This is a genomic window from Deinococcus sp. JMULE3, assembly GCF_013337115.1.
Taxonomy (GTDB): Bacteria; Deinococcota; Deinococci; order Deinococcales; family Deinococcaceae; genus Deinococcus.
In genome coordinates this window covers 112,619-226,963 of sequence record NZ_SGWE01000004.1, presented here as the reverse complement: position 1 = coordinate 226,963, position 114,345 = coordinate 112,619, and the positions used below count along the sequence as shown (strand labels likewise).

Annotated in this window: 105 protein-coding genes, 1 tRNA gene and 2 pseudogenes (2 of these 108 only partly in view); 56 read left to right on the top strand and 52 right to left on the bottom strand. The window is 69.2% G+C overall.

From position 1 onward, the window contains the following. Nucleotides 1-395 carry the final stretch of a pyrroline-5-carboxylate reductase gene (proC, locus tag EXW95_RS03920; protein ID WP_174366352.1) on the top strand. It extends 397 nt beyond the left edge of the window, so only the last 395 of its 792 coding nucleotides appear in the window; the start codon falls outside the window, past its left edge; the stop codon is at nt 393-395. A 77-nt stretch (nt 396-472) separates the two neighbouring features. On the opposite strand, the gene bshC is transcribed toward proC, so the two are convergent. Together bshC and EXW95_RS03910 are read right to left on the bottom strand one after the other, a co-directional pair. Then, on the bottom strand, nt 473-2,029 hold the full coding sequence (bshC, locus tag EXW95_RS03915; protein ID WP_174366351.1) for a bacillithiol biosynthesis cysteine-adding enzyme BshC: 1,557 nt from the start codon (nt 2,027-2,029) through the stop codon (nt 473-475). A 171-nt stretch (nt 2,030-2,200) separates the two neighbouring features. Continuing rightward, entirely contained in the window at nt 2,201-2,875 is a 675-nt protein-coding gene (locus EXW95_RS03910; protein WP_174366350.1) for a Crp/Fnr family transcriptional regulator, read from the bottom strand. A gap of 97 nt (nt 2,876-2,972) precedes the next feature. Between EXW95_RS03910 and EXW95_RS03905 the strand changes: the two genes are divergently transcribed. Continuing rightward, entirely contained in the window at nt 2,973-3,722 is a 750-nt protein-coding gene (locus EXW95_RS03905; protein WP_174366349.1) for a WecB/TagA/CpsF family glycosyltransferase, read from the top strand. 73 nt (nt 3,723-3,795) lie between these two features. Here the strand turns inward: EXW95_RS03905 and EXW95_RS03900 are convergent, their stop codons facing one another. From EXW95_RS03900 to EXW95_RS03875, 6 genes are all read right to left on the bottom strand, one after another. Beyond that, a complete protein-coding gene (locus EXW95_RS03900; RefSeq protein ID WP_371809900.1) occupies nt 3,796-5,874 on the bottom strand; it encodes a peptidoglycan D,D-transpeptidase FtsI family protein in 2,079 nt (692 codons plus the stop codon). Then, nucleotides 5,871-6,407 carry a rod shape-determining protein MreD gene (gene mreD / locus EXW95_RS03895; RefSeq protein WP_174366348.1) on the bottom strand — a complete coding sequence of 179 codons (537 nt, stop codon included), beginning with the start codon at nt 6,405-6,407 and terminating at the stop codon, nt 5,871-5,873. The genes EXW95_RS03900 and mreD overlap by 4 nt, the downstream gene beginning before the upstream one ends. Before the next feature lie 58 nt (nt 6,408-6,465). Then, nucleotides 6,466-7,248 (bottom strand): rod shape-determining protein MreC, encoded by a 783-nt coding sequence (mreC, locus tag EXW95_RS03890; RefSeq protein WP_371809899.1) that lies wholly within the window; start codon nt 7,246-7,248, stop codon nt 6,466-6,468. Beyond that, entirely contained in the window at nt 7,245-7,826 is a 582-nt protein-coding gene (locus EXW95_RS03885; protein ID WP_174368802.1) for a Maf family nucleotide pyrophosphatase, read from the bottom strand. Before EXW95_RS03885 ends, mreC begins: the two co-directional genes overlap by 4 nt. 38 nt (nt 7,827-7,864) lie before the next feature. Next, a complete protein-coding gene (gene deoC, locus EXW95_RS03880) occupies nt 7,865-8,542 on the bottom strand; it encodes a deoxyribose-phosphate aldolase (protein WP_174366347.1) in 678 nt (225 codons plus the stop codon). Between the two features lie 763 nt (nt 8,543-9,305). Then, the gene (locus tag EXW95_RS03875; RefSeq protein ID WP_174366346.1) at nt 9,306-16,703 is read right to left on the bottom strand and encodes a polymorphic toxin-type HINT domain-containing protein; all 7,398 of its coding nucleotides are present in this window, start codon (nt 16,701-16,703) and stop codon (nt 9,306-9,308) included. Between the two features lie 102 nt (nt 16,704-16,805). Here EXW95_RS03875 and EXW95_RS03870 point away from each other — a divergent pair, with 102 nt between their 5' ends. The 11 genes from EXW95_RS03870 to EXW95_RS03820 all read left to right on the top strand — a co-directional run bounded on the left by EXW95_RS03870 (nt 16,806) and on the right by EXW95_RS03820 (nt 27,792). Then, nucleotides 16,806-17,942, top strand: coding sequence for an Ig-like domain-containing protein (locus EXW95_RS03870; RefSeq protein WP_174366345.1), 1,137 nt, complete (start codon nt 16,806-16,808; stop codon nt 17,940-17,942). Continuing rightward, on the top strand, nt 17,939-19,975 hold the full coding sequence (locus tag EXW95_RS03865; RefSeq protein WP_371809898.1) for a S8 family serine peptidase: 2,037 nt from the start codon (nt 17,939-17,941) through the stop codon (nt 19,973-19,975). Before EXW95_RS03870 ends, EXW95_RS03865 begins: the two co-directional genes overlap by 4 nt. Nucleotides 19,976-19,999: 24 nt before the next feature. Then, complete coding sequence (locus tag EXW95_RS03860; protein ID WP_254605491.1) at nt 20,000-21,238, top strand: type II secretion system protein GspD; 1,239 nt, start codon at nt 20,000-20,002, stop codon at nt 21,236-21,238. A 72-nt stretch (nt 21,239-21,310) separates the two neighbouring features. After that, a complete protein-coding gene (locus EXW95_RS03855; RefSeq protein WP_174366343.1) occupies nt 21,311-21,796 on the top strand; it encodes a PaaI family thioesterase in 486 nt (161 codons plus the stop codon). A 113-nt stretch (nt 21,797-21,909) separates the two neighbouring features. Next, a complete protein-coding gene (locus EXW95_RS03850; protein WP_174366342.1) occupies nt 21,910-22,329 on the top strand; it encodes a VOC family protein in 420 nt (139 codons plus the stop codon). Then, nucleotides 22,326-22,703, top strand: a complete 378-nt coding sequence (locus EXW95_RS03845; protein WP_371809896.1) for a VanZ family protein — start codon at nt 22,326-22,328, stop codon at nt 22,701-22,703. Before EXW95_RS03850 ends, EXW95_RS03845 begins: the two co-directional genes overlap by 4 nt. A 54-nt stretch (nt 22,704-22,757) precedes the next feature. After that, nucleotides 22,758-23,702, top strand: a complete 945-nt coding sequence (locus tag EXW95_RS03840) for a MoxR family ATPase (protein WP_174366341.1) — start codon at nt 22,758-22,760, stop codon at nt 23,700-23,702. Continuing rightward, nucleotides 23,702-26,563, top strand: coding sequence for a transglutaminaseTgpA domain-containing protein (locus EXW95_RS03835; protein WP_174366340.1), 2,862 nt, complete (start codon nt 23,702-23,704; stop codon nt 26,561-26,563). Before EXW95_RS03840 ends, EXW95_RS03835 begins: the two co-directional genes overlap by 1 nt. A gap of 19 nt (nt 26,564-26,582) precedes the next feature. Further along, on the top strand, nt 26,583-27,077 hold the full coding sequence (locus EXW95_RS03830) for a hypothetical protein (RefSeq protein WP_174366339.1): 495 nt from the start codon (nt 26,583-26,585) through the stop codon (nt 27,075-27,077). 1 nt (nt 27,078) lies between these two features. Next, nucleotides 27,079-27,399, top strand: coding sequence for a hypothetical protein (locus EXW95_RS03825; protein ID WP_174366338.1), 321 nt, complete (start codon nt 27,079-27,081; stop codon nt 27,397-27,399). Between the two features lie 93 nt (nt 27,400-27,492). Beyond that, nucleotides 27,493-27,792 carry a hypothetical protein gene (locus EXW95_RS03820; RefSeq protein WP_174366337.1) on the top strand — a complete coding sequence of 100 codons (300 nt, stop codon included), beginning with the start codon at nt 27,493-27,495 and terminating at the stop codon, nt 27,790-27,792. 262 nt (nt 27,793-28,054) lie between these two features. On the opposite strand, the gene EXW95_RS03815 is transcribed toward EXW95_RS03820, so the two are convergent. Beyond that, nucleotides 28,055-28,669 (bottom strand): pyroglutamyl-peptidase I, encoded by a 615-nt coding sequence (locus EXW95_RS03815; protein WP_174366336.1) that lies wholly within the window; start codon nt 28,667-28,669, stop codon nt 28,055-28,057. Between the two features lie 42 nt (nt 28,670-28,711). Here EXW95_RS03815 and EXW95_RS03810 point away from each other — a divergent pair, with 42 nt between their 5' ends. The 3 genes from EXW95_RS03810 to pdxH all read left to right on the top strand — a co-directional run bounded on the left by EXW95_RS03810 (nt 28,712) and on the right by pdxH (nt 30,720). After that, nucleotides 28,712-29,170 carry a hypothetical protein gene (locus EXW95_RS03810; RefSeq protein ID WP_174366335.1) on the top strand — a complete coding sequence of 153 codons (459 nt, stop codon included), beginning with the start codon at nt 28,712-28,714 and terminating at the stop codon, nt 29,168-29,170. A gap of 63 nt (nt 29,171-29,233) precedes the next feature. Next, nucleotides 29,234-30,079 (top strand): DNA-formamidopyrimidine glycosylase, encoded by an 846-nt coding sequence (locus EXW95_RS03805; RefSeq protein WP_174366334.1) that lies wholly within the window; start codon nt 29,234-29,236, stop codon nt 30,077-30,079. After that, a complete protein-coding gene (pdxH, locus tag EXW95_RS03800; protein ID WP_174366333.1) occupies nt 30,076-30,720 on the top strand; it encodes a pyridoxamine 5'-phosphate oxidase in 645 nt (214 codons plus the stop codon). Before EXW95_RS03805 ends, pdxH begins: the two co-directional genes overlap by 4 nt. A 28-nt stretch (nt 30,721-30,748) precedes the next feature. Here the strand turns inward: pdxH and EXW95_RS03795 are convergent, their stop codons facing one another. Together EXW95_RS03795 and EXW95_RS03790 are read right to left on the bottom strand one after the other, a co-directional pair. Continuing rightward, the gene (locus tag EXW95_RS03795) at nt 30,749-32,236 is read right to left on the bottom strand and encodes an ATP cone domain-containing protein (RefSeq protein WP_174366332.1); all 1,488 of its coding nucleotides are present in this window, start codon (nt 32,234-32,236) and stop codon (nt 30,749-30,751) included. A 245-nt stretch (nt 32,237-32,481) separates the two neighbouring features. Beyond that, nucleotides 32,482-33,093 carry a TetR/AcrR family transcriptional regulator gene (locus EXW95_RS03790; RefSeq protein ID WP_174366331.1) on the bottom strand — a complete coding sequence of 204 codons (612 nt, stop codon included), beginning with the start codon at nt 33,091-33,093 and terminating at the stop codon, nt 32,482-32,484. Nucleotides 33,094-33,201: 108 nt separating this feature from the next. Between EXW95_RS03790 and ppgK the strand changes: the two genes are divergently transcribed. Then, a complete protein-coding gene (gene ppgK, locus EXW95_RS03785; RefSeq protein ID WP_174366330.1) occupies nt 33,202-34,047 on the top strand; it encodes a polyphosphate--glucose phosphotransferase in 846 nt (281 codons plus the stop codon). Nucleotides 34,048-34,090: 43 nt separating this feature from the next. After that, nucleotides 34,091-34,825, top strand: a complete 735-nt coding sequence (locus tag EXW95_RS03780) for a sporulation protein (protein ID WP_174366329.1) — start codon at nt 34,091-34,093, stop codon at nt 34,823-34,825. Between the two features lie 217 nt (nt 34,826-35,042). Here the strand turns inward: EXW95_RS03780 and EXW95_RS03775 are convergent, their stop codons facing one another. After that, nucleotides 35,043-36,050 carry a transposase family protein gene (locus EXW95_RS03775; protein ID WP_174368799.1) on the bottom strand — a complete coding sequence of 336 codons (1,008 nt, stop codon included), beginning with the start codon at nt 36,048-36,050 and terminating at the stop codon, nt 35,043-35,045. 132 nt (nt 36,051-36,182) lie between these two features. Here EXW95_RS03775 and EXW95_RS03770 point away from each other — a divergent pair, with 132 nt between their 5' ends. After that, nucleotides 36,183-36,914 (top strand): hypothetical protein, encoded by a 732-nt coding sequence (locus EXW95_RS03770; protein WP_174366328.1) that lies wholly within the window; start codon nt 36,183-36,185, stop codon nt 36,912-36,914. Here the strand turns inward: EXW95_RS03770 and EXW95_RS03765 are convergent, their stop codons facing one another. The 3 genes from EXW95_RS03765 to EXW95_RS03755 all read right to left on the bottom strand — a co-directional run bounded on the left by EXW95_RS03765 (nt 36,915) and on the right by EXW95_RS03755 (nt 40,224). Then, the gene (locus EXW95_RS03765) at nt 36,915-37,586 is read right to left on the bottom strand and encodes a hypothetical protein (protein ID WP_174366327.1); all 672 of its coding nucleotides are present in this window, start codon (nt 37,584-37,586) and stop codon (nt 36,915-36,917) included. A 26-nt stretch (nt 37,587-37,612) separates the two neighbouring features. Next, the gene (locus EXW95_RS03760; RefSeq protein WP_174366326.1) at nt 37,613-38,929 is read right to left on the bottom strand and encodes an RsmB/NOP family class I SAM-dependent RNA methyltransferase; all 1,317 of its coding nucleotides are present in this window, start codon (nt 38,927-38,929) and stop codon (nt 37,613-37,615) included. Between the two features lie 104 nt (nt 38,930-39,033). Further along, a complete protein-coding gene (locus EXW95_RS03755) occupies nt 39,034-40,224 on the bottom strand; it encodes an MFS transporter (protein ID WP_256435024.1) in 1,191 nt (396 codons plus the stop codon). 799 nt (nt 40,225-41,023) lie between these two features. Between EXW95_RS03755 and EXW95_RS03750 the strand changes: the two genes are divergently transcribed. The 4 genes from EXW95_RS03750 to EXW95_RS03735 all read left to right on the top strand — a co-directional run bounded on the left by EXW95_RS03750 (nt 41,024) and on the right by EXW95_RS03735 (nt 45,985). Continuing rightward, entirely contained in the window at nt 41,024-42,205 is a 1,182-nt protein-coding gene (locus EXW95_RS03750) for a maltose ABC transporter substrate-binding protein (protein ID WP_174366324.1), read from the top strand. Between the two features lie 284 nt (nt 42,206-42,489). Continuing rightward, on the top strand, nt 42,490-43,884 hold the full coding sequence (locus EXW95_RS03745) for an ABC transporter permease subunit (protein ID WP_174366323.1): 1,395 nt from the start codon (nt 42,490-42,492) through the stop codon (nt 43,882-43,884). Further along, nucleotides 43,881-45,251 carry a sugar ABC transporter permease gene (locus EXW95_RS03740; protein ID WP_174366322.1) on the top strand — a complete coding sequence of 457 codons (1,371 nt, stop codon included), beginning with the start codon at nt 43,881-43,883 and terminating at the stop codon, nt 45,249-45,251. The genes EXW95_RS03745 and EXW95_RS03740 overlap by 4 nt, the downstream gene beginning before the upstream one ends. 41 nt (nt 45,252-45,292) lie before the next feature. Continuing rightward, a complete protein-coding gene (locus tag EXW95_RS03735; protein WP_174366321.1) occupies nt 45,293-45,985 on the top strand; it encodes a DUF2259 domain-containing protein in 693 nt (230 codons plus the stop codon). A gap of 70 nt (nt 45,986-46,055) precedes the next feature. Here EXW95_RS03735 and EXW95_RS03730 read toward each other — a convergent pair whose 3' ends face one another. The 5 genes from EXW95_RS03730 to EXW95_RS03710 all read right to left on the bottom strand — a co-directional run bounded on the left by EXW95_RS03730 (nt 46,056) and on the right by EXW95_RS03710 (nt 52,498). Next, the gene (locus EXW95_RS03730; protein ID WP_174366320.1) at nt 46,056-47,714 is read right to left on the bottom strand and encodes a VOC family protein; all 1,659 of its coding nucleotides are present in this window, start codon (nt 47,712-47,714) and stop codon (nt 46,056-46,058) included. A 101-nt stretch (nt 47,715-47,815) separates the two neighbouring features. Continuing rightward, nucleotides 47,816-49,366, bottom strand: a complete 1,551-nt coding sequence (locus EXW95_RS03725; RefSeq protein ID WP_254605489.1) for a hypothetical protein — start codon at nt 49,364-49,366, stop codon at nt 47,816-47,818. Next, on the bottom strand, nt 49,363-50,061 hold the full coding sequence (locus tag EXW95_RS03720; RefSeq protein WP_254605720.1) for a VWA domain-containing protein: 699 nt from the start codon (nt 50,059-50,061) through the stop codon (nt 49,363-49,365). The genes EXW95_RS03725 and EXW95_RS03720 overlap by 4 nt, the downstream gene beginning before the upstream one ends. 37 nt (nt 50,062-50,098) lie before the next feature. Then, entirely contained in the window at nt 50,099-52,225 is a 2,127-nt protein-coding gene (locus EXW95_RS03715) for a transglycosylase domain-containing protein (RefSeq protein ID WP_371809895.1), read from the bottom strand. Next, nucleotides 52,226-52,498: a hypothetical protein gene (locus EXW95_RS03710; RefSeq protein ID WP_174366319.1), complete on the bottom strand. Its 273-nt coding sequence runs from the start codon at nt 52,496-52,498 to the stop codon at nt 52,226-52,228. Between the two features lie 221 nt (nt 52,499-52,719). Between EXW95_RS03710 and EXW95_RS03705 the strand changes: the two genes are divergently transcribed. Beyond that, the gene (locus tag EXW95_RS03705; RefSeq protein WP_174366318.1) at nt 52,720-53,925 is read left to right on the top strand and encodes a cysteine desulfurase-like protein; all 1,206 of its coding nucleotides are present in this window, start codon (nt 52,720-52,722) and stop codon (nt 53,923-53,925) included. A gap of 51 nt (nt 53,926-53,976) precedes the next feature. On the opposite strand, the gene pyrF is transcribed toward EXW95_RS03705, so the two are convergent. After that, nucleotides 53,977-54,777, bottom strand: coding sequence for an orotidine-5'-phosphate decarboxylase (gene pyrF / locus EXW95_RS03700; protein ID WP_174366317.1), 801 nt, complete (start codon nt 54,775-54,777; stop codon nt 53,977-53,979). 124 nt (nt 54,778-54,901) lie between these two features. Here pyrF and EXW95_RS03695 point away from each other — a divergent pair. Next, a tRNA-Val gene (locus EXW95_RS03695) sits at nt 54,902-54,976 on the top strand. Between the two features lie 51 nt (nt 54,977-55,027). Here EXW95_RS03695 and EXW95_RS03690 read toward each other — a convergent pair. Beyond that, a complete protein-coding gene (locus EXW95_RS03690; RefSeq protein ID WP_174366316.1) occupies nt 55,028-55,771 on the bottom strand; it encodes an MBL fold metallo-hydrolase in 744 nt (247 codons plus the stop codon). Nucleotides 55,772-55,899: 128 nt separating this feature from the next. Between EXW95_RS03690 and EXW95_RS21135 the strand changes: the two genes are divergently transcribed. From EXW95_RS21135 to EXW95_RS03670, 4 genes are read left to right on the top strand one after another with little or no spacing between them, the layout of a single operon-like run. Further along, complete coding sequence (locus EXW95_RS21135; protein WP_371809894.1) at nt 55,900-56,469, top strand: TetR/AcrR family transcriptional regulator; 570 nt, start codon at nt 55,900-55,902, stop codon at nt 56,467-56,469. A gap of 45 nt (nt 56,470-56,514) precedes the next feature. Beyond that, nucleotides 56,515-57,738, top strand: coding sequence for a flavodoxin-dependent (E)-4-hydroxy-3-methylbut-2-enyl-diphosphate synthase (gene ispG, locus EXW95_RS03680; protein ID WP_174366315.1), 1,224 nt, complete (start codon nt 56,515-56,517; stop codon nt 57,736-57,738). Continuing rightward, on the top strand, nt 57,735-58,136 hold the full coding sequence (locus EXW95_RS03675; RefSeq protein ID WP_174366314.1) for a DUF4259 domain-containing protein: 402 nt from the start codon (nt 57,735-57,737) through the stop codon (nt 58,134-58,136). The genes ispG and EXW95_RS03675 overlap by 4 nt, the downstream gene beginning before the upstream one ends. 14 nt (nt 58,137-58,150) lie before the next feature. Next, on the top strand, nt 58,151-58,588 hold the full coding sequence (locus EXW95_RS03670; protein ID WP_174366313.1) for a hypothetical protein: 438 nt from the start codon (nt 58,151-58,153) through the stop codon (nt 58,586-58,588). A 3-nt stretch (nt 58,589-58,591) separates the two neighbouring features. Here EXW95_RS03670 and EXW95_RS03665 read toward each other — a convergent pair whose 3' ends face one another. The 8 genes from EXW95_RS03665 to EXW95_RS03630 form a co-directional block, all read right to left on the bottom strand. After that, nucleotides 58,592-59,134: a hypothetical protein gene (locus tag EXW95_RS03665; RefSeq protein WP_174366312.1), complete on the bottom strand. Its 543-nt coding sequence runs from the start codon at nt 59,132-59,134 to the stop codon at nt 58,592-58,594. 36 nt (nt 59,135-59,170) lie between these two features. Further along, the gene (locus tag EXW95_RS03660) at nt 59,171-59,593 is read right to left on the bottom strand and encodes a GNAT family N-acetyltransferase (RefSeq protein WP_371809893.1); all 423 of its coding nucleotides are present in this window, start codon (nt 59,591-59,593) and stop codon (nt 59,171-59,173) included. Between the two features lie 59 nt (nt 59,594-59,652). After that, on the bottom strand, nt 59,653-60,696 hold the full coding sequence (gene galK, locus EXW95_RS03655; protein WP_174366310.1) for a galactokinase: 1,044 nt from the start codon (nt 60,694-60,696) through the stop codon (nt 59,653-59,655). Continuing rightward, a complete protein-coding gene (gene galT / locus EXW95_RS03650; RefSeq protein ID WP_174366309.1) occupies nt 60,693-61,823 on the bottom strand; it encodes a galactose-1-phosphate uridylyltransferase in 1,131 nt (376 codons plus the stop codon). Before galT ends, galK begins: the two co-directional genes overlap by 4 nt. Continuing rightward, entirely contained in the window at nt 61,820-63,316 is a 1,497-nt protein-coding gene (locus EXW95_RS03645; RefSeq protein WP_174366308.1) for a glycoside hydrolase family 36 protein, read from the bottom strand. Before EXW95_RS03645 ends, galT begins: the two co-directional genes overlap by 4 nt. Continuing rightward, the gene (locus EXW95_RS03640) at nt 63,309-65,363 is read right to left on the bottom strand and encodes a beta-galactosidase (RefSeq protein ID WP_174366307.1); all 2,055 of its coding nucleotides are present in this window, start codon (nt 65,361-65,363) and stop codon (nt 63,309-63,311) included. Before EXW95_RS03640 ends, EXW95_RS03645 begins: the two co-directional genes overlap by 8 nt. Before the next feature lie 137 nt (nt 65,364-65,500). Then, nucleotides 65,501-66,259, bottom strand: coding sequence for a DeoR/GlpR family DNA-binding transcription regulator (locus EXW95_RS03635; RefSeq protein ID WP_371809892.1), 759 nt, complete (start codon nt 66,257-66,259; stop codon nt 65,501-65,503). Between the two features lie 160 nt (nt 66,260-66,419). After that, nucleotides 66,420-66,761 (bottom strand): FKBP-type peptidyl-prolyl cis-trans isomerase, encoded by a 342-nt coding sequence (locus tag EXW95_RS03630; protein WP_160977438.1) that lies wholly within the window; start codon nt 66,759-66,761, stop codon nt 66,420-66,422. Nucleotides 66,762-67,106: 345 nt separating this feature from the next. Here EXW95_RS03630 and lepB point away from each other — a divergent pair. Both lepB and EXW95_RS03620 read left to right on the top strand, forming a co-directional pair. Beyond that, a pseudogene (gene lepB, locus EXW95_RS03625) lies at nt 67,107-67,579 on the top strand (signal peptidase I). A 67-nt stretch (nt 67,580-67,646) separates the two neighbouring features. Then, entirely contained in the window at nt 67,647-68,180 is a 534-nt protein-coding gene (locus EXW95_RS03620; RefSeq protein WP_254605488.1) for a hypothetical protein, read from the top strand. Nucleotides 68,181-68,231: 51 nt separating this feature from the next. On the opposite strand, the gene pckA is transcribed toward EXW95_RS03620, so the two are convergent. Then, complete coding sequence (gene pckA, locus EXW95_RS03615) at nt 68,232-69,821, bottom strand: phosphoenolpyruvate carboxykinase (ATP) (RefSeq protein ID WP_174366306.1); 1,590 nt, start codon at nt 69,819-69,821, stop codon at nt 68,232-68,234. 361 nt (nt 69,822-70,182) lie between these two features. Beyond that, complete coding sequence (locus EXW95_RS03610) at nt 70,183-71,349, bottom strand: alginate biosynthesis protein AlgP (RefSeq protein WP_174366305.1); 1,167 nt, start codon at nt 71,347-71,349, stop codon at nt 70,183-70,185. 219 nt (nt 71,350-71,568) lie between these two features. On the opposite strand from EXW95_RS03610, the gene EXW95_RS03605 reads away from it, so the two are divergent. The 3 genes from EXW95_RS03605 (at nt 71,569) to EXW95_RS21265 (ending at nt 74,378) form a co-directional block, all read left to right on the top strand. Next, complete coding sequence (locus EXW95_RS03605; protein WP_174366304.1) at nt 71,569-73,200, top strand: DNA repair protein RecN; 1,632 nt, start codon at nt 71,569-71,571, stop codon at nt 73,198-73,200. Between the two features lie 93 nt (nt 73,201-73,293). After that, nucleotides 73,294-73,980, top strand: coding sequence for a hypothetical protein (locus EXW95_RS20485; RefSeq protein ID WP_254605487.1), 687 nt, complete (start codon nt 73,294-73,296; stop codon nt 73,978-73,980). Further along, nucleotides 73,977-74,378 (top strand): protease complex subunit PrcB family protein, encoded by a 402-nt coding sequence (locus EXW95_RS21265; protein ID WP_371809891.1) that lies wholly within the window; start codon nt 73,977-73,979, stop codon nt 74,376-74,378. The genes EXW95_RS20485 and EXW95_RS21265 overlap by 4 nt, the downstream gene beginning before the upstream one ends. Nucleotides 74,379-74,442: 64 nt before the next feature. Here EXW95_RS21265 and EXW95_RS03595 read toward each other — a convergent pair whose 3' ends face one another. From EXW95_RS03595 to EXW95_RS03585, 3 genes are all read right to left on the bottom strand, one after another. Continuing rightward, nucleotides 74,443-76,248 carry an ATP-binding protein gene (locus EXW95_RS03595; protein ID WP_174366303.1) on the bottom strand — a complete coding sequence of 602 codons (1,806 nt, stop codon included), beginning with the start codon at nt 76,246-76,248 and terminating at the stop codon, nt 74,443-74,445. Further along, nucleotides 76,245-77,291 carry a DNA double-strand break repair nuclease NurA gene (locus EXW95_RS03590; protein WP_174366302.1) on the bottom strand — a complete coding sequence of 349 codons (1,047 nt, stop codon included), beginning with the start codon at nt 77,289-77,291 and terminating at the stop codon, nt 76,245-76,247. The genes EXW95_RS03595 and EXW95_RS03590 overlap by 4 nt, the downstream gene beginning before the upstream one ends. Before the next feature lie 94 nt (nt 77,292-77,385). Continuing rightward, complete coding sequence (locus tag EXW95_RS03585) at nt 77,386-78,012, bottom strand: Crp/Fnr family transcriptional regulator (RefSeq protein WP_174366301.1); 627 nt, start codon at nt 78,010-78,012, stop codon at nt 77,386-77,388. A 389-nt stretch (nt 78,013-78,401) separates the two neighbouring features. Between EXW95_RS03585 and EXW95_RS03580 the strand changes: the two genes are divergently transcribed. Together EXW95_RS03580 and EXW95_RS03575 are read left to right on the top strand one after the other, a co-directional pair. Next, nucleotides 78,402-79,313, top strand: a complete 912-nt coding sequence (locus tag EXW95_RS03580; protein WP_174366300.1) for a histone deacetylase — start codon at nt 78,402-78,404, stop codon at nt 79,311-79,313. Between the two features lie 70 nt (nt 79,314-79,383). Further along, the gene (locus tag EXW95_RS03575) at nt 79,384-80,610 is read left to right on the top strand and encodes an MFS transporter (RefSeq protein ID WP_254605486.1); all 1,227 of its coding nucleotides are present in this window, start codon (nt 79,384-79,386) and stop codon (nt 80,608-80,610) included. A gap of 55 nt (nt 80,611-80,665) precedes the next feature. Here the strand turns inward: EXW95_RS03575 and EXW95_RS03570 are convergent, their stop codons facing one another. Beyond that, nucleotides 80,666-81,448: an amino acid ABC transporter ATP-binding protein gene (locus EXW95_RS03570; RefSeq protein WP_174366298.1), complete on the bottom strand. Its 783-nt coding sequence runs from the start codon at nt 81,446-81,448 to the stop codon at nt 80,666-80,668. 148 nt (nt 81,449-81,596) lie between these two features. On the opposite strand from EXW95_RS03570, the gene EXW95_RS03565 reads away from it, so the two are divergent. After that, nucleotides 81,597-82,565: a TAXI family TRAP transporter solute-binding subunit gene (locus EXW95_RS03565; RefSeq protein WP_174366297.1), complete on the top strand. Its 969-nt coding sequence runs from the start codon at nt 81,597-81,599 to the stop codon at nt 82,563-82,565. Between the two features lie 210 nt (nt 82,566-82,775). Further along, nucleotides 82,776-84,938 carry a TRAP transporter permease gene (locus EXW95_RS03560; RefSeq protein ID WP_174366296.1) on the top strand — a complete coding sequence of 721 codons (2,163 nt, stop codon included), beginning with the start codon at nt 82,776-82,778 and terminating at the stop codon, nt 84,936-84,938. Nucleotides 84,939-85,016: 78 nt separating this feature from the next. Here the strand turns inward: EXW95_RS03560 and EXW95_RS21260 are convergent. After that, nucleotides 85,017-85,364 (bottom strand): annotated as a pseudogene (locus EXW95_RS21260) (hypothetical protein); the annotation flags it as partial. A gap of 212 nt (nt 85,365-85,576) precedes the next feature. Between EXW95_RS21260 and EXW95_RS03550 the strand changes: the two are divergent. From EXW95_RS03550 to EXW95_RS03540, 3 genes are all read left to right on the top strand, one after another. After that, a complete protein-coding gene (locus EXW95_RS03550) occupies nt 85,577-86,248 on the top strand; it encodes a class I SAM-dependent methyltransferase (protein ID WP_371809890.1) in 672 nt (223 codons plus the stop codon). An 86-nt stretch (nt 86,249-86,334) separates the two neighbouring features. Next, entirely contained in the window at nt 86,335-86,604 is a 270-nt protein-coding gene (locus EXW95_RS03545; protein WP_174366294.1) for a transposase, read from the top strand. Continuing rightward, the gene (locus EXW95_RS03540) at nt 86,601-87,479 is read left to right on the top strand and encodes an IS3 family transposase (RefSeq protein ID WP_174366293.1); all 879 of its coding nucleotides are present in this window, start codon (nt 86,601-86,603) and stop codon (nt 87,477-87,479) included. The genes EXW95_RS03545 and EXW95_RS03540 overlap by 4 nt, the downstream gene beginning before the upstream one ends. Nucleotides 87,480-87,672: 193 nt before the next feature. Here EXW95_RS03540 and typA read toward each other — a convergent pair whose 3' ends face one another. Both typA and EXW95_RS03530 read right to left on the bottom strand, forming a co-directional pair. Beyond that, nucleotides 87,673-89,454: a translational GTPase TypA gene (typA, locus tag EXW95_RS03535; protein ID WP_174366292.1), complete on the bottom strand. Its 1,782-nt coding sequence runs from the start codon at nt 89,452-89,454 to the stop codon at nt 87,673-87,675. 137 nt (nt 89,455-89,591) lie between these two features. Further along, on the bottom strand, nt 89,592-90,881 hold the full coding sequence (locus EXW95_RS03530) for an AI-2E family transporter (RefSeq protein ID WP_371809889.1): 1,290 nt from the start codon (nt 90,879-90,881) through the stop codon (nt 89,592-89,594). A 138-nt stretch (nt 90,882-91,019) separates the two neighbouring features. Here EXW95_RS03530 and EXW95_RS03525 point away from each other — a divergent pair, with 138 nt between their 5' ends. Then, nucleotides 91,020-91,847, top strand: a complete 828-nt coding sequence (locus EXW95_RS03525; protein ID WP_371809888.1) for a TerC family protein — start codon at nt 91,020-91,022, stop codon at nt 91,845-91,847. Between the two features lie 17 nt (nt 91,848-91,864). On the opposite strand, the gene EXW95_RS03520 is transcribed toward EXW95_RS03525, so the two are convergent. Continuing rightward, nucleotides 91,865-92,269, bottom strand: coding sequence for an Hsp20/alpha crystallin family protein (locus EXW95_RS03520; protein ID WP_174366291.1), 405 nt, complete (start codon nt 92,267-92,269; stop codon nt 91,865-91,867). Between the two features lie 70 nt (nt 92,270-92,339). Between EXW95_RS03520 and miaA the strand changes: the two genes are divergently transcribed. Together miaA and glgC are read left to right on the top strand one after the other, a co-directional pair. Further along, a complete protein-coding gene (miaA, locus tag EXW95_RS03515) occupies nt 92,340-93,248 on the top strand; it encodes a tRNA (adenosine(37)-N6)-dimethylallyltransferase MiaA (protein WP_371809887.1) in 909 nt (302 codons plus the stop codon). Between the two features lie 152 nt (nt 93,249-93,400). Further along, the gene (gene glgC, locus EXW95_RS03510; protein WP_174366289.1) at nt 93,401-94,642 is read left to right on the top strand and encodes a glucose-1-phosphate adenylyltransferase; all 1,242 of its coding nucleotides are present in this window, start codon (nt 93,401-93,403) and stop codon (nt 94,640-94,642) included. A gap of 172 nt (nt 94,643-94,814) precedes the next feature. On the opposite strand, the gene EXW95_RS21255 is transcribed toward glgC, so the two are convergent. Beyond that, on the bottom strand, nt 94,815-94,934 hold the full coding sequence (locus tag EXW95_RS21255; protein WP_371809886.1) for a transposase: 120 nt from the start codon (nt 94,932-94,934) through the stop codon (nt 94,815-94,817). A gap of 202 nt (nt 94,935-95,136) precedes the next feature. After that, on the bottom strand, nt 95,137-95,520 hold the full coding sequence (locus EXW95_RS03505; RefSeq protein ID WP_174366288.1) for a hypothetical protein: 384 nt from the start codon (nt 95,518-95,520) through the stop codon (nt 95,137-95,139). Nucleotides 95,521-95,711: 191 nt separating this feature from the next. Between EXW95_RS03505 and ispH the strand changes: the two genes are divergently transcribed. The 12 genes from ispH to EXW95_RS03445 all read left to right on the top strand — a co-directional run bounded on the left by ispH (nt 95,712) and on the right by EXW95_RS03445 (nt 105,720). Then, the gene (gene ispH / locus EXW95_RS03500) at nt 95,712-96,707 is read left to right on the top strand and encodes a 4-hydroxy-3-methylbut-2-enyl diphosphate reductase (protein ID WP_174366287.1); all 996 of its coding nucleotides are present in this window, start codon (nt 95,712-95,714) and stop codon (nt 96,705-96,707) included. Then, entirely contained in the window at nt 96,708-97,037 is a 330-nt protein-coding gene (locus EXW95_RS03495) for a DUF1294 domain-containing protein (protein WP_371809885.1), read from the top strand. A gap of 44 nt (nt 97,038-97,081) precedes the next feature. Then, a complete protein-coding gene (locus EXW95_RS03490; RefSeq protein ID WP_174366286.1) occupies nt 97,082-97,885 on the top strand; it encodes a [LysW]-aminoadipate kinase in 804 nt (267 codons plus the stop codon). Nucleotides 97,886-97,933: 48 nt separating this feature from the next. Further along, nucleotides 97,934-98,215, top strand: coding sequence for a hypothetical protein (locus EXW95_RS03485; RefSeq protein WP_174366285.1), 282 nt, complete (start codon nt 97,934-97,936; stop codon nt 98,213-98,215). Nucleotides 98,216-98,320: 105 nt separating this feature from the next. After that, on the top strand, nt 98,321-99,868 hold the full coding sequence (locus tag EXW95_RS03480; RefSeq protein WP_174368789.1) for a gamma-glutamyltransferase family protein: 1,548 nt from the start codon (nt 98,321-98,323) through the stop codon (nt 99,866-99,868). A gap of 79 nt (nt 99,869-99,947) precedes the next feature. Continuing rightward, nucleotides 99,948-100,247: a hypothetical protein gene (locus EXW95_RS03475; RefSeq protein WP_174366284.1), complete on the top strand. Its 300-nt coding sequence runs from the start codon at nt 99,948-99,950 to the stop codon at nt 100,245-100,247. 45 nt (nt 100,248-100,292) lie between these two features. Next, nucleotides 100,293-101,369: a rod shape-determining protein gene (locus EXW95_RS03470; RefSeq protein ID WP_174366283.1), complete on the top strand. Its 1,077-nt coding sequence runs from the start codon at nt 100,293-100,295 to the stop codon at nt 101,367-101,369. 97 nt (nt 101,370-101,466) lie between these two features. Further along, nucleotides 101,467-101,895, top strand: a complete 429-nt coding sequence (fabZ, locus tag EXW95_RS03465) for a 3-hydroxyacyl-ACP dehydratase FabZ (protein WP_174366282.1) — start codon at nt 101,467-101,469, stop codon at nt 101,893-101,895. 73 nt (nt 101,896-101,968) lie between these two features. Beyond that, a complete protein-coding gene (locus EXW95_RS03460; protein WP_174366281.1) occupies nt 101,969-103,099 on the top strand; it encodes an LptF/LptG family permease in 1,131 nt (376 codons plus the stop codon). Then, on the top strand, nt 103,096-104,223 hold the full coding sequence (locus tag EXW95_RS03455) for a glycosyltransferase (protein ID WP_371809884.1): 1,128 nt from the start codon (nt 103,096-103,098) through the stop codon (nt 104,221-104,223). Before EXW95_RS03460 ends, EXW95_RS03455 begins: the two co-directional genes overlap by 4 nt. Next, nucleotides 104,220-104,960: a polysaccharide deacetylase family protein gene (locus EXW95_RS03450; RefSeq protein ID WP_174366280.1), complete on the top strand. Its 741-nt coding sequence runs from the start codon at nt 104,220-104,222 to the stop codon at nt 104,958-104,960. The genes EXW95_RS03455 and EXW95_RS03450 overlap by 4 nt, the downstream gene beginning before the upstream one ends. 19 nt (nt 104,961-104,979) lie before the next feature. Next, nucleotides 104,980-105,720 (top strand): class I SAM-dependent methyltransferase, encoded by a 741-nt coding sequence (locus EXW95_RS03445; RefSeq protein ID WP_174366279.1) that lies wholly within the window; start codon nt 104,980-104,982, stop codon nt 105,718-105,720. 92 nt (nt 105,721-105,812) lie between these two features. Here EXW95_RS03445 and aceA read toward each other — a convergent pair whose 3' ends face one another. From aceA to EXW95_RS03395, 10 genes are all read right to left on the bottom strand, one after another. Next, a complete protein-coding gene (aceA, locus tag EXW95_RS03440) occupies nt 105,813-107,126 on the bottom strand; it encodes an isocitrate lyase (protein WP_174366278.1) in 1,314 nt (437 codons plus the stop codon). Between the two features lie 393 nt (nt 107,127-107,519). Next, nucleotides 107,520-108,131 carry an HAD family phosphatase gene (locus tag EXW95_RS03435; protein ID WP_174366277.1) on the bottom strand — a complete coding sequence of 204 codons (612 nt, stop codon included), beginning with the start codon at nt 108,129-108,131 and terminating at the stop codon, nt 107,520-107,522. A gap of 61 nt (nt 108,132-108,192) precedes the next feature. After that, the gene (locus EXW95_RS03430) at nt 108,193-108,858 is read right to left on the bottom strand and encodes a hypothetical protein (protein WP_371809883.1); all 666 of its coding nucleotides are present in this window, start codon (nt 108,856-108,858) and stop codon (nt 108,193-108,195) included. Nucleotides 108,859-108,950: 92 nt separating this feature from the next. Beyond that, complete coding sequence (locus EXW95_RS03425; protein WP_174366276.1) at nt 108,951-109,550, bottom strand: hypothetical protein; 600 nt, start codon at nt 109,548-109,550, stop codon at nt 108,951-108,953. 1 nt (nt 109,551) lies between these two features. Then, nucleotides 109,552-110,118 carry a GNAT family N-acetyltransferase gene (locus EXW95_RS03420; RefSeq protein WP_174366275.1) on the bottom strand — a complete coding sequence of 189 codons (567 nt, stop codon included), beginning with the start codon at nt 110,116-110,118 and terminating at the stop codon, nt 109,552-109,554. Between the two features lie 97 nt (nt 110,119-110,215). Beyond that, the gene (locus tag EXW95_RS03415; RefSeq protein ID WP_174366274.1) at nt 110,216-110,596 is read right to left on the bottom strand and encodes a diacylglycerol kinase; all 381 of its coding nucleotides are present in this window, start codon (nt 110,594-110,596) and stop codon (nt 110,216-110,218) included. A 7-nt stretch (nt 110,597-110,603) separates the two neighbouring features. Further along, nucleotides 110,604-111,071 carry an rRNA maturation RNase YbeY gene (ybeY, locus tag EXW95_RS03410; protein ID WP_174366273.1) on the bottom strand — a complete coding sequence of 156 codons (468 nt, stop codon included), beginning with the start codon at nt 111,069-111,071 and terminating at the stop codon, nt 110,604-110,606. Nucleotides 111,072-111,157: 86 nt separating this feature from the next. Then, nucleotides 111,158-112,225 carry a PhoH family protein gene (locus EXW95_RS03405; protein WP_174366272.1) on the bottom strand — a complete coding sequence of 356 codons (1,068 nt, stop codon included), beginning with the start codon at nt 112,223-112,225 and terminating at the stop codon, nt 111,158-111,160. A 228-nt stretch (nt 112,226-112,453) separates the two neighbouring features. Then, nucleotides 112,454-113,536, bottom strand: a complete 1,083-nt coding sequence (locus EXW95_RS03400; RefSeq protein ID WP_174366271.1) for a M48 family metallopeptidase — start codon at nt 113,534-113,536, stop codon at nt 112,454-112,456. After that, nucleotides 113,536-114,345, bottom strand: the 3' portion of a protein-coding gene (locus EXW95_RS03395; RefSeq protein WP_254605484.1) for a YjgN family protein. It continues 369 nt past the right edge of the window; only the last 810 of its 1,179 coding nucleotides appear in the window; the start codon falls outside the window, past its right edge — the gene reads right to left on this strand; it ends in the stop codon at nt 113,536-113,538. The genes EXW95_RS03400 and EXW95_RS03395 overlap by 1 nt, the downstream gene beginning before the upstream one ends.

Here is a 114,345-nt window from a genome sequence, read left to right as displayed (position 1 = left end):
ACGCCGGGGACCTCGCCTTCGCGCACGGGCTGTTCGGCGCGGTCGGCGACGCGTACGACCTCCCCGAGCACCTCTTCAACGCCTTCACCGGCATGAGCGCCAGCGGCCCCGCCTACGTCGCCGTGGTCGCCGAAGCCCTCGCCGACGGGGGCGTCCGCATGGGCCTCCCGCGCCCCCTGGCGAACGAACTCGCCGCGAAACTCCTGATCGCCACCGGCGAACTCGTCCAGCGCCGCGCCCACCCCGCCCTCCTCAAGGACGAGGTCGCCAGCCCCGGCGGCACCACCATCGCCGGACTCGCCGCCCTGGAAGCCGCCGGGGTGCGCGGCGGAATCATCGAGGCGGTCGTGCAGGCCACCCGGCGCGGCACCGAACTCGGCAAAGACCAGGACTGAACACCCCTGTCAAAAGGTCGAAGGGTCTGAGGAAGGCAGTCCGCTCAGACCCTTCGACCTTTTGACCCTCGACCCCGTCAGGGAATGTCGAGTTCGCCCTGCCATCCGGCGGGAAGGTTCAGCAGCTGATTCAGGGGCGTGTCGCCGTGTTTGAGGAGGTACGTGAGGAAGTTCAGTTCGCGTTCCTGTGGCGTGCCGTTGGGGAGGAGGTGGGCTTTCAGGCGCGTCAGCTGGCCGCTGCGGTCGTTCTCGGCGCGGGCGAGGGCCTGCGTGGCGAGTCGTTGCAGGTGCGCGACGCGGGCGACGGTGCGGGTGCGGGTGCGCGCGGCGGCGCCGACGAGGGTGGGGTCGAGGTCGGCGATCTCGGCGGTGAGGGCGTCCAGGCGGGTGGTCAGGTCGTTCAGGCGCTCGGTGGTGACGGCTCCGGCGTGGCGTTCGGTGGCCAGGGCGCGGCCCAGCACGCCGTCGGGGTCCGCCTGGACCTGCGCGGCGGTGGCGTTCAGGCGCGTCAGCAGGCGCGTGACGTTCGGTTCGCGCCACGTGACGCTCAGGCGAGGCCACAGCAGCGGCTGCCGCAGGCCGTGCAGGGGGTACACGTCCCGCAGCTGCGCGCCGTACGCGATCTCGCCGGGGCCGACGACGAACGCCACGGTGGGCAGCAGGGCGTCCTGCACGGCGGGTCGCAGGCCAGCGGCGGGCGTGAGGCGCGTGGGGTCGGCGTCCAGCAGCGTCAGCAGGTCTGCGCGGGTGTAGCGCCGTGTGGCCGTGACGAACGCCTGCCCGTCCACGCGCAGCAGGCGGCGCTGCCCGTCGTCCTCCTCTATGAAGAGGTTCGTGGCGCCGTCCGGGCGGCGCAGCTGCGGCTCGAAACCGTCGGCGATCATCCGCGCGGCGGCCGCCTCGATGGCCCGCGAGGACGCCAGCGGGTCGTCCAGTTCCCGCGCGAGGGTGGGGGCCATCAAACGCGCCAGGGCCGGGTGCATCGGGTCGAGCACCAGCAGGCCCGCGCCGCCCAGCAGCCCGTGGATCAGGCGGGCGAACACGTCGGCGTAGCCGCCGCCCGCCTGCGCGGCCCGGTCGAAGCGGGCGCGGACGGCCGCGACGTGCTCGGCGGGACCGTCGAAGGCGTCCAGCAGCGCGTGCACCTGCGCCGTCCACTCGGGGCGCCAGGGCACGCGGCCCACCGGGACGCCCTCGGGGACGTCCAGGGTCAGGCGGTGCAGACGTTCGCTGGCGTCCAGCAGGGACGTGCTCGCCACCTCGGCGGCGTCGTGGTCCTGGCTGGCGATCCAGTACACCGCGACGACCGGGGCGTCCTCGGTGTTCAGTTGCCGCGCCAGCAGCGCCGCGTCCGCGCCCTTGTGCACCGAGTACGCCGGGCCGGTCAGGGCGCCCGCCTGCTGCCCGGTCACGACCACGCGGGACGCCGGGTGCGCCAGCCGCGTCAGCTCTGCCTCGACGGCCGGGGTCAGGGTGCCCAGGTCGCGGTGGTAGGCGCGCAGCGCGTCCGCGAGGGCCACGCGGTCGATGTCGGGTCGGGTCTCGCCCAGCGCGGTTTCCAGCGCCCCTGCGGGCAGGCGCACGTAGTCCAGCAGCCCACCGTTCCTGTATTCCGCCCCTGCGTTTCGCGCCATTCCCCTTCCTTCCCGGTGCCCGCCGCCTCAGGTGCGGTCCGGCCCGATCCCGACCCGTTGCGGTCGGTGTGCCCACCCGTTCTCGCTGAGAATCGGGCGCGGCACTGCAACGGGTGTCACACTACACCAGAACCTAAAGCGGCGGCGTGCTGCGCGTCCCGCCCCTGACCGTCAGCGCAGCGGCTCCTGCGTCGCCCGTTCCAACCCCGCGCGGTCCGTCAGGATGATCCGCCGGTACCCCAGGTCCAGCAGCCCCCGCGACCGGAAATCCCCCAGCAGCTTCGTGATCGTCTCGCGGGTGCTGCCCACCACGTGCGCCAGATCCTGATGCGACACCCGGTCGCGCAGCGCCAGCGACCCACCCTCCGGCCAGGGCCCCTCGCGCTCGGCGAGGTTCAGCAGCGCCAGCGCCAGCCGCTGCGACACCTCCAGGAACACCAGCCCCGACAGGCGCTCCTGCACGCCGCGCGTCTGCCGCGTGATCTGCTCGGTCAGGGCGACCGCTACCGCCGGTTGCGCCTGCGTCAGGCGGCCCAGGACGTCGCGGCCCAGCAGCAGGCCCTCGGTGTCGTCCATCGCCTCGGCGTACATGCCGCAGCGTTCGCCCGGCACCAGCGCCGACGCGCACAGCAGCGACCCCGCGCCGTGCACGTCCAGCGTCACCTCACGCGCGCCGGACCCCAGGCGGTACAGCCGCACCGAGCCGCGCAGCAGCACGAACAGCGTCTCGGCCGGGTCCTCCGGGTGGAACAGCAGTTCGCCCCGGCCCCAGCGTCCCACGCGCCCCGAGGCCGTCACCTGCGCCTGCACGTCCGCAGGCAGGGCACCGAAAGCACCGGGTAACATGCCCCGCAGTATGCCCCACACAGCGCGCCGCGCGCGAGGGCACCCACCCTTCGGAGGACGCGACGCCGCGCTGGGGTGCATTACAATCCACCCCAGCATGACCATCCCCACCCCACGCCAGCGCCTCACACTGTTCGACCTGCCGCTGGACGTCGTGACGCTCGACGAGACCCTGGACCGCCTGGGCGACCTGATCTACCGCCAGCCGCGCGCCCCGCACACCGTCGTGACCCTGAACCCCGAGTTCATCGTGCAGTCCCGCACCCAGCCGGACTTCGTGAATGCGATGCAGGTCGCGGACCTCGTGACCGCCGACGGTGTGGGCATCGTCTGGGCCGCGCGGCAGCTGACGGACACCGAGGTGCCCCGCGCGCCCGGCTTCGACATCGTCCAGGGCCTGATGGCGCGGCACGGTGCGGACCTGCGTGTGTTCTTCCTGGGCGCCAAGCCCGGCGTGGCCGAGGTCGCCGCGCAGAACGCCGCGCGCGACTACGGCATCCAGGTCGCCGGGGTCCACCACGGGTACTTCGACCTGCCCGAGGACCAGCGCGTCGCGGAACTCGTCCGCGACAGCGGCGCCGACCTGCTGCTGACCGCCATGGGCGCCGGGCGGCAGGAGACCTTCAACCAGTACTGGCGGCAGGTCATGAACGTCCCCGTCATGATCGGCTGCGGCGGCGTGATCGACGTGCTGGCCGGGAACGCCGACCTCGCCCCCGCCTGGACGCGCCGAATGGGCGTCGAGTGGATCTGGCGCGTCGGCCTGGACCGCAAACGCTGGAACCGCGCGCCGAGGCTCGCGCAGTTCGTGCGGATGGTCCGCGCCGAGAAGAAACGCCTCAAATAACGCCAGCCGACAGGGTGAGGGAGGTGCGGGAATGACTCCGTGCACCTCCCCCTCCTGTCGTCCCGGCGCTCCGTCAGGGCGTCTGAACGTCCGTCTTGCCCTTCGCGGCGCTGGCCTTCGTCCGTTCCGCGCGGGTCCTGTACACCTGATGCATCTGCTCCAGTTCCCCGGTGCAGGGCTGCTGCTGCGCCAGCGGCAGCGCGCTGAGCTTGTCGTCCAGCGTCACGCACCAGCGCGCCGCGAACATCCGCTTCACGGCCCGCAGTGCCGGGCCCGAACCTTCCCCGCCGAACTGGAAGAACGCCACCACCGCGAAGGTCGGCGTGCCGTCCTTCCCGATCGGTCCGTAGCCCTCGTACCACGCGTGCGTGTACGCGTACCCCTGCCGGGAACTCGTGCCGTTCTCGGCCGTGCCGGTCTTCCCGGCCGTCCGCACCGGGAAGCGGTCCGGGCCGATCTCGTGCTGCGCGGTGCCGTAACGGGTCCCGGCGGTGGTGCCGCTCATGCCCTCCTGCACGAACTTGAACGCGTCGACCTTGCCGTTGTACACGACACTCGTGGTGGGCTTCAGCGGTTGACGTTCCCCAGCCATGCTGCGCAGCACGGTCAGTGGCCGCTGCTGCCCGTCGTTCACGATGGTGCTCATCACCCACGCCACCTGCGCGGGCGTGACCTGCACGCTGCCCTGCCCGATACTCATGTTCAGCGCGAAGCCCGGGTACCACGGGTCCTGCGGTGACGTGTACTCGTCCGGGCCGCGCATCTCGCCCAGTTTCTCCCCGACGATCTCCAGCCCCGTAGGCCGCAGGTACCCCAGTTCCTTCATGCGCTGCACCAGCGTCCGCCCGTAGCGTTCCGGACCGGCCGACGCCGCCGAGTGGTAATACCACGGGTTGCACGAGTACGAGATCGCCAGTTTCCCGTCCACCACGCCCAGCGGGTACCCCGCCCAGTTCTTGCGCGGCGCCCGCCCGAAGTAATACACCGGGTTGCACGGCAGCGAGAAGTTCCCCCAGCGTTCCTCCTGCATGAGGGTCGTGGCGATCTTGAACACGCTGCCCGGCGCGTACGCCTGCACCGCCCGGTTCGCCGTCACGGCGTCCAGTTCCGCCAGCGGCCGGTTCGGGTCGATCGCCCAGTTCTTCGCCTTCGGGTCCGGGCTCGGCACGCGCGAGAACCAGTTCGGGTCGTACGTCGGGGCGCTCGCCATCGCCAGCACCTCGTTCGTGCGGGGGTCCAGCGCGATCACCGCGCCCCGCGCGTACGGTTCGGGCGCCTTGCCGTGCTTCGCGCGGCCCCTGTTCACGTCCGCCAGTCCCTCACGCAGAGCCGTCTCGGCCGTGCGTTGCAGCAGCGAGTCGATGGACAGCACCACGTCCTTGCCCTTCACGCCCGGATCGATCACCCGTTCCGTCTGGGGTTTCCCGGCGGCCGTCACCTCCCGGCGGCGCAGGCCGTTCTTGCCTTCCAGCGTTTGCTGCAGGCTGTACTCCAGCCCGGAGCGGCCCACGAGGTCTCCCTGCGTGTACCCGTCCTCGGTGATCTGCGCTTCGGACGCCTCCTGCACGTACCCCAGCAGGTGCGCGGCCATCTTGCCCTGCGGGTAGATGCGCTCGACCCGCTCGCGCAACTCCAGGCTGGGGACCAGCACCGTGTACTCGTACAGCGCCGCCAGCCGCTCCTGCGGGATGTTCCGCGCCAGGACCGTGGACGGTTCCCGCTCGTAGTCCGGTTCGCGCGGCTGGCCGTTCACCAGCACGTCCCCCCCAATCCCCGCGAGGTACACGATCTTGTCCCAGCCGGGAATGGGCGTCTCCCGGTCCGATTTCCGCAGGCGTCCCGTGTACACCAGGTCCACCGCCAGCCGGTTCGTGGCGAGCAGCACCCCGTCCCGCGTGCGGATCTCGCCACGCAGGGCGCGCAGCACCTCGTCCCGCTGGTAGTTGCTGGCCGAACGCACCGCGAACTGATCGTGCAGCGACACCTGCAGGTAGTACAGCCGCGCGCCCAGCAGGGCCAGCGCCACCGTGAACCCCACCGCGACCTGCTGCACGCGCGTCGCGCCACGCTCCCGCCGCTCCGAGCCCGCGCCACCCCCCGCGCGGCGCCGCATGCGGTCCCGGCGTTCATACAGGCGATCGGCGCGACTCACGCGAGCTGCTCCTCGACCGTCACGCGCGGCCCGAACGCCCACGCGACCAGCCGCTCCCACAGCGGCGCGATCAGGAACGTCCCCACGAACACCAGCGGCGGCGTGACCGCCAGCACCTGCGGCGTCACCAACGGCTCACGCAGCCAGTACGTCAGGAACAGGAACACCAGCCACTGCCCCGCCACGCCCAGCAGCACGCCCAGCAGCGACTGCACCAGCCCCGCGTCCGCGAGGTACCGCCGCGCCCACACCACCAGCAGCGCCGCGCCCGCCAGTCCCGCCGCGTGCAGGCCCAGCATCCCGCCGCCCAGCACATCCTGCATGAAGCCCAGCGCGTACGCGCCCAGCAGCGCCGCCACCGGGGACCGCCGCGCCGCCAGACCCACCGCCGTCAGCAGGAACAGGTCCGGGGCGGGCACCCCCACCGCGTCCGCCAGCCGCGCCAGCAGCCCCTGAACAAGAATCAGCAGCAGCAGGTACACGACCAGCCGCGCCCAGCGCACCGAGCCGCGCCCCGTCACCGGACGGATCATATGGACCCCATTCGAGCGGACACGACTCGCAGAGCTGCCCCGCAGAGAAGAACCCGGTTCACAGGCCCTCCAGGATCGTCACGTCTTCCACCACGCCCACATCCACGGCAGGCTTCACGATCACCGTGCGGCTGATGTCATTCGGTCCCATCGGCAGCACCTCCTCCACGCGCCCCACCGGGATGCCCACCGGGAACACGCCACCCTGACTGTTCGTCACGAGCAGGTCCCCGACCCTGATCGGCACGCCCCGCGAGAACTTCGCCTCCAACCGGTCCGGCGGTGACCCGTGCGCCACGCCACGCCCGCCCCGGTTGCCCTGCAGCGTCACGCCCACGGCACTCTCCGGGTCCACGAGCGCCAGCACCGTGGACTGCCCCGGCGCGACACTCACCACCTGACCCACCAGCCCCGCCGGGACCGTCACGGGCATGTGCACCCGCACGCCGTCCCGCGCGCCACGGTTCAGGTCCAGCCGCGCCTGCAGGGGGCTGGGATCCACGCCGATCACCTGCGCGATCGCCAGCGCGTTCGGCGCCTGCGTCGTCGTGATGACCAGCACCTGCTTCAGTCGCCCCACCTCACGCGACAGCAGCTCGTTGCGCTGCTTCAGAAGGTCGTTCTCCTTCTGCAGCGCCTTCACCTGCGCCGACTGATCCCGGTCCTGCATGAGCGTCACATACGCGCGGCGCACGTTATCCGCCGCCGTGACCGACAGCCGCGTCACGGGCGCCACGCCCGCCCGCAGCGCCGCCGGGGCCGCCACCTGAAACCGCGTCAGGACCATGCTGAGAAACAGCAGACCCGCGAACACCGCCAGAATCAACCGCCAGCCCTTCACTCGGCCCCGGCCCCCAGCGTGCCCCACACGGGCACCCCCGCCCCGCGCAGCAGGCGCGTCACGACACTCAGCGGGAAGCCCACCACGTTCGAGTACTCACCCTCCAGCCGCTCCACGAGCGCCATGCCCAGCCCCTGGATGCCGTACCCGCCCGCCTTGTCCAGCCCCTCGCCGGACGCCGCGTAGAACGCGATCTCCTCAGGCAGCAGGGCGCGGAACGTGACCGCCGTGCGCGCCACCTCCACCACCTCCGACCCGCCCGACAGCACCGCGACGCCCGTATACACCTCGTGCGTGCGGCCCGACAGGCGACGCAGGAACACCTCGTTCTCCTGCGCGGACTCCGGCTTACCCAGCAACTCCGCGCCCGCCGCGACCACGGTATCCGCCGCGATCACCACAGACCCCTGCGCCGTGCGCGCCACCGCGCGGCCCTTCAGGAGCGCCAGTTCCGCCGCCAGCCGCGCCGGGTCCGCCTCACGGCTGTCCTCCGGCTCGCCACTGACCTGCACGGTGAACGGCACGCCCAGCCCGGTCAGTAGTTCCCGCCGACGCGGACTGCCCGACGCGAGCACCACCGGCACGCCCGGCGTGCCAGCCCCCGATTCCGTCACTCTCAGTACCCCTCGCCCATCCGCTCGCCCGCCACCAGCGCCACGCCACCCGACGTGCCCAGGCGCGACGCTCCGGCCTCGATCATGGCCCGCGCGTCATCCGGCGTGCGCACGCCACCCGCCGCCTTGATCTGCACGCGATCCTGCGCGCCCAGACCCGCGATCACGTCCGCCATCAGGCGCACGTCCTCCAGCGTCGCGCCGCCCGTGCCGAAGCCCGTACTCGTCTTCACGAAATCCGCCCCGGCCCGCACCACCGCCGCCGTCGCCTCCCGCTTCTGCTCATCGGTCAGGAAGCACGTCTCGATAATCACCTTCAACACCGCGTCCGGAATCGCACGGCGCACCGCACGCACATCCGCCTCCACCGCGTCCCAGTCATTGTCCAGCGCCGCGCCGATGTGAATCACCATGTCCACCTCGTCCGCACCCGCCTCCACACTCAGACGCGCCTCCACGGCCTTCTGCTCACTGCTGACCGCACCCAGCGGGAACCCACACACGGTCGCCACCAACACACCCGACCCCGCCAACTCCGCCTTCGCCAGCGGAATGAACACCGGATTCAGACACACCGCGAAGAACGAATGTTCACGCGCCTCGGCGCACAATTTCACGATGTCCGCGCGGGTGGCGGTGGGCTTCAGGAGGGTATGGTCAATGAACGAGGACAGCTTCACGCCCCCCAGAATACCCCCCCCAGCCTAAGAAAGATTGACCCGAAAGGCGGAGAGGGGACGGGGGAGATGGCGAGTCATCGCCCGCCCGGAGCGACAGAAGGTGGGACAGCGGACGGGCGTGGATGTGGTAGGTGCTGCGGGGCTGGGTGGAGCAGGACTTACGGCAGTGGCCACACCAGATGCTTGAGTGACCAGGGATACCGGAAAGCGCGCTGGAACGGCTACTGGGTGAGGCTGCAACGGCTGAAGATCACGCACTGGTGATTGCTGTTTGCTCCGGCGTTGCCCGGAGAGAGAGTAATAGAGAAGCCACCCCACGTTCCTGAGAGGAAGGTGGGGCGGCGAGTAGTTGAAGCTAAGTTGTATTACGAGCTTCTACTAGTAAGCTTGCCAAGCATTACCAAATCCAACCTATTAAAACTAGAGGACTAATCCCCGCAAAACCCCCCATTCGATGTCTATTCCAGAAGGAGCAGCAAAACTGCTTTGATCTTTCATGGCTTGGAACCTACTTGCTTCGATGCACCCGACCTCATTCTCATTCAAATATAGGTGCGCCATGCCTCCCTCAACGATAATTCTATCTACTGCAAACAAACTAGACAGGCATATCTTTTTCACGCCATAGCACGCAATATCAATTCTATCAGATGCATGTTCATCTTCATTGATATTGCTCCTTAAGAGGCAAGTGCTATGACTAGGTGTATATGCCCATATTTCAAATATTCTGATCGCGCCAGTATACAATTCCATATGCTCCTCACTTGAATGGATTCTCAAGAGTCGTGCGTCCGCCCAGTTTAGTGAACTGAACTTCTCCAAGTCTTCCTGCTTCATAGAGCAACTTCATTTCCCAATCAGTCAATGAGGCCTCGTTGGATCCTGAAGCTGCGCGCTGAACCGCTCCCATAATTTTAGCGTATGTATCCTTACCAGTCATACCATCAATCGATACGGTGAACTTAGTTTTAGGGTCGGCGATTGCCTCTATGAGAGTTGCACGCCAATTTGGATCACTCATAAGGGTTCTTCCACCGACAGCGTTGGCTGTATGTCCGAGCCCCCATTTGTCTAATCCCAAAACGATGTGATCATCGCAGTTATGCACCAACCACCCGTCCTGCCCGACGTAGTAGGTGTGGGCTTCGCTGACGGTGAGGTTGAACATCTCGCGCGTCTGCTCAACGGTGGTGACGTTGGCGACCAGACCGGTGGTGCCGTCGGCCTGCTTGATCTTATCCCCGATCTTCAGGTGCCCTGCGCCCACCCAGTTCCGGCTCAGGTCGCCGTGGCCTTCCGGCGCGGGCCTGGGCTGGGCATCGGCGGGCTGCGCGACGAAGAAGGGATGCTCCGGCGTCGTTTCAATGAATTCCAGCTTGTTCTTGTTGTCCGGGTCGGTCAGCGTCAGGTACGTGACGCCCTGATCCTTCGTGCCGTGCGTGATGACGTGCGTGATCGGGTAGTACCCATTCTGGCCCGTCTGCTCATTGAACGCCAGCACCGGCGTGCCGATGGTCAACGCGGATATGGCAACGAGGCCGGAGAGGGTGCGAACCAGGGTGTTCGGGGAGAAGGAGTTTGGTACCAAATCACAGCCGTCCGCCAATCGCCTCAGACCACTGATGCCAATTTCCCCGGCTGTCTTCCCCATCTTCGTGATATCGAATACAGCACGGGGACTCATTTTAGCCAGCCTAGCAAGTGCGGGACCAACTGTCTTCGCTGTCTTCATGAATGCGGCGACATCAGCCGGCAACGTAAGCACTGTGAATGCGAAAGACCCGAGTTCTTTCTTGTAAGCGTCCATCGCATACGCGGCTGTTACAGTGGCCAGAAGACTTTCTTTTACCGGCTTTGCTTGCCTGCTACCCAATTGCTCGACCGCATTTCCCATTGCGCTCAATGCATCAGATGTGTCGTGTCCGACAATTCTTAGCCCCTTATTATTACTTATATTATCCTGCCCAAGCATTAACGACAGGCCAGCATAATAGGCAAGTTGCTCCGTAGGATTCATAGTCTTTTCAGCAAATTCAAGTGAATTCTGTAGGCCGCGTCTTAATTTTTCAGTGACATCATATCCCGATGAAGATCGGAAAAAAGTTTTATCGATTTCGTTGGAAAGCATTTCCTTTTGATCTTGAGCCAATTTCTTTTGACGGCCAAGTTCTGCATCGATTTCCGCCTGTCGAGCCTTGTTGTAGGCTTGCAGGCCTCTCAGTACGTCTCCTCCTGCTTGACTGATATAATCAGCAACAGAGGCAACCTGTGGCTGTACTGCATAGATGGGTTGTTCAAATCCCTGCCCGTCATCGAAATCTGCGGGGACTTCCTGCACCATAACTGCCCCACTGTCCGACGCTTTGGTGGCTTGCGCTCTGGCTTGCCCGTCAGAAATTTGCACGGTTTGCTTTGCGCCCTGGCTCGCGCCTGTCTGAACGGGTTTTACGGTTTCCGATTGGTCCTGCGAATCAAGTCCGGGTTTCACTTTGCTCGGATCAATGAGTTTCGGTAATTTCTGATTCGTGATGTTCAACGGATCGATTTTCAGTATGCCACTCAATGGCTTAATAGGCGCATCGAATGTATCTATAATTCGCACAATTGAAAAAGGTGTCGTTCCGTTCCATGAAATCGTGTCGTGCGTACCGTCGATCTCGGAGTATAGGGCATCTTTATACTGATATGCATTCGTTTTATAGGTCGATGCGATTATATCGCAATGCAGCACTTGTCCGCTGTCATCTTCCTCGCACCATCTTCTGAAATCTCCAGCCTTCCTGTATATAGCAGTGATTGAATCATTGCTTGAGAAGCTATTTGACCAATCCCGAATGACGGAGAATATAGGATCATCGGAGGCTGAAATTAATTGACTGCCTTCAATTATCTGAGCAGTGCTAGTAATAGCAAGACCACCGTTAGGGCTGTAGCGGAAATCATTTAACCTCGCGGAATGCATAGAATTTACTGCTGGCGAATAATACTCATTTGAGTTGAACTGGTGAACTTTATTATCGGCATTATACCTTTTTTGCCACGTGGTGATGCCGTCACTAAGTTCTGATAACCTATTGCCTCGGGAATCTATCCGATACGTGGAGGATAATGGAAATCCACTGCTCTTCATGTATCCATCTCCATCATATGAGTAAAATATTTTCGTATATTTATTATCACTCTTGGTAGTTGTCGAATCTATCTGTCCGTACTGATTATATGTATTGATCTGAGATGAATTGTCACCTGATGAAGATATTATCAGTCCTGTCAAGCTGTCATACTTGTAAACGTGAGTTGAATCTAGAAAATACAACGTAGCGGCACGAACTTTACTCTTAACTCTTTTGGCTACGTTTCCGCCTACAGAGGTATAGACGGTGTTTCTTGATGTATCAGATGCCGTGCCATCTGACTTCAGGTGATATATGTTGGTAATAATCTTCTCTGCATCGTAATAATATTCTATGTATCCCGGACGACAAACGACATTATCTGATGGCTTTGTGGTTCCATTGACGGTCTGTGGCTGACATTCTGCCGATGAGGCGGCGCCATTGGGGTCGAGTACTTTTAATTGCCGACCCCTTTGATCATACATCTCAAAGACCTTTCCATTTTCATTGCGTAATTTTCCATCTAAATAATAAGTATAGGACTGATTTATGACGGGTGCGGAGTCTATTGAATCCTGCATTGGTATGCGATCATTGGATAGAATAGGTGACCTGTCGGCGATAGAGACTGCGGATATCTGATCTCTCTCATTGTAACTTGATGACGAATTTGATATACTGGCTGCCAGGTAAATGCCGTTGTATCCACCGTACTTGTTTAGTTCATTGGTTGGACGCACTGATTTTTGCCGGACTTCAATCTTCCGTGCCTCCGTCAGTTGCTTCCCGCTGGCGCTGTACGTGTACCGGAACCAGTTCTGCCTGTCCGCGAGATTCGACGCCGTCCAGGTGCTGTTGTTCATGGGGGTGTCCCACTTCTCCAGCAGGTTCCCCAACTCGTCGAACCGCCAGAACGTCAGGCTGTTCGCGTGCCCCAGCGGCGTCACCTCATTCGCTTTCTGCTCCGCGTAGATGCCCATGTTGCCCAGGAACACCCGCCGGTAGCGTTGCCCCGCGCCGTTCACGTACTGCCAGAACTGCGATTCCGGCGTGCGGCCCGCCGCGAGCGACCATTCCGCCCACACGTCCCCACGGGCGTTGTACTCCGTGATCGTCGCGTTCCCCGCCGTTACCGCCAGGCTGGAGTCCCCGGGTACCACGGTCTGCGGCTGGCTCGTCAGGTTCCCCGCGTACGTGTACGACGTCTTCACGGTCGGTAGCCCGTCCAAGCGGTACGTCGTCAGTTTCCAGTTCGTGGCGGTCGCGTCGCCCACCCGTGGGCGACTCTCGTGCACGACCTTACCCAGCGAGTTGTAGCGGTACTCGGTGATCAGGTTCCGTTCGTTCTTGTACGTCAGGTTCCCGTTCAGGTCGTACCGGTAGGTGCTCCGCAGGCCGTTACTCAGTCCGGCCCCGCTGTCCGTCGCGTTCCCGGCCCGGGCCTGCTGGTGCGTGCTCGCCAGTTTGCCGTCCTCGTTGTACGTGTTCACGGTCGGGAAGCCGTTGGCGTCCACGGTCTTCGTGACGTTCCCGAGGCTGTCGTAGTCCTGCGTGATGGTCGCGGTCGCGCCCTGCGCGTCCGCGGGCAGGGTCGTGCTCGTCACGCGCCCCGCGTAGTCGTAGACGTAATCCGTGCGCGCGCCACTGTTCGGCCCGGCCTGGGTGTTCATGTGCGCCCGCCACGTCGTGACGGGCTTCAGGCTGCCGTCCACGCCGTACTGGTTGTATTCGGTCACCTGATGGGTGCTGCTCAGGCTGCCCAGCGACACCTCGCCGTACTTCGCGGTGGTGCCTGCGTTGTTGTCCGGCTCCCATACGCGCTCGAGCAGGTTGTCCGACGTGTACGTGAACGCCTTGGTGACGATCCCGCGCGCGTCGGTGCTCAGCGTCACGTTTCCGTTGATGTCGTAGTCCGTGTAGATGCTGTTCCCCCGCGCATCGACCATCTGCGTGGGTTTCTGCGCGGCGGTGTAGGCCATGCGGGTGGTGGTGCTGGTAAAGCCGGGGGCGGCGACCGTGTAGTCGGTTTCGTCGCCTCTCCACACCTGTTTGGTCAGGGTCGTGACGTTCCCCGCGCGGTCGTACGTCATGCTGGTCGTGTACCCGGCTGCGTCCGTCACCTTGACGGGCCGGTCGAAGAGGTCGTACTCGGTGGTTTCGCCCGCCAGTGCGGCGCCCTGCGGGAACGTCATGGTGTCCGGCGTGACCGTCCCGCCATACAGCAGACTGGTGACGGTCGTCTGGCGACCGCGCCAGTCGTACCCGTACTCCGTATACGGACGCCGCGCGTCCGTATACGGACTGCCGTTCGTGATCAGCGCCGGGTCGAGTTTCTTCACCAGGCGGCCCAGCGTGTCGTACCGCAGGTATGTGCTGCGGTCTTTCGGGTCCGCGTTCATCGTCAGCGCCTGATTCGTCACCCGGATCGGTCGGTCGTACGCGTCGTACAGCGTATCGACGATCTTATCGCCAACAGACGTGTTGCTCGTGGTGCGGATTTCACGACCCAGGGCGTCCAGGGTGTGCTTGGTGTATCGGAGTGGTTCTCCAGCGCGGCTGACCTGCTCATGGGCAAGCGCGCCAGTCAGGGAGTTGTACTGCATGACAATCGTGCTGCTGTCCGGGTTGACCTGCCTGGCCAGGTTGTCGCGCGTGTCGTACTCAAAGGTCGTGCTGTTCCCGCTGGTCGTCTCACTGGCTTTCCGGCCGTACCCGTCATACGTATACGCGGTGGTGCGCCGCGGCGTGGTGATCGCCCCGTTGGCACCGGCACCCATCTTGAGTTCGATCAGCTGGCCCGTGGCGTTGTACGCGAATGTCGTCAGGTTGCCGGGGTTGCCGGTGAAGCTGAACTTCGGTTCCCCGGACGTGAAGAACTTCGTCAGTGACTTGCTCTCTTCTTTCGCGTCCGTGCTGCCGTTCACCAACGTGCGGCTGTAGGCCCATTCCTGCTGTCCGAAGCCGTTGTACGCCGCGAACTGCTGCAGGTCACGCTGGACGGCCGTCCCGGCCGTCCATTTCCCGCCGGTCCATTTCTCCAGGTTTACCCAGGCTGGATTGCCGAACTCGTCGTAGTACGTCTGGGTGCGCTTGCCAGAATCACGGGCCTGCCCGTCCTGGTACGTCCAGGTCAGGTGCACCTGATCCCCGAAGTTCCGTACGCCCCGCGGGCGGCTCCAGTCGATGTCGCCGGTCACGGTGGGTTGCCAGATCTGCGCGGTCCCGCTGTGGTACTCGTAGTCGGTGTTGACGGTCGGGGTCCCGGCCGCAACCGATTGTGTACGGGTCAGGCGACCGTACTCGTCGACGGTGTTGATGGTCGCACTGGTATTGACGCCATCCACGTTGACGTTTTCCGTCGCGCTGGACGGCGCGGCGAATTTCTGGTTGTAGGAATAGACGCTGTAGTTCGCGCGCGTCACGGGGCGCGTGACTGCGCCGTAGCTAAATGTGGCAGTCTGAGTGGAATCGACGCCGTGGACGACCGTTCCGGACCGGGCCTCCTGAATGGTGTTGGTGACCTGATTGTCACGGTTGTACTCGTACTGGGTCGTGCGTTCGTAACCTGCAGGTGGTGTGGACGCCCAGTTCACGGCCTTGACGTAGACCGTTTCGCGCGTCTTGTTCCCGTGATTGTCGTACACGTTCTGGATCTGCGCGCCACTCGGCAGGTTGATGGCACGAATTCGCCCTGCCGCGTCGTACCAGTACGTGGTCGAGAGCGTCCGGTCAGAGGGAATGACAGAGTTATAATCCCGCTCCCGCTGGTACCGCAGCCAGCCTTCCGGCGTGTACTCGAGGGTCAGTTTCTTATCACCCTGCGTCCGCACCACCTGTTGACCCAGTGCTCCCGCTGTCGTGCTGGTGCCGTACGTGAAGCTGATGTCCGCTTCACCGGGGGTCTTGACGGTACTGACGCGGTTGCTGCCGTCGTACGTGTACGTCGTGTACACCATGCCCAGTTGCGACGTGTCCGACTGGTCCACCGCGCGGGGGCGGCCCATCTGATACAGCAGCACCTGACCGTTCTGTTCGGTGTAGTTCAGGTCGAACCACCGCCCGATCAGGTTGCCGGTCGCGTCGTACGTGCGGTGCACCATGTACGTCACGTAGTACTGCCCGCCGCGCTGCTCGTACGCGTACTCGATGCGCCGTTTCCACGACCCGATCGGATTCGCTTCGTCCTGCACGAGCATGTTCACCGCGTCGAGGCGGTTCAGGGCGTCATTCCACTCGTAGGTGGTGACGCGGCCCCACTCGTCCTTGACTTTGCTCAGGTGCCCGTTGCCGGGCGCCGTGTAGGTGAACTCCGTTTTGGGTGCGGTCGGATCGATGCCTTCGGCATCGTTCCGGTACTTCGCGGTGCGGTACTGCTGGTGCAGCGTCTGCGTGTAATCGGGGTACTCGCCGTCGTTGTAGAAGGTGGTGCGGTTCCCGGCGCGGTCGTACAGGTGCGAGATGAGTCGGCTGTTAGCCAGTTGGAAGGTCACGAGCCACTGTTCGTCGGTCTGCAGGCCGGTCTGGGTCTTGCGGATGTAGAACGCAACGCCGCCCCGGATGCTGGCGTAGCGTTCGTTGATCCAGGTGGGGGCGGCGTCGATCTCGGCGCTGCTGGCGCGGCGGTAGAGGTCGAAGCTACCGTCACCCTGCGCGACGGACCATTCCTGGGGAATGGTGGCGGGGTTCATGGTGGGGCTGAAGCCGGAGAGGCGCATCAGGCCGTTGACCCGGAACCCACCGGTAGTGCTGACGGTGTCGTCGCCGGGTTTGCTGACGTTGTTGCGGTTGATTGACCCGAGGTCGAAGTAGACGTTGCCGGTGGCGGCGTTGACGGCGTCGGCGATGTCGCCGAACTGGGGGGCGGCGAAGGCGGCGAGTTCGGTGGGGATGTTGCTGACGCCGCTGCCGGGCCGGGTGAAGAGTTGCGGGGCGGCCAGAGCAACCACGCCGGGGAGGTGGGTGGTGGTGAGGAAGAGGGTGGCGAGGGTCGCGCCAACCCAGCGGGGTTGGCGCGGCGGACTGGATGATGAGGGTATTCGCATACAGCTCATGGGTCTATCACGTTGAGTTCTGTGCTGTTGCCTCATGTGCGTGCGTCATGTGCGGCAACAGTCTTGTCATGTGTAGGGCAGAATGTGTGGGTTATGCGCCTGCCAGTTCCTGTCGTTGCTTCGGTTCTCACGCTTCTCATTTCATGCGGGGGAAGCGGTCCGCCCCCATCCGTGACACTGGTTACGCCCGTGAATGACGCGGTGGTCAGTGGCACGGCAGCCCTCCAGGCGACGCTGGACGAGGGAGTGACGGGTGAGGTTCGCCTGTACGCCCGCCGCCGCGACGGGCAGGAGGACGGGCAGTTCATCGGGAGTGCCAATAACCGCCCGTACCTGGTGCGGTGGAACACCACGGCCTTCCCGAACGGCAGTGACCTGGAGGTCTATGCCAGGGCCATCGTGGACGGCTCGGAGGGACGCAGTGCGCCGGTGCGGGTCACGATTCAGAATGCCAGCGCGCCGCAACTGCGGTACATGGTGGGGTACAACGTTCCGGCGTCGTTTACGGCGCAGTCACTGACGTCAGGTCCGCGCGGTCTGATCGATCCGTTGAAGGTCCGCGGTCCAGACGCCACGCAGGCCGTGGCGGGCCACGCGAACCGGAAGGTGGGCAGTGTGGGCGCCCAGGCGGCGGGTCAACGGAGTTTCTGGGCGGAATGGGGGTGGACAGCGGTGCCCGGCGCGTACGGGTACCGCGTGTTGATGGCAGACCGGAGCCTAGCGGGACCGTACTCGGTCGTGAAGAGTCCGCTGCCGTCCAATGGGGCGGTGACGGAAAAGCATTCGATGCCGTTGCCGGATGGGGCAGTGGCGGGGAAGGTCTACGGCGTGGTCCGCAGCGTGTCCTCGGCACAGGTGGAGTCCGCGCTGTCGAATGCGGGGACGGCGGTGCTGATGGACGCCCAGCAGGTGGCGAGCCCGGTCGACGGTCAGGTGGTGCAGGATGGCCGGCCGATCCTGACCTGGAATGCACTTCAGGGTGCCAGTGGGTACTTCTACTCGGTGTGTGACCGTCCGTGTACCGATCCGCTGGCCAGGGAAATCTGGGGCAACACCGACAGACAGGGTCAGGCCATTACGCCCATCAGTGAGCTCAGTGCCGTGTACCCGGCGGATCAGGAACCGCTGGTGGCGGGCACCTACTACTGGTGGATCGCGGCGGTGCGTCTCGAGGGTGGCCGCCCAGTCAGTCTGAGTTACAGCGAACTTCGCCGTCTGGTGGTGCCGTGAGGGGCCGCCTGTCAGCGGCGTTGCTGCTTTCGGGTCTGTTGATCGGGTGTGGCGACGATTCGGCACCGCGGTCGGACACCTTTTACCTCACGGCGGCGCTGCCCAGTCCTGCGCTGCCCGGGCAGGAGGTGGTTCTGTACGGTCAATTGCCGTCGGGTGTGCGTGCTGTCACGTTGAAGGGCGGGGATGAGTCGGTCACGCTGCCCGCCGAGAAGCAGCCGGATGGTTTACGCGTCACCCTGCCGGACGATCTGAAGGCGGATACGTGGCAGGTGGCCGTGGCAGACGTCCCTGATCAGGCGGTGACACTGGAGGTGTTGCCGGTTCTGACGGACGTGCGGCTGCAGAACGGTGTGTTGCTGGCGTCGGGGAAGGGGTGGGGGCGTCACCCGGAATCGGCGGTGGTGGAGGTGAACGGTCAGTCGGTGGTTCCGGCCGTGACCGGTTCGACCCTGACGGTGAAACTCCCGGCGACCCAGGATGCATCTGGGGATGAATCGTATGGAGTGTTCACCGTTCGCCTGATTGTCGGCGAGCGTGCCAGTGACGTGGTGATACTCCAGAAGGCTGCCGTGACCGTCCGGGGATCACTGGTTCAGCCGATGACCTCTGCTCAGCGTCAGGGGACGTTCACGACACAATCGGTGGCGGCCAGCCCATCCCGGCGTCTGCTGACTCCGGTCGGAGTGGCCGTGCCGACTGCTGGACTGGTTGATCGGTCAACAGTGCTTGACCGTCAGGTGGTGACCTACACCACTGCGGCCGCAGCGGCCGCCGCACTTGAAAACCTCCGTCGGCAGGGGGTCAAGGTGACGTTCGATCAGGTGATTCAGGTTGGGGATCAGGGAGTTCGTCGAACGGTCGGTTCGTCGAGTGTGCCTGCGTTCAAGCAGTGGTTCTGGCCGAAACTCGGTGTGCAGTCCGCCTGGACAAGGACCCGGGGCGCCGGGGTGACGGTGGCGGTCGTGGATACTGGCGTGTCCCTGGATCACCCGGAGTTCAGGGGGCGTCTGCTCCCCGGCTGGGATTTCGTGGATGGTGATGCCAGTCCTCAGGATCAGAGTGGTCACGGGACGCACGTGGCGGGGTTGATATCGGCCAGTGGTCAGGTGACGGGCGCGGCTCCCGAGGCGAGGCTGCTGCCGGTCCGGGTGATCGGGCCGGGCGGCGGGACAGTCAGTGACCTGGTGCGGGGTCTGCTGTGGGCAGCCGACCTGGATCTGGAGCGCCCCAACCCCAACCCTGCTCAGGTGATCAACCTCTCGCTCGGGACCCCGGAATACAGCGCGCTGCTCGTGGAGGCCATCCAGCGCGTACTGGAGGCTGGCGTGATCGTGATCGCGGCGACGGGAAACGACGGTGGTCAGCCGTACTCCCCGGCGAACATTCCTGGCGTTGTTGCGGTGACCAGTGTCAATGGACCGGTCACCACCTACCAGCCGGGGTATGCCAATCGCGGCCCAGGCACGCGAATTGCTGCGTACGGTGGGGACATGAGTGCTGACCAGGACCGAGATGGTCAGCCGGACGGCATTATCTCGACTGACATAGATCCGGCTGGTCAACCCTCGTACGCTCTGCGCAACGGCACGAGTATGGCCGCACCCCAGGTGTCAGGTGTGGCGGCCCTGCTCCTGGCAGATGGTGTTCCTCCCCAGGCTGTGAAGCGTCTGCTGGAAGGCCAGGCGACGGATCTGGGCGTCGAGGGGATGGACCCGCACACCGGGTGGGGACTGCTGAACGCGCAGGCGGTCAGTGCCGACACGGGCGTGTATGTGCAAGCCAGGACCGCCGCTGGTCAGATCATCACGACGGTCAGGGCGACCGGTGGGACGTTTGAACTCCACAGTCTCCCACCGGCACAGCCCATCACGCTCGTGGCGGGAACTGACCGCAACAACAATGGTGTTCTCGGGGAAGCGGGGGAGCTGCTCAGTGCGCTGACCACGTTGACCCCGTCTCAGGTGACCAGCGCCCTCCGTGTGCCGCTGGAACCGGCTGATGGAAGGACCACCTTCGTTCTCTCTCATTGAAAGGCTGAATATATGTTGATCTCGATGAACTGGACGCGCGTCGTGGCGCTGTCTACCCTGCTGGCCCTGTCTACTCCCGCTGTGGGGTCCGCTGCTCAGATTCCGGTCACGGTTCTCAAGGCCGGTGATACTTACGTCATTCAATCGACCGAGCAGATTCGCTACCAGACTGATCCTTTGACGAGAAGATTGATCCTGCTGGACGCGGTCCTTGCAAGTGGGGCCAGTCTGCCGGAGGGACTCGTCTGGACCAGGGAACAGGGGACGGTGCAGTTCGTCATCCCGGATGGGACGACCTTCGCCCTGAGTCCCGATGGGCGCAGTCTGTTGCTGACCCCACCGAGTCAGAGGACGGTCGCTCCGATCAACGTGGACGAGCGAACACCGATTATCTACCCACTCAGTTATGCCGAGCCGAATATGACGGCGGGACTGCTCCAGAGCATTTACCCTGGCACCCGGGTTGTGGTGGACAGCCGGCAGCGGAGCCTGATTGTCATTGCCAATCCAGCGGACAGGAACGTCATCCTGGCTGTGCTGAAACAACTGGATGCAAGTCGTCCGCAGGTGCAGTTTGAAGCGGAGATTCTGGAAGTCAACCGGGACACGACCGACAGCCTCGGTTTGCAGTACGACAGTATTTTTACTTTCAAATTGAATGAGGGTGAAGGTATGTCACTCAAGAAGATCGGCACGATCGGTCGTAATCCGCTGAGTCTGAGCGTGAGTTTGAACATGCTCAAGACGAGCGGCGCCGCGCGTGTCCTTGCGCGACCCCGCATCACCACGATTGATGGACTCGAAGCGCGGATCAATTCGACCCAGACCACGCCTGTGGTGACGTCGAATTCCAGTGGTGGTACCAGCGTGCAGAGCATCACGACCGGGATCACCTTGAGAATGTCTCCGAAGGTCGCACCGGACGGCACGGTCGAGACCAACCTGACCATCAGTGTGAGTGTGCCGACGGGCACCACCAGTCAGGGTGTGCCGCAGTTCAGCACTCGTGAAGCCTCCACGACAGTGAGAGTCGGAAACGGCGAACCGATTGCGATCGGTGGTCTGATGGAAGATCGTACGGTGTCGGCCGATCAGAAAATTCCGTTACTGGGCGATATTCCCTTACTTGGCAAGCTGTTCACGACGACCCGTACGGATACGCGCCGCAGTGATCTGATCATCGTGGTCACGCCGCGCCTGGTACTCAGCCCCAACGAGCCCTTGCCCATGCTCGCTCCGACCGCTGAACCTGCAACCCCCTGATTCGGTCTGTCACGGAACCTCTATACTTGAACTCAGTTCAATTTCCGAGTTCTCTCCCTGGAGGTTTCACGCATGACCCAAGCTGCCACCCTGCCCGCTTTCGCCGTCGCCGCCGTCAAAAAGGCCCTGCACGACATTCCCATGAACGCCACCGTCGGCGTGCAGATCACGGACGTGGGCGTGGGCTGGGCGACCGGGGAGGCGCCGGATACCGCGCCGTTCCGCAACCACCTGGGGACCATTCACGCGGGCGTGCAGTTCCTGCTGGCCGAAGCCGTGAGTGGCGCGGCGTTCGCGGGGGCGTTCGCGGCGCAGCTGGTGGGCGCGGTGCCGCTGATCGAGAAGCTGGAGACGCATTACGTGAACCGCGCCGTGGGTGACCTGACCGCGCGGGCCGAGGCGGCGGACCCGGCGCAGATTGCGGCGGCCCACGCGGAGTTCGCGGCGGACGGCCGCGCACGACTGATCATCAACGTGACCGTGCAGGACGGCGAAGGGAAGGACGTGATGCGCGCCGTCGCCCACTGGTACCTCCGTGCCCGCCCCCAGGCGAAGTGATCGGGTGAGTGGAAAGTAGGAAGTGGGGAGTGGATCGGAGGCCAGCCACGGTCCACTCCCTACTTCCCACTGCCCACTCCCCGCGCGGAGCGCCAGTGCTCTACCCTGCTCGCATGACTGTGTTGCTGCTGGATCACGTGGCGATCGCGACTCCTGATCTGGAGGCGGGTTCCGCGCCGTACGTGGCGCTGGGCCTGCACCCGGAGGGGCCGGATGAGGTGGTGGAGGGTCAGGGTGTGCGCGTCCGGGCGTTCCAGGTGGGGGAGACCCTGATCGAGTTGCTGATGCCCACGCGGGAGGACAGTCCGATCGCGGGGTTCCTGGCGCGCAAGGGGCCGGGGCTGCATCACACGGCGTACCGCGTGGCGGACCTGGACGCCGAGATGGCGCGCTTACGGGCGGAGGGCGCGCGGTTCCTGAGTGACTCGCCTGCGCCGGGTCGGGCGAGGTCGCGCGTGGCGTTCCTGCACCCGAAGTGGGGCGAGGGGACCCTGATCGAACTGGTCGAGCACGCGCCGGGCGGGCACGCTTGAGCGTCCGCCGGGCGAGGCCACTGTGGTGGGTGCCGTCCCTGGCGATCATGGGGGTGATCTGGTGGCTGAGCAGCGCGCCGCAGACGCCGGGTCCGTCCCTGGAGCACCCGAAGGACTGGATCGCGCATTTCGTGGCGTACCTGTCGCTGGCGCTGTGTCTGGGCCGCGCGACGAGGCGGCGGGGGCTGGCACTGGTGCTCGCGGCGTGGTTCGGCGCGCTGGACGAGGTGCACCAGTCGTTCGTCCCGCCGCGTGAGGCGGGGGTGCAGGACTGGCTGTTCGACGTGGCGGGCGCGTATCTGGGCGTGCGGCTCGCGGTGCGCAGGTCCGCCGCGCGGGCGCCTGAGGCGCAGGGTGTGGTTCATCCGGCCTGAACCTCGCGTCGGGCGTCGCAGTTCTGTCAGACGCTCTCGGGTAGGCTCGCGGGCATGACCGCACCGACCCTCCCGCCCGCGCAGGCCACGCACGTGGCGGCGCTGCACGCGGCCCTCACGCAACTGGACGGGGTGATCCTCGGGAAGGGTCCGCAGATCCGGCTGGCCGTCGCGTGCCTGCTGGCGCGCGGGCACCTGCTCATCGAGGACCAGCCGGGCGTGGGCAAGACCACGCTGGCGCAGGCCCTGGCGCGCACCTGCGGCCTGCACTTCCGCCGCGTGCAGTTCACGGCGGACCTGCTGCCCGCCGACCTGACCGGCGTGAGCGTCTGGGACGCGCCCAGCAGCGCGTTCCGCTTCGTGGAGGGGCCGGTGTTCAGCGAGCTGCTCCTCGCGGACGAGATCAACCGCGCCACGCCCCGCACGCAGGGCGCGCTGCTGGAAGCCATGGAGGAACGGCAGGTCTCCGAGGGGGGCGTGACCCGGCCCCTCCCGGAGCCGTTCTTCGTGATCGCCACGCAGAACCCGGCGGCGTTCGTGGGCACCAGCCCGCTGCCCGAAGCGCAACTGGACCGCTTCCTGATGACCGTCACGCTGGGCTACCCGGACGTCCGCGCCGAACGGCAACTGCTGGAAACCGGGGGGCGCAGCCTGTCGGTGCGGGACCTGCCGGCCGTGCTGAACGCCGGGACGCTGATCGCCATGCAGGCCGAGGTGGACGCCGTGCACGCGGCGGGCCCGCTGCTGGATTACCTGCAGCTGCTGGCCCGCGCGACCCGTGACCACCCGGCGCTGAGTGCCGGGCTCAGTCCGCGTGGACTGCTGGCGCTGCTGGCGGGCGCGCGGGCGTGGGCGTACCTGCACGGGCGCGCGATGGTCCTGCCCGAGGACGTCCAGGCGGTGTTCGGACCGCTGGTCGGGCACCGCCTGACCGTGCGCGCCGGGGCGGACGTGCGCGACGTGACCGCGCGCCTGCTGCGCGACACCCCGATCCCCTGATGACCGGACCGGAGCAGCGGACCGGGGCGGGGCCCCTGCGCGCGTGGCCGACGGGCTTCGGCGCGGCGTTCCTGGCGGTGATCGTCCTGACGCTGATCGGCTGCGTGAACTACGCCCTGAGCCTCGGGTACGGCCTGACGTTCCTGCTGGGCGGCGTGTGGGTGCTCGCGGCGGGGCAGGCGCTGCGCGCGGCGCGGGACCTGACGGTCGGGGTGCAGGCGCGCGGCCCGGTGCCCGCCGGGTCGGTCCTGCCCGTGCGGGTGGCGGCGCAGGGGGGGCGCGGCGGCGTGCTGCGGGCCTCCCTGCACGCGTCCGGCGCGCAGGTGCAGGGCAGCGTCACGCTGGAGGAGGCTGCGGGGACCCTCGGCCTGCTGCTCCCGACCGCGGCGCGCGGCCCGCTGGACGTGCGCGTCACGCTGCGCGCCCTGGACCGCCTGGGCCTGTGGCAGGTGCGCCTGCCCGACCCGGAACCGCTGACGGTCCTGATTCACCCCCTTCCGGAAGTCGGCGCGCCGCCCCCGCCCGTCCGCAGCGTGCCGGGCAGTGGCGAGGGCGTGGGCCGCGCGAAGGGCGACGAGGAGTTCGCGGGCCTGCGCCCCTACCAGACCGGAGACTCGCCCCGGCAGGTGTCGTGGCGGCACGTCGCGCGGACCGGGCAGCTCCTGACCCGCGAGACGGACGCCGCGCAGGGCAGCGCCCGGCGCCTGGACTGGCAGGACGCCCCCGGCGACCCGGACGCCCGCGCCGCGCGACTGGCCGCCTGGGTGGACGCCCTGCACGCCCGCGCGGACGCGTACGCCCTGCACCTCCCCGGCGAGGTCATTCCGCCCGGCAGCGGCGAGGGGCACCGGCAGGCGGCCCTGAGCGCCCTGGCCCTCGCGGAGGTCACGCCGCCGGTCACGGCCACGCGGGTCACGCCGCCCGATCCGCTGCCCGGCGCGGCCCTGACGTGGACCCTGCTGGCCCTGGCGGTCACCCTCGCACCGGGGGCGCTGCGCCAGCCGTGGTGGCTGACGGCGCTGATCGCCGCGCTGCTGGGCCACTCGCTGCTGCGCGCCCGCCGCGAGGGCATCCGGCCCCTGCCGACCTGGCTGCTGGCGCTGCTGGCCGTCGCGGGCGGCGCGGCGCTGAACGCCACGTACGGCACGCTGCTGGGCCGCGACGCAGGCACCGCGTTCCTGGCGATGCTGGCCGCCCTGAAAACCGCCGAGAGTCACGCGCGGCGCGACCAGGCGGTCCTGACCCTGCTGGGCCTGTTCGTGACGAGCACCGGCTTCTTCTTCAGCCAGGGACCACTGACCGCCCTGTACGCCGTCCTGAGCGCCGCGATCCTCCTGACCGCCGCCACCACCCGCCTGGGGGGCGTGCCGCCCCTGACCCGCGCCGCACTGGGGCAGCGACTGACCCGCACCGCGCGCCTGTTCGCCCTGACGACCCCGCTGACGCTGGCGCTGTTCGTGCTCGTGCCGCGACCCGACGGTCCGCTGTGGCAGCTGCCCGTGCAGGACCGCAGCATGACGGGCCTGGGCAGCGAACTGAGCGCCGGGTCCGTCACGAACCTCGCGCGGAACCCGGCGGTGGCGTTCCGCGCGGACTTCCAGGGAGCCGTGCCCGCCCCGGCGGACCGCTACTGGCGCGGCCCGGTCATGGAGGCGTTCGACGGCGTGAAGTGGCAGCAGGTGCGCGGCAGCCTCACCCCGCCCAGCATCGAGGCGACCGGCGCGGCCCTCACGTACGACCTCACGCTGGAACCCAGCGGCACGCCGTGGCTGCTGGCGCTGGAAACGGTCGTGCGCGTCCCGCAGGGGGCGTTCATCACCAGCGGCCTGCAGGCGTTCACGCCCCGCCCTGTCGCCACGCGCCGCCGCGTGACCCTGGTCAGCCAGAGCGCGCTGGTGGGCCGCCAGGAGAACGAGGACCGCCTGCAGTTCACCACGCTGCTCCCGCGTGGGCAGAATCCCCGCACGCTGGCCCTGGCGCAGCCCTGGCAGGCCCTGCCGCCCGCCGAGCGCGTGCAGGCCGCCCTGGACCACCTGCGCGCAGGGGGCTTCACGTACACCCTGAGCCCCCCGCTGCTGCCAGAGCAGGACCGCACCGACGCGTTCCTGTTCGGCAGCCGCCAGGGTTTCTGCGAACACTACGCCAGCGCCTTCGCCGTCCTGATGCGCGCCGCAGGACTGAGTGCGCGCGTCGTCACCGGGTACCTGGGCGGCGAACTGAACCCCGACGGGAACTACCTGATCGTCCGCCAGCAGGACGCCCACGCCTGGACCGAGGTCTGGCTGCCCGGCCAGGGCTGGGTGCGCGTGGACCCGACTGCCGTGATCGCCCCCGCCCGCCTGAACGCCGACCTGCGCACCGCGCTGACGCAACCTGCCGCGAGCGCCGCGCTGCCCCGGACCGGCCTGGACCGCCTGCGCCTGCGCCTGGACGCGTGGCAGAACCGCTGGAACACCGTCGTCGTCGAGTACGACGGCCAGCGGCAGACGGCCCTTCTGACCCGCCTGGGCATCACGGGCGGCGAGGGGGTCCTGTGGTGGCTGCTGCTGCCCGCACTGGCCCTGACCCTGCTGCCCGCCTACGCCTGGACGCGCCGCGCCGCCCGGCCTGCCGACCCCGCCCAGCGCCTCTGGACAGAGCTGCTCCGCGCCGTCGGCGCCCCGCAGCACCCCGGCGAGACGCCCGGCGCGTACGCGCAGCGGCAGACCGCCGCACACCCCCACCTGCAGGGCGCACTGGACGCCGCGACCCGTGCGTACCAGCAGGCCCGCTACGCGCCCGGTCCGCCCGACGCCGCCCTGCGCGACCTGCGCGCCGCCGCGCGGCAGATCAGGGGCATGCGTCACCGCGCGCGCCGCTGAGCTCGCGTAGCATGCGGTCGTGAACGTCCTGAAAGTCCTCCTGTCAGCCATCACCGGGCTGTCGGCCGCGCTGATCGCGTACAGCGCCTTCTACGTGCGCGGCGACCTGGGCGGCGTCATGAGCTACCTGCGGGCGCGCGGCGCGCTGCGTCGCCTGCGCGAGACCGGCACGCCCGAACAGATCAGCGCCGCGCAGGCGCAACTGCACGCGCTGGGGCAGCAGGTGGGCGACCCGACCTTCGCGGGCCAGTTGATCCCGCTGGCCCTGCTGATCGGTACGCTCGTCGCCGCACTGGTCTGGTGGGCCTTCACGCGCCGCCAGCAGCACGCACCCCGCCTGGACATCCAGGAACGCATGGTCTACCGCCTCGCGCACCGCCTGGGCGGCCGCTTCACGCTGGACGACCTCAGCGCCCGCAGCCCCCTGACCGACGAGCAGGCCCGCGCCGTCACCGCCCGCCTGCTCGACCTGGGCCGCCTGACCCGCGACGGCGACACGTACCGGCTGAACTGACATGGACGACCCCGCCACCTTATCGGCCCTGCTGAGCCGCGTGAACCACGACCCCCAGGAGGGCCTCCAGGCGGCCCTGGACGCCGTGGACGGCCAGCCGCACCCGCGCGTCGCGGCGATCGCCGCGCACCTGAGCGCCACCAAACGCGACCTCTGGACCCGCATCGCCCAAGCGACCGGCACGGCCGCGCCCCCCGACGACGCGGGCCTGCACACCCTGCTGCACTGGGAGGAAGCCGCTGCCGCCGCCCTGAGCACCGCGCAACTGGACGTGACCGTGCCGCCCACCGATCCCGGCACCGCCGGGGGGAACCCCCCATGACCGTCGCCGCGCTGCTGCGCCTGAACGCCGCCCTGACCACGGGCCGCGCCGCGCAGATCCGCCGACTGGGCCAGCAGCCGCGCATCGCCTGACATGCCCCGCGAACGCCCCTTCCTGACCGACCCCGCCCCGGCGGGCACCGGCGGCAGCGGCGCCGTCCCGGACGCACTGTTCGACCTGGCCGTCAACCGCGCCGCCGCCGCCCTGCGCGGCCTGCGCCCCGCCCGGCCCGAGTCAGCCCTGGCCGCGTGGCACGCCCGCACCCGCTTCGCCCGCCGCGTGCCACTGACTGCTGTCCAGGCCGCCCTGGCCGGGCAACCACACGGCGGCGAATGGCACTGGGCGGGCGGCCCCGCCGGGAGCTGGCAGCCGGGCCGCGCCCCATTCCCCTGATACGGACTCCGGTGGAATGTCTCCTACCGCCGTTCCATCCGAGCGGACTCGGAGAGCCGCGCAGCAGAGCGAGCAGGAGAGAAACGGGTTCCGGATGATACGGGATCAAATTGACTTGCTTGCAACGCGATCGCGTTCCGTGTCCCCACTCCCCTGGTGGGAGAGGGAGGGAGGAGCGAAGCGACGGAAGGGTGAGGGGGCCACCGGGCGACTCCGCAAGATGTGGAACCACTTGAATCCCGTATGAGCTGAAGGACTCGCGTTACTGGATGGAGGCGCGGGCGGCCACCTCGACCGCGCGCGTGAGTTCCTCCTGCGGCAGGTACGGCACTGGCTTCGGTTCCGCCAGCGCCACCTCCGCGTTCGCGGGCAGGTGCAGGAACCCGCACGGCACGTCCTCGCGGCCCGCCGCGTGCAGGGCGTGCAGGGCGTGGAACATCACCGTGTTGCACACGAACGTCCCCGCCGTGTCGCTGATCCCGCCTGGAATGCCCGCGTCCCGCCACGCGCGCAGCGTGGCCCGCAGCGGCAGGGTGCTCAGGTACGCCGCCGGGGCGTCCGGGATCACCGGCACGTCGTGGTACTGACGCCCGGCGTTGTCCGGGATGCGGTAGTCCATGACGTTCACCGCGACCCGCTCCAGCGTCACCTGCGGCCGCCCGCTCGCCAGTCCGGTCAGCAGGACCGCGTCCGGCGTCAGCCAGTCCAGCAGGGCGTCCAGCCGCTCACGCGCTGCGCCCGGTTCCACGGGCAGCAGCGCGCCCTCGATCACGTACCCGCCCAGCGTGCGGCCGTGCAGGGCCTGCGCCGCCAGGAAACTGGGGTTCACGTGATGCGTGTGGAAAGGCTCGAAGCCGGTCAGCAGCAGGGTGGGCATCAACGGCAGCGTACCGCGCCGCCTACCCTGTACGCTGCGGGTATGCGCCGCCTTGTCCTGACCGCCCTGCTGGCCCTCACCCCATCCGCTCTGGCCGCCACGCAGTACGCCGTGCTGAAGGCCGTGACCGTGCAGGGCAGCGTCGCTACCCTGACCCTGGACTACGTGGACGTGTACAACGACACCGACGCGGACGCCCGCCGGGTCGTCGCGCTGGGGGATTACCCGAACGCCCAGGCGTACTTCGACGCGAACCCCAGTGGCCTGTACCTCCGGAACGTCAACCCGAAGCTGCGTACCCTGAAGACCGACGCGAGGACCACCTTCGACCTGTCCTGCCTGAACCGCCCGGGCGGCGTGATGACCGTCCCGCTCGTGACCTTCGTGTCCGCCTGGAAGGGGTACCACCCGCAGGGCTGCTGGCCGTTCAGCGAGAAGGTCGTCGCGCTGCAGCTGAGCGGCAGTCGCGTGCTGAAGGTCGAGCAGGTGTACTTCCCCTGACGCCGCGTCACCTGAAACGAACGCCGCAGTCTGCGCGGCGGGCGGCGCCTATGCTGCGGCGGTATGCCTGAACTGCCGGAAGTGGAAACCACCCGCCGCAAGATCGAGCCGCTGCTGCTGGGCCGCACGATCCTGGAGGTGCAGCACGACGCGCCCCACAAGTACCGCGACACGCACCTCGCCGCCGGGCGCCGCGTGACCGGCCTGTCCCGCCGCGGGAAGTACCTGATGCTGCACCTCGCCGCCGCTGACGCCGCCCACAATGACCCGGACCGCCCGCATGACCTGGAATTCATCGTGCACCTCGGCATGACCGGCGGCTTCCGGCTGGAGGGCGGCAAGCACACCCGCGTGACCCTGCGCACCGACGCGGGTGACCTGTACTTCGACGACCCGCGCCGCTTCGGGAAGATGGCCGTCGTGCGGCCCGGCGCGTACGCTGGTATGCCCACCCTGGCCGCCATGGGCCCCGAACCCCTCTCGGACGACTTCCGCGAGGAGGACTTCGCCGCGCTGGCCGCGCAGGCGGGTGCCGTGAAACCCTGGCTGCTGTCCCAGAAGCCCGTCAGCGGCGTGGGGAACATCTACGCCGACGAGAGCCTCTGGATGGCCGGGCTGCACCCCACCCAGACCCGTCTGACCCGCGAGGAAGCCGGGCGGCTGTACCAGGCGGTCCGCGACGTGATGGGCCGCGCCGTCGAGGCGGGCGGCAGCAGCCTCGGGAAGGGGGAAGGCAACTACCGCCAGCACGACGGCCTGTCCGGCCTGTTCCAGCACGCGCACAACGTGTACGGCAAGGGCGGCGAACCCTGCCCGCGCTGCGGCACGCCCATCGAGAAGAGCGTCGTCGCTCAGCGCGGCACGCACCACTGTCCGCAATGCCAGCCCCTGCGCCGGGAGACCGAATGACCGACCTGACCGGACTGCGCCTGTCGTACACCCGCGCCGAACTGCGCCGCGCCGACCTGAACCCCGACCCCCTGGCCCAGTTCCAGGGCTGGCTGCAGGAGGCCATCGGGGCGGACCTGCGCGAACCGTACGCCCTGAGTCTCGCCACCGCCGACGCGAGCGGGCGGCCCAGCGTGCGGACCGTGCTGCTGCGCGGCGCGACCCCGGCGGGCCTGACGTTCTACACCAACTACGACTCGCACAAGGGCCGCGACCTGAACGCCAACCCGCAGGCGGAACTGCTGTTCCACTGGCCGGAACTGGAACGGCAGGTGCGCGCCTCCGGCCCGGTGACCCGCATCCCGGACGAGGAAAGCGACGCGTACTTCCACGCCCGACCGCGCGAATCGCAGCTGGCCGCGCACGCCAGCGACCCGCAGAGTGCGCCCATAGCGGGCCGCGAGGCGCTGGAGGCGAAGTTCGCCGCGCTGCATGGCCGCTACCCCGACGGCACCGAGGTGCCCCGCCCGGCCTTCTGGGGGGGCTTCCGCGTGCAGGTGCACGGGTGGGAGTTCTGGCAGGGCCGCGCCAACCGCATGCACGACCGCTTCACGTACACCCGCAGCGGCGAGGAGTGGCAGATTCAGCGGTTGATGCCCTGAGGGTCCGTGCTCGCGGCGCCGGGCCGGTTCAGCCTCCACCGAAGCTCAGGTCCGCGTGGCCCTCGCCCAGCAGCGCGCGACGTTCCTCGGGTGTCAGGGCGACCAGCACGCGGCGCAGGACCATGTCCACGGCCTGCTCGGCGCTCTCGTCCAGCGTCAGGCCGTCCAGCATCGGCACCTCGTACTGGTGGGCCAGCGCCTCCAGTTCGTCCTGCATGGCGCGGATCTCGCGGAAGTACCCCATGTAGCGGTGCAGGGGGCGGCTGGCGGCGGTTTCCGTGTCGCGGCTCTCGAAGTGGCGGCGGTGCTCGTCCGCGTCGGGCAGCGTGACCAGCAGCGGCACCACGATCGCGCCCGCGTAGGAGTCCGCGCGGATGTACCCGGGGACCAGATGCACGCCCTCCAGGACCAGGCTGCTGCCCTCCTGCACGCTGCGCTGCACGACGGCACTCAGGCCGACGCTGACCTGCTGCACCTGATCCCGGAAGCCCGCGATCAGCGCGGCGCGGTCCGGATGCTCGGGGCGCGGCGCGCCGGGCGGCAGCAGGGCCTCCCAGGCGCTGAAGGTACTGGCGTGCAGGGTGGGCAGCAGCGCGGGGGAGACCATGGCGCGCATGACTTCCCGGATGGAATCGGTGCTGACGACCCGCGCGATGCCCAGGCGGTAGGCGATCTCGGCGGCCAGGAAGCTCTTGCCGGTGCCGCTCACGCCGCCCAGCAGCACGATCACCGGGCGCGGCGGGCGGCGGATCACGCGCAGCAGCCGGTACCGCGCACTGACGTCCGGGCCGACCTCGTCGCGCAGCAGCGCCTCGACCTTCTGCCGGATCTCGTGGCGGGGAATCACGCGGTCGTCGCGGCCCCGCAGGTCCCGCTGGGTCACGCGGGCCACCTTGCGTGCCACGTCCGGCGTGACGCCCGCCGCGAGCATGCTCTGCACCAGGATGCCCTTGCTGAACGGGCTGGGCACGCTGGCCCCGTCACCGATCACGCCCAGCTTCCCGCGGTTGTGCCGCAGGTAGCGGTACGTGAGGCGCAGGTGCTCGCCGTAGCGTTCGGCCAGCGCCGCCTCGGTCAGGTTGTCGATCTCCTCGGCACTCAGGCTGGTCACGCCCCGCTGCCGCAGGCGGACGTCCACGACGCTGGCGGTCGCGTAGGCGTCCTTGCCGGACAGCCCGGCGTCCTCCAGCGTGCGGGCCAGCACGCCCCGGCTGAACGGCAGGTCGCCCTTCTTGGCGGTCACGAAGATGTCCTGGAAGGCCGGGGTCTGCGCCTGCGCGGCCTGCGCGACCTCGTCCCCGGCGACGTCGCGGGTCACCTCGACCATCAGCGCCTTGAGTTCCGCCGGGCTGACCACCGTGCGGCGCGCCAGGCGCAGCTGCTGCTCCACGCGGCGGGACACGGCGGACGCCACGGGCGCGCTCGCCCCGGCGTTCACCAGGGACTCGACCAGCAGGCCGCGACTGAACGGGAAGGTGGTCCGGGCGGTGCCCACCCGCAGTTCCGGGTGCGTCATACGGACTCCGATTGAATGGGCTGCAAAGGCCATTCAATCCGAGCGGATGCGACTCGTAGAGCTGCCCCGCAGAGGAGGAGTAAAACGGGTTCCGGACGTGGAGTCGGCAATCCGGTGAAGTTCCGGATTGTTGGCGAAACAAACGGAATCCGTATCATGCCCGCACCGGCCGCAGGGGGGAGCGAATCATCAGGACAGTGTAGGGCCTGCGGTCAGGGAAGGCGTGAACGGCGCGCACGCGGCCCTCAGCGCACGTCGCGCTTCACCGCGCCTTCGAGCAGCAGGTTCAGCGCCATGCGCATCTCGTCACGCAGCGGGCGCTCGGTGCCGTACGCGCTCCAGCGCAGCGCGACCATCAGGTACGTGTCGGCAATCAGGTTGCTGATGCGCTGCAGCGACAGGTCGGTGCGCATCAGGCCCGCCTGGTGCATGGGCCGCAGGATCAGTTCGATGACCTTGCTCAGCGGCAGCGCCTGGTACGCGGTGCGGGCCCGTTCGGGGTTGGGGTTCATGACCTCGTACGCCAGGGGGGGGAACAGGTCGCGTTCGCGGGTGTTCTCGTCGGCGAGGTGATCCCAGATCTCGTACAGGACCGTCAGGGGTGCGGCGCCGTCGTGCAGGCGGGCCTCGGCGTGGTCGCGCAGCCGGTTCATGACCTCGCTGCCGTAATCCAGCAGCACCGCTTCCTTGTAGGGGTAGTAGTTGAAGAACGTCCCGCGCGACACGTTGCTGGCCCTGGCGATGTCGGTCGCGGTGGTCGTCTGGAACCCGCCGCGTTTGAACAGGTCAATGGCGACGTTGTAGATGCGGGCGCGGCGGCGCTCCTTCTGGCGTTCGCGCAGCGAGGTTGAATCCATGATTCCCCAGGGTATAGCGCTTTCGGTACAATATTGCACCCCGTCCAACGGGGTTGTCTGCCTGACACCCCCCTGACCCGCCCGTGGCCGTGCGGTACGCTGACCCTCATGAGCGTGATCCTGGGCATCGATATCGGCGGGAGCGGCATCAAGGGCGCGCCCGTGGACACCCGCACCGGTCAACTGACCGCCGAACGCCGGCGCATTCCCACGCCCGAAGGCGCCGCGCCAGACGACGTGAAACGTGTCGTGCAGCAGCTCGTCGAGCACTTCGGGCTGCCGGGACCGGTCGGCGTGACCTTCCCCGGCATCGTGCAGCGCGGCCACACCCTGTCCGCCGCGAACGTCCACCCGGACTGGGTGGGCCTGAATGCCGACGCGCTGTTCACCGACGCCACCGGGCACGACGTCCACCTGATCAACGACGCCGACGCCGCCGGACTCGCCGAGGCCCGCTTCGGCGCCGGGCAGGGCGAGGACGGCACCGTGCTCGTCCTGACCTTCGGGACCGGCATCGGCAGCGCCCTGATCCACCGGGGCGTGCTGATCCCCAACACCGAACTGGGTCACCTGTGGCTGCGCGACAAGCACGCCGAGACCTGGGCGTCCGACCGCGCCCGCGAACGCGACGATCTGAACTGGAAACAGTGGAGCAAACGCGCCTGCACGTACCTGCAGCACCTGGAACTGCTGTTCAGCCCGGACCTGTTCATCATCGGCGGCGGGATCAGCAAGAAAGCCGAGAAGTGGCAGGGGCACCTGAAGCTGGACCGCAGCCGCGTCGTGCCCGCCAGATTGCTGAACGAGGCCGGGATCATCGGCGCCGCCATGATGGCCGCCGGAACGGTCCCCGACCCGACCGCGCCAGCCGAACGGACCACGCCAGCCGAACCGACCACCCCCGCGCCCCGCAAGTCCCCCGCCCGCCGGGCACCCCGCAAGGCGGGCAGCTGACCGGACCGGGAACCTCCGCGCGCCTTCCCCCGTACCGGCCCTCATGGGATTCCTGAAGAAGATGATGGCCGCCATCGGAGTGGGCGGCGCGCGAGTCGACGCCCAGGTCCACAACCCCGCCGTGCGCATCGGCGACAGCGTCACCGGCGTGCTGGTCGTGCAGGGCGGGAACCTCGACCAGCGCATCGAACGCGTGAACCTAGGCCTCGCCACCCGCTATAAAAGCGACGACAGCTACGTCTCGCACCAGCTGAGCAAATTCCAGGTGATCCCCACCTTCGAGTTGCGCGCCGGGGAACGCCGCGAATTCCCGTTCAGCATCCCCGTCGAGGCAGGCACGCCCCTGTCGCTGCCCGGCACGCAGCTGTGGCTCGCGACCGACATGGACATCGCGGGCGCCGTGGACCCCGGCGACCAGGACCACCTCCAGATCCTCCCCAGCCGCGAGATGGAGGTGCTGTTCCAGGGCGCCCAGCGCCTGGGCTTCCAGCTCAGCGGCAGCGAGATCGAGTACCACCACGGCCGCATCGTGCAGGAGATCAGCTTCCGCCCCCCGCACGGCCAGTACCGCATCGCCGAGATCGAGATGATGCTCTTCCCGCAGGGCAGCGGCCTGGACGTCATCCTGGAAGTGGACCGCCGCGCCACGGGCGTCGCCAGCCTGTTCACCAGCGAATTCGAACAGCGCGGCCGCTGGCACCTGAGCGCCGCCACGATCAGCGCCGGACCGGACGCCGTCGCCCGCGAACTCGAAGCCCGCATCCGCGCATTGCTGTAACCAGATAGTGCGGACACTGTTCGGGCGCCAGGGGGGACGAGCATGGAAAACGTCTGCTGTAACGCCATTCCTGCTCACCCCCTCCCAGCCTCCCCCCTCAAGGGGGAGGGGTCAACACTGCGTGTTCATCGCTGGTCTGCCCTGAAGACCTGTTGCGCAGTAGTTGAAGGATCAGTGGGGAGCCGATTCGCGGCTCCCCACTGATCTGTCCCTACGCTCAGGGCGTGCAGAGGTGGTGGCGGCGTTGCCAACGGAGATTGACGAGTCCGGCGACACACCCCCACATCACGCCGTGCTGTGAGGTCCGATTCCTGAAAAACTCCTTGCAGACGCGAAATTTCTTGATGCGGCCGATGGCATTCTCAGCGCTGATCCGCACCTTGGAGATCAGCCGATTCAGCTCACGTTGCTCCTTGCTCAACTCGCCGTTCTTCGGTCGTTTGGCGGGCACGATGGTTTCCCAGTCCGGATAGACCTTCTCCATTCCGGTATAGCCCCGGTCTCCCCACACCCGGACGTGCCTGGGCAGTCGGTTCATCAGTCGGGAACGTCGCAGCACCTTCATGTCGTGGGTGCGACCGCTGGCGGTCGCACTGAGGTGCACGATCTGTCCTTCGGGCGTCACCGCCACCTGGGTTTTCAGGGTATGGGTCCTTTTCTTGACGCTGTAAAAGCGCTTCTTGTCCTTGGGCCGCCCGACCGCCTTCTTGCCGGGGTTCTCCCCCTTCTTCACTTTCGGCTGCCCGCGAGGTTGCTCAGTCCCATCCACGATCACGTCGGTCAGTTCGGGGAAGATCTCCAGAAACTCCTCTAGAGAGCGTATTTTCCTCGGGTTCCTGCTCGCCCCTCCAGGAGCCTCATCCGGCTCGGCCTGGAGCGTCCGGGGACGGAGGGGAGCAGGCAACGCCTGCTCCAGGACCGGCAGCAGGGCATGGATGTTCCGGCAGATGTTCGCCGCGTCCAGATCGAACAGGATGCCCAGAACATGCATGGTGAAGTACTGTCGCAGATAGAGCAGCGTGACCAGCAGTCGCTGGCTGAGGTCGAGCTTGAAGGTGTTGCCCGCTCCGATGCGCCGGACCCGTCCGGCGCGGGAAAGGGAGCGGTGATGACTCCGTTCCCACAAGGGCTCCAGTTCAATCAGCAGCTGGTCAAACTCGGCAGGACTCAACCCCACCAGCCGTTCAAAGGACCGCCCCCTGGATTTCAGCTTCTCAAGCCGCAACACCCTTGAACCTACCTGCTCCGACCTCTACTGCGCAACAGGTCTTGAAGTGATGAACCTGTCCGCACCATTGATAACGCCCAGCGCCGCAGGTGCGCCCCGCGCACCCCGTCCGGTCCGCTAGCGTGAGGCATGTCCCGCTGGACCTTCCGGTATCCCCGCCACGCGGTATCTCCCGGCCCCTGGTGGGCACGCGCGCGGATGGCCCTGCACCTGCTGCGCCCGCAGTGGTCCCGGCGGGTGGGCGACCTGCCCGCCCCCCTACGAGAACTGCGCTGGCCCCCCGGCGTGGTCCCGCTGGGCGTGTACCGCGACCTGACGGGAGCCCGGCACGTCCGGCTGCGGGTGCCCACCACGCCCGAGGCGGCCTTCCGCAGCCTGGAGGCCGTGCAGGACGCCCTGCGCGCGGCTGGCCTGCCCAGGCTGTCGGGTGGGGCGGTCGGATTCGACGTGCGGGACGACCTGTTCGACCTCGGCACCGCGTGGCTGGGGTCGGGTGCGCCGCGAGGGGGCGTCCTCGACCTGCCTCTCCTGCAATCCGGCGGTCCCGACGACCAACCCGGGCCGGGCCTGTCCCTGGACGGCGTGTCGGGGCGGACTTCCGGCGGCGCGCCCCACCTGCTCCTCCAGGCCGACAGCGACCTGGGTGCTGTCCTCGACCGCTGGCAGACCGGGGCGGCCGCGCAGGGCTGGCAGGTGCGACCCCCACTGCACGGGGACGGTCAGATCCTGCTGACCTTCACGCAGCAGCGCGCCACCGTGACCCTGACCGGGGTGCGGCTGGACAGCGGCGCGTGGGGCTTCATGCTGGAACGCGAGACCTGGGCGCACCTGCACCGGCGGTCCAGCGCTCAGACGCTGTGATCAGAACTCGCCGTCGGCGGGGAAGAGGGTGGTGGTCAGAATGGAGTACCCCAGGGCGGTCGCGGCGTCGGTGCGGGTGCCGAGGGTGGTCATGACGGCGCGGCCCAGCGCCTCGTACTGCGCGACCAACGTTTTCCACTCGGTGGCGTTGTACGTGGAGTACGTCTCGTCCGGTCCGGGCTTGTAGGCCCGCAGGGTGGCGACGTAAGCCGCGTGGTCCTTGCGGGCCTGCGCGATCAGGGCGGCGTAACGCTGACCGGTCTGTGCGCCCAGGGTGGTGCGGGCCAGCGCGGCGAGGCCCGCGAGCTGCTCCTCCAGATACGGGAACGAGCGGGGGACCGCGTGGCCGTACAGAGTGCCGCCGCCCGCGCGGATGCCCGCGAACTGCCCCTCGAGTGCCCGCAGTTGCCGCACCTGCCTCCGCAGCCCGTCGATGCGGGCGCTGAGTTTCGGGTTGCCGGTCAGGCTGCGCCTGAGCGCGGCGGCGCGGCAATCGGCCCAGTTCCCGGCGGCGTTGTCCTCGTCGGCCTCGGACCAGCTGTCGATGGTCAGCGTGGCGTAACTGCCGCTGTCCACGGCGTTCGCCAGGGCGCAATTGGCGGGAGTCTGCGCCGAAGCCGACGCGGGCAGGCCGAGCAGCGCGGTGACGGTCAGGGCAGGCAGGAGGCGCATGGCCCCAGCCTACCCCGACCCTCGGGTCAGGCCTGTCGCTGCAGGCGCGCGATGAAGAACCCGTCCACGCCGCCGACCGGCACGGTCAGCACGCCCGGCCCGGCGGGCACGGTGGGGACCTCCAGGTCCGGCACGGGCTGCGCCGTGAACTCCGGGTGGGTGTCCAGGAACGCCTGCACGACCTCCGGTCCTTCCTGCGGCGTGACCGAGCACACCGAGTACACCAGCGTCCCGCCGGGCTGCACGAGCGCGGCGGCGTTCGGCAGCATCCGCGCCTGAAGCTCGGCCATCTCCTGCACGGCGTCCGGCGTGAGGCGCAGCTTGATCTCCGGGTGGCTGCGCAACGTGCCGCTGCCGGTGCAGGGCGCATCGAGCAGCACGGCGGGCGCGGACTCGGCGGGCAGCGGTTGCGTCAGGTCGTGCGTGATGAACTGCGCGGTCAGGCCCAGACGCTTCAGGTTCGTGCGGGCCTGGGCGTGCTTGCGTTCGATGACGTCCACGCTGGTGACCTGCGCGCCGCGCGTGGCGAGCATCGCGGCCTTCACGCCGGCCCCGCCCGCCAGGTCCAGCACCCGCGCGCCCTGCACGTCGCCCAGCGCGTCCACGCAGGCGAGGCTGGCCGGGTTGATCGGCTGCGCCTGCCCCCGCTGGAACGCGGTCGTCTGCCGCAGCGGGCGGTCGAGCGCCACACGGTCCACGCCCTGCACGGTGCCCTCCAGGACGCTGCCCTCGTCCTCCAGCGCGCGGACGCCCGCGTCGCTCAGGCTCAGCCACAGGGGTTGCGGTTCCAGCAGGTCCGCGAGCACGTCCGGGGCCTGCGCGCCGTACGCGCGGCGGTACACGTCCGCCAGCCACGCGGGCATCTCGTCGGGGACGATCTCGTCGGGGCTCAGGGTTTCCAGGCGGCGCAGCACGGCGTTCACCAGTCCGGGGGGCGCCAGTCGCGCGCCGCGCGCGAGGTTCACGTACTCGCTGACGACTGCGTGCGGCGGGGTGCCCAGGAACAGCCTCTCGAACGCTCCGGCCAGCAGCACCGCGCGGGTCTTCGGGTGGGTCTCGCCGGTCAGGCGGGCGTCGAGCGCGCGGGTCAGGCTGGGCGCGTGCCGCAGCGCGCCGTACACGACGTGCGTGGCCAGTCCCGCGTCACGGGCGGGCAGGCGGGCTTCCTGCAGCGCGGCGTCCAGGGTGGGCGCAGCGAACGCCCCGGCGTCCATGACGCGCAGCAGGACGCGCACGGCGACCTCGCGGGCCGGGTTGAACGGGGCGGGCCGGGCGGCGTCGGGCCGGTTGAAATCTGACCTGGGTCGGTCGCGGGCGGTGCGGGGGCGGCGTGCGTCGGTCATCCGGGCAGTGTACGCGCGGCCCGGCAGGACGTCCAAGTCACGCGGCCCCCACCCCGGTGCCGGGAGGGGGGCCGCAGGTGCACGGTCTTCAGGGTGCAGTGCCTTCAGGCGGCGGCGGGCTGCACCTTCGGGCGGATCAGCAGCATGACGGCCAGCAGGGCCAGCAGGACGCTGCCGCTCAGGACGTACGGCGCGGCGTGACTGACTGTCTGGTACAGCCCGGTGCTGATCAGGGGTCCGGCCATGCGGCCCAGGGCCAGGGCGCTGCTGTTCAGGCCCGCGACGGTGCCCTGCAGGTCCTCCCCGGCCGAGAGGCTCAGGCCCGCGCTGAGGCTGGGGCTCAGGATCGCGCTGCCGATGCCCACGACCGCCAGGGCCAGCGTGATCGGCCAGAAGGACTGCCCGGCGGGCACGAGCAGCATGCCCACGCCCATGATCAGCAGGCCCGCCGACACGAGGGGCGTGGTGGGGAGTTTCTTCGCCAGGGGGCGGATCGCGCCGCCCTGCACGAGGGCCGCGACGAAGCCGAACAGGGTCAGCATGATGCCCACGGTGCGCGCCGCGCCCTCGGGCGTCAGGCGGAGGGTGTCCTGCACGTAGAAGCCGATGGTCTGCTCCATGCCGACACTTGCCAGGGTGGACAGCGCGCTGACGGCCAGCAGCAGCAGCACGGTGGGTTGAGAGAGCAGCGCGCGGCGGCTGCCCTTGGCGGCGACTTTCGCGCCGCTGACGCGCGTTTCGGGCAGGGTGCGCCACGCGACGAGCGCCGTGACCAGGCCCAGCGCGGCGCTGAAGAACACCGGCGCGGTCAGGCTGATGCCGCTGAGCGCGGCGCCGATGGCGGGGCCGAACACGACGCCCAGGCCGAACGCCGCGCCGATCAGGCCCAGGCTGGCGGCGCGGTCCTCCTTGCTGCTCAGGTCGGCCATCATGGCTTGCGCGGTGGGGAGGGTCGCGCTGGAGAGCATCCCGCCGATCACGCGTGAGGCGACCAGCAGGATGAACAGCGCCGTGCCGCCCAGCGCGCCGTTCAGGCCCGCCTGCGCCAGCACGCCGAACAGCCCGAAGCTGATCGAGAAGCCCACGAGTCCCAGCAGCAGGACGGGTTTACGGCCCACGCGTTCGCTGCGGCCCCCCCAGATGGGCGAGAAGACGAACTGCATCAGCGAGTACGCGGTGGAGAACCAGCCGGTCTGCGTCTCGGTCAGGCCCAGTTGGCGGCCCAGCGGCGCGATGATCGGGAACAGGACGCTCAGGCCCAGCATGGCGATGAAGATCGTCAGGAACAGGATCAGTTTGGTGCGCCCGGTGGCGGCCGGGGGGGGAGGGGGCGGCGGACGACATGGGGCGAAGTATACGCCCGCACCCTGACCGGTCGGTCAGGACAGAGCGGCAATTTCCCGGAGGTCGAGGTGGTGACCGCCCTCCACCGCCGCCCCGACTGGGCGAGACTCCGCGTCCGGAACCGGCCCTGCTCCTACTCGCTTCCGTTCCGGTTGAATGGGCTGCGATGGCCGGTCAATCGGAGTCCGTCCGATTCCTCCCGTGCAGGTGACACCCCTGTGTCCTTCCGGGCGGGTTGGGACACGGATTGATTGGGTGGTTCCCGTGTCCATGCAGGTGGCGCGTCATCATTGGGTGTCCGGGCTTCACAAATGCGTGGACGCTGTCTGGGTGGGCTTTGATGCGACCATTGGTCAGGCGATGGCGTGGAGCTGTCTAAACCGATTCCACCGGTTCCAGGGTTTCTGGGGGATCTGGGGGGTACCCAAAGGGCAGATGAGAGCGTTAGGATTCTGTGAACCGCTTCCAGTTTCCATTTTGTGTCTGCGCGCATCAGAATGCCGCCCCGGGTCATCCGCCCTGGGCGACAACTGATTTCTTCCTGACTGGGACGGTGAAATTGTCGGTGTCACCCCATTGTCAGGACACCGGTTGAGGCTTATAATGGCGGGCGAGCAACCAGAAGAATTCCCGGTCGCGGACGCTCAGCCGCACCGATTCCAGATACCTCCCTGCCGTGGAAGGTCGATGGAACCAAAGACGATCCCGAGAAATGGAAGCGATTCACATTCGCGCCATGCAAGGAGAACTATGAAAAAAGCTCTGACCATCCTGTCCCTCGCGCTGCTCGGCCAGGCCAGCGCCGCCACCATCACCGTCTGGACCCACTTCGGCGACAGCGAACTGACCTGGCTGCGCGCCCAGGCTGCCGACTTCAAAGCCAAGACCGGCAACACCGTCAACGTCGTCAGCGTCCCCTTCGGCGAGATGACCGACAAGTTCATCCAGAGCGCCCCCAAGGGCCAGGGCCCCGACCTGCTGACCACCCAGCCGCACGACCGCCTCGGCCAGCTGGCCGCCGCCGGTGTGATCGAGCCCATGGACAAGTTCGTCACCAGCCGCACCGACCTCGACAAGACCGCCCTGAACGCCATGACCTACCAGGGCAAACTGTTCGGCATCCCCATGTTCGCCGAAGCGGTCGCCGTCGTGTACAACAAGGCCCTGGTCCCCAGCGCCCCCACCAGCTGGAACGCCTTCCTGGCCGCCGCACAGAAGAACACCGGCAACGGCAAGTTCGGTTACCTGGCCGACCTGAGCAACGCCTACATGCAGTACGGCATCATCAGCGCGTACGGCGGCTACGTCTTCAAGAACAACGGCGGCACCCTGAACGTCAAGGACGTGGGCCTCGCCAACGCCGGCGCCGACAAGGCCAGCGCGTTCCTGAACGACCTGCGCTACAAGTACAACCTCGTGCCTGAAGGCGTGAACGGCGACGCCGCCAAGAGCGCGTTCGTGCAGGGCCGCCTCGCGATGTTCCTCACCGGTCCCTGGGACATGGGCGACATCAAGAAGGCCGGCATCAACTACGGCATCATGGCCTTCCCCACCCCTCCCGGCGCCAGCGGCAAGTGGAGCCCCTTCGTGGGCGTGCAGGGCACCATGCTGAACAGCTACAGCAAGAACAAGGCCGTCGCCGCCCAGTTCGCCAAGATGATCAGCTCCAGCGACGCGCAGGTCGCGTTCAACAAAGCCGGCGGCCGCATCCCCGCCAGCCTCAGCGCCCGCACCAAGCTCAAGGCCGACCCCGTCGTGCAGGGCTTCGGCAAGACCATCAGCATGGGCACCCCCATGCCCAACGTGCCCCAGATGGGCGCCGTGTGGGGCCCCTGGAGCAACGCCGTCGCGCAGAGCGTCCAGAAGCCCAACCAGAACTACGGCCAGATCCTCGACAAGGCCGTCCAGGAAATCAACAGCAGCATCAAGTAACCACCCGGGGAGGTGGGGCGGGATGCACACAACCTCGCCCCACCCGGGCCATACAGGACGCGGAGGGACCCAGCGCCAGACACGGCCAGCGGTTCCCCCCGCGTCCTCGTCCTGACTGCCGTGATTCCCCGGCCATGGAACGCCGCTGGAACGCGCCGCGCGCCTGTCTTGACGAGAACCCTCGCGGCCTGCCCTGGAGTGGCGCTACCTTACTGCGAATCTGTTGAACCCAGCTCCCCGGCCCAAGGCGGCCGGGACTGCGCCTGACCGGAGGCCCCCACGAGATGACCACCCTGTCCGCACCCCGCTCCCGCACCGTGCCCCCCCAGGGCCCGCGCGGCATCCTGACCGCCCTGCTGATCCTGGCCGCCCTGATGGGCGCGTCCGTCCTGATCGGCTGGTTGCTGTCCACCCTGACCGCGCAGGTCGTGCCCGGCGCGCCCGCCTACCTGCTGCTGGTATTCACGCTGCTGGCCCTGGTCGTCCTGTCCCCCCTGACGTACCGCGCGTTCCCGTGGATCACGAACTGGTTCTACCTGCTGCCCGCCCTGGTGTTCATCCTGGCGTTCACGGTGCTGCCCGTCGTGCTGACCGTGAACTACGCCTTCACGAACTACAGCGGGCAGAACAGCGGCAACCCCGACAGCGCCGCCCGCCAGGAGGCCACGCTGAGCAGCGACCGCCGCACCGTCACCCTGAGCGGCCTTCAGGGCAGCGCGAAGGACTACCTGACGTGCCGCACCGACACCTGCGCCGGGGCGACCATGGTCCTGTACGACGAGGACGCCAGCGTCCCCACCCGCGTGAAGGTCGCGTCCGCGCAGGGCAACACCTTCACGCTGACCAGCGCCGTCCCGGACACGCTGCAGGTCGCGCAGGCCACCCGCATCAACAAGATCAGCTACGTGGGCCTCGCGAACTTCCAGGAGATCTTCGGGAAGGCCAGCCGCGCCCTGTGGCCCGTGTTCCTGTGGACCGTGATCTTCGCGTTCAGCACCATCGTCCTGAACTCGGTCGCGGGCCTGATCCTGGGCATCCTGCTGTACAACAAGCGCCTCAAGGGCCGGAACGTGTACCGCACGCTGCTGTTCCTCCCCTGGGCGATTCCCACCGTGATCAGCGTGCAGATGTGGGTCGCGCTGTTCAACCAGCAGTTCGGCATCGTGAACAAGACCCTGGGTCTGCTGGGCATCGTCGCGATTCCCTGGCTGAACGACCCGCTGTGGGCGAAGATCAGCATCCTGCTCGTGAACCTGTGGCTGGGCTTCCCATACATGATGACCGCCACCATCAGCGCCCTGAGCACCATCAACGACGACCTGTACGAAGCCGCCGAGATCGACGGAGCCAGCCGCTGGCAGCAGATCACCGGCATCACCCTGCCGCTACTGCGCAACTCGTTCACGCCGATCCTGCTGTCGGGCTTCGCGTTCAACTTCAACAACTTCGGCATCATCTACCTGCTCACGGCGGGCGGCCCCGCCCAGGAAGGCCGTGAAAGCACCGCGCAGAGCACCGACATCCTGCTGTCCTGGGGCTACAACACCGCGTTCGTGTCCGCCGGCGGCCAGAACTTCGCGCTGGCCAGCGCCATCGCCATGATCATCTTCTTCCTGACCCTCGCCATCAGCGTCGTGAACTTCAAGGCGGCCGGCGTGTTCGAGGAGGCCCGCAAATGACCACCGCACCCCAGAACCTCCCACCCGGCGGGTACGTGCACCGCGAACCGTCCGCGCTGCGCCGCGCCCTCCCGTGGATCGTCACCGCCGCCGTCCTCGCCCTGCTGGGCTGGCTGGGCTACGCCCTGGTCGACAGCCTGAAGGACAAGCAGAAGAGCTTCTCGATCTACTTCGTGGACCGCGGCTGGGTGCGCTTCCTGCTGTTCCTGCTGGCCGCCAGCGGCGTCCTGGCCCTGACCAGCCTCGTGGGGCAGCGGATCGGCATGGCCCGCACGGGACGGCGCATCAGTTACCTCGCCGTGCTGGGCGACCAGCTGACCCACCTGTTCCTGATGCTGGTCGTCCTGACCGCCATCTACCCACTGTTCTACGTGCTGATCGCCGCGTTCGACCCGCGCAACAGCCTGTTCGCGTTCCCGGACTTCGGGAACCCCAACATCTTCTACAAGACCGGCCTGCTGCCCGACCTGAGCAAACTGAACCTGGAGAACTTCGCCAAGCTGTTCGAGGGCGTCACCATTCCCGCGTGGCAGCTGCTGCTCGCCGTGATCGGCGGGGCCGCGCTGGCCGCCACGCTGATCTCGCTGATCGTCAGCAAGGTCGGGCGCGACACCGATACACTGGCGAACGTCCGCAGCTGGGGCCTGCGGGTGCTGGTCGCCGCGCTGGCCCTGCTGGTCGTGTTCATGACCCCCGCGCAGTTCACGGGCGGCAGCAACGAGAGCAAGTTCCTGCTGTCCGTGCGCAACACTCTGTTCGTGTCCGGCCTGACCGGCGTGCTCGCCATCGTGCTGTCCACCACCGCCGGATACGCCATGGCCCGCATGCGCTTCCCCGGCCGCTTCCAGATGCTGCTGTTCTTCATCTTCATCCAGATGTTCCCGGTGTTCCTGGCGCTGGTCGCCGTGTTCAAACTGCTGACCGACCTGGGCCTGGGCAACACCTTCACCGGCCTGATCCTCGCGTACTCCGGCGGCGCGATCGCGTTCAACACCTGGATCTTCAAGGGCTACGTGGAAAGCCTTCCCGAGTCCCTGGAGGAAGCGGCGATGGTGGACGGCGCGACCCGCTGGCAGACGTTCACGCGCGTCGTGCTGCCCCTGTCGCGCGGGATGCTGGTGTTCATCTTCCTGAACCAGTTCATCGGCACGTACGCCGAGTTCATCCTGGCCAGCATCCTGATGACCGGCGTGGAGAACTGGACGGTCGGCGTGATGCTCCGCTCGTTCACCAGCGGTCAGTTCAGCACCAAGTGGGGCGTGTTCGCCGCCGCCGCCACGCTGGGCGCCCTGCCGATCGTGGGCCTGTTCTACGGTTTCCAGAACTTCTTCGTCGGCGGCGCCGTCGCCGGGGGCGTCAAGGAGTAACCCCCTTCACGCCGCAGGAGCGGGAGGAGTACGGTGCGGGTATGCGCCGACTCCTCCCGCTTCTGCTGGCGTTCAGCCTGACCAGTCTGGCCGGAGCGAACGAACGCCTGCCCGTCACCCAGGTGCGCTTCAGCACCGACGGCTCCCAGGTCATGACGGTCGTCAGCGGCGACCGGGACGGCAGCGGGTTCGGACACGCGCAGGTCACGGTGCTGGACACCCAGAGTGGCCGCACCGTTCATCAGGCCACCCGCACCGCCGACGCCGGGCCAGCCAGCGTCCTGAACGCCCTGCTGACCACGCCCGCCACGCGCGCCGTCGTCGCCCCGTTCACCGCCCGGCCCCTCTCGCCGCCGCGCTACCAGCGGGCGTACCCGGTGCCGTACCCCCGCTGGGCGGACGGCATGGGCGCTGGGCAGACCGAGCTCACCCCGGTGCGCCTCTGGACGCACCCCGTGCCCGTCCGGCTGGAGGTGCTGCGCCTCCCCGCCCGCTGCCCATACCCGGAGATGCTCCCTCCCGGCGAACGCCCCGCCGGGTTCCGCCTCGTGGTGAACGGCCAGGAGGTCTGGCGCGATCGCGCCCTCCCCCCTGAGCGGGCCTGCGCGACCCGCTACCGCCTGGACCGCGTGGACGTTCAGGGCAACCGCGCCCTCTTCACCCTGCGCGCCCTGACCCCCGGCTTCGAGGGACCGGACGCCGTGCCGGTGTTCGTCGCTGCGCTCCTCAGGTAGAAGGTTGAAAGGTGATGGTTGATGGAGGACATCGCCGCTCCATCAACCTTCGACTATCAACTTTCAACCATCAACCCATCGCGCCAGCGATCCCCTGCATCACGGCGCGGGCGGCGTTCAGTTCGTCCGCGTTGATGGTGTGGCCCAGGCCGGGGATGACGCGGGCGTCCACCTGGGCGCCGCGGGTGCGGAGCTGCGCGGCCGTTTCCTCGAAGCGCGAGAGTGGGATGTGCCCGTCGCGCGGGTCGACGCCCATGAACACGGGCGTGCCGGGGAAGGTGCTGCCCTGGTCCAGGGTGATCAGGCCGCCGCTGAAGGCGACCACCGCGCCGGGTTTACGCTCGGTGCGGCTGGCGTATTCCAGCGCGAGGCACGCGCCCTGGCTGAAGCCGCCCAGCACGACCCGCTCGGCGGGAATGCCGCGCGCGGCCAGTTCGCCCATCACGGCGTCCACGGTGTTCAGCGCGCGGTCCAGGTGCGGCTGGTTCTGCTCGACCGGCGCGAGGAACGACAGGGGGTACCAGGTGTTCCCCTCGGCCTGCGGGGCGAGGTACGTGAACGCACTGAGGTTGAAGTCGCGTTCCAGCGAGAGAATGTCGCGCGCCGTGCCGCCCCGCCCGTGCAGCAGGACCATCGCCACCCGCGCGTCGTCCAGCGGGCGGCCCGCGGTGAAGACCTGCACGCCCGTGCCCTCGTCGTCGGGGGTCACCTCGGGTGCGGCGGCCCCGAGGTCGCGCTGGCCGATGGTCACGCCGTACTCGCGGCTGACGATGCGCGGCACATGCGCCTCGATCTGCGCCCGCTGACCCTCGAACCACGCGGGGAGTTTCAGGTGCTTCCCGAGTTCCGACACAGGTTCGTCATCGGGGAAGCCGGGGGCGTCGGTGGCGATCTCGAACAGCACGCCGTTCGGTTCGCGGAAGTAGATCGAGTGGAAGTACTGCCGGTCCTGCACGGGCGTGGGGCGGTACCCGGCGCCGGTCAGGCTGGTCATGTATGCTTCCTGCTCGGCGTCGTCGCGGGTGCGGAGCGCCACGTGGTGGATGCTGCCCGCCCCGAAGTGCCCGCGCGGCTGGCCGGGGCGTTCCACGGCGTCCACGAACAGGCCCACGCCGTCTCCACTGCCCCGGAAGCGGGTGCGCACTCCCTCGGCGTCGGGTTCGCTGCCGACCTCCGTGAAGCCCAGTTGCCCCACCAGCAGCTGCCGCACGGCGTCGGTGTCGCGCACCCAGGCGGTCACCGAGTGGAAGCCCCGCAGTTCATGCGCGGCGTCCACCGGGGAGGCGGGCCAGGGCTGCACGGCCTGTCCGTCCTCGAACACCAGTTCCACCCAGGTGCCGTCCGGGTCCTCGAAGGTCAGGACCGGCTGCCCGAAGCGGGTGCCCCCTGTGACGGTCAGGGCGTGCGCGGCCAGCCGCTCCCGCCAGTAGTCCAGCGAGTCGGCGGGGGCGCTGTACGCGGTGGCGACGACTTCACCGTTGCCACGCTCGCCGCGTTTCGCGCCGGGCCAGGGGAAGTGGGTCATGATCGTGCCGGGCTGCCCCGTGTGGTCGCCGTAGTAGAAGTGGTACGTGCCGGGGTCGTCGAAGTTCACGGTGACCTTCACCAGCCGCTGGCCCAGCACCAGCGCATAGAAGTCGAGGTTGCGCTGCGGGTCGCTGGCCATGACGGTGACGTGGTGCAGACCCTGGACGGGGCTGGTGCCGGGAGCGGGGGAGAAGGTCGTCATACCCCCATATTACTTAACATTGAACTATTAATTGAGACTCTGACCACAAAAAGAGGAGAGGTGGGATGCGCCCCCAACCTCTCCCTGATGCCCGATGCCGTTCAGCCCAGCAGACCGCGCCACCCGGCCCGGCGCTGCGGGAAGCGCGCCGCCTGCACCTGCGCCGCGAACTCCTCCAGCGTCTCGTGCAGCGCCCGCGCCTCACGCACCAGCGCGCCCGTCACCGCCTGCACCTGACCGTCCCGCTCGGACTCCCAGTGACTCAGCACCCGCTCGTTCAGGCGCGCGTGATCCGGGCTCGTCACGTCACGCGGCGGGGCCAGCCGGTCGCGCGCCGCCTCCAGGTACGTGACCAGATCGGTCGCGCGGGCCACCTCGTGCCACGTCCCGCCCGCCTTCAGCGCCGAGACGCGCGCCGTGAGCCGCTCGCGTTCCAGCACGCCGCGCGCCCGCTCGCGGCCCTGGATGAGTGCGGCGCCCGCCGCCATGCCCACCAGCGCCAGCGTGAACACCAGCAGCGACCAGTGCTCCGGCGTGGTCGGCCCGTCCGGCGCGGCACTCAGGTCCGTCAGTTGACCCTGCTGCGCGGCGTTCGCGGCGATCTCCTGCGTGGTCCGCAGGATGCCGTCCCAGTTCAGGAACCCCTCCACCCCCAGGTACAGCAGCGTCACCGCCACGATCCCCCACACGTAGTGCGCGGGTCGGCTCATGCCGGGCGTGCTGGCCGCCAGTTTCGCGCGGTACGACAGTTCATCCACCAGCCACAGCAGCAGCACGCTGAACATCACGCCCGCCGTCAGCGCGATCAGCGTCAGGTACAGCCGCGACTCCGGGTTGAACAGCAGATTGATGCTCACGCCGCTGATCAGGCCCACGAAGAACTTGCTGAACACCGCGAACGCATTGAAAACCCGTTTGCTGCCGCTCTTCTGCTCGGGCGGCCGCACCGCGTGGCCTTCGGCCGCCAGCTGAGAGAGCGCCTGCTGCGTATAGAAATCCTCGGCGGTGACCGTGTCGGGCCGCACGCCCGCCTGTGCCAGCGCCTCGAAGCGCGCCGCGCGGGCCTGCTCGATCGCCTCGGTCGCCTGCTCGTAGGCGCGTTCCACGCCGCTGCTCGCCGCGTTCATGAAGTTCAGGTGCTCCTGCTGCCGCGCCCAGGACGTCCGCACGCCCACGCCCGTCTCGGCCAGCACGCGGTTCAGGGTCGTGCGGGCCAGTTCGAAGTTCACGCGGTACTGCTCCACGTTCAGCCGCAGCAGCCGCGAACGCGACGTCAGCGCCGCCCGCGCCGCCTCGTCCCGCACGAGCTGCAGTTCACCGCTCAGGTCGCCCAGCAGTTCCCCGAAGTGTGCAGGCGTCAGCACCGGCATGAACGCCTCGGCCGCCAGCGGATCGGGGACGGGCAGGGCCGCCTCATAGCGCGCCGGGTCGAACGGCTCGTCGGCGGTGGGAATGACGGGCGCGACCTCCACCTCGACGGGCGGCTCCTCAGGGAAGGGCGGCACGATCACCTGCTGCGTGTCCCCCCGCCGCTCACGCGCGCCGTCCTCGAATTCGAGGTTCACGGTGCTCAGGTCCGGGCCGCTGAGCGTCACGCGGGACAGGGGGCGTACCTCGCCGTCCCCAGCATGGTCCGGTGTGCGGTCGCTCATCGGCGGGCCGCCTTCACCTGCGCCGCGAATGTCGGGTACACGTTCGACAGGTCGTACGCGCCCGCCAGCAGCACCCGCTTGTCGGCGGCACTGCCGCCCAGCGCCTTCACGAACGAATCCCGGACGGACACGCCCCCCGCGCCCGCCTCGGGACTCAGGCCCGCCACGAACAGCAGCCGGGTGTCCTTCGCGCTCAGGAAGCCCTTCACCGCCGCGCCCAGCGACGCGCGTTTGGGGTCGTCCAGCAGCGCGCCGTCGGTGAACAGCACCGTCACGTCCCCGACAGCTTTCGTCTGCGCGGCCCGTTTGACGGCCAGCTGCACGCCCGCCGTGATCGCGCTGCCCCGCCCGGTGCAGGGCTTCGTGAGGGCCGCCGTGTAGCGCAGGATGTCCGCCTTGCCCAGCCGCGCGCCGTTCTTCGACTGGAACTTGAAGTCCGCGACGGTCTGAACGCCGTCGCAGATGCGCAGCAGCGTGACCGTGTCCCCGGAGCGCAGCTGGTTCAGCAGGACGCTCTGCGAGAGCAGCCGCGCCTGATCCGCGTACCTGAACGCCGGGTTCTTGCTGCTGCCGGTCATGTCCACCGCGACCGTCAGGTGCAGCGGCGGCGTGGACAGCCCCAGCAGGGTCGAAGCGCTCATCGGCGCGGGCAGCAGCGTGGACAGGACGGCAGGAACGATCATTGGGAAGGGCATGGTCACCTCGGAAGTCTGGAAGGGGGAAAGAGGGGGCTCAGGGGGCGGGCGGCGCGGGATTGCGGGGATTCAGGCCCGGCAGCGGCACCGCCACGCCCCCCACGGTCGTGATGCCCGGCGGCACCGGGACGCTCGCGCGGTCGTGCGGCAGGTCACGCAGCAGCCCGACCTCACGGCAGGCCGCCTGATCGCGGTAGAGGTTCACGGGCACACTCTGCCGCCCGTCCGGGTCGCCGATCCACACGGCCATCGCGTACTGCGGCGTCACGGCGGCGCACCACGTGTCGTTCACGTCGTCGGTCGTACCGGACTTCGCGCCCAGCGGCATGGCCTTCCCGGACAGCCGCTGCCACGCGGTGGGCCGCAGGAACTTCACGTGCCCCGCGTTCGACGACACCGCGCCGGTCAGCAGGTCGAACGTCTCGTAGGCGACCACCTCGTCCCACAGCGGCGCGCAGTCCGGGCGCGGCAGGGACAGGGGCCGCCCGGCGCGGTCGTACACCTCGGCCAGCAGGTGCGGCTCGCAGCGCGTCCCGCCGTTCGCGAACGACGCGTAGGCGGCGGCTACGTCCAGCGGCGCGGCCCGGTACGTGCCCAGCGATACGCTGGACGTGTTCCCCGCGTCCGCGCGGTACCCCAGCGCGTCCAGCGTGCGCCGCAGCGCCTTCTCGCGGGGCGTACCCACCTGCACCGCCACGGTGTTCAGACTGCGGGCGTTCGCCTCGCGCACCGTCACCGCGCGGTTCAGGAACCCGCCCGAGTTGTTCCGGATGGCCTGACCCGCGTACCCCGTCGCCTCGTCCCGGAAGGCACTCAGTTGCGTCACGCCGTCCCCGAACGCCAGCGCGTACAGCAGAGGCTTCACGGTACTCGCCACCGGCCGCAGCGCCGACGCCGCCCACTGCCGCCCCGGATCGCTGCTCAGGCTGCCGCCCGTGCTGCTCGCCAGCGCCACGATCCCCCCGCCCCGCACGTCCACGACCGCCGCGCCCTCCGCGACACCGGCCGCGCGGGGACCGGTCGCGCCCTCACCCTGCACCCGCTGCGTCAGGGCCGCCTGCGCCTGCGCGTCGATGGTCAGCACCACGCGCCCCACCCGCTTCGGGTCCACGCCCGCCCGCCGCAGCTCGCGCCGCACGAGTTCCTGTATGGCCCACACCGGCTCGGGCTCCTGCGCGTAATCCGGGTTGCGGGCCGCCGCCACCACCCGCAGGTCCGCGCCCGACCCCGCATACTCCACCCGCCACAACCTCGGCTGCACGGGTGTGGCGACCGCCTGCGCGTACGCCCCGTCCGAGATCAGCCCGTGCGACCGCAGGATGTTCAGCGTCACCAGCTGCTGCGCGCGCATCCAGCGGAAGCGTGCCGTCGCCGTCTCCGGCGGCGTGTCCTCCTGCACCAGATACCGCCCCGGCGCGGGCAGCAGCCCCACCAGGAACGCACTCTGCGCCAGCGACAGATCCGCCGGTTCCACCCCGAACACCGCTCTGGACGCGTCGTACACGCCCTTGCGCTGCCCGATCCCGATCCACGGGAGGCTGTTCACGCTCATCGCCAGCACCTCCCGCCGCCCGTAGCGCCACGTCACCAGCGGCGCCAGCACGAACTCCGTCGCCTTGCGCGCCACCGTCAGCAGCGGCCCACGACGGTCCGTGTCGTAATCGAAATGCCCCGCCAGCACGCTGTTCTTCAGCAGCTGCATCGTGATCGTGCTGCCGCCCGCACCACTGAGCACCGCGCGCGGCAACCGCCCCAGATCCACCCCAGAATGCGAGAAGAAGCGTACGTCCTCCTTCGCCACGTACGCCAGCAGGAACGCCTCACTGACCCCCGTCAGCGGTACGCTCAGCGACTCCCGGCACGGCACGGCGTTCACCGCGTTCCCCTCACGGCAGTGGTCGATCACGCCCAGCGGCGCGCCCCGCCGGTCCTGTACCTCGATGGGCAGCAGTTCCGAGCGCAGGTTCCACACCCGCCCCAGTGCCCCGGTACTCAGCGCGCCCGCCACGCCCAGCCCCAGCAGGCCCAGCGTCAGCAGACCCACGCCCGCCGCCGCCGCCCGCAGTGCCCGCCGCAACGTCCACGGTTCGGGCCGCCGCACGAACGGCGAACGCGGCCAGCGGTTCCACCAGCCCAGCACGGATTTTTTAAACTGCCGTGTCACTCAGCGCACCACGTCCAGCACGCCCGCCGCCGCCGACCGGAACTGCCAGTCCCGCGCCACGGCATTCCACAGGCCCGACAGGCCCACCACCAGCACCAGCAGCGCGCCCAGCCCCGCCAGGGCCGTCACCGCGCCCGCCCACGACGAACGCGGCCCACGCGGACGCTGTGGACGACTTGCCTTCTCCTTCGGGACGCGCGGCACACGCGGAGCGGACACCGGCGCGGACGGCAGACCCGACGAGTACGGCCGGGGCTTCCGCACGAAACTCATGCGCCCTCCGGCGGAACAGACGGAAACCGCAACATGACAGCAGGATAGGCGACACCCATGAGGCCCGCATCACACCAAAGGACGATCAAACGAGCGTGAAAGGAGCGAGATGGGTGACGGTCGATAGAGGACGGGTGGACCGGCTCCGCCCACGTCGGCCCCCCAGCGAACCGCGTCCCGCTTCCTGTGCCCCGCGTCCCGTTCGGGCCTACACTCGGCGCATGACCACTGCTGCCGTGCCGTCGCAGGCTGACCTGCGTGCCCAGTTTCCGCAACTCCAGTCGGGTCGCGCGTACCTCGACAACGCCGCCGGGGGCCTGATTCCGGTCCGCGCCATTCAGGCGGTGACGGAGCACCTGACTCGCTACGGCGCGACGAACGCCATGCCGGGGCACCGTCCGGGTGCGGAGATCCTGGCCCTGAAGGTCCGGGCGCGCGAGGCGACGGCGCTGTTCATGAACGCGCAGCCGGAGGACGTGGCGCTGGCGCAGAGTGCCACGGCGTTGACCTTCCGGCTTGCGGCGGCGTTCGCGCGCCTGTGGGGTGAGGGGGACGAGGTGATCCTGAGTGGGCTGGAGCACGAGAGTAACGCCAGCCCCTGGCGGGAACTGGAGCGGCAGGGCGTGACCGTGCGGGTGTGGCACGCGCGTCAGCCGGACATGACGCTGCACCCGGACGATCTGGCGGCGCTGCTGTCCCCCCGGACGCGGCTGGTGGCGTTCACGGCGGCCAGCAACGCGCTGGGCGTCACGCCGGACATTCCGGCGATCACGGCGCAGGTGCGCGCGGCGGGCGCGTGGAGCATCGTGGACGCCGTGCACGCCGCCCCGCACGCCTTCCCGGACATGCAGGCGTGGGGCGCGGACTTCGTGACGTTCAGCCCGTACAAGGTCTGGGCCCCGCACCTGGGTGCGATGTGGCTGCGCCCGGAGCTGCGCGCCACGCTGCCCTGGCCGAAACTGGAGTTCGTGCCGCAGGGTGACATCACCGGGATCGAGCACGGCACCCCGCAGTTCGAACTGCTGGCCGGGTGGCTGGGCACCCTGGACTACCTGCGGGACCTGGGCGGGCACGCCGAGCTGACCCGCGCGGCGCTGGAGGCCGCCTCCCGGCGCATTCACGAGCTGGAAGCGCCGGTCATGGCCCGGCTGGTCGAGGGGCTCCTCGCGCATGACCTCGTGACCGTGTACGGCCCGCAGGGCACGCAGGGTCGCGTGGGGACAGTCGCGTTCCGCGTGGCTGGAGAGAGCCCCGAGCAGACCGCGCTGCGCCTCACCGCCGCCGGGGTGGACGTGGCCGCCGGGCACTTCTATGCCGTGCAGCCCCTCAAGGACCTGGGCCTGTACCCGCAGGGCGTCGTGCGGGCCAGCATCGCGCACTACACGACGCTGGACGATATCGAACGCATGCTCGCGGCGCTGGGTTAATGGTTGAAGGTTGATGGAGCTTTCCCTCTACCAACCATCAACCTTCGACTGTCAACTCAGCACGCTGTTCAGGGCGTTGCGGAAGTCCCGCGCGGCGTCCACGCTGGCGCGGACATCCAGGCCGCTGGCGTACTGCACGCCCCGGCTGGCGCTGGCGAGCGCGCCGGTCCCGCCGGGGTCGAAGGCCGGGGCGAGCTGCGCGGCGGTCGCGCCCTGCGCGCCCAGACCGGGCAGGAGCAGCAGTGCGCGGGGCATGCGGGCGCGGAACGCGGCCAGATCGCCGGGGTGCGTGGCGCCCACGACCGCGCCGACGCTGGCGTACTCCGCGTCTTCCTGGGCGTTCAGGCGGGTGATCTCGTCCGCGACGCGTTCGCTGATGCCGCCGCCCTGCAGGTCCGCCTGACCGGGGTTGCTGGTCTTCACGAGGACGAACACCGCGCCGCCGTTCGCGCGCGCAGTGTCCACGAACGGCGTGAGGGTCTCGAAGCCCAGGAAGGGGTTCACGGTCAGCGCCGCGCCCGCGTGCCGACCGGTCAGCCAGCCCTGCGCGTACGCCTGCGCCGTGCTGCCGATATCGCCACGTTTGGCGTCCAGCAACACCGGGAGGCCCAGCGTGCGGGCCGCCGCGCACACCTCCTCCAGGATGCGCAGGCCGTCCAGGCCCAGCGCCTCGTAGAACGCCAGCTGCGGTTTCACGCACGCGGCGTACGGCGCGGTCGCCTCCAGCACGTCCAGGGTGTGTTCGCGCAGGTGCGCGGCGTCCCGGTAGGCGTCCAGGCGGGGGTCCAGGCCCACGCACAGGCGGGTCTGGAGGGCTCGGGTGCGGTCGGTCACGGCCTGCGCGAAGGTCATCGCGCCCGAGGGTAACACGCGTGCCCGTGTGCCCGGATGGCCCTGTCCGGCTGGGCGGACCCCGTGTGCGCGGTGTGGCCTCTTGCGCGGGCGTGCCCTGATCGCCTAGCATGTCAGGCCGCGTGGGCGGTTAGCTCAGCGGTAGAGCTCTCGCCTTACAAGCGATAGGTCGGGGGTTCAAATCCCTCACCGCCCACCACGAACGGGACCGATGGCCAGCTGGCGTCGGTCCCGTCTTTTTCGTTGCGTGTCAGCTGTGGCGGCTGTTGCGGTACGCGAGGTTCTTTCCGGCGACGGCGCCGTCGGTGCTCAGGCGCGTCAGGTAGCCGACCCAGCCGGAGACGGTGCGGGTGACCGCCCCCGGTTCGCGGCCGGATTCGGCGTCCTGCACGGCGCGGCGCATAGCATCCAGCGGCCCCGGGATGACCGGGCCGTGTCCGGTGGCGAGGGTCTTCAGGGGCACGTCCAGCAGGGCGCGGGCGGCCCGCGTGGTCTGCGCGGGGTCGTGCGTACCGAAGGTGGGCAGCGGGAAGGCGGCGTTCAGGACGCTGGCGACCCGCAGGCGGGGGACGTTCACGAAGGTGTCGCCGCTGTACAGCTTGCCGTCCCGTTCGTCGAGGTACGCGACGTGGCCGGGCGAGTGGCCGGGCGTGTCGAGGACGGTCAGGGAGCCCACGCGGTCCCCGCCGCGCAGCAGGCGGGTGGGGGTGGTCTTCACGCCCAGGGGGGCGAGGTTGGTGGTGTCGTCCGCCCCGACGAGGAGTTCCAGGTCGGGCCACTGGCTCATCAGGGTGTCGATCGCGCCGACGTGGTCGCTGTGGGTGTGGGTCAGGGCGACGCGGCGCAGCGGGAGGCCCAGCTGCCGGGCGGCGCGGTTCACGCGGCGGTCCATGCCGCGCACGCCCGCGTCGATCAGGGTCAGTCCGTCGGCTTCCGGGACGAGGTACGCGTTGATCAGGCCGAACTGCGCGAGGCGGATGGGTGGGCGGGGCATGGGGGACCTCCGGGGTGGGGGAGAGGTGGTGTGTGGGTGGCGGCAGAGCAGTGAGTGAACGCCGTTCGCCTTGATGGTGAACACCGTACATCTTCGGTCTTCGGGCGTCAAGACGTACACTGTTCACCGTGCCGTACCCCGCGAAACTCACCCCCGATACCATCCTCCGGGAAGCGCAGACCCTCCTCGACCAGGGCGGCCCCGACGCCCTCGCCATGCGGCCCCTCGCCGACGCGCTCGGCGTGCGCCCCGGCAGCCTGTACCGCCACTTCGCCAGCCGCGCCGCCCTCCTGAACCAGCTCGCCGAACACGCCGCCGACGCCCTGCGCGACGACGTCACCGCCGCCGCCCGCACCCAGACCCCCCGCGCCGCACTGGACGCCATCGCCCGCGCGTACCTGCACTTCGCCCACACCCGCCCCCACACCTACGACCTCCTGATGACCCCACGCCCCGACCAACCCCCAGGCATCAAGACCACTGCCGGCAAGCACCTCTGGAACGCCCTGCTGGCCCACGTCGGCGCGCTGAGCGGCAACCCCGACGACACCGGGCACGCCGTCGCCTACTGGACGTTCCTGCACGGCGCGGCCAGCCTCCAGCGCAGCGGCCTGTACGGCGCCAGCGGCCCGCAAGGCGGCCTGGACATCGGCCTGAGCGCCATTCTGGACCGCATGGAACGCGCCGCGAAGGCGTAACCCCGCTTCCAGCCGCCCCCCGGCCCGCCGCGTACACTGGGCGGCATGAAGCGTCGCCAGACCGTCAGCGTCAACGTCGGGGGGGTCATGGTGGGCAGCGCCCACCCGGTCGTCGTGCAGTCCATGACGAACACCGACACCGCCAACGCCGAAGCCACCGCCATCCAGATCGCGCAGCTCGTCCGGGCAGGCAGCGAGATCGTGCGCGTCACCGTCAACACCCGCGAGGCCGCCGCCGCCATCCCCGACATCATCGCCCGCCTTCAGGAGGTCGGGATCGAGGTGCCCATCGTCGGGGACTTCCACTACAACGGCCACATCCTCCTGCGCGAATTTCCCGAAACCGCCCGTCTGCTCGCCAAGTACCGCATCAACCCCGGCAACGTCGGCGCCGGACAGCACCACGACGCGAACTTCGCCACCATGATCGAGGTCGCCAAAGAGTTCGACAAACCCGTCCGCATCGGCGTGAACTGGGGCAGCCTCGACCAGCAGGTCCTCGCCCGCCTCATGGACGAGAACACCGCTAACGGCTCACCCAAGACCGGCACGGACGTCATGATCGACGCGATGGTCGTCTCTGCGCTGGAGAGCGCCGCGTACGCCGAGGAACTCGGCCTCGCACACGACAGGATCCTGATCAGCGTGAAGGTCAGCTCCGCCCCGGAACTCTGGCAGGTGTACCGCCAGCTCGCCCCGCTGTGCGACTACCCCCTGCACCTCGGCCTGACCGAGGCCGGCATGGGCATGAAAGGTATCGTCGCCAGCAGCGCCGCCCTCGCGCCTTTGCTCATCGAGGGTATCGGGGACACCATCCGCGTCAGCCTCACCCCGGAACCCGGCGCGAGCCGCAAACTGGAAGTCGAGGTCGCCCAGCAGATCCTCCAGAGCCTCGGCATCCGCCAGTTCCTCCCGCAGGTCACCTCCTGCCCCGGCTGCGGCCGCACCACCAGCACCTTCTTCCAGGAACTCGCGCAGAAGATCCAGGACTACATCCGCGACACCATGCCCGACTGGAAAGCCAGATACCCCGGCGTGGAGGACATGCAGGTGGCCGTCATGGGCTGCATCGTGAACGGCCCTGGCGAGAGCAAACACGCCAACATCGGCATCTCCCTGCCCGGCACCGGCGAGGACCCCCGCGCGCCCGTCTACCAGGACGGCAAACTCCTGACCACCCTGCGCGGCCCCCGTATCGCCGAGGACTTCCAGGACCTCATGGAACAATACGTCGAGCAGCGCTACGGCCGCAGCGAGGCCCCCGCATGAGCGCCTGGGGCGTCGGCCCCTTCCAGAACGAGGCCGCCGCTGAGTACGCCGCCGAGATCGTGCAGGACGGCGCGTACGCCCTGGCGGAAGCCTTCGACGTCGCGCTGGACCCCGACAACGACTACCTGGAAGCCGAGGAAGGCCACCGCGCCGTCGCCGCCGCCGAGACCCTCGCCGCCGTCCTCACGGGCGATACCAGCGCCCTGACCGACGCCGCCCTGCGCGCCTGGGTGCAGAACGCGGACGCCGCCGAACTGACCCACCTGCGCGGGCACGCCATGGAAGCCCTGGAACGCGTCCTCGACCCAGGCAGCGAACTCCCGGACCTCTGGGAGGACAGCGAGGACGCCGACGCGTGGCGCGAGGACATCCAGCGCCTCCGCGCCGCGCTGAGCTGATTGTGGAGGGAGGCGTGCTCCCCTGGCTGCGGGACGACCTGACCCGCGCGGACGCGCACGCCCCAGCGCGCCTGACCGCCGACCTGCACCGCTGCGCCCGCGAACTCGGCTGGACACTGGTCGGCGGACTACACCCCGACCCCATGACCGAGGTGCGCAGCCAGACCCTCCGCATCGGGGCGGGCGGGGGAGAGGTCCGGCTCCTGGCCTATACCGACCTGCCCGTGATGGCCTTCACGGACGCCACGCATCCGGCGGCGACCTTCGCGCCCTACCTGAACCCGCCCGGCCTGACCGCGTGGTGGCAGGCGCGCGGCTGGGTCGTCCCAGACGCCGCGTGGCTGAACGGACTCCCGGACCACGCCGAACTGGACCTCCTGCCACCCGGCGCGGCAAGGGGCGCGCGGCACCTGGGCTGGACACGCGGCGACCTGCTGTTCCGGTACTGGTGACGCTCAGGCGTGTGCCCGCTGCCGTCCCCGCCAGTGGTCGAGGAGTTGCCGCCCGTCGCTGGGCATGCCTGCGCCCATGCCCATCCAGGCGGGGTAGCGGACGGGCATAGCGGTCACGAGGGCCTGAAGTCCGGCGAACACGGCCAGCGCCTGCCCGAACGGACCGGCCAGTTCGCCTCCGCCGCGCCACAGCAGCGCGCCCAGGGCACACAGTTCGCCTCCGCCGCGCCACAGCAGCGCGCCCAGGGCACACAGCGCGGCGGAGCTGAGCGGCCCGAGGGCGATGGCCCACGCCCAGGTGGCCGGGGTCATGCTCGCGTGATCCCAGTGGGCGCGGCCTATCCAGAACGGGTACGGGCGCACGTCCACCGTCACCCGCCCCAACCGGAACCGCGCAACAGACCAGCCCCCGTCCACGCCGAGCTGCACGCGCACCCCGGACGCCCCGGCCCGCAGCGGCAGCAGCACATGCGCGAACTCATGCGTGGTGACGGCCAGCAGGCCGGCCAGCAGGTACATCAGGAGCAGCCTCGGATCGAAGGTCACCACGGTGGGGGGTACGCGGCGCGGCCCCCGGCCGTTTCACCCGGTGGGCGCCCCATCCTGCCGCTCGTAGTTGCGGGTGCACATCAGGTTGCCGCGCCGCATCCCCAGCCCCTCGTAGTACGGGACGAGGTGGTCGTCGCAGCCGAGGTCCATGGCGTACAGGTGCCGCAGTTCTTCCTGCAGGCGGGTCATCAGGGCGCGGCCCACGCCCCGGCCCTGCCACTCGGGCAGAACTTCCAGAAGTGGAATGTACGCGGTCAGCACGCCGTCGCTGATCGCCTGCACGAAGCCGATCACCTGCCCGTCATGCACGGCCAGCACGACCCGGTACGACCCGCGCAGCAGGCGCAGGAACGTGTCGGGCGTGGGCGGGTTGGGCCAGTCCACGAAGAATCCGTGGAGCTGTTCAGGCGTCATGCCGTCCAGGGACGTCGTGAGGGAATAGCTGGGTTGAGTCACGAACGCCAGTGTGCCGTCCGCCCGCGCGTGGGGCATCGGCACACTGGCGTACGGGTGTGTTACGGAACGACCTGGGAGCCCTGCTCGCTGTACTCCGCGAGGACCGCCTGCGCGGCGACGGTGGCCTTTCCCTGGCGGACGAGGGCGACGACTGCCCCGCCGAAGCCCGCGCCGGTCATGCGCGCGCCGTACACGTCCGGGTGCGCCTGGAGCAGCGCGACGAGTTCGTCCACGCGTTCGTGACTGACGGCGTAGTCGCCTTTGAGGCTGGCGTGGCTGGCGTTCATGAGCTGCCCGAAGCGGGTGGCGTCCACGTCGGGTTCCAGCGCGGCCAGCACGCGGTTGTTCTCGGTGACGACGTGCCGGGCGCGTTCGCGCAGGACGGGCGGGAGCGTCTCGACGACCGAAGGGTCGGTCACATCGCGCAGTTGCGGGACGCCGAGCAGGCGGGCGGCCTCCTCGACCTGCGCGCGGCGTTCGTTGTACCCGCTCTCGGCGAGGCGGCGCGGCACGCCGGAGTCGATGACGAGCACCTCCGCCCCGGCGGGGAACGGCACGGCGCGGCGGTCGAGGCTGCGGGTGTCGATCAGGAGCATGGTGCGGGTGTCGGCCAGGGAGCTGGCCATCTGGTCCATGACACCGCACTTGACACCCACGAACTCGTGTTCGACCTGCACGCCACGCAGGGCCAGGGCCACGTCGTCGAGGTCGAGGTCCGCGAGGTCCCGCAGGGCGCGGAGCGTGGCGACCTCCAGCGCGGCGCTGCTGCTCAGGCCGCCGCTGGGCACGTCGCTGGTGATGAAGGCGTTCAGGCCCTCCTGCACGCCGCTCAGGGCGAAGCAGCCGGTCAGGTACGGCGCGAAGCCGCTGCCGACCTCGCCGACCGGCACGCGGATGGTCTGGTCCAGGTTCGTGGAGTACAGGACGTGCTCGGCGCTGCCGTTGCGGCCCAGCGCGACGGTCGCCTGCTGCGGGATGGCGGTGGGCAGCACGAAGCCCCCCTGGTAGTCGGTGTGTTCGCCCAGCAGGTTCACGCGACCCGGGGCCTGCGCGGTGGCCTGCGGCGCACTCCCGAACGCCTGTTCATAACTGGTGTGGGTCACAGTCCGTCTCCTGCGGTGTCCGGCACGGCGCGCAGCTCGGCGGCGGCGACCTCCGGGAACTTGTCGTTCGCGAACTCCCCGGCGCCCTGCTCGGTGCCCGCCAGGAACTTCAGGCGGCCCGGCGCGCGCAGGTACGGGTAGATCTCGATGTGCAGCGGGAACGCCGGGCGGGGCGTGTCCAGCGGCGCCTGATGCACGGTCATCAGGTACGGCATGCGCACGCCGAACAGGCCGTCCAGGCGGCGCAGCGCGTCGCGCAGCACCCGCGCCATGCTGAGCCGCTCGGCGTCGCTCAGGTCACTGAGCAGGCTGACCGGGCGGGTGGGCAGCACCCACGTCTCGAAGGTGTAGCGCGCAAACGGCGGCACGACGCTCAGGGCCGCGCCGTCATCGCGGATGATGCGGTCCTCGGCGGCGCGTTCCTCCTGGATGAAGTCCTCCAGCCAGGGGCGGCCGTGCTCGGCGACGTACGCGTCCATCTGCGCGGCAGCCCGCGCGGCGACCGGCGGCACGTGATCGTAGGCGTAGATCTGCCCGTGAGGGTGGTGCAGGGTCACGCCGACCTCCACGCCCCGGTTCTCGAAGGGCAGCACCGCGTTGATCTGCCCGGTCTCCGCGAGGCGCGTGGTGCGGTCCGCCCACACGGCCAGCAGCAGGCTGATCTGCTCGTCCGTCAGGTCGCACAGGCGGCCCTGGGCACTCTGGCTGAACACCACGACCTCGCACTTGCCGACGCCCGCGCGCGTTCCGGCGGGGCCGGGCTCCGGGTCGGGGGCCGTCAGGGTCAGGCTGGGGAAGCGGTTGTCGAACACGGCGATGTCGTACTCGCCGCGCGGCAGTTCGGTGGGGTGCTCGGGGTCGCGGGTGGGGGCCAGCGGGTTGTACTCGGGCGGCGGGAGGAACGTGCGGCCCATGCGGTGCGCGGCGTACATGACCCACTCGCCCCGCACCGGATGCCAGCGCATCAGGGGACGGGCGTCCACCGGGTCGGGGCTGGGGCTGGGAATCTCGCTGTCCACCCGGATGGGCTCCAGACCGTACAGGGTTAGGCTGCGCCCGTCGGGTTTCGTGAAGTCGGCGGTGTGGTACCCGCTGGCCGACAGGGGTGAGGTGCGGTCGGTGGTCATGCCTGCTCCTTGCCCTGCGCCGACCGGTAGCCGTGCGCGGGAATGCCGCCTGTGGCGCGGTCGGTGAGGTTGAACGTGCCGCGCGTGAAGTGCGTCACCGCGTCCCCGAAGGACGTCGCGAGCGTCACCGGGCGGTCCGGGGTGCTGACCGTCAGGCAGCGGCGCAGCAGAGCCAAGCCCTCCTCGTCCAGCAGGCTGACCGGGTCGCTGCTGGCCCGCAGGCCCCCGATGACGTCCAGCATGCCCGCGATGGCCTCCCGCTCGGTGGCGCTGAGCAGGCTCAGTTCGCGGCGGCAGATCGCCACGTCCGGGTCCGGCTGGTACCACGCGTGCTGATACCAGCGGCTCAGCGCGGTGTGCAGCGCGTTGCGGGCGCTGGGGCCGGTCGCGTCGCCCAGCCACACGCGGCGGGAGTCCTCATCCCACAGCGGGGCCACGTCCGGACCGGTGCGCATGGCGTCCACCAGCCCGATGCTCTGCGCCAGCGGCGCCCCGCACGCGAGGATGAACGCGTCGTCACCCACGCCGTCCCGGAACGCCTGCAGGCCCATGCGGTACGCCTCGGCCCGCCCGACCGTCGGGTCATGCCGCACGCCGGGCTGGGTCGCGCCGTACAGGAAGTCGATCTTCAGGTACGTGTACCCCCAGCCGCGCACCGTGCGCCCCAGCTCGCGGATCCACGCCAGCGCGCCGGGGTGCGTGGTGTCGAGCGCGTGGTACGGGCCGCCCCAGTTGTTCCCGAACGCCAGCGGCTGACCGTCCTCGCCACGCAGTAGCCACTCGGGGTGGTCGCGGAACAGGCGGCTCTGCGGCTGCACCAGGAACGGCGCCAGCCACAGGCCCGCCGTGAAGCCCAGCTCCGCGAGGCGCGCGGGCAGCTCGCGGGCGTGCCCGCCGAAGTGGGCGCTGGGGTCCTCCCAGTCGCCCAGGAACGTCTGGAAGCCGTCGTCCAGCTGGAACACGTCGAAGTCCAGGCCGTGCTCGCGGGCCAGACGGGCGTTGTCCAGCATGGCGTCCAGCGTCACGTCGCGGTAGTACGAGTACCACGAGCACCACACCCGCACTGGCGCGGGCGTCCGCGCGCCCATCGCCGCGCCCAGGTCTGCCGCGCGGGCCTCCAGGGTGGCGATCACGTCCCCGGTCTCCTCCCAGGTGACGGGAACGTCGGGGCCTTCCAGGGTGCAGGTCACGGTCACGTCAGCGGTTCCGGCGCGGGCCTCCCACTGCGCGAAGGTGCGCGTGGCGTCCCCGACACTGCCGACCCAGCCGCTGCCGTCGGCGCGGACCAGCGCCAGCACGGTATGGCTGCGCCACACCCCGGCCTCGCCGCTGGGCGGGAAGCCCGGATCGTGCCCCTGCTCCACCCGCCAGTGCTGCCCCGGCACGGCCTGAACGTCCGTCAGCGGGCGCAGTTCCGCCTCGCTCCACGACTGGAATCCACTGATCAACACCCGCAGGTCCTGCGGGGCCTCATTGACTGTCCACTTATTCACCGTTAACTCCGTCACCCTGCTCTCCTTTCCCTTGCGTGGGCGTCCAGTCGCCGCCCAGCACCACCGAACTCACCGGACCCAGCTCCAGGCCGCCCCACGTCACCGCGTGCGGATGCCAGTTCTGCACCAGCGTCCGGTCCGCGCGGCGCGACACGCGCACCCCCTCCGGCAGGTCCAGCAGCGGCACGCCGGCGCCGCCCAGCACCTCGCTCAGCACCGCCCGGATCAGCCCCAGGCTGTGCGCGCCGATCACGGTCGCGTGCCCGTGGCGGATCACGGCGCTCTGCCCGTCCAGCGGCCCGCCCGCGTACGTGGCGAGGGTCTGCGCGCCGTTCACGCGGTAACTCTCGGCCCAGAGGCTGGCGTCCACGCTCCCGAACGCGCCGGTCACGCCCTGCGTCACGCCGGGGCGCAGGCTGTCGTACTGCAGCAGGCGCGCGCCCGTCAGGCCCGACAGCGGGCCGAACTGCCCATCCGACCACGTCGCGCCGCCCGGCGTGCGGAACGCCGTGCGCGGCCCGAACACGAACGGCACGCCACCCTGCGCCGCCGCCTCCCAGCGCGCCGCCCGCTCAGCGGGAACCAGCGTGATCGCCGGGGCGACCACCGCCGCGAAACCGCTCAGGTCCGCGTCCGGGTGGGTGATCTGCACGTCCACGCCCAGCGAGCGCAGCGCCATGTAGTACGTGACCGTCTGCGCCCAGTAGCTCAGGCCCGCCGCGTGCCGCTGCTGGTCATAGATCCACAGGCTCTCGTAGTCGTGCAGCAGCGCCACGCGCGCCGGGACCGGGCCAACAGGGAACTGCGTGAGGTCCAGGCCCGCGACCTCCGCGAAGCCCCGGTCGGGCGTCTCGTCGTGGCGCAGCAGTCCGGAGTGCATGACCTCCTGCGCCATCGTCGCGGCCCGCCAGCGGAAGTAACTCACGACGTCCGCGCCGTGCGCCCACGCCTGCGCCGTCCACAACGCCACCGCGCCTTCGGCGGGCAGCGGGTTGTATGGCGCCCAGTTCACCTGACCGCACTGCTGCTCCATCACCCAGAACCCGTTCGGCGTGCCCGCCCCGTCCCGGCCCAGCCCGTCCTTCCCGAGCATCAGGCTGCGGTACACGTCATGGTTGAACGCCACCAGATCCGGGTGCCCGGTGCGGGCGTAGTGGTTCTTCAGGTCCTCGCCCACGCCTGGGGGCGCGAAGAATTCCAGCATCCCGGTCGGGTAGTTGTCCCACGTCGCGAAGTCCAGGCCGCGCGCCACGTCGTAATGGTCGAAACCCGACTCGAAGATCATGAAGTTGTGCGTCACGAACCGCCCCGGCGCGAGTTCACGCAGGATCTCCACCTGCTCGGCCTGGAACGACGCGATCAGGGCCGACGCGAAACGGTGGTAGTCCAGCACGTGCGACGGGTTCGGTTCCGTCACGGTCAGCGCCGGGGACTTCACCTGCGCCCAGTCGGTGTACTCCATGCTCCAGAACACGTTCCCCCACGCCTCGTTCAGCGCGTCCAGCGTGCCGTAGCGCGCCTGCAGCCATGCGGGGAACGCCGCCTCGCTCGCGCCGCCGTAACTGCGGCTGGTGTTATGACACCCGAACTCGTTGTCGGTCTGCCAGCCCACCACCGCCGGGTGCTGCCCGTACCGCTCGGCGACCGCACGCGTGATACGGCGCGAGTGCTCGCGGAACACGGGTGACGCGAAATCGTAGTGGCGGCGCGACCCGAACTCCCGCACGCGGCCCTGGTCGTCGAACGCCAGGATCTCCGGGTGCGCGCGGATCAGCCATGCGGGCGGCGTCGGCGTCGGCGTGCACATCACCACGCGCAGGCCTTCGGCGGCGTACGCGGCGATCGCGTCGTCCAGCCACGCCCAGTCGAACTCGCCGGGGCGGGGTTCCAGGCGGCTCCAGGCGAACTCCGCGACCCGCACGAACCGCAGGCCCAGCTCCGCCTGCATCCGCGCGTACGGCGCCCAGCGGTCAGAGGGGACATGCTCGGGGTAATCGCAGGTGCCCAGCATCAGGATTTCGGACGGGGTGGGGTCGGGGTTCGTCATGGGGGGCCTCACGGAGTGGGGAGTGGGGAGTGGGGAGTGGGGGGGGGGGGGGGGGGGGGGGGGGGGGGGGGGGGGGGGGGGGAGTGGGGAGTGGGGAGTGGGGAGTAACCGGTTTCTGCGGCGGCCTGAGGGGCAGATCACACCACGCGCACGTCCTTCACGGCGCTCAGCACGTCCGGCGGGGGAGAGGTCGCGGCGCGGTCCGTGATCAGCGTCGACACGCGGTCCAGCGGCGTGATGAACGCCCGGCTGACCACGCCCAGCTTGCGGTGATCCGCGACGACCACCACCTCGCGTGCCTGCTCGGCCATCAGACGCTTCACCTCGGCCTCCTCGTGGTTCGCGTTCGTTACGCCCGTCCCGGCATGCACGCCGTTGCAGCCCAGGAACAGCCGGTCGGCGTGAATGTGGCGCAGCACGTCCAGGGCGTACGGGCTGACCAGCGAGTGCTGCAGGGGCCGGAGCGTTCCGCCGGTCACGATGACCCGCACGCCCGGCAGGCGCTCCAGCAGCAGCGCAATGTTCAGGCCGTTCGTCACGACCGTCACGTCCTGCAGGGAGGGGGACAGCGCCCGCGCCACCTCGGAGGTGGTGCTGCCCACATCCAGGAACACCGTGTCGCCGCTCTGCACCAGCCCGGCTGCCGCCTGCCCGATGCGGCGTTTGGCGGCCGCGAACTCGCGCATGCTGGTTTCCAGCGGGGCCTCGCGGCGCAGGTCCAGCGGCAGGCTGACCCGGCCGCGCGTGCGGCGGACGTGCCCGGCGGCGGCCAGGGCGCTCAGGTCACTGCGGACCGTGACCTCCGAGACGCCCAGCAGCCCGGAGAGTTCCGTGACGCCCAGTTCGCCGTGCTGGCGGACCAGCGCCACGATCTCGCTGCGCCGACCTTCGATCACGACTGTCCCAGGGCTTTCATGTCTTTCGAAGTTTACGGAAGTTATGGACAGCGCACAAGGGGACCCCCGGTCAGGCGGGGCCGGTCGTCTGCACCACCCCGGCGCGGGGCATGAAAAAACCCCGACCGCGCAGGTCGGGGCTGATCGTGAAGGTTGACGCTCAGCGGACGTCCATCAGTTCCACGTCGAACACCAGCGTCGCGCCGCCGGGGATCACGCCGGGAACGCCCGCCGCGCCGTACCCCAGGTGGGCGGGGATGGTCAGCTTGGCCTTGTCGCCCACGCGCAGCTGCGCGATGCCCTGATCCCAGCCCTGGATCACGTACCCGACGCCCAGCGGGAACTCGATGGGTTCGCCACGGTCGCGGCTGCTGTCGAACTTCTGCCCGTTTTCCAGCATGCCGGTGTAGTGCACGCGGACCATCTTCCCGGCCTGCGCCTGCGCGCCGGTCCCCTCGTGGTACTTGTCGATCTTCAGTTCCGTCTTCCCTTCAGCGGTCATGCGCGTCAGGGTAACGGGTCCGGACACCTGTCCGCTACCCAATCTGAAGTGACCGTGAAGGCAGTTGCGGCGCGGTCTGCACTCATGGGCACCGGCTCAAGGCGGTTCACCCGGACGCCCGGACCGCCGGACCGTGTGAAGCCGCGTGGATTTCCGGATTGCTCCCCTCTCCGGCCATGAGGCGCGTGAGAGGATCCTCTGCCTGCCCGCTGCGCTACCCTCGGGGCCTGTGAGCGCGCCCCCCACCCCTCCCGCGACGGCTCCTCCGGCAACAGCTGGCGCCCCTGGCTGATCAGCGCCGCCGCCGCGTACCTGCTGACCACCTTCGGCTTCACGCTGGCCCGCGTGGACGGCGACTCCATGAACCCCACCCTGAACAGCGGCGACGTGCTGGTCCTCCTGAAATACCCCCGCTGGCTGCGCGCCTGGAGCCTGGGCGGCCCGTACCCGCGCCGGGGCGACCTGCTGATCTTCAAGGCGCCCGCCGACAGCCCCTACGCCTATGAAACGCTGTACGGCCTGCGGCACCGCCAGTACAACGTCAAACGCGTTCTCGCCCTGCCCGGCGACACGGTCGCCATCCGGGACGGGCGGGTCGTCGTCAACGGCCGCCCCTGGCCGAAAGTTACGCCAGTCAGGGCTTCGTGGACGACCAGCCCGCCCTGCGCGTTCCGCCCGGCAAGGTGTGGGTCATGGGCGACAACCGCCGCATCGGCGAGAGCCTCGACAGCCGCGTGTACGGCCCGGTGGACCTGCGTGACGCCGCCGGACCCGCCGACCTGCGCCTGTGGCCCCGCCCCGGCCTGATCCCCCGCTGACCGGGTCCCAGGACTCGTTCACGTCCCGGAGGGTGGACGCTCACATTCGGGCGCTACGGTGCCCCTCATGAAGTTCTCCCGCCCCGCGATCCTGTCCACCCTCACCCTGCCTGCCCTGGTGCTCGGTGCCACGCTCGGCACTGCCCAGGCTCAGACCCTGGTGAGTTTCAGCGACCCGAAACTGCCGTTCACGGTCAGCCTCCCCAAGGGCTGGCTGGGCGTGGACTTCAAGGACGGCACCATCGGCGTGTCCATCGTGTCCGCCAAGGCCCCACCCGCCACCCTGATGCGCCTGCTGTTCGTCGACAAGGCCGGCGGCAAACCCACCCCCGAAGGTGAATTCAAGAAGTTCGAGGCGGGCATGACCGGCACCGGCGCGACCGTGAAGCAGACCGCCAGCCGCACCCTGAAGATCGGCGCGCTGAGCGGCCTGGAGCGCAGCTACACCCTGACCCACCCCAAGGGCTCGCTGAAGATGCGCGTCTGGTACGGCGTCGGCGCGAAGAACCTGTATTCGTTCCAGCTGACCGACACGCCTGCGCGCTTCGCGGCGGCGAGCAGCACCTTCGACAAGGTGCTCGCCAGCGTCAAGTTCAAGTAAGCGCACGGCACGAGGCGGCCCCCCAGCGTGGGAGGCCGCCTCGTGACCTGCTTAGTTCGTGTCGGGGTTGGGCATGCTGTTCGTGACGGCGGCGTCCACACCGTCCTCGAAGCGTTTGAAGTTCTCGCGGAACATGCGGGCCAGTTTGCGGGCCGTCTGGTCGTAGGCGCCTTTGTCCGCCCAGGCGTCGCGGGGGTTCAGGACACCCTCGGGCACGCCGGGGACGCTGGTGGGGATCTCCAGGTCGAAGAAACCTTCCTTCTCGAAGGGCACGTCGTCCAGCGCGCCGGACAGCGCCGCATTGATCATGGCGCGGGTGTGGGCGATGCTCATGCGTTTGCCCTGGCCGTACATGCCGCCGCTCCAGCCGGTGTTCACCAGCCATACGCGCGCGCCGCTCTGCTGCACCTTCTGCGCCAGCAGGCGGGCGTACTCGCCCGGGTGGCGGGGCATGAAGGGCGCGCCGAAGCAGGTGCTGAAGGTCGGGCTGGGTTCGGTCACGCCGTCTTCCGTGCCGGGAATCTTCGCGGTGAAGCCGCTGATGAACTGGTACATGGTCTGCTCGGCGCTGAGGCGGCTGATGGGGGGCAGCACGCCGTACGCGTCGGCGGTCAGGAACACCACGTTCTTCGGGTGCCCTGCGATGGAGCCGGGCTGCACGTTGTCGATCTGGTCGATGGGGTAGGCGCTGCGGGTGTTCTCGGTCAGCGAACCGTCGTTCAGGTCGGGCTGGCCCTGCGCGTCGAGCACCACGTTTTCCAGCACGGTGCCGTAGGTGCGGGTGGTGCGGTGGATGGCGGGTTCGGCCTCGGCGTTCAGGTTGATGACCTTGGCGTAGCAGCCGCCCTCGAAGTTGAACACGCCGCTGTCGGTCCAGCCGTGCTCGTCGTCGCCGATCAGTTTACGGCTGGGGTCGGCGCTCAGGGTGGTCTTGCCGGTGCCGCTCAGGCCGAAGAACAGCGCCACGTCGCCGCCCTCGCCGACGTTCGCGGAGCAGTGCATCGGCATGACGCCCGCTTCGGGCAGCAGGTAGTTCAGCACGCCGAAGATGCCCTTCTTGTTCTCACCGGCGTACTGGGTGCCGCCCGCGATGATCATCTTCCGCGTGAAGTTCACGATGATGAACGTGTCGCTGCGCACGCCGTCCACGGCGGGGTCCGCCTTGAAGGACGGGATGTTCAGGACCGTCCAGTCCTCGTGGAAGTCCGCGAGTTCCTCAGGGGTGGGGCGCACGAACATGTTGCGGATGAACAGCGAGTGGTACGCCATCTCGGTGACCATGCGGCAGCCGATGCGGTAGCGGGGGTCGGTCCCGGCGTACACCTGCTGCACGAACAGTTCCTTCCCTTCGGCGTAGCGGGTCATCTTGTCCAGCAGGCGGTCGAACACGACCGGGCTGATGGGCGTGTTGAACCCGCCCCACCAGACGCTGTCGCGGGTCTGGTCGTCCTCGACGATGAAGCGGTCCTTGGGGCTGCGGCCGGTCTTGTTGGTGCGGACCGTGAGGGGGCCGCAGGCGGCCTGCACGCCCTCGCCGAGGCGGATCGCGTCGGCGTACAGGGCGTCCACGCCGGGGTTGAGGTGGATGGTGGCGGTCTTGATGCCGAGGTCGGCCAGCGGGTTGGTCGCGGTCAGGCTCATGGGTCCTCCGGGTTCAGGGGTGGCACGGGTGTGCCGGGTTGAATTGGTGTTCGAAGTTACATCGGAATTGTCGCCTGTGAAGCGATTCCAGTCCAACCTTTGTGGTGTCACACTTTCGGGGACAACAGCCTCCGATGTCCTCTACAGGCGGACGACCTTACACGCGACGGCGCCCGCTGCAACGCGACATCTCAGTGTCCATCACTCCCGTACCCATCCATTACCGGGTGCAAGGTCCACGCCCCTGACTATTGTTCAACAGCCGAACAGAATAGCCGGACACCCCGACCACCCAGGCACCCTGCAGCCACGAAAAAGTGCCCTCCCATCACGGGAAGGCACCTCGTTTCTCCGGTAAAACTCAGTTCGTCTGCTTGGTCTGACCGTCGGGTTTCGCCGCGCCGTCCTGCGCTGCCGTCTTCGCCGCCGCCGGAGCGTCCGGAGCCACCGCGCCCGCGGCCGCCGCACCGGTCGTCGCCGCCTGCGTGGTCTTCGCCGCGCCGGGCGCCGGCGTCGCCTGCGGCTCCTCGATGCGGTCCAGCCACATCGACCCGATCAGGTTCCGGGCGTTCCGGCCCGCGTCGTGCAGGCCCTGCGCGGCCTCGGGGCTGACCTTCTCCACGGCGCTCAGGATCGCCTGACGCGCGGCGGGCACGCGGGCCAGCACCACGGCGCCCGTCCCCAGCAGCACCAGGGTCGCCACGGCGCTGCCGCCCCCGCTGCTGCGGTCATCCTTGCGGGCGCGGCGCACCTGCTTCTCGATGACCTTCAATTCACGGCCCAGTTGCTTCTCCAGCGGGGCCAACTTGCGACTCACCGCGCGTTCCAGCTGTCCGCTGCTCAGCTTGCGCTTCCCGCTACGCAGGTCACGCTCGGCGTCTCGGCGTGCCTGACGCAGGGTGCGTTCCACGCGGCGACGACGGGCCTCGGCTCCGTCCACGGCCTCGTGCAGGGTGCTGCTGACCGTGTCCTGGACGTTCGCCAGGAGTTCCGTCGCCGCCCCCGACGCGTCCGACAGCGTCAGGGCCGCCGCGCGCCGCGCCGGACGGGTCGCCTTCGCCGCGTTCTTCAGGCCGCGCTGCGCCTGCACCTGCACGGTCTGACCGGCATCCGCCGCCACTCGACCCGCCTCGTGACCCAGCGTGCGCGCCTGCTCGCTGCCCGCCGCCGCCGCGCGGGCCGCCGCCTCCTGCGCCTGCCCGGCCAGTTCACTCGCCGCGTGCAGCACGCTCTCCAGCAGGGCGCTCGCGCGGGGCGCGGCCTCGTCCTTCAGGGTGCTGGCGGTGCTGGACAGTGTGTGCGCGCCGCTGCGCGCCGTGTCCTGCGCCAGCTGCGCCGCCTGACTGGCCGCCGACAGCAGCGCGGGCCGCACGTTGTCGCTCAGGGTGTGCTGCGTGCCGCTCCAGGCGGTGCGGGTGCCGTCCACCAGGGCGCGGCGCGTGTCGCGGTTCGTCATCAGGCCCGCCAGGGCCCCCAGCAGCACCAGGCTGCGCTTGCTGACGCCGCCGGTCGATTCCGTGTTGTTCATGGTGACTCCTTATCGCCCGCCGCGCCCGTGCAGCGTGCAGGGCTGCGCGACCGGGTCATGCGGCCCATTCTCTGACCCGCTCCCGAGCCCAGTGTGGGCGGAACGTAACGCCTCATTCATGTTCCGCGCCCGCGTGCCCCACCCGCACGCCCTCCCCACAGGCCCGAACGTCACCCACTGATCCTTCCCGCTGCGGGGGGGCGCGCTACACTCGGGGGCGTGACCCGCAAGGCCCCGCGACCCGACGCTTCACCCGCCCTGCCGCCCCTGCACACCCTGGAAGTCCGGAATCTGGCGACCATCCGCACCCTGAACCTGCACTTCAGCGGCGGCCTGAGCGTCTTCACCGGCGAGACCGGCGCGGGCAAGAGCATCATCGTGGACGCCCTGGGCCTGCTGCTGGGCAGCCGCAGCAACACCGACCTGATCCGCAGCGGCGAGGACGACCTGCTCGTCACCGGCCACTGGGGCGACGAGATCGCCAGCCGCCGCGTGACCACGCAGGGCCGCAGCACTGCCCGCCTGGACGGCGAGGTCGTCAGCCTGCGCGAACTGCAGGAGTGGGCGCAGCGCCGCCTGACCATCCACTGGCAGCACTCGGCGGTCAGCCTCCTGACGCCCGCGAACCAGCGCGCCCTGCTCGACCGTCAGGTGGACGCGCCGCACGCCGCGTACGCCGCCGCGTACCGCGAGTGGCAGGAGGCCCGCGCGCGGCTGGAGCGCCTGCGCGCCACCGAACGCGAACGCGCCCGGCAGCTCGACCTGCTGCAGTTCCAGGCGCGCGAGATCGCCGAGGTCAGTCCCCAGCTGGGCGAGGAAGAGCCCCTCCAGGCCGACCTGACCCGGCTGGCGAACCTCGACACCATCGCGCAGAGCGCCGCCGGGGCGCTGCACCTCCTGAGCGACGCGGACGAGAACGCCCTGGGCTTCCTGAACGAGGCCGCCCGCGCCCTGAACGCCGGGGCGCGCTTCGACGACACCACCGCCCAGCTGCAGAGCGAACTGCGCGAGGCCCTCGCCAGCATCCAGGCGGTCGTGGGGGAACTGCGTGGCGTCGCCGAGGATCAGGCCCCCGACCCGGAGGAACTCGCGCGGGTGGAATCCCGCCTGGGCGCGCTGGGGAAACTCCGCGCGAAGTACGGCCCGACCCTGGAGGACGTCCTGAACTTCCACGCGCAGGTCGAGACCGAACTGGCCGACCTGACCCGCGACGAACAGGACGCAGGCACCCTGGACACCGAGGTGGACGCCCTGCGCGCCCGCGTGCAGGAGGCAGGGGAGAGGCTGGACGCCGCCCGCCGCGAGAGCGCCGCGCCCCTGGCGGGCGACCTGCTGGCCGTCATCCGGCAGCTGGGGATGCCGCACGCCCGACTGGCCTTCCACCTGGGCGCCCTGAACGAACCCGGCCCGCACGGCCTGAGCGACGTGACCCTGCACTTCAACGCCAACCCCGGCGAGGACCTCGCCCCGCTGGCCGACGTCGCCTCCGGCGGAGAACTCAGCCGCGTGATGCTCGCCATCAGCACCGTCCTGGGTGCCGACACGCCCGCCGTGGTCTTCGACGAGGTGGACGCCGGGATCGGCGGGAGCGCCGCGCACGCCGTCGCCGACCAGCTGCGCGCCCTGGCCGCCACGCGGCAGGTGCTGGTCGTCACGCACCTCGCGCAGATCGCCGCGCGCGCCGACCACCACTACAAGGTCGAGAAGAGCGTCGAGGAAGGCCGCACCGTCAGCCGCGTGCGCCTCCTGACGCCCGACGAACGCCTGGAGGAGATCGCGCGGATGCTCAGCGGCAACACCAGCGAAGCCGCCCTGAGCCACGCCCGCGAACTCCTCGCCGGAACCGCCTGACCGGAGATGCCGTCTGGCCGCGCCGCCAAGCGTCAGGGTTTCTGAAAGGCGGTGTTCAGTCCACGGTCAGACTGCGCTCATAAGCTGGGACGCATGAAACGAACCCTGCTCGCCGCCGCCCTCCTCGGCGCTGGACTGCTCAGCGCATGCTCCATGACCGGCCCCGGCAACCTGAAAGTCCATGAGGCCGTCCTGTACGGCGGCGCGCAGGAACGCGTCGTCTGGGTGTACGGGACCCTGCAGGGCAGCGGAAGCAGCGTGAAACTCGGCAGTCAGACCGCCGACCTGCGCGCCCAGGTGCAGGACCCCATCGCAACGCCCGGCAGCCTCAGCGTGAACGGCAAGGCCACCTACCGCGAGGCCACCACCCCCATCGCCGCGCAGGTCACCGTCACCCGTCAGGGCAGCGCGTTCAACGTCACGCCCGCCAGCGGCGCGCAGATCAGCGCCGTGTACTACACCGACGGGCAGAGCTGGACCCGCCTGAACGGCACCAGCGGCACGGTCGGCGGCACCCGCGTGGACGGCCTGCAGGGCGCCGGGCAGCTCACGGACGACGAGGCCCGCGTCCTGAGCGACACCCTGCGCCCCCAGGGTCCGCTGGCCGTCGCGGTCCTCGCCAACCAGCCCGCCCCGGCCCTGGCGGTGGAGCCCGCACCCACCGAGCACCTGCGCAGCGACCTGTACATCCTGAGCAGCGTGCCCACCGCGCAGATCCAGCCTCCCCGCCCCACGCCCGTCACCCCTGCGCCTGTCACCCCACCCCCGGAGGCAACGTGACCCTCAGCCAGATCGCCACCGGCACCAACGCCAACACCAGCCAGCCCGGCGTGCAGGTCGCCACGACCGCCAGCGCCGCCAGCAGCCTGTACGCCCGCGCGTACGGCCGCCAGAGCAGCGTCCCCACCCCGCCCAGCGTGACGGGCCGCACCCTGATCGGCGTGTTCCTCGGTCAGCGCCCCACCGGCGGCTACGGCATTCAGGTCCTCAGCGCGACCGGCAGCGGCGGGCAGCTGACCCTGCGCGTCCGCCTGACCGCCCCCGCGCCCGGCGCGATCCTCGCGCAGGTCATCACCAGCCCCTGGGCGATCGTCAGCGTGCCCGGCGCGTACAGCAGCGTCACCGTCATCGACGAGAACGGCCAGCCGCTGCCCGGCACGACCGGCAACGACCGCTGACCGACACGGACACCGGGGGGAGAGGTCACCGCGCCTCTCCCCCGGTGTCCGTGCAGGCGGCCCCTCAGCGCAGCCAGTCGTCCCCGACGTCCTCGACCTTCTTGCCGCGCAGGTCGTCCACCTCGTCCTTGCGGGTCGCCCACGCGGGGAACGGGTAGTTCACGAGCACCGGGTTGGGCACGTCCGGCTGGCTGACGAGCATGGTGCCCGGCTGGAGGATGCCCGCCCGCGCCCGGAAACTCTGCGGCAGGAAGCGGTACTCGGGCCGTTCGGCCTCCGCGAGGTCCAGGCGGCCCACCACGCGGATGGCGGCGTTCGACACGATGCGCCGCTCGACCTCGCTGGCGGTCTGCTGCGCGCCGATCAGGATGATGCCCAGGCTGCGGCCGCGTTCGGCGATGTCCAGCAGCACGTCCTTGATCGGGCTGTCCCCGTCGCGCGGCGCGTACTTGTTCAGCTCGTCCAGCACGACGAACACCGTGTCCTGCCGCCCCACGCGTTCCTTGTGCTCGAACAGGTCGCGCAGCAGCACGCCCACCACGAACATCTGCGCGGTGGCCGACAGCGTGTGGATGTCCACCACGGTCGTCTGCACACCGGGCTTCAGGGGGTCCGGGCGGTACTGCGCGGCCTGCGCGGCACTCAGGTCCCCGCGCACCAGCGGCGTCAGGTGCTTCTGCACGCCCCGCAGCCGCCGGATGAACGCCTGCAGCGTGGCGGGGGACTGCTTGCCCACCCACTTGCGGTCGCCCTCGCCGTCGTTCGCGTCGAGCAGTTTGTACTCCAGGTACGCGACCAGCTGCGGGAAGGTGCTGATCCGCACGCCGCCCAGTTCGTCGAAGCGGACGTCCTCGTCGATCAGCTGCTCGGTGTCCGGCTGCCAGTCCTCCACGGTCAGGTATGGCGTGTCCGCCCCCTGCGCGAGGCGGTACAGGCGGTCCTCGATACTGCCGATGACGAAGCCCAGGTTCACGCTGGCGTCCCGGTCCACGAACACGTACGGCAGCATGCGCCGCAGGCAGAACTCCCGCAGCGAGTACAGGAACGGCGTCACGCCACTGGCGCGCTGCTCGACGTGCGGTACGATCGCGCCCGCCGCGCTGCCGGGCCGGGGCGGCGCGAGGAACTGCACGTCCCGGAACGCTTCCGCCGGGAGATTCATCAGGTCGTAGCGGGTGCGTGGCAGGCCCTTCTGCGCCTGCGCGTCCGCCTCGCGCGTCGTCACGTCCCTGTTCGCCTGATCGAGAAACAGGAGGTCCTCGCCCTTCACGTTGAAGATCAGCGCCCGCCCCGCCGACGCGGACGCGCCCATCACGCCACTGCGGAAGATCGAGTGCAGCAGGAACAGCGCGTAACTGGTCTTCGTCGCCACGCCCGAGATCCCGCTGATGTTGATGTGCCCGCCGTTCTCGCCGTTCACGAAGCGGTAGTTCAGCGGCAGCACCTGCCCGTCTGCCAGCAGCCCACCGGGGAAGGCGCGGTCGCCCATCTTGTCCGCGCTGAGCGCCATGCGCAGGTCCGCGTCCCGCGCGTGCCGCACCACGTCCCCCGGCTGCGGCGGAATGAAATTCTCCGGGTGGACCCGCGTGACCAGCACCCGCGCCGCGTAACTGACACTCGCGGGCAGCAGGCCCGCCGCGACGTCCTGCACGTCACTGTCGAACGTCACCCCCTCGTGCCGGGTGCGGACGTGATCCACGATCCCGTAGAAACGCACCTCCGCCCCGTCGGGCTTGCGGGTGCCCACGACCACCAGATCGTCCAGCTGGATGCTCGCGCCGGGCTGCACCGCGAACCAGAAACTCACGGGGGTCACGTCCTGCGTGCCCAGCACCATGCCCACCACTGCGCCCCTCGCAACGGCTGTCATGCCACGGCCCCCTGCCCGAACGTCGCCGCGATGTGCGCCCGGATGCGCCGCGTGACCAGATCCGCGCTGCCCATCGAGCGGTTCATCGCCTGCTCCAGCGCCGCCGTCGGAATCAGGTTCTGCGGCGCGCGCGGGTCCTTGTGCGCGCGGCTGCCCAGCCGCGTCAGCAGCGTGCCCGACAGGTTCGCCACCTGACGCACCGAGCGGGGCAGGAAGTCCGGTTCCGGCGGGGCGTACATCTCCAGGCGCATGACACCGCTCATGGGGTGCTGGTAGAACGCCGCCTCGCACAGCCGCACGTACCACGTGAACCGCGTGCTGCGGCCCGTCTCGGACTTCATGTGCAGGATCGGGGTGCGTTCGCCCGGTTTCAGGCTGGACAGCAGGCCCACGCGGTCGGTGCTGAGGTACTGCGTCTGCATGGTCTTCACGTACCCGACGACAGCGCCGCCCAGGTTGGCCCCGCCGCGCCGCAGCGTCCCGTCCTGCAGGGTCAGGGCCGTCAGGGGTTCCTCGTCGTCGGTTTCGTCCGCCGGGACGGCCGAGGCGTAGGCGTGGGACAGCTCCTGTTCGGCGTCCAGCATCAGGCTCTGCAGGCGGTGCAGTGGGGCCAGCGGGTCGGCACTCTCGGTGGGGACCGGGACGTACAGCAGTTGCCCGGTGTGCGGATCGCGGGGGGACAGTTCGGTGGGATTGACCCGCAGGCCCGGCGCGTGCGCCAGCACCCGCTGTGCGCGGACGTCCAGCAGTTCCGCCTGCCGCGTTCCGTGCGGGCAGAGGTTCACGGCGCCCACCACGTACGCACCGAAGCCGCCCATCCCGGCGCCGCCCTCATCGTCTTCGAGGAACACGCGGGATTCCATCCGGCGTTTGCCGTCCACGACCAGCACCTGCGTCAGGCGGTCCGGGATGGGACGGGCGGGAATGGCCGCCCAGCGGGGCGTTTCAATGTCGATCAGTTCTCCGCCGAAGGGCTGGAGGCTCAGCTGGCCGCCTTCTATGTCCACGGGCCAGGGGTCGAGGCGGATACGCATGCGGGCCATTCTACGTGCCGGACAGAAAAAGTGTGCAGTGAGGTGCGCGGCGCACGAAAACGCCGCCCCGGTGAAGGGACGGCGTGCAGGGGGCAGGTCTGGTTCAGCCGTGGTAGCCGCTGAGCAGGCGCAGGCCCGCCTCGTCGGTCAGGGTCAGGCAGCGGTAGGCGGGGTTCAGCAGGCCGTCGTCGCGCATCTCGCCGATGAGTTTGCTGACGCTCTCGCGGGTGGCGCCGGTGCCCTCGGCGATCAGTTCGTGCGTGGCGCGCACGAAGCGCGTGCCGTCCGGGTGCTGGCCGCCCAGGCTGCTGTCCGCGAGGTTCAGCAGGTAGCGGGCGATGCGTTCGCGCAGGTCGCCGTCCTGGATGTGGACGCCGTCGGTCATCATGCGTTGCAGCTGCTGGCTGAGGCTGCGGGTCAGGTCCCACAGTTCGCCCTGCGACAGGTGCTGCGGGTGGATGGGGGTCAGGACGGCGTCGGTCAGCGCGACGACCTGGTGACCGCGGGTGGTGCCGTGCAGGCATTCCTCGCCGAAGATGTCGCCGGGGCGGATGTGGCGCACGGTCAGGTTGCGGCCCTGCGGGGTGAGGCGCACAGCGCGCATCAGGCCGCTTTCCAGGCGGTAGAGGCTGGGGGCGGCGTCCCCGGCGTAGTACAGGGTCTGGCCGCGGCGGACGGTGCGGTTGGGGTCGGTGTAGGGGTGGGTGGTGGTGGGGGAGATGTAGGTCATGACCGGGTACTCCTGGGGGGTGCATCCGCCTGTGGCGCTGGTGCCGCAGCGGGGTGGGGCGTGCGTGTGGGGGCCGCCTGTCCTTCGATTGATCAAGAGTGTACAAACCTTGTACAACCCCGAATCGTGCGCGGCCTACAGTGTGAACACTCCGTCAAACAGGGCCGCGGCGCGTGTGGAAGATCACATGCGGAGTCCGGTTGTTCCGCCCGCAGATCGGGACGCCACCGATCTGCCAGCACGACGCCCGGAACCCGTCGTTCTCCCGCTCGCCTCGCTCGGATAGAGCGGCCTCTGCCTCCCATTCAATCGAAGTCCGTCTCACCCGCACCTGATGTTCGTGACCTCGCACGCGCAGGCGACCCGCCGGACACGCCAGACTGCCGGGCGTGACCGACCCCGACCACACCGGGCCGTACCGCGCCTGGACCCCCGCCGCCTACACCTTCCCCCTCCCGGACGGGCACCGCTTCCCGGCGTACAAGTACGCGGGCGTCCGCGACCGCCTGAGCGGCCTGCTGCCCGTGCTGGACACCCCGAACCTCAGCTGGGCGGACGCCGCGCGCGCCCACGACCCCCTGTGGCTGCGCCGCTGGCGCAGAGGCGAGATCGACCGGCACGAGGAACGCGCCTTCGGCCTGCCCTGGAGCGCCGAGGTGGTGGAACGCGCCCGCCGCGCCGCCGGGGGTTCCCTGGCCGCACTGCACGACGCGCTGCGGGTCGGGTGGGGCATCAATCTGGCGGGCGGCACGCACCACGCCTTTCGGGACCGCGCCGAGGGCTTCTGCCTCGTGAACGACGCCGCGATCCTGACCCGCGTGGCCCTGGGTGACGGACTGGCTCGCCGCGTGGCGATCCTCGACCTGGACGTGCACCAGGGCAACGGCACGGCCGCCCTGCTGGAACACGAGGCGCAGGCGTTTACCCTCAGCATTCACGGCGAGCGGAACTATCCCTTTCGCAAGGAACGCAGCAGCCTCGACCTCGGGCTGGGGGACGGCGTGACCGATCAGGAGTACCTGCGGGTGCTGCGCGAGCAGGCACTCCCAGCACTGGACGCCTTCCGGCCCGACCTTCTGCTGTACCTCGCGGGCGTGGACGTCCTGGCCGGGGACCGCTTCGGACGCTTCGCCCTGACCCTGGACGGCGTGCGCGAACGCAACCGCGCCGTGCTGTCCTGGGCACGCGGCGCGGGCATTCCCGTGGTCACCATGATGGCCGGCGGGTACAACCGTGACCACGCCCTGACCGTCGAGGCGCATGCCAGCGTGGTCCTCGACGGTCTGGACGTGCTGCCCTGAACGCTCCCCGCCCCCCGGCGTGTCCCGGCTTGCCGATCGACTGAATCGTTCAAGGTGAATAATGCCCCCCATGACGACCCGCGCGCCGTGGAACCGCAACGAACGCCTGGGCATCCTCAACGGCTGGGCCATCTTCCTCGGGGACGGCTTCATGAGCGTCGCCGTCGTCCTGACCGGCTTTGCCGCCCGCCTCGGCGCGCCCAACTGGGTGATCGGCCTGCTGCCCGCCATCGCCGGGGGCGGCTGGATGCTCCCGCAGCTGCTCGTCGCGGCCCGCGTGCGGCCCCTGACCCATAAACTGCCGGTGTACCGCTCTGCCGCCGTCGTCCGGACCGGCGCGTACATCCTGATGGTGCTGGCCGCCGCGCTGCTCGCCGACCGGCCCGCGCTGTGCCTCACGCTGTTCATCCTCGCCATGACCGTCAACGCCCTGGCGTCCGGCGTCAGCGGCCTGCCCTTCCTGGAGGTCGTCAGCAAGACCGTTCCCAGCGAGCGCCGCGCCCGGTTCTTCGGCACCCGCAACCTGTACGGCGGCCTGCTCGCCTTCGGCGCGGGGCTGCTGGTGCGGGCCATCCTGGGCAGCGACCTGCCCTTCCCCCTGAACTACGCGCTGATCCTCGCGCTGGGCACCGTCGCGTTCACGTTCGGGTACTGGGTGTTCGGGCTGGTGCAGGAACCCGCCGACACGCCCCAGGAGGCCCAGGGCACCCGCGCCGAGATCCGCGCGATTCCCGAGACCCTGCGCGACCCGCACTTCCGGGCGTTCCTGACCGTGCGCCTGCTGCTGGCCGCCGCCAGCATGAGCGACCCCTTCCTGGCCGTGTACGCCCTGCGCGAACTGAACTACCCCGCCGCCACGCTGGGGACGTTCGTCATGGCCCTGACCGGGGCCGCCCCGCTGAGCAACATCGTCTGGCAGCGCGTCGCCGAACGCAAGGGCTCAAGGCGCATCATCCGCTACGCCACCGTGTTCTACGGACTGGCGCCCCTGTGGGCCCTGACCGTCGGGCTGCTGCACCTGCCCGCCTGGACGTACCTCATCGCGTTCATCCTGACGAGCACCGCCGCGCAGGGCTTCAACCTGGGCCACACCAACCACCTGCTGAACATCGCGCCCGAACACGCCCGCAGTCGCTACATCGGCACGCTGAACACCCTAGTCGGCGCGGCGCTGTTCACCCCGGTCCTCGGCGGGCTGCTCGCCGACCAGGCCGGGTACGGCCCGGTATTCGTCCTCAGCGGCGTGCTGTGCGCCGTCGCCTGGGTGTGGTGTGGGCAGCTCCGCCGCGACGCCTGAACAGCAGAAGGGCGCCCACCAGCGTTCACCGGGGGCACCCTCCAGGGTCGGCTGATCAGTGGCCGAGGATCTTGCTGAGGAACGCCCTGGCGCGCTCGTGCTGCGGGTTCTGGTAGAAGGCTTCCGGGGTGGTGTCCTCGACGATGTTGCCCTGATCGAAGAACAGGATGCGGTCGGCGACCTCGCGCGCGAAGCCCATCTCGTGCGTGACGACCAGCATGGTCATGCCGGTGCGGGCCAGTTCCTTCATGACGTCCAGCACCTCCTTGATCATCTCGGGGTCCAGGGCGCTGGTGGGCTCGTCGAACAGCATCACCTTGGGTTCCATCGCCAGGGCGCGAGCGATCGCGACGCGCTGCTGTTGCCCGCCCGACAGCTGCGCCGGGTACTTGTGCGCCTGCTCCTCGATGCCCACGCGGCGCAGCAGCTCCAGGCCGCGCCTGTCCGCGTCGGCCTTGCTGGCCTTGCGCACGCGTGTGGGCGCCAGCGTGATGTTCTCCAGCACGGTCAGGTGCGGGAAGAGGTTGAACGACTGGAACACCATGCCGACCTCGCGCCGGATGGCGTCCAGGTTGCCCTTGCCGTCCAGCGGAATGCTGTCCACGGTGATCTGCCCGCCATCGTGCGGGTCCAGGGCGTTGATGGTGCGGATGAAGGTGCTCTTGCCGCTGCCCGACGGGCCGATCACGACCACGACCTCGCCGGGCTGGACGCGCAGGTTCACGCCGCGCAGCGCGTGGAAGCTGCCGAAATGCTTGTGCACGTCGCGCACGTCGATGATCGGGGGGGCGTCCCGGCGGATCTGGCTGCCCGTGGCGGTGGGAGAGGACTGCGTCATGCCCAGCATGGTACCGCCACGCCGGAATGCGGTGCGCTTGACCCGGTTCACCTTTCAATTGAGTCAAAAGGTGCCGTGCTACGATCCGCCTACTCTTCACACCCCGGGCAGAGACTTCTCATCTGCCCGACCATCCCAAGGAGGAATCATGAAGAAGACCACGAAACAACTCGGTGCCCTGCTCGTCCTCGGCACCGCCGCCATCGCCCTCGCCCAGGGCACCACCTTCCTGACCATCGGGTCGGGCAGCACCACCGGCGTGTACTTCCCCGTCGCCACCGGCATGGCCAAGATGGTCAACGACGCCGGGGCTGGCGTGCGCGCCAACGCCCGCTCCACCGGCGGCAGCGTCTTCAACGTGAACGCCATCGCCACCGGCGAACTCGACGCGGCCATCGCGCAGAACGACGTCGTGTACTACGCCTACAAGGGCACCGGCCTGCAGGCGTTCCAGGGCAAGGCGAACGCCAAGCTGCGCACCATGGCCGTCCTGTACCCCGAAGTGCTGCACGTCGTGGCCCGCAAGGACAGCGGCATCCGCTCGATCGCCGACCTCAAGGGCAAGCGCGTCGTGATCGGCGACCTGGGCTCCGGCACCGAACTGACCGCCAAGCAGGTCCTCGAATCGTACGGGCTGGGCTTCGACGACCTGGGTCAGGCGCTGCGCGTGTCGCCCGCGCAGGGCATCACCCTGATGCAGGACAAGCGCGCCGACGCGCTGTTCTACACGGTCGGCGTGGGCGCCAGCGCCATCAGCCAGATCGCGCAGACCGTGGACGTCGCCATGGTCCCCGTGGGCGGCAACCAGGCCAGCAGCCTGATCAAGAAGTACCCCTTCTACGTCCGCTACAACATCCCCGCCAAGAGCTACAAGGGCGTGGGCGCCACCGTCCCCAGCGTCGCCGTGCAGGCCACCCTGGTCACCAGCACCGCCGTCAGCGACGACGCCGTGTACAAGGCCATGAAAGCCATGTTCGACGACGAGGCCGCACTGAAGGCCATCCACCCCAGCCTCGCCAGCAACTTCAGCTACGCCAAGGCCGTCAAGGGCATCCCCGCGCCGCTGCACGCCGGGGCCGTCAAGTTCTTCAGGGAAAAAGGCCTGAACGTCAAGTAACGGCCCGCACCTGGGGGCCAGCCGGGGACACGCTCGGGCTGGCCCCCAATCCCATTCACCCCATGACGCGGACCCCGTCTGTTCCGTCAGCCACCCGGAACCACGCCGGGTTGCCGACTCCACGCCCGGACTCCGCGCCGCTCCTACTCGCATCCGCTCGGATGGACCGGCTCTGACAAGCCGGTCCACCGGAGTCCGGAGAAGGAACCCATGAGCGACCCCACCCGCCCCATCAGCAGCGACCCCACACTCACCCCACCCGGCCAGGAGATGACCGACGGCGAACGCCGCGCCATCGAGATGGTCGAGGCCGCCGAGACCGGCGGACGCAAACTCGGCGGCTGGCAGCGCGGCCTCGTCACCCTGGTCGCCGTCGCCTGGTGCCTGTACCAGATGTACGCCGCGCAGGTCGGCAACATCGACACCCTCACCCTGCGCGCCACGCACCTGGGCTTCGCGTTCTTCCTCGCGTACCTGGTGTTCCCACACCGCAAGACGCCGGGCCAGCCGCAGACCCGCGTGCCCTGGTACGACTGGATCCTGGGCATCGGCGCGACCGGCACCGCCGCGTACCTCATCGCGCAGTACCCCAGCATCGCCAATCAGCAGGGCGGCCTGCTGACGAACACCGACGTGTGGGTCGGCAGCGGCATGATCATCCTGCTGCTGCTCGCCGCGTGGCGCACCATCGGCATCGCCATGCCCATCGTCGCGGGCGTGTTCATGCTGTACGCCCTGACCGGCCCCAAGGGCCTGATCCGCGGCGACCTGGGCCCACAGCTCCAGCTGCACGCCGGGCAGACCTGGCCGCAGGTCGTGGGTCAGCTGTTCGCCAACACGGAAGGCATCTTCGGAACTGCCATCGGCGTCTCGGCGCAGATCGTGTTCCTGTTCGTGCTGTTCGGCGCGATCTTCGACAAGCTCGGCGCGGGCGAATGGTTCATGCGCGTCGCGCAGGGCGTCCTGGGCGGCTTCCGGGGCGGCGCGGCCAAGGCCAGCATCCTGTCCAGCGCCCTGAACGGCGTGATCTCCGGCTCGGCCGTCAGCAACGTCGTCACCGGCGGGAACATCACCATCGGCACCATGATCCGCACCGGGTACAGCCGCGAGAAGGCCGGCGCCATCGAGGTCGCCAGTTCCAGCAACGGCCAGCTCATGCCGCCCGTCATGGGCGCCGCCGCGTTCATCATGGCGCAGAACCTGAACATCGAGTACCGCAGCCTGATCCTCGCCGCCGCCATTCCCGCGTTCCTGTGTTACGGCGCGCTGCTCGTCGTGGCACACATCGAGGCGCTCAAGCTCGGCCTGAAGGGCCTGCCCAAAAGCGAACTGCCCCCGGTGCGCCGCACGCTGCTGAGCGGCTGGTACTACATGCTGCCGCTGGGCTACCTGATCGGCACCCTGACCATCAACCCCGAGGCCACCCCGGAACGCGTCGCGCTGAACACCATCTTCGTCATGCTGATCATGATGTTCATCCAGGAGGCCGTGTTCGCGCAGCGTGACGGACGCGGCGCCGCGCAGGGCCTCCTCGACGGCGGGAAGAAGATCATCGAGGCGTTCGAGGGCGGCGCCCGGTCCATGATCGGCATCGCCATCGCCACCGCCGCCGCCGGGATCATCGTCGGCATCGTGACCATCACCGGGCTGGGTTTCGGCCTGGCGGACATCGTGCAGCTCGCCAGCGACGGCATCCGCAACGCCTTCGCGTTTGCCGGTCCGCAGGTCGCCACCTTCGCCGCCATCGTGGTGGTCCTGCTCATGGCGCAGCTCATCGCGCTGATCCTCGGCATGGGCCTCCCCACCACCGCGAACTACATCCTGATGAGCGCCCTGATCGTCCCCATCATCGCCAAGATCGCCGGACTGGACCCCACCAACCCCGCACAGATGCTCCCCGTACACATGTTCGTCTTCTACTTCGGGATCATGGCCGACAGCACCCCACCCGTCGCGCTCGCCGCGTTCGCCGCGGCCGCCATCAGCGGCGGGAACCCCGTCGCGACCGGCGTGCAGGCCTTCCAGTACGAACTGCGCACCGCGCTGCTGGCCTACATGATGTTCTTCAACCCGCAGCTGCTGCTCATCGCGAACGGCCGCCTGGGCGGCGTCACGTGGGCCGAGGCGATCCCCATGATCCTCTTCGCGTTCATCGGTCTCGTCGCGTTCAGCGCCGCCACGCTGCGCTTCCTGCACCGCCGCACCAACCCCCTGCAGGCCATCCTGCTGCTCGTCGCCTCGCTCATCCTGATCATCCCTACCGAGATCGTGTGGAACCTCGGCGCCCTTGCGCTGATCGCCGCCGTGTACTTCTGGCAGAAAGTCGGCAGCCGCGCCGAACCCCCGGCAGAACCACCCGCCGCTCTCGCCTGACCCACAGCAAGGCGCCCCCCGGTTCCAGCCGGGGGGCGCATCCATTTCACAGGGCGAAGAGGGAGGAATGAGACGGGATTAAATTGACTTGCTTGCACCGTGATCGCGTTCCATTGTCCCCTCTCCCCCTGTGGGACTCGGAGAGCTGCGCAGCAGAGAGGGAGGGAATCGCAGAGCTGCGCAGCTGAGGAGCGAAGCGACGGAAGGGTGAGGGGGCCACCGGGCGACTCCGAATGTTTTGGAATCACTTGAATCCCATCTGATGCGCGGGATGGGGGACTTCGCGGCGTTCTTGAAAGTGAGCTGCAGGAGGTAGATGGCGATGTCCGCGATCTCGTCCCGGATGGTCTGTGCCTGGGTGGGGTCCGTCATGATCTGCTCGGACCGTTGTGGTGTGAGCCACTGGAAAACCTCGAGGAGCTCGGCGGCCTCGACCGTGAGGGCGGCGCTGAGGTTTCTGGGCGTGTGAAACTGCGGCCACTGCCGCTCGGCGGCGCCTCACCGGCCCGGCGCCAGGTAGGTAGAATGCAGCTCGCATCCGGAGGCCTGCCATGTCCATTCCACCACCGTCCACTGCCGGTTGGGTCGTTCCCTTCTATGATTTTCAGGAGCACCTGATTGGTTGTTACTCCGCGTCAGTGCATGCGACGCAGACCGAGGCGGCCCGGCGCCTGCGCGAGCAGTACCCGCACGCGACCCGACTGCTGGAACTCGGCGCCGGGGGCGGTCAGTTCGCCGTGAGTGCCGCTGCTGAGGGGTTCACGGTTACGGCGCTGGAACTCCGTGAGGCGGGCACGCGCCATACGCTGCGGTTGGCGCGCGAGCACGGCGTGACCCTGCGTGCCATTACGGGAGACTTCTACGCGGCCGATCCGGGCGGTCCATTCGATCTGATCGTGTACTGGGACGGCTTCGGGGTCGGCAGCGACGACGACCAGCGCCGACTGCTGACCCGCACCGCCGGCTGGCTGGCACCCCAGGGGCACGCGCTGCTGGACATCTACACCCCGTGGTACTGGGCCGATCATGCCGGGTACACCCGACGCGCCGACACGTACACGCAGGTGTACGGGTATGACCGTGCAGGCTGCCGCATGACCGACACGTACGTGGACTCCGGCGGGCAGCGGCACACGCAGTCGCTCCGCTGCTACTCCCCCGACGACCTGCACCGACTGCTGGCGGGCACGGGGCTGCGCCTGGCGCGGGCCGAGCCGGGCGGGATGTTCGACACTGCGACCGGAACGTGGCACCCGCACTCGGACTGGGCGTCCTGCATGACCTTCCAGGCGGTCCTCGTTCCGGGGTAGTGGTCTGCCCCCCGAAAACTGGACGGGATGAAGTAGAGAGTCAGGCTTGCCCCCCCGCCAGCCGTAGGCTGGGAAGCGAGGCCCCCATGAAAAACCGGCAGTTCAGCGAAGATCAGATCATCAAACTGCTCCAGGACGCCAAAAAGGGCGAGAAGTCAGTCGAGGACCTGTGCCGTGACTTCGGCTGCAGTCCGGCGTCCTTTTACGCCTGGAAGAAGAAATACGGCGATACGGCGCCCGACGAAGCCAAACGGCTTCGTCGTCTGGAGAAGGAGAACGCCCGCCTCCTGAAAATTGTTGGGCAGCAGCGCCTGGAAATCGATGCCATGAAGGACGTGATCCAGAAAAAGCGGTGACGCCCGCCGAGAGACGGGCGGCAGCGAGGCAACTCGTCGCCGCCCAGGTCAAGCCCGAACGGGCTTGCCTCCTGGTGGGCATTCCCAGATCCACCTGGTACTACCGTCCGAAGCCGCGTCACGATGGGGATCTCCGGCAGCACATTCGCGAACTGGCCCTTGTGCATCCTCGACGCGGGTACCGGTTCATTCACGCGCTGCTCGTCCAGGAGGGACATCGCATCAACCGGAAGAAGGTCCGGCGCATCTGGCGGGAAGAGCACCTGACGGTCAATACCAGATGCCGGAAGAAGATCCGCACGGGAGCGGGTGTTCCCATGCAGGCTGCGTACCCCGACCACGTGTGGACGTATGACTTCCTCTTCGATCAGACCCTGGAGGGGACGACATTGAAGATCCTGACGCTGACTGATGAGTTCACCCGTCAGTCCCTGGCGTTGCGGGTGGCGGAGTCCTTCACGTCCATGGACGTGAAGGACGTCCTGCACGAGGTCATTGCCAAGCGTGGCGCGCCAGGATTCATCCGCAGCGACAACGGCCCGGAGTTCATCGCCCGCGACCTGGGGATCTGGCTGGCGGTTCAGGACGTTGGCACTCGGTTCATTCAGCCAGGGAAACCGTGGCAGAACGGCTTCGCTGAGAGTTTCCACTCTCGGTTGCGGGAGGAATGTCTGAATCTGGAGGTGTTCTACTCGGCGCGGCACGCCGGTGTCGTCCTGGACAGCTATCGCAACTTTTACAACGCCAGAAGACCGCATTCCTCGCTGGGCTACCGAACCCCTGACGATTTTGCTCAGCAGGCCAGGGGGCGGCCTGCCGCCCCCCTTTGCGGACAGGGCACCGCAAATGTGGACGTCAGACCGTCCCCTGGGTAAGCAGAAAGAGCCCATGTTGTACCCTGCTCTTGAGCCGAGTCTCTACTCGAAACTGTCCAAACTTTGGGGCCAGCCCAGTAGGACGGGGCGCTCCGGTGCGTGCCGTCGTGGTGAATGCGGCTGTGGAACCGGACGGAAGGGAACAGAAACCGCGCCCCCTCCGGTGAGGAAGGGGGCGCGGTGCGTTCCGTTGTTACTTGCGGAAGCTGGGGTTCAGGATCTTCTTGCGCAGGCGGATGCTCTGGGGGGTCAGTTCGACGAGTTCGTCCTCGCTGATGTACTCCAGGGCGTCTTCCAGGCTCATGCGCTTGGGGGGGATCAGGGTGAGGGCCTCGTCGGCGCCGCTGGAGCGGACGTTCGTGAGCTTCTTGTTCTTGCAGACGTTCACGTTCATGTCCTGCTCGCGGGCGTTCTCGCCGACGATCATGCCGACGTACACGTCCTGGCCGGCGTCGATGAAGAAGCTGCCGCGGTCCTGGAGTTTCCAGATGGAGTACGCGAACGCGACGCCGTCTTCCATGCTGACCAGCGAGCCGTTCTGGCGGGTCTTGAGTTCACCGGCCCACGGGGCGTACCCGTCGAAGATGTGGCTCATGATGCCTTCGCCCTGCGTCATGCTCAGGAACTGGGTGCGGAAGCCGAACAGGGCGCGGCTGGGGATCTTGAATTCCACGCGGGTGCGGGTGCCCTGGGGTTCCATGTTGACCATCTGGCCCTTGCGGGCGCCAAGGACGCCGATGACGGTGCTGGAGTGGTTCTCGGGCACGTCGATCACGAGGTGCTCGATGGGTTCGTGTTTCTCGCCGTCGATCTCGCGGATGATGACCTGGGGCGCGCCGACCTGCACTTCGTAGCCTTCGCGGCGCATGGTTTCCAGCAGGATCGAGAGGTGCAGCTCGCCGCGGCCGCTGACCTTGAACTCGTCGGGGCGGATTTCCTCGACTTTCAAGGACACGTTGGTCATCACTTCGCGCTTGAGGCGGTCGTTGATGTGGCGGCTGGTGACGTACTTGCCTTCCTTGCCCGCGAAGGGGCTGGTGTTCGGCTGGAAGATCATGCTCACGGTGGGTTCGTCCACGGTGATGATGGGCAGCGCCTCGGGGTCGGCGAGGTCGGCGACGGTCTCGCCGATCTGCGCGTCCTCGATGCCGGCCAGGGCGACGATGTCACCGGCGCCGACCTGGTCGATCTCGATGCGGCGCAGGCCCATGTGGGTGAAGGGCTGCACGACCCTCGTCTTGGTCATGGTGCCGTCTTTGTGCATCAGCTGGACGAATTCGCCCTTCTTGACGACGCCGCGGTTGACGCGGCCCAGCACGATGCGGCCCAGGTACTCGTTGTAGTCGAGGTTCGTGACGAGCATCTGGAAGGGGGCTTCCAGGTCGACCTTGGGCGCGGGGATGTGCTCGAGGACCATGTCGAACAGTTCGTGCATGTCCTCGGTGGGGGCGTTCAGGTCCTTGAACGCTTTGCCTTCGCGGGCGATGGCGTACAGGATCGGGAAGTCCAGCTGGTCGTCGTTCGCGCCGAGTTCGGCCATCAGGTCGAAGGTGAGGTTCACGACCTCTTCGGGGCGGGCGTCGTTGCGGTCGATCTTGTTGATGACCACGATGGGCTTGAGGCCCAGTTCGATGGCCTTGCGCAGCACGAAGCGGGTCTGGGGCATGGGGCCTTCGGCGGCGTCCACGAGCACCAGGCAGCCGTCGACCATGCCGAGGACGCGTTCGACTTCCCCGCCGAAGTCGGCGTGGCCGGGGGTGTCGACGATGTTGATCTTCACGCCGTTGTACTCGACGGCGGTGTTCTTCGCGAGGATGGTGATGCCACGTTCGCGTTCGAGGTCGTTGCTGTCCATGGCGCGTTCGGCGATTTCCTCACCGTGGCCGAGTTTCAGGGTCTGCTTGAGCAGGCCGTCGACGAGCGTGGTCTTGCCGTGGTCGACGTGGGCGATGATGGCGATATTGCGGTATTCCATGTAGTTCAGCTCCCTTGTTGTCGGAGCGGTTGGCCCTCTGCGCCACTGTGCGCGCCGGCGGCCTTCTGCTCTCGTAGGCATGAAAAAGCCCGCCGCACGTCGCGTGGGCGGGACACCCAAACGCAGATTCTAGCAGATCAGGGGGCGCGCGGGGTGGTGGGCGTGTCGGGTGACTCGCCGGGGTCGCCGGGATCGGGGGTGACCTCGGTCGCCAGCGCGGCCTCCAGGTCCAGTTCGCCCTGTTCCAGCTGGCGTTCCAGTTCGGCGTCCTGCACCTCGGCGCGGGCCTTGCGGACGGCCTCGCGGGCCTCCTCTTCCCGGTCGAGTTGCTCCTCGACGACGCCGCTGATGAGGGCCATGGCGACCGCGTCGGGGATGTCCGGCGCTTCGCGCAGGTAGAAGTGCTGGTAGATGGCCTTGATGACGATCAGGAACGGGACGGTCAGGAACGCGCCGACCAGGCCGAACACCCCGCCGAACAGGATGACGCCCACGATGACGCTCAGGGGGTGCAGGTTCCCGGCCCCGCCGACCAGCAGGGGGCTGAGGGCGAAGCCGCTGACCTGCTGGAATACCAGCACGAACACGGCGACCCACACGGCCTTCTGCGGGTCGTCCGCGAGGGTGAACAGGATCGGCGGGATGGTCGCGACGATGGGGCCGATGGTGGGGACCAGTTCGCCCAGCGCGGCCAGCAGGCCGAACACCAGCCAGTTCTGTACGCCCAGCAGGTAGAAGCCCAGCGCGGTGCAGCTGCCCGTGACGAGCATGACGAGCAGCGTGGCGCGGCCCCACGCGCCGGTCTGCTTGAGGATCTGCGCCAGGGCGTACGTGGCGGCCAGCCGGTGCTTGGGCGGCACGGCGCCCAGCACGCCGTTCACGAGCGGCACGGGGTTCCCGAGGACGTACACGACCATGACGAGGGTCACCAGGCCGGTGAACACGCCGCCCAGAATCAGGCTCAGGAGGCTAGGGAGCTGTTCGGCGGCGCGGCTGCTCAGTTTGCTCAGCTGGGTCTGGGCCTTGTCGATGATGTCGTCGGGCAGCATGGCGTCCATCTGCGGGTGGGCGCGCAGCCAGGCGTTCAGTTTCGGTTCGATGCGGCTGAGGTCGAAGGTGCTGCCGCCGATGCTGCCCAGCTGCGCGGCGATGGGCGGCACCGCGACGACCAGCGCGGCCGAGATCACCGCGACGACCAGCAGGACGGTCAGCGCCCCGGCGGCCGCGCGCGGCATGTGCCGTTCGAGTCGGCGTGCGACCGGATTCAGGGCGGTCGCGACGATGATCGCCAGGGTGATCGCCAGCAGGCTGGGGGCGACCTTGCTGAAGAACGACAGGCCCAGCAGGATCAGGATGACTGCGAACGCGACCGGCAGGAGGTTCAGGACGAAGATGCTGGTGGGTGGGCGGGGGTCCGGGGTGGTCACGGGCGGCCCCGGCGGGAGGCTGAGTGCGGCATGAGAAATGCAGTGTAGGAGTCGGCCCCCGCGCGTGGCAGGAGCGGACGCTTGAGGTTCCCTTCACCGTCCGGCGTGCCCCCACGCGGCGCCCCGTAGCGTGAACGGGTGAACGAGTTCCTGCACGTCATGAGCACCCCGCAGGGCTGGGTGGCGATCCTGAGCCTGACGCTGCTGGAACTGGTGCTGGGCATCGACAACATCGTGTTCATCACGCTGCTGGCCTCGCGGTTGCCCCGGCATCAGCAGGCGCTGGCGCGCACGCTGGGCCTGGGACTGGCCGTCGTGACGCGCGTGGCGCTGCTGGCGGGCATCGCGTGGCTGACGCGCCTGCAGGCGCCCCTGTTCAGCCTGCTCGGGCACGACTTCAGCGTCCGCGACCTGATCCTGATCGGCGGCGGGCTGTTCCTGATGGTCAAGAGCGTCCGGGAACTGTCCCGCATGGCGGCCGATCCGCTCGGGACCGGCGAGGCGCAGGTGGGGCAGGTGTCGCTGCTGGGCGTGATCCTGCAGATACCGCTGATCGACATCGTGTTCAGTCTGGACAGCGTCATCACGGCCATCGGGGTCAGCGGTGACGTGCCGGTCATGATCACGGCGGTCGTGATCGCCATGGTCATCATGGTGGCCGCCAGCGGCCCGATCAGCCGCTACCTGGACACCCACCCGCCGCTGAAACTGCTCGCCGCGGCGTTCCTGCTGCTCGTCGGGACAAACCTCGTCGCAGAGGCCTTCGAGGTCGGTGTGCCCAGCACGTACCTGTACTTCACGATGCTGTTCGCCGGGGTGGTCATGCTGTTCACGGTCCGCGCCGCCCGCACCGTCCGCACGCAGGCCGTGGACCGTGCCGTGCAGGAGGCGCTGACCGCCCGCAAGGACGAGGCCGCCACGGACGAGCCGGACACGGGCGGAGGCGGACCCCGGCCTGACCGCTGACCACCCGGCCGCGGTGGTCAGTCCTCGCCGGGAGTGTCGTCGCGGTGGGCGGTCACGTTGATGGTCGGGTGGCGTTTCTCGAACTTCACGGTCAGGACGCCGCCGCTCAGGGCCGCCTGCCCGGACTGGGGCACGACGGGTTCCGGGAAGGTGAAGGTGCGGCGGAAGGTGCCGCTGGGCCGCTCGGCGTGCAGCAGTCGGGTCACTTCGGGCCGCTGTCCGGCGACGGTGACGGTGTCGCCTTCCTCCAGCAGTTCCAGCGAGTCGGGCTGCACGCCGGGGACGTCCAGGTGCAGTTCCAGGTGGGTGTCGCCGTCGCACCAGTCGGCAGCGGGGGTCCAGGGGCCGACGCCTGCGAGGGACTCGACCTCCTCGCGCAGCGTCATGAGGTGGTGCAGGCGCGCCAGCACGGGTTCGTTCATGCGGCCCAGGCTAGCACCGCCCGGCGCGGCCACACTGTGCATTCCCGCCCGCGCGGCTATCATCGGGCGCGTGCAAGGCCCGCAGACCGTTCCGATCCTGACCGCCCCCACTGCCGCCGGGAAGTCCGCCCTGGCGCTGGAGGCGGCGCTGGCGTGCGGCGCGGAGATCGTCAGTGCGGACGCGTTCACGGTGTACCGCGGGCTGGATATCGGCACGGCGAAGCCCGGCGCGCAGGACCTGGCGTGTGTGCCGCATCATCTGATCGACGTGGCGGACGTGACCGGGACGTTCGACGTGGCGCGTTTCGTGACGCTGGCCGAGGCGGCCATCCGGGACGTGCTGGCGCGCGGGCGGACGCCGCTGGTGGTGGGCGGCACCGGCTTCTACCTGCAGGGCCTGATGCAGGGGCTGCCGCTGACCCCACCCAGCGACCCGCAGGTCCGCGAGGAGGTCGAGGCGGACCTGGAGGCACGGGGCCTGGACGCCCTGCTGGCCGACATCGCCGCGACCGACCCGGCCGAGGCGGCCCGCATGGAACGCAACCCGCGCCGCGTGGTGCGGGCCGTGGAGGTCCACCGCCGGACCGGGCGGTACCCGGGGTCGTTCGGGCGCAGTGAGCCCGCCTTCCGGTACGCGCCGCTGGCGTTCACGCGCTCCCCGGAGGACCTGGAAGCGCGCATGCACGCGCGCGTGCTGGAAATGTTCACGCGTGGCTGGGCGGACGAGGCCGCGTGGCTGGCCGCGCAGGTGGACCCGGACGCGCTGCCCAGGCCGACGGTGTGGCAGGCCCTCGGGTACCGCGAGGCGCTCGCCGTGGCGCGCGGCGCCCTGAGCGTGCATGACGCGGCGGCGCAGGTGACGCTCGCCACGCGGCAGTACGCGAAACGTCAGCTGACGTTCACCCGGACGCAACTGCGCGTCCCTGTCTTAAGCGCCCATGAAGTCCCGGCGGCCCTGACGGAACTCCTGACCCGCTAGGGTGACGCGGCCACCAGCCGGACACGGGACCGCCGCCGGGTGCAGGCTGTGCAGTTCAGCCCGGCAGTCCACCTGCAGCGGGAACGGTATTGTGAACGTCAGCACACGTAGCAATCGGCCCGCGTCCACCGGCTTCACTGGAGGGAACACACATGAAACCACGCGTACTGGGAATGATCCTCGCGGGCGGGCAGGGCAGTCGCCTGGCCCCGCTGACGCAGAAGCGCAGCAAACCGGCCGTGCCGTTCGGCAGCAAGTACCGCATCATCGACTTCGCGATCAACAACTTCATCAACAGTGGCGTGTTCTCCATCTACGTGCTCACGCAGTACAAGGCGCAGAGCCTCACGGAGCACATCCAGCGCGGCTGGCGCTTCGGGACGTTCCTCAGCGACTACTTCATCACGCTGGTCCCCGCGCAGATGTACCGCATCGAGGAACTCGGACCCGTGTGGTACCGCGGGACCGCCGACGCGGTGTACCAGAACATGCACCTCATCGACAACTACGAGGCCGACTACGTCGCGATCTTCAGCGGCGACCACATCTACAAGATGAACGTCGAGCACATGCTGCAGAAGCACATCGAGACCCGCGCGGACGTCACCATCGCCGCGTACCCGATGCCGCAGGCGCAGGCGCACCAGTTCGGCGTGATGCACGTCGACCACAACTGGCGCGTCACGGACTTCCTGGAGAAACCCAAGAACCCGCCCAGCATCCCCGGACAGGACGGCGTGAGCCTGACCAGCATGGGCAACTACATCTTCTCGCGCCGCGCGCTGGAGGAACTCCTCGAGACGAACATGGGCGGCGGCGAGGCCGGCTTCGACTTCGGCGGGGACGTCATCCCCCGCGCCCTGAGTGACGGGTACAACGTCATGGCGTACGACTTCCACCGCAACCCCATCCCCGGTCAGGCCGGACCGAACACATACTGGCGGGACGTCGGCACGCTGGACGCGTACTTCGACGCCAGCATGGACCTCGTGAGCGTCAACCCGGAATTCGACATCTACAACCCGCAGTGGCCGCTGCGGACCAGCAGCGAGTTCTCCCCACCCGCGAAGTTCGTCCACGAGAGCGACGGCCGCAAGGGGCAGGCATTCAACACGATCATGGCCGGGGGCGCGATCATCAGCGGCGGCACCGTCCGCGACAGCCTGCTGGGGCGCGGCGTGCGCACCCACTCGTACTCGCTGGTCGAGAGCTGCGTGCTGTTCGACGACGTCGAGGTAGGCCGCCACGCACACATCCGCAACTGCATCGTGGACAAGAACGTCGTCATTCCGCCCGGCATGAAGATCGGCGTCGACCCCGAAGAGGACCGCGCGCGCGGCTTCACCGTGACCGACAACGGCGTCGTCGTGGTCCCCAAGGGCTTTACCTTCTGACCGCAGAATTCAGGCGTATCGAGGGGGACTTTCAATACGCCTGAACGAGCGGCCTCGAACAGCCGCGCCGCCCAGTCAATTTTTCTCTCAGTGTCGGCTTTGACCTGGAGAGCGGCGAGCATCGCCATCCAGGTGCCGACATGTGCCCAGCGATCGAAGCGGTCTCCGGGTGTTACAGGATGCCGTTCAGGACGGTCCGATGATCTGTAGAGGCGTGTCCACGTCTGGGGTTGGTAGGCAGCAGTGAGGAGAGGGTCGCCCACTGCTGTTCGGTGAGATCCGTCGGTTCCATCTGCCCATCCTTGCAGATTCAGCCAGACAGACCCTGGGCGGGCGGCCCGCGCTGGAGGCAGGGTCAAGTGCCGTCTGATACGGACTCCGTTTGTTTCGTTCACAACCCGGGACAGCACCGGGTTGCCAACTCCACGTCCGGAACCCGTTTCTCTCCTTCTCGCATCCGCTCGGATTGACGCCTCCTTTCATTGGAGTTCGTGTCAGGCGGCTGGTGTGACGGGTTGCGTGCGGTGGGCGAAGTCGGCGGTGCGGGTCAGTGTGGCGGCGCAGGCGCTGATCGCGTCGGGGGAGGGGTTGATGACGAGCACGTTGCGGGTGCTGGCGCGCAGGTGGGCCAGGGCGTGCTGGGTGCTGGGGACCGTCACGAGGCTCGCGGCGGGTGCCTCCGGCGTGAAGCCGGGGGTGGGCGTGCCGAGCCCCTGCTGGAGTTCCGGTGGGTAAGGGCCGACCAGGACGATCTGGTACCCGTCGCGGGCGGCGAGTCGGGCAATCTTGGTCTGCAGGGTGGCGGAGAGGTGGGCGGCGCGACAGACGAGGACTGACTGGGTGATGTTGTAGGGATGCGCGAAGGCAGCGACTGTCATGGGTTGGTACTCAGTGTAGGAGTGCTTTCATGAGTGTGCCGATAAGGTTTTTCACGCGTGAGGGGGGGTGTGCCCCCGGAGCGGTGCAGATGGGCTTGACATGTTGACCGTCCCCTGATTCTTTCCGGGGGGGTTGTGCCCTGGACGTGGGCGCACGGTCTGTGGCGGGGCGCCGCTTTACACTGGGCGGCATGATCGAGCGGATTCATCTGGCCAAACCTCGCGGCTTCTGCGCCGGGGTCGTGATGGCCATTCAGGCGGTCGAGAAGGCCGCGCGGACCGAGGAGAAACCGGTGACGGTGTATCACTCCATCGTGCACAACCATACGGTGGTGGACCGGCTGTCGCAGGGGTACGGCGTGCATTTCGTGGAGGATCTGGACACGGTGGATGCCCTGCCGCAGGGTGGGGAGACCGTGGTGTTCAGCGCGCACGGCATCAGCCCCACCGTGCGTGAGCGGGCGCGGGCGCTGGGTCTGGCGACCATCGACGCGACCTGCCCGCTGGTGACGAAGGTGCATACCGAGGCGAAGAAGTACGCCCGCGAGGGGTACACGATCCTGCTGATCGGGGATAGCGCCCGGCATCAGGAGGTCATCGGCACGCGCGGCGAGGCGCCGGACGCGACCATCGTGGTCGGCGTGCTCGGTAAGAGTGGCGAGGGACTGGCTGACCCGCACACGGTGCAGGTGCCGGACCCGGAGCGGCTGGTGGTGCTCACGCAGACCACCCTCAGCGTGGACGACACCCGAAGGACCATCGAGATCCTCAAGGGGCGCTTCCCGGCGCTGGTGGTGCCGCCCAGCGAGGACCTGTGCTACGCCACGAAGAACCGCCAGGACGCCGTGAAGGCGATCGCGCCTCACGTGGACCTGTTCCTGGTCCTGACGAGCACGCACAGCAGCAACGGCATGCGCCTGCTGGAACTCGCGGAGGCCGAGTGCGGCCGCTCGGTGCGGCTGGAGACGGCGGCGGACCTCGCGGGCGTGGACTTCACGGGCGTGCGCTCTGTGGGGATCACGAGTGCGGCGAGCACCCCGGACGATCTGGTGCAGGAGGTCGTGGCGCACTTCCGCGCGCTGAACCCGGCCCTGGAGGTCGTCGAGGAGGGTGAGTGGGAGAACATCGAGTTCCGCGAGCCGAGGAAGATCCTCCCCACCCAGGCGCTGCCGCGCACCATGCAGTAGGTGCCGGGCGACGTTCTGGGAGTGGCGGCGTTGCTGCTGCGCCTGCTGCTGGCGTGGCAGGTCGTGTGGGGCCTGGTGGCCTTCGTGGCGATGTGGCGCGACAAGGGGCTGGCGTCCGAGGCAGGCCGCACCCGCATCCCTGAGCGGCAGCTGCATGCTCTGGAGGCGTGGGGTGGCTGGCTGGGCTCTTGGCTGGGTCAGCGGGTGTTCCGGCACAAGACCCGCAAGGTCGCGTACCAGCGGGTATTCCGCCGGATCGCACTGGTGTGGGCGCTGGCGGACGTGGTGATCGTGGCGGGGCTGATCCTGCTCCCGCTAATTTTCAATTGATAAGAGTTTGACCCTTCTTCCTGTCATGCGCTAGGATGCCGGGCATGATTGTTGTGAAAGTCGGCGGAAGCGCCGGAATCGACTACGACGCCGTCTGCGCCGACCTCGCCGCCCGCTGGAAGAACGGGGAACGCCTGATCCTCGTCCACGGCGGCAGCGGCGAGACCAACCGCGTTGCCGAGGCCCTCGGGCACCCCCCGAAATTCGTCACCAGCCCCAGCGGTTACACCTCCCGCTTCACGGACCGCCAGACCCTGGAAATTTTCGAGATGGTGTACTGCGGCAAGATGAACAAGGGCATCGTCGAACGCCTCCAGCGGCTCGGCGTGAACGCCGTCGGTCTCAGCGGCCTCGACGGACGCATCTTCGAGGGCAAGCACAAGGACTCCGTGCGCGCCGTCGAGAACGGGAAGGTCAAGGTCCTGCGCGGCGACCACACGGGCACCGTCGAACGCGTGAACACCCACCTGATCGACCTGCTGCTCGCCGGAGGGTACCTGCCGGTCCTCACGCCGCCCGCCAGCTCCTACGACGGCGTGGCGATCAACGTGGACGGCGACCGCGCCGCCGCCGCGCTGGCCGTCGCCCTGAAGGCCGACGCGCTGCTGCTGCTGTCCAACGTGCCTGGCCTGCTGCGCGCCTACCCCGACGAGGCCAGCCTGATACGCGAGATTCCCGCCGCGGACGTCGAGAACTACCTGGAATTCGCGCAGGACCGCATGAAGAAGAAGGTCCTGGGTGCCGCCGAGGCGGTGCAGGGCGGCGTGAAGCGCGTCATCTTCGGGGACGCCCGCCACGGCCAGCCGGTCAGCGCGGCCCTGGGCGGCCAGGGAACCGTCGTCTCCTGACGCGCACAGCAGGTGGGGCAGGACTGGGTGCGCTATGCTGACCCGCTCATGCTGTCGCCCGCAGACCTCCTCACCTTCCTGAACGAACGCGGCGGCCGCGAATACCGCGTGCAGGCCCTGCTGCACACCGGGCGGGGCCGCAAGGCCGCCGTGCGTGAACTGGGCGAGTACTCGCTCACCGCGCGCGGCGAGACCGTGCAGGCCACCGGCCCCAGCGGCCAGACCCGCGACCTCACGCACGCGGACTTCCTCAGCGTGTTCGGGAGCTACACCTTCGGGCCCGCGCAGCCCACCGGACGCCTGACCGACCTGGGCCCGCTGTTCAGCTGACCCGGCCAGCCCCCGGCCCCGGCGCCGGGCACGCGATAGGCTGCGTCCGTGACCTTCCAGCCTGAATACCCGAGTGTCCGCCGCCCCGTGTACGCCCGGCGCGGCATGGTCGCCACCAGCCAGCCCCTCGCCGCGCAGGCGGGCCTGAGCGTCCTGCAGCAGGGCGGGAACGCCGTGGACGCCGCGATCGCCACGGCCGCCGCACTGACGGTCGTGGAACCCACCAGCAACGGCATCGGCGGGGACCTGTTCGCGCTGGTGTGGGCGGGCGGGGAACTGCACGGCCTGAACGCCAGCGGTGCGGCGCCCGCCGCCCTGAGCCTGGACGCCTTGCAGGAACGCCACGCGGGCGAGATGCCCCGCCACGGCTGGACGCCCGTCACGGTGCCCGGCGCGGTGCGCGGCTGGGCCGACCTGCACGCCCGCTTCGGTCGGCTGGACTTCGCGCAGGTCCTCGCGCCCGCCATCGCGTACGCGCGGGACGGTTACCCGCTGTCCCCGGTGCTCGCCGCGAACTGGGCGCGGGCGACCGGCATCTACCGCCGCCTGAACCTGCCCGAGATGGCCGAATGGTTCCGTACCTTCGCTCCGGACGGGTTCACGCCCGTGCCCGGCGCGCTGTGGCGCAGCGAGGGCCACGCCCTCACCCTGGAACAGATCGCCGCGACGCACGGCGAGGCGTTCTACTCCGGTCAGCTGGCCGGGCAGATCGACGCGCACGCCCGCGCGCAGGGTGGCCTGCTGACCGGCGCGGACCTCGCCGGGCACGCCAGCGAATGGGTCACGCCCATCCACACCGACCTGCACGGGCACCGCGTGTACGAGATCCCGCCGAACGGGCAGGGCATCGCCGCGCTGATCGCCCTGAACGTCCTGCGGGGCGTGCCGCTGCCCGAGCGCCGCGACGACCCGCGCGGGCTGCACCTGCAGATCGAGGCGATGAAACGCGGTTTCCACGACGCGCACACCTTCGTGGCCGACCCCCGTCACACCCCGGTGGACGTCGCGCACCTGCTGTCCGGCGCGAATGCCGACGCGCACCGCGCCCACCTGGGAGACGTGGCGCACGACCCGCGCACCCGCGCGCCCAGCACCGGCGGCACCGTGTACCTCGCCACGGCCGACGAGGAGGGGCAGATGGTCAGCCTGATCCAGAGCAACTACATGGGCTTCGGCAGCGGCGTCGTCGTGCCGGGCACCGGCATCGCCCTGCACAACCGTGGGCACAACTTCCACACCGACCCCGCCCACCCCAACGCACTGGCGCCCGGCAAGCGCCCGTACCACACCATCATTCCCGGCTTCCTGGGCCGCGCGGACGGCACCCCGGTCGGCCCGTTCGGCGTGATGGGCGGCTTCATGCAGCCGCAGGGGCACCTGCAGGTCGTGCTGAACACCGCGTACTACGGCATGAACCCGCAGCAGGCGCTGGACGCCCCGCGCTGGCAGTGGCTGGACGGCACCCGCGTCGAGGTGGAACACGCGCTGGGCGGCACCCTGGCCCGCGAACTCTCGCGCATGGGCCATTTGGTCAACGTGCAGCTCGACCCCGGCGCATTCGGGCGTGGGCAGATGATCCGCCGCGACCCCGTGACCGGTGTGCTGGAGGGCGGCACCGAGACCCGCACCGACGGCCACATCGCCGTCTGGTGAGCGCGGAACCCCCTGAACTTCTGCTGAAGCTGTGAAGTTCCTCACCGCCTTCCCGACGGGCGCCCGTACAATTCATCGGATGTCCGTGCCGCCTGCCTCCCACCTCACCCGCGCGCCCTCGTGGCAGCGCGTCCTGCTGCTGCTCCTGAGCGTCCTGCTGTTCCTCGGCGCCGCCGCGCTGGCCCTGCTGACCCTGGGCCTGTTCTCGTCCCTCGCCGCCAACGGCCCCCTGTGGCTGCAGTCCCTCGGCGTGATCGCCGCGAGTACCACGCAGGCCCTGGGACTGGGCGGGCTGTCCGGCGTGGCGCAGGCCTTCACGCTGGTGGGCCTGACCAGCCTGACGGCAGCCCTGGCCGCGTACCTGAAACCCCGCGCCTGAGCGCCCCCAGCGCATGAGGAGCGGTTTATGTGACCCTCACGTCGCATGCTAGGATTGGGGAGTTTTGTACCGGAGGCGAGTGTGAGGCTGTCAGAAGACATCGGAATTGACCTTGGAACGGCGACGTTCCTGATTTACAGCAAGAGCCGCGGCCTGGTGCTGCAGGAACCCAGCGTGATCGCCATGGCCCGCGACAGCAAGCAGGTGAAAGCCGTCGGCGAGGAGGCCTACCGCATGATCGGCCGCACGCCCGGCGGGATCGTCGCCGTGCGCCCCATCAAGGACGGCGTGATCGCCGACGAGGGCCTCACCGAGAAGATGATCAGCATGTTCCTGCAGAAGGTGCAGGGCGGCCCCGGACGCCTGCTGGGCTTCAAGCCGCAGCTGATGGTCGGCGTGCCCAGCAACGTCAGCGACGTCGAGAAACGCGCCGTGCTGCGCGCCGCGATCCACAGCAACGCCCGCCGCGCCTTCCTGATCGAGGAACCGCTCGCCGCCGCGATCGGCGCGGGCCTGAAGATCGCCGAACCGGTCGGCAGCATGGTCGTCGACATCGGCGGGGGCAGCACCGACGTCGCCGTGATCTCGCTGGGCGGCATCGTCGTCAGCGAATCCCTGCGCGTCGCCGGGAACGAGTTCGACGAGAGCATCATCCGTTACGTGCGCCGCAAGCACAACGTCCTGATCGGCGAGCGTACCGCCGAGGAGATCAAGGTGAAGGTCGGCGCGGCGATGCTGCTCGACGACGCCGAGAACCTCACCGCCGAGGTCCGCGGCCGCGACCTGATCAACGGTCTGCCCAAGACCATCAGCCTTGACTCCACCGACGTCGTCGAGGCGCTGTCCGAACCCGTCACGAAGATCGTCGAGGGCGTCAAACGCGTCCTGGAGATCACCCCGCCGGAACTGGTCAGCGACATCATCGACCGCGGCATCGTCATGACCGGCGGCGGCAGCCTGCTGCGCAACTTCGACGAACTGCTTCGCCAGACGACCGGCATTCCCGTCGCCGTCGCCGAGAACGCCATTGAGGCGGTCGCGGTGGGCACCGGCATGGCCCTGGAGATGATCCCGGTGCTGGGCGACTCGCTGGTCAGCAGCGACAACTACCTGCGCCGCTGAGCCGCCCGCCCGGCGCATGCGCCCGGCTCGGATGGGAGGAGGCCCTCGCAGCCCCCTCCCGTTCCCGTTTCTTCCCCCGCGCCCCCGGAGGCCTGACATGGACCCGATCCTGATTCAAGACGTCCTCAAGACCCTGCCCCACCGCTTCCCGTTCGTGATGGTGGACCGCGTGCTGTCCATCCAGGACGGCGAGGTTCACGCCCTGAAGAACGTCACGGTGAACGAACCGTTCTTCCCCGGCCACTTCCCGCAGGAACCCGTCATGCCCGGCGTGCTGATCGTCGAGGCGCTGGCGCAGGCCAGCATGTTCTGCCTGCACGGGCAGCTGGAACCCGGCACGATCGGGTACCTCGCGGGGGTCGAGGGCGCACGCTTCAAGCGCAAGGTCATCCCCGGCGATCAGCTGCACCTGCACGCGAAACTGGAGTTCCTGCGCCGCGGGCTGGGCAAGACCACCTGCCGCGCGCTGGTGGACGGCGAGGTCGCCGCGGAAGCCACCATCCTGTTCGCGGTCGCCAAAGGGTGAATGAAGGCCTGACCGGCCCTGGCTGCCAGGACGCAGCGGGTACGCTGCTCAGGATGTCCACGCAGGAGTGCCGTTGACCCGACTGACCCGCTACGTGACGCTGGAGCTTCTGCCGCCGCTGCTGGCGGGCACGCTGCTGTTCACGGCGATCCTCAGCTTCGGGTACTTCTTCATCTCCAGCCAGTGGCTGCAGGGCGTCCCGGTGGCTCTGGTCGGGCAGTGGATCGCGTATCAGGTGCCGGACACGCTGGTGAAGGTGCTGCCCATGGCGGTCGTGCTGATGACCGTGGTGGCGTTCGGCCGCATGAGCACCGAGCGGGAACTCGTGGCGGTGCAGTCCGGCGGGATCAGCCTGGGCCGAGTGGCGCGCCCGGCCGGTGTGGTGGCACTGCTCGTTACAGCCCTGTCGGTGTGGCTGAGCCTGTGGGTCGCCCCGAGGTTGAACGTCGAGACGCGCGGCCTGTACTGGGACGTCCTGACCGGCGCGGGCCTGTCGCAACTGAGCGGCAAGACCGTGGACCTCGGCGACGGGGTCACGCTGTTCATGCGCGGCTACGACGCCACCACGCGGGAACTGCAGGGCGTGCGCCTGGACCGCTGGGAGCCCGGCAACGCCCGGCTGGGCACGCTGACCTTCGCGGACCGCGCCACCTTCGAGAACCGCGTGCTGACCCTACGGGACTACCGGGTGTTCCGCGTGGACTTCGGCGCGGCCGCCCGCCTGCCCGGCGCCGCGCGGGACCCGCTGACGCTGCCTGGCACCGTCGCGCAGACCTTCCCCGCCATCCGGTCCGGGGCCACGCTGCGGGTGGACACCGGCCTGAGCCGTGAGGAGACCCTCGCGAAGTACGCCGATGCGGTGGGGGCCGACGCGCAGGGCTGGCCGGAGCTGATCGCCAGCCTCACAGCCCCCGGCGTGGAGCCCGCCGAGCGGGACGCGGCGCGCGTCACCCTGAACCGCAAGCTGGCGCTGCCCTTCGCGAATCTGGTGCTGGCGCTGGCCGCCCTGCCGTTCGCGCTGCGCTACGGGCGGACGCTGGGCGTCGCGCTGGGGCTGGCCCTGCTGCTGGCGGTCGCGTACTACCTGCTGTTCTTCCTGGGTCTGACCCTCGCCCCTCTGCTGCCCGCCCTGCCGGAGGCCGGGGTGTGGCTGGCGAACGTGCTGTTCGCGGCCCTCGGACTGACCCTGCTGAGGCGCGCGTGACCCCGCCAGACCGTCACGACCCGCTGCGCGCCCTGATCGTGTCCGCGTCGTTCGGCAGCGGACACCATCAGGCGAACGGCGCCCTGGACGCCGCGCTGCGTGACCTGGGCGTGCCGCTGGACGCCCGGCACGCGGACCTGCTGAAGTACATGAGCACCCCGGAACGCGTGATCACCGCCGGAACGTACGACCTGTGGCTGCGGCACGCGCCGGGCCTGTACAAGGCCTTCTACCACCTGACCGACACCGACCGCGCGCCCACCGCGCAGGCCTTCGGGTGGCTGGGCTACCCCGCCATGCGCCGCGACGTGCTGGACGTCCGCCCCGAGGTGGTCGTCAGTTCCTACCCCACGCCGGTCGCGCTGGCGCACAACGTCCGCCGCCGCACCGGCACCGAGTTCCTGAACGGACTGGTCATCACCGACTACCGCGTGCACCAGCACTGGGCGCGCGCCGAGGCCGACCTGCTGATGGTCCCGAACGAGGAGGCCCGCGAGCAGCTGTCCCGCTGGCGCATCCCTCCGGAGCGGGTGGAGGTCACGGGCATTCCCATCGCGCGGGTGTACCGCGACCTGATCGGCGCTGACCGGGCCGCGCTGCGCGTCAAGCACGGCCTGGACCCGGAGTTACCCCTGATCCTGATCTCCGGCGGCGGGACCGGCAGTTACCGCGCACTGCCGCAGGTGCTGCGCGAACTGGGCAACCTGGGTCAGCGCGTGCAGGTGCTCGTCCTGGCCGGCGCGGACGGGCACGGCGTCGTGCAGGTGGGCGGCGCGACCCTGCACCGCCTGGGCTTCACCACCAACTTCCCGGAACTGCTCGCCGCGTCCGACCTCGTGGTCGGCAAGGCAGGCGGCCTGACCGTCGCGGAAGCCACGACGCTCGGCGTGCCTCTTGTCGTGCACGCCCCTATTCCCGGACAGGAGGAGTTCAACACCGACTACCTGGAACGCCACGGCGCGGCCCTGTGGGCGCGGTCCCTGGCCGACGTGCGCCCGGCAGTGCTGCGCGCCCTGGACGCCGACGAACGTGCCCGGATGTCCTGCGCCGCCCGGCGGGTCAGTCGCCCGGACGCGGCCGAGCAGGTCGCGCAGGTACTGCTGCGCCGCCTGGGCCGCGCGTGACCCCTCCCTGGCGGTGGCTGGCGGGTCTGGCCGCTGGGGCAGCCCTGTACATTGGCCTGCCGTACCTCCTCGTGCAGCGCGGCGGACTGGGTGTCATTACGCGGGGTGACCCGGCTGGGCGGCAGGTCGCGCTGACCTTCGACGACGGCCCGGACCCGCGCAGCACCCCCCTCGTGCTGGACACGCTGCGCGCGGCGGGCGTCCACGCGACGTTCTTCATCCTGCCTGCGCTGGGGCGGCAGCACCCGGAGCTCCTGCGCCGCCTGCTCGACGAAGGGCACGAGGTCCTGCCGCACGCGCACCGGCACCGGCATGCCTGGACCCTGCTGCCCTGGGTCGCCTTTCGCGATCCGGGACAGGCCACGCGTGAGGTGGAGGCACTGACCGGCACTCGCCCCCGCTTCCAGCGCCCCCCGCACGGTGCGTACAGCCTCGCCACGGTGCTGGGTCAGCGGGTCGCCGCGGTCACCGGCGTTCACTGGACGGTCGAGGCCCGTGACTGGGCACCGGACGCCACCCCCGACACCGTCCGCGCCGCAGTCCGGCGGCAGGTGACGCCCGGCGGGATCATCGTCCTGCACGACGCCGGGCCGGGTGCGCGGACGACCCCCGCGGCGCTGCCGGGCATCCTGGCTGACCTGCACTCACGCGGTTTCGAGGTCGTCCCCCTCCGCGACCTGCGCGGCGCGCGGCCCGGCACGCTGCGGGACGTGTGGCGAACCCTTCACGGGCGGTGAATCCCGTACCCTGGGGCGCGTGAACTACGACGAGTTTGCCGACCTGTACGACCACCAGTACGACGTGTACCGCGACGACCTGCACCACTACGCCCGAGTGGGCGAACAGGCGCGCGGACCGGTGCTGGAGATCGGCTCCGGCACCGGCCGCGTCACGACGTTCCTCGCGCGGCGCGGCGTGGACATCACGGGCCTGGAACCCAGCGCGCGCATGATCGAACGCGCCCAGGACCGCGCCCAGCGCGAGGGGCTGACCGTCAAGTACGTACAGGGCGACGCCCGCACCTTCAGACTCGACCAGCGCTTCGACACGGTCATCGCGCCGTTCAACGCCCTGATGCACCTCTACACGCCCAACGAGCAGCTGCAGGCCATGCAGAACATCCACGCGCACCTGCAGCCGGGCGGACACTTCACGTTCGACCTGTTCGTCCCCCGATTCGGCAAGCCGCACACCCTGCGCCACGAGGGCGAGACCTTCCACGCGCCCGACGGCAGCCGCACCGACGTGTTCCTCGTGCAGCGGCACGACAAACCCCGCCAGCACATCACCACCGAGTACCACGTGGACACCACCGCGCCCGACGGCACCCTGAAACGCCGCCACTACACCCTCACGCAGCGCTACTACACCCGCTACGAAGTCGAGTGGCTGCTGCGCTTCGCGGGCTTCGAGAGCCCCCGCGTGACCGGCTCGTTCCAGGGCGGCCCGCTCGACGCGCACAGCGAGGTCATGGTCTTCAGCACCCGCGCCGTGTGACGGATGAGTGAACGCCGACCGGGAGAACCCTGTCTGGGCTCTCCCGGTGTCGGCGGTCATGGCGCAGTCCGGTTCAGGACTGGAGTGGATGGTCAGTCGTGGGCGGCGGCGAGTTCCTTGTGGCTGCCGAACTGCTCGGCCTCGGTGCTGCCTGCCAGGGCGGTGGTGCTACTCTGCCCGCCACCGGCGGCCTGGGCGACGAGGTCGAAGTACCCGGTGCCGACTTCGCGCTGGTGCTTGACGGCGGTGAAGCCTCGTTCCTGGGCGGCGAATTCGCGTTCCTGGAGTTCCACGAAGGCGGTCATCTGGTTGCGGGCGTAGCCGTAGGCGAGGTCGAACATGCTCATGTTCAGGCTGTGGAACCCGGCCAGGGTGATGAACTGGAACTTGTAGCCCATCTTGCCCAGTTCGACCTGGTACTTGGCGATGGTCTCGTCGTCGAGGTTCTTCTTCCAGTTGAAGCTGGGGCTGCAGTTGTACGCCAGGAGCTTGCCGGGGAACTGCGCGTGGACGGCCTCGGCGAACTTGCGGGCGTCTTCCAGGTTGGGCACGCTGGTCTCGCACCAGATGACGTCGGCGTAGGGGGCGTAGGCCAGGGCGCGGCTGATCGCCTGGTCGATGCCGGGAGTCACGTAGTAGAAGCCTTCGGGGGTGCGCTCGCCGGTGCAGAAGGGACGGTCGTTCTCGTCGATGTCGCTCGTCAGGAGGTTCGCGGCGTCGGCGTCGGTGCGGGCGATCAGGACGGTGGGGACACCGCTGACGTCGGCGGCGAGGCGCGCGGCGTTCAGGGTGCGGATGAACTGACTGGTGGGCACGAGCACCTTGCCGCCCAGGTGACCGCATTTCTTCTCGCTGGCCAGCTGGTCCTCGAAGTGCACCCCGGCGGCGCCCGCCTCGATCATGGCCTTCATCAGTTCGAAGGCGTTCAGGGGGCCGCCGAAACCGGCTTCCGCGTCGGCGACGATGGGCACGAAGTAGTCGATGTCGCTCTTGCCCTCGCTGTGCTGGATCTGGTCGGCGCGGCGCAGGGTGTTGTTGATGCGCTTGACGACGTCGGGCACGCTGGACGCGGGGTAGAGGCTCTGGTCGGGGTACATCTGCCCGGCGTTGTTGGCGTCACCGGCGACCTGCCAGCCGCTCAGGTAGATGGCTTTCAGGCCGGCCTTGACCTGCTGCATGGCCTGGTTGCCGGTCAGGGCGCCCAGGGCGTTCACGAAGGGCATCTCCTTCATCTGACGCCACAGTTTCTGCGAGCCGTGCTTGGCGAGGGTGTGCTCGATGGGGAGGCTGCCGCGCAGCTTGACGACCTCGTCGGCGCTGTAGTTGCGCTTGATGCCCTGCCAGCGTTCCTCGGTCTGCCAGGTTTTTTCGAGGATCTCAGCGGGCGTGCGGGGGTTGGTGGTCATGGGGGTGCCTCCGTGGGGTGTGAGGGGCGATCCGCCGCGCCCGGTCTGAGCGTGGTGGGTCTGGGGAGTGGGTGTCTTACGTGCCCGGTGTGGGCGGTCCCTTTCGGTGAGGGCATTGTGCCGGGCGGCCCGGCCGGAAAGCGGTGGTGTACCCATGACAGGTGGAAGTACACCACCAGGTCAGGTACACCACCATGGATTCAGTGCATGACAAAGGGGCGTCCGGCCACCACCGGACGCCCCCTGATGCGGATTCCGTCTGTTTCGTTCACGGATCGGAATACCACCGATCTGTGAACTCCACGTCCGGAACCCGTTTTTCTCCCACTCGCTTTGCTCCGAGTGAACGGCTTTGCAAGCCATTCACTCGGAGTTCGATTGACACGACGAACCTCAGCCGTTCAGCCACTCCGCCAGCGTCGCCTCGAACGCCGCGTGGTGATCGTGGTGGTACAGGATGCCGTGGAACCCGGCGGCATTCGCCGCGTCGATGTTCTCCTGCACGTCGTCCACGAACGCCACCTGCGCCGCCGGGACGCCCATGGCGGCCTCCAGCGCCGCGAACGACTCCGGCGAGGGCTTCTTGTGCCCCAGCTCGTTGCTGAACACCGGCTGGTGGAACCGCGCGAAGCGCGGGTCGCGGCGCAGGTGGTCACTGACCACCGGGTAGTTGTTGCTCAGCAGCCCCACCCGCACGCCCTGCGGCAGCGCGGCCAGCGTGGCGTACATGGGCGCGTTGTCCGCGATGCTGCCCAGGTACAGCTCCTCGAAGTCGTCGTAGGGCATGGGAATCCCCGCCTCCTCCTGCAGGACCGTCCAGAACTGCGGCAATGTCCAGGCGCCGACCTCCAGCTGCCGCACGTGCCGGAAGTACGAGTCCCGCACGCGCTCCACGGGAACGCCGCTGCGCTCCGCGACGTTCTGCGTGCTGCGCCCGTCGAAGGTTCCTACCGTGAACACGCCGCCCCAGTCGAAAGCCACGTGCCGCTTCTGCTCACTCGTCATCCGCCCGATTGTGCCGCACTCCCCCGGTGATCTTCAGGGCGCTGTGCAGTCAGACCGGGATCTACTCGGGCAGCAGCAGACCCCGGCGGTCCCACGCCGCGAGATTCAGGTCGTTCATGGCCTGCCAGGGCCGCACCCAGTCCCCCTCTGCCTGCAGTTTCTGCCCGCGCCCGTGCCGCAGCACGTGCCCCCGGTGGGCGGCCAGCAGGTCCGCTGCCGGGCAGTCCGGGTGCAGGTGCACGTCGATCTCGGCGCTCAGCGCCGGGGCGTACGGCTGCCGGGCGCTGCTGGTCAGCACGCACGCGAAGCCGCTGGCACGGTCACGCAGCCACGTCAGCAGCTGCACGAACGGCCATCCGCTCCCGGCGTCCTCCGGCGTCTCGCTCCAGCGCAGCGCGGCCGTCACGTCCGGTTCCAGCAGGTACGCCCGCACGTGCCGCACCTCCGAGATGCCCGGCAGGTACACCGTGCCGCGCGGCGTGGCCCCCAGACCCAGCAGATCCTGATGCAGCGTGCCGATCGCGCGGGACTGCTCGGGCGTGGCGCCCCAGGCGCGGTCCTCCAGCGGCTGCGGACTGAGTGTCTCCGTGACGGTCGGTCCGGGCACCACCCGACCGTCCAGCCGCGCGAGGCTCAGGTCCGGCAGCAGGCTCACCGCGCGGTCCGGTCCGACCAGACGCTGCAGTTCGTCATCCGTGAGGGCAGCGAGATTCAGGCGGCGCGGCACGCCCACCAGAATAACGTGCCGACCTTACATGTTCAGCACATCTGAACCTGACGCTCATGATGAACGCTGCTGGCCGGGTCATCCTGCCCCGGTCAGTCCCAGTCCCACGCACGCCAGTCACTGGGTTTCGCCTCCCCCCGTACCGCTGACACTGGCCCGTCATGCGGGGACGGGTACCACGGATACGCCGCGTGCAGCGCCCGGTCCAGCTGCGCCCGCAGCAGATCGGCCAGCAGTGACTCCTCCCGGCCCGTGAGTTTCGGAATCTCCTGGCGCAGAGCCTCCAGCCGCGCCTCCAGCGCCCCCTGGTAGGGCTCGCGCGCCTTGCGGACCGCGCCCCGGCGCAGCGGCTCCGGGTGAATGACCGGCACGTACTCCGCCGCCGCGCGCGTGAGCAACTCCTGCCGGGCCAGGGCGCGCGCCGCGCGGGTCTGCTCGGCCCGCTCCCGCGCGTCCGCCGCGCGAGCCTGCGCCGCCAGGAACGTATCGTCCCGTTCGACGTCCAGCACGCGTGCCTCCTCGTACAGCTTCACCGGGGGCAGGCGGCGGCGGCCCATCCGCAGGCCATTCGGGCGGGTCCGGTCGTGCTCGCCGAGGAACCGCCGGATCAACGCCGGTGTCCAGCCGCGGTCCTTCAGGTCCTGCGTCGCCAGGAACCCGGCCGGATTGACCGGCGTGTCCCGCTGCGCCACGTTACGCCCGCCCGTCCAGGCCCGGCCACTCGGGCCGCAGCAGGTCCAGCCGCACCGCGTCGAAGCGCTCGCCGCGCACCACGCGCGCCTCCCGCACCCGCCCGGCCTCGCGGAACCCCAGGCGCAGCGCGGCGCGGAGCATCCGTTCGTTCCCGCCCCAGGTGCTGAACGTCAGGACGTGCGCGTCCGTCTCGTCCAGCGTCGCCTGCACCCACAGCGCCAGCGCCCGCGACCCCAGCCCACGCCCCCAGTGCGCCGGGTCGTAGATCAGGATGCCCAGGTCCCACCACCCACCGCCCGCCGGGTCCTCCTCGGCGCGGTTCACCATGCCGACCACCACCCCGCCCACGTCGATCACGCGTTCGTTCGGGTTCGGCGGGGCGGACGCCAGCGCCTGCGCGTACCGCTGCAGGTTCGCCGTCGTGTCCCACGCGGGCAGGTACGGCGCGTCCCACTCGCGCCACGCGGCGTCCGGGTCGGTCAACCAGCGCGTCAGGGTCGGCACGTCACGCGGGCGGCGCCCCCGCAGGGACACGGCGGCAGGGGAGAGGTCGGCAGGGGATGACACGCGCGCATCCTGCCACACTCCGGGCCGCGGAACAGCGTGCGCGCCCGCAGCCGCGCCGTGTATTCAGCCGCGTCGCGTTTTCATCCGCGCCGTGCCGTCATCCGCGCAGGACCCGCAGCAGCGCGGGCAGCAGCGTGCCCGCCGCGACGAGCAGCGCGCCCGCCGAGGCGACCAGCACGGCGGCGGCGGCCGCGTCCTTTGCGACCTTCGCCAGCGGGTGCCGCGCGGGACTCACGAGGTCCACGACCGCTTCCAGCGCGGTGTTCACAAGTTCCAGGCTCAGCACCAGCGCGCAGGCCAGCGCGACCGGCGCCAGCGGGGCGCGCAGCAGCAGGGTCGCCCCGAGCGCCAGCAGGGCCGCCCAGCATTCGATGCGGAAGTTCGCCTGCGAGCGGTACGTGTGACGCAGGCCCTCCCACGCGAAACCGAACGAGCGCCACCAGCGTCGCCCGCTCCACATCGACCCGTTCCGGCGCATGTGCCGGTCAGGCCCCGTCGGGCAGGGCGGCGCGCGCGGCGTCCCACGCGCCGTGGAACACCGCCCATTCGGGCCCGGTCGCGCCTTCCTCGAAGCCCAGGCCCTCGGCGTGCGGGTGGTCGTGCCCCACGAGGTGCGTCAGGCCGTGACTGGCGAGCAGCGCCACCTCGCGCGTCAGGCTGTGCCCGCGCGCCTCGGCCTGCCGCGCGGCGGTATCCAGGCTGATCACGATGTCCCCCAGGTGAGGCGGGACGAACGGGTCGCCGGGTTCCCAGGTGGGGAAGCTCAGGACGTCCGTCACGGCGTCCTCGCCCCAGTGCTCGCGTTTCAGGGCGCGGATGGTGCGGTCCCCGACGAGCACGACCGTCACCTCGCGCTCCTCGACGCCGAAGTGCGCCATCACCGCCTCCAGGCTCCCACGCAGCGCGGGACGTAGACCGGCGGGCGGCGTCTTGCGGACAATCAGATCAATCACTTCTCAGAGGATAGAGGATGGGTGATGGTGAATGGAAAAGGCCCGGCGCGCTCAGGTGCCGGGCCTTTCCATCAACCAACTACTGTCTACTGTTCACGCTCCGCCGCTGCGTCCCCTTCGCCTTCGGGGATGCTGGCGAACTCGCCCCGGCGCGCGGCGCGCTTGTCCTGCTCGGCGTTCTCGGCGGTCTCGTAGGCCTTGATGATGCGGCCCACCAGCGGGTGGCGGACTACGTCCGCGTCCGTGAACTCGTGCCACGCGATGCCATCGATGCTGCCCAGCACGCGCTTGGCGACCGCCAGTCCGCTCGTGACGTGGCGGGGCAGGTCGATCTGCGTGACGTCGCCGGTCACGACGACCTTGCTGGAGAACCCCATGCGGGTCAGGAACATCTTCATCTGCTCGCCCGTGGTGTTCTGTGCCTCGTCCAGAATGATGAACGCGTCGTTCAGCGTCCGGCCGCGCATGAACGCCAGCGGGGCGATCTCGATCACGCCGCTCGTCAGGTACGACTCGAACTTCTCCTGGTCCAGCATGTCCTGCAGCGCGTCGTACAGCGGGCGCAGGTACGGGTCGATCTTCGCCTGCAGGTCCCCCGGCAGGAACCCCAGCCGCTCCCCGGCCTCCACGGCCGGGCGGGTCAGGATGATGCGCTTGACCTTCTTGGCCTTCAGGGCCTGCACGGCCATGGCGACCGCCATGTACGTCTTGCCGGTCCCCGCCGGGCCGATCCCGAAGGTGATGTCGCTCTTATTGATGCTGTCCAGGTACTGTTTCTGGCCGGGCGTCTTGGGTTTCAGGCCGCGCGGGAGGCTCAGGCCGGTCACCTGCGTCTCCGCGGCCAGGCTGCGGCCCTCGCCGCTCAGGCGCGCGGAACGCAGGAGGCTGTCCGGCGTGAGTTCCGCGCCGCTGCGGACGACGTCCAGGGCGTCTTTCACCATGCGTTCGGCCGAGCGGACCTGCTCCTCATCGCCGGTGATGGTGATGGTCTCGCCGCGCGCCACGAGTTTCGCCTTCGTGAGTTCGCGCATGCGGCGCAGGTTCGCGTCTCCTGCCCCGAGCAGCGCGTACGCCTCGCGCTGGTTCTCCAGGGTCACGGTCGCGCTGAACGCGCCGGGAGTGGGGAGGCCGCTGTCCTGTTGAGGCTGTGTCAAATCGTCTCCAGTGCGCGCGGTGCGCAGTCCTCACCCCACAGGTGGGGTCAGGGGGAAGGGGCGTGGGGTCATCGGGAGGCCCTCATGATGCCGCACCCGCGTGGGGTGGGCGGTGCTCCCCGGCACATTGTGGGCAGTGCCCCACGGCACATTGTGGGCGGTGCCCACCGGCACATTGTGCGCCGCGCACCCGCCCGCCGGCATCACTCATTTCCCCTACGCCACGCCCTACCGTCCCTCCAGCGCCTTCAGGGCCGCCACCCGGTCGCGCGTGACCGGATGCGACCGGAAGACGTCCAGCCACGATCCTTCACGGTCCACCCCGGCGGTGTCCTCAGTGTCCTCCGCCGCATCCAGGCGCGTCAGGATGTCCTGCAGGGGCCGCGTCGAGCCGTAGCGGCCCAGCATGAAGTCGGCCGCCACGCGGTCCGCCTCGGTCTCCGCCGCGCGGGAGTACCCGCCGCGCAGGATCGCCGCCGGGACCGCCGCCGCGAACGACGTGGAACTGACCAGATCACCCGTGATGAGCGTCCCGACCAGCCCCAGCCCCAGCCCCTGGTACACCGTCGCCAGCCCGTGCCGCCGCGTGACGTGCCCGGTCTCGTGCGCCAGGACGCCCAGCAGTTCCCGGTCCGAGCGGGCCAGCGCGACCAGCTGGTCGGTCATGACGATCGTGCCGTTCGGCAGCGCGAACGCGTTCGCGCCCACCCCGGTGTCCCCGGCGGGCTCCCCGTCGCGCAGCAGCAGCCGGTACGGGTACCCGCCGCCAGCCCAGGCCTGAACCTGCCGGAATTCGCGTTGCAGCGCCTCCTGCCGCTCGCGGGGCAGTCCACTCGGGCCGATCAGGTCCTGTTCCTCCAGTACCCGCAGCGTCTGCTCGTCGAAGGACGCCAGCACGCCGCGCGGCGTGGCCCGGGCCGCCTGCGTCGCCAGGGCGGGGATGCCCCACACGATGAACGCGCCGAGCAGCGCGAACGCCACCGCCACCGCCGCCAGCGCGCTGCCCCACTGGGATTCCAGCCACGCTACACCCCGCAGCGTCCGGTTGCGGCCACCCGCGCGTTCCCACGCCAGCAGCGGCGCGAAGTCGGTCGTCTCGAACCTCGCCCCGCCCGGCAGGCGCACCACGCGCCGCACGCCGGGCACCGGCGGGTCCACGCTCAGGTCGGCAGGGGTGAACGTGTGGGCCTCGCCGTCCAGGGTCAGCGTCACGACCGGCCCCAGCGTGAGCCGCGCCGCGCGGTCCCGGCTGCTGTGCCCGTCGAAGTACACGCCGCCCAGCGTCACCGTGACCGGCGCGGTGCGGGTCATCAGAAGCCCACCTGGATGTCCAGCAGTTCGCTGGCCGCCTCGCCCAGCGCGGTGCCCGGCACCTGTGCCTGCCCCCGGAAGTGATCCAGGTCCGTGATCGTCCGGACGTGCACGCCTGCCAGGATGAAACGCGTCCGGCGGATCGCGGCCCACGGCGTCGCCAGGCCCAGCGTCACCACCTGCGCGAGGCTGTTCGTGACGCTCAGCCACACCAGTCCCCACGGACTGAACGTCGCGCCCGAGCGGACCACGCCGCCCAGCTCGGCGTTGTTCAGCACGTATTTCATGGTCGCGCCGCGCACGTACTGCCACGCGACCGTGTACAGCAGCAGGAACGACACGTACGCCACGCCCAGGAAGATCCAGACGGTCGGGCCGTCGATCAGGTCCTCGAAGTCCGCCCCGGCGCGCAGCTCACCGCTCAGGGCCGACCACGCGCCCGCCACCAGCCCGCCCAGCAGCAGCGCCACGACGCCACCCGCCAGACTCAGGCCCAGCGACGTCAGGCCGATGATGTAGAACGGCGCCACGTCCCCCCGGAAGTGCCCACGCGCCTGACCGTACCCCAGCCCCCTGACCTGATACTGCCGCTGCATGAACCACGCCCACGGCAGCGCGAAGATCCCCGCGATACTCGCGGCCACGTTTGCAGCCCCGTACGCCACGTACGATTCACCCGCCGTGCCGTGGAACGAGAAATTCAGCCCCCGGTGGACGGTATTCGCCGCCTGGAACCGCAGCGACCGCCACACCAGCCACGGGTACAGCGCCACGTACAGCAGGATCAGCGGCAGCGCCAGCCAGTACAG

Excerpts from the sequence above, each read along its gene's own strand:
- EXW95_RS03690 (WP_174366316.1), bottom strand. The coding sequence starts at position 55,771 with ATGCCCCGCCCACCCATCCGCCTCGCGCAGTTCGGCCTGATCAACGCG.
- EXW95_RS03750 (WP_174366324.1), top strand. The coding sequence starts at position 41,024 with ATGAAAAAAGCTCTGACCATCCTGTCCCTCGCGCTGCTCGGCCAGGCC.
- pyrF (WP_174366317.1), bottom strand. The coding sequence starts at position 54,777 with ATGACCTTCGCGCAGGCCGTGACCGACCGCACCCGAGCCCTCCAGACC.
- EXW95_RS03825 (WP_174366338.1), top strand. The coding sequence starts at position 27,079 with ATGGACGACCCCGCCACCTTATCGGCCCTGCTGAGCCGCGTGAACCAC.
- EXW95_RS03820 (WP_174366337.1), top strand. The coding sequence starts at position 27,493 with ATGCCCCGCGAACGCCCCTTCCTGACCGACCCCGCCCCGGCGGGCACC.
- EXW95_RS03780 (WP_174366329.1), top strand. The coding sequence starts at position 34,091 with ATGGGATTCCTGAAGAAGATGATGGCCGCCATCGGAGTGGGCGGCGCG.
- EXW95_RS03565 (WP_174366297.1), top strand. The coding sequence starts at position 81,597 with ATGAAGAAGACCACGAAACAACTCGGTGCCCTGCTCGTCCTCGGCACC.
- EXW95_RS03745 (WP_174366323.1), top strand. The coding sequence starts at position 42,490 with ATGACCACCCTGTCCGCACCCCGCTCCCGCACCGTGCCCCCCCAGGGC.
- EXW95_RS03505 (WP_174366288.1), bottom strand. The coding sequence starts at position 95,520 with ATGACAGTCGCTGCCTTCGCGCATCCCTACAACATCACCCAGTCAGTC.
- aceA (WP_174366278.1), bottom strand. The coding sequence starts at position 107,126 with ATGACCACCAACCCCCGCACGCCCGCTGAGATCCTCGAAAAAACCTGG.
- EXW95_RS21255 (WP_371809886.1), bottom strand. The coding sequence starts at position 94,934 with ATGGAACCGACGGATCTCACCGAACAGCAGTGGGCGACCCTCTCCTCA.
- EXW95_RS03575 (WP_254605486.1), top strand. The coding sequence starts at position 79,384 with ATGACGACCCGCGCGCCGTGGAACCGCAACGAACGCCTGGGCATCCTC.
- EXW95_RS03705 (WP_174366318.1), top strand. The coding sequence starts at position 52,720 with ATGACCACTGCTGCCGTGCCGTCGCAGGCTGACCTGCGTGCCCAGTTT.
- EXW95_RS03640 (WP_174366307.1), bottom strand. The coding sequence starts at position 65,363 with ATGACGAACCCCGACCCCACCCCGTCCGAAATCCTGATGCTGGGCACC.
- EXW95_RS03435 (WP_174366277.1), bottom strand. The coding sequence starts at position 108,131 with ATGACGAGTGAGCAGAAGCGGCACGTGGCTTTCGACTGGGGCGGCGTG.
- EXW95_RS03480 (WP_174368789.1), top strand. The coding sequence starts at position 98,321 with ATGGTCGCCACCAGCCAGCCCCTCGCCGCGCAGGCGGGCCTGAGCGTC.
- EXW95_RS03570 (WP_174366298.1), bottom strand. The coding sequence starts at position 81,448 with ATGACGCAGTCCTCTCCCACCGCCACGGGCAGCCAGATCCGCCGGGAC.
- EXW95_RS03490 (WP_174366286.1), top strand. The coding sequence starts at position 97,082 with ATGATTGTTGTGAAAGTCGGCGGAAGCGCCGGAATCGACTACGACGCC.
- pdxH (WP_174366333.1), top strand. The coding sequence starts at position 30,076 with ATGACCGACCTGACCGGACTGCGCCTGTCGTACACCCGCGCCGAACTG.
- EXW95_RS03810 (WP_174366335.1), top strand. The coding sequence starts at position 28,712 with ATGCGCCGCCTTGTCCTGACCGCCCTGCTGGCCCTCACCCCATCCGCT.
- EXW95_RS03560 (WP_174366296.1), top strand. The coding sequence starts at position 82,776 with ATGAGCGACCCCACCCGCCCCATCAGCAGCGACCCCACACTCACCCCA.
- EXW95_RS03415 (WP_174366274.1), bottom strand. The coding sequence starts at position 110,596 with ATGCGCCGGAACGGGTCGATGTGGAGCGGGCGACGCTGGTGGCGCTCG.
- EXW95_RS03400 (WP_174366271.1), bottom strand. The coding sequence starts at position 113,536 with ATGACCCGCACCGCGCCGGTCACGGTGACGCTGGGCGGCGTGTACTTC.
- EXW95_RS03740 (WP_174366322.1), top strand. The coding sequence starts at position 43,881 with ATGACCACCGCACCCCAGAACCTCCCACCCGGCGGGTACGTGCACCGC.
- EXW95_RS03520 (WP_174366291.1), bottom strand. The coding sequence starts at position 92,269 with ATGAACGAACCCGTGCTGGCGCGCCTGCACCACCTCATGACGCTGCGC.
- glgC (WP_174366289.1), top strand. The coding sequence starts at position 93,401 with ATGAAACCACGCGTACTGGGAATGATCCTCGCGGGCGGGCAGGGCAGT.
- ispG (WP_174366315.1), top strand. The coding sequence starts at position 56,515 with ATGAAGCGTCGCCAGACCGTCAGCGTCAACGTCGGGGGGGTCATGGTG.
- EXW95_RS03735 (WP_174366321.1), top strand. The coding sequence starts at position 45,293 with ATGCGCCGACTCCTCCCGCTTCTGCTGGCGTTCAGCCTGACCAGTCTG.
- EXW95_RS03765 (WP_174366327.1), bottom strand. The coding sequence starts at position 37,586 with ATGCGCCTCCTGCCTGCCCTGACCGTCACCGCGCTGCTCGGCCTGCCC.
- fabZ (WP_174366282.1), top strand. The coding sequence starts at position 101,467 with ATGGACCCGATCCTGATTCAAGACGTCCTCAAGACCCTGCCCCACCGC.
- EXW95_RS03595 (WP_174366303.1), bottom strand. The coding sequence starts at position 76,248 with ATGACAGCCGTTGCGAGGGGCGCAGTGGTGGGCATGGTGCTGGGCACG.
- EXW95_RS03840 (WP_174366341.1), top strand. The coding sequence starts at position 22,758 with ATGACCGCACCGACCCTCCCGCCCGCGCAGGCCACGCACGTGGCGGCG.
- EXW95_RS20485 (WP_254605487.1), top strand. The coding sequence starts at position 73,294 with ATGAAACGAACCCTGCTCGCCGCCGCCCTCCTCGGCGCTGGACTGCTC.
- EXW95_RS03850 (WP_174366342.1), top strand. The coding sequence starts at position 21,910 with ATGACTGTGTTGCTGCTGGATCACGTGGCGATCGCGACTCCTGATCTG.
- ppgK (WP_174366330.1), top strand. The coding sequence starts at position 33,202 with ATGAGCGTGATCCTGGGCATCGATATCGGCGGGAGCGGCATCAAGGGC.
- EXW95_RS03590 (WP_174366302.1), bottom strand. The coding sequence starts at position 77,291 with ATGGCCCGCATGCGTATCCGCCTCGACCCCTGGCCCGTGGACATAGAA.
- bshC (WP_174366351.1), bottom strand. The coding sequence starts at position 2,029 with ATGGCGCGAAACGCAGGGGCGGAATACAGGAACGGTGGGCTGCTGGAC.
- EXW95_RS03905 (WP_174366349.1), top strand. The coding sequence starts at position 2,973 with ATGACCATCCCCACCCCACGCCAGCGCCTCACACTGTTCGACCTGCCG.
- EXW95_RS03610 (WP_174366305.1), bottom strand. The coding sequence starts at position 71,349 with ATGAACAACACGGAATCGACCGGCGGCGTCAGCAAGCGCAGCCTGGTG.
- EXW95_RS03675 (WP_174366314.1), top strand. The coding sequence starts at position 57,735 with ATGAGCGCCTGGGGCGTCGGCCCCTTCCAGAACGAGGCCGCCGCTGAG.
- mreD (WP_174366348.1), bottom strand. The coding sequence starts at position 6,407 with ATGATCCGTCCGGTGACGGGGCGCGGCTCGGTGCGCTGGGCGCGGCTG.
- EXW95_RS03795 (WP_174366332.1), bottom strand. The coding sequence starts at position 32,236 with ATGACGCACCCGGAACTGCGGGTGGGCACCGCCCGGACCACCTTCCCG.
- EXW95_RS03585 (WP_174366301.1), bottom strand. The coding sequence starts at position 78,012 with ATGACCTACATCTCCCCCACCACCACCCACCCCTACACCGACCCCAAC.
- EXW95_RS03910 (WP_174366350.1), bottom strand. The coding sequence starts at position 2,875 with ATGTTACCCGGTGCTTTCGGTGCCCTGCCTGCGGACGTGCAGGCGCAG.
- EXW95_RS03725 (WP_254605489.1), bottom strand. The coding sequence starts at position 49,366 with ATGAGCGACCGCACACCGGACCATGCTGGGGACGGCGAGGTACGCCCC.
- EXW95_RS03790 (WP_174366331.1), bottom strand. The coding sequence starts at position 33,093 with ATGGATTCAACCTCGCTGCGCGAACGCCAGAAGGAGCGCCGCCGCGCC.
- EXW95_RS03470 (WP_174366283.1), top strand. The coding sequence starts at position 100,293 with ATGCTAGGATTGGGGAGTTTTGTACCGGAGGCGAGTGTGAGGCTGTCA.
- EXW95_RS03710 (WP_174366319.1), bottom strand. The coding sequence starts at position 52,498 with ATGAGTTTCGTGCGGAAGCCCCGGCCGTACTCGTCGGGTCTGCCGTCC.
- EXW95_RS03485 (WP_174366285.1), top strand. The coding sequence starts at position 97,934 with ATGCTGTCGCCCGCAGACCTCCTCACCTTCCTGAACGAACGCGGCGGC.
- pckA (WP_174366306.1), bottom strand. The coding sequence starts at position 69,821 with ATGAGCCTGACCGCGACCAACCCGCTGGCCGACCTCGGCATCAAGACC.
- EXW95_RS03475 (WP_174366284.1), top strand. The coding sequence starts at position 99,948 with ATGTCCGTGCCGCCTGCCTCCCACCTCACCCGCGCGCCCTCGTGGCAG.
- EXW95_RS03720 (WP_254605720.1), bottom strand. The coding sequence starts at position 50,061 with ATGCCCTTCCCAATGATCGTTCCTGCCGTCCTGTCCACGCTGCTGCCC.
- EXW95_RS03815 (WP_174366336.1), bottom strand. The coding sequence starts at position 28,669 with ATGCCCACCCTGCTGCTGACCGGCTTCGAGCCTTTCCACACGCATCAC.
- EXW95_RS03730 (WP_174366320.1), bottom strand. The coding sequence starts at position 47,714 with ATGACGACCTTCTCCCCCGCTCCCGGCACCAGCCCCGTCCAGGGTCTG.
- EXW95_RS03545 (WP_174366294.1), top strand. The coding sequence starts at position 86,335 with ATGAAAAACCGGCAGTTCAGCGAAGATCAGATCATCAAACTGCTCCAG.
- ispH (WP_174366287.1), top strand. The coding sequence starts at position 95,712 with ATGATCGAGCGGATTCATCTGGCCAAACCTCGCGGCTTCTGCGCCGGG.
- EXW95_RS03630 (WP_160977438.1), bottom strand. The coding sequence starts at position 66,761 with ATGACCGCTGAAGGGAAGACGGAACTGAAGATCGACAAGTACCACGAG.
- EXW95_RS03855 (WP_174366343.1), top strand. The coding sequence starts at position 21,311 with ATGACCCAAGCTGCCACCCTGCCCGCTTTCGCCGTCGCCGCCGTCAAA.
- EXW95_RS03620 (WP_254605488.1), top strand. The coding sequence starts at position 67,647 with ATGAAGTTCTCCCGCCCCGCGATCCTGTCCACCCTCACCCTGCCTGCC.
- EXW95_RS03860 (WP_254605491.1), top strand. The coding sequence starts at position 20,000 with ATGAACTGGACGCGCGTCGTGGCGCTGTCTACCCTGCTGGCCCTGTCT.
- EXW95_RS03805 (WP_174366334.1), top strand. The coding sequence starts at position 29,234 with ATGCCTGAACTGCCGGAAGTGGAAACCACCCGCCGCAAGATCGAGCCG.
- galT (WP_174366309.1), bottom strand. The coding sequence starts at position 61,823 with ATGACCACCGACCGCACCTCACCCCTGTCGGCCAGCGGGTACCACACC.
- EXW95_RS03760 (WP_174366326.1), bottom strand. The coding sequence starts at position 38,929 with ATGACCGACGCACGCCGCCCCCGCACCGCCCGCGACCGACCCAGGTCA.
- EXW95_RS03835 (WP_174366340.1), top strand. The coding sequence starts at position 23,702 with ATGACCGGACCGGAGCAGCGGACCGGGGCGGGGCCCCTGCGCGCGTGG.
- EXW95_RS03770 (WP_174366328.1), top strand. The coding sequence starts at position 36,183 with ATGTCCCGCTGGACCTTCCGGTATCCCCGCCACGCGGTATCTCCCGGC.
- EXW95_RS03870 (WP_174366345.1), top strand. The coding sequence starts at position 16,806 with ATGCGCCTGCCAGTTCCTGTCGTTGCTTCGGTTCTCACGCTTCTCATT.
- typA (WP_174366292.1), bottom strand. The coding sequence starts at position 89,454 with ATGGAATACCGCAATATCGCCATCATCGCCCACGTCGACCACGGCAAG.
- EXW95_RS03875 (WP_174366346.1), bottom strand. The coding sequence starts at position 16,703 with ATGCGAATACCCTCATCATCCAGTCCGCCGCGCCAACCCCGCTGGGTT.